The organism is Streptomyces capitiformicae (assembly GCF_002214185.1).
In the GTDB taxonomy this organism is placed as follows: Bacteria; Actinomycetota; Actinomycetes; order Streptomycetales; family Streptomycetaceae; genus Streptomyces; species Streptomyces capitiformicae.
The window spans coordinates 6759549-6872635 of sequence record NZ_CP022161.1 but is presented as its reverse complement, the minus strand read 5'-3'; the positions used below and the strand labels follow the sequence as shown (position 1 = coordinate 6872635).

105 protein-coding genes, 1 tRNA gene and 8 pseudogenes (1 of these 114 only partly in view) are annotated in these 113087 nt (G+C 71.2%); 65 read left to right on the top strand and 49 right to left on the bottom strand.

Features of this window, described 5'->3' with window-relative positions; genetic code table 11:
* Positions 1-483 precede the first annotated feature (483 nt).
* A complete protein-coding gene (locus CES90_RS30665) occupies positions 484-1386 on the bottom strand; it encodes a universal stress protein (RefSeq protein ID WP_189787214.1) in 903 nt (300 codons plus the stop codon).
* A gap of 293 nt (positions 1387-1679) precedes the next feature.
* Between CES90_RS30665 and CES90_RS50060 the strand changes: the two are divergent.
* Positions 1680-1982 (top strand): annotated as a pseudogene (locus CES90_RS50060) (Ni/Fe hydrogenase subunit alpha); the annotation flags it as partial.
* Complete coding sequence (locus CES90_RS30660; protein WP_189787213.1) at positions 1958-2584, top strand: CBS domain-containing protein; 627 nt, start codon at positions 1958-1960, stop codon at positions 2582-2584. The pseudogene CES90_RS50060 and the gene CES90_RS30660, both read left to right, overlap by 25 nt.
* A 118-nt stretch (positions 2585-2702) precedes the next feature.
* Here CES90_RS30660 and CES90_RS30655 read toward each other — a convergent pair whose 3' ends face one another.
* The 4 genes and pseudogenes from CES90_RS30655 to CES90_RS30640 form a co-directional block, all read right to left on the bottom strand.
* Complete coding sequence (locus CES90_RS30655; protein WP_189787212.1) at positions 2703-3221, bottom strand: flavodoxin domain-containing protein; 519 nt, start codon at positions 3219-3221, stop codon at positions 2703-2705.
* Between the two features lie 27 nt (positions 3222-3248).
* On the bottom strand, positions 3249-3983 hold the full coding sequence (locus CES90_RS30650) for a CBS domain-containing protein (RefSeq protein ID WP_189787211.1): 735 nt from the start codon (positions 3981-3983) through the stop codon (positions 3249-3251).
* A gap of 13 nt (positions 3984-3996) precedes the next feature.
* Positions 3997-6690, bottom strand: a complete 2694-nt coding sequence (locus CES90_RS30645; RefSeq protein ID WP_189787210.1) for a bifunctional acetate--CoA ligase family protein/GNAT family N-acetyltransferase — start codon at positions 6688-6690, stop codon at positions 3997-3999.
* 124 nt (positions 6691-6814) lie between these two features.
* Positions 6815-8705 (bottom strand): annotated as a pseudogene (locus CES90_RS30640) (glycosyl hydrolase family 65 protein); the annotation flags it as partial.
* A 301-nt stretch (positions 8706-9006) separates the two neighbouring features.
* Here CES90_RS30640 and CES90_RS30635 point away from each other — a divergent pair.
* Together CES90_RS30635 and CES90_RS30630 are read left to right on the top strand one after the other, a co-directional pair.
* Complete coding sequence (locus CES90_RS30635) at positions 9007-9708, top strand: CBS domain-containing protein (RefSeq protein WP_189787209.1); 702 nt, start codon at positions 9007-9009, stop codon at positions 9706-9708.
* 269 nt (positions 9709-9977) lie between these two features.
* Positions 9978-10433, top strand: a complete 456-nt coding sequence (locus tag CES90_RS30630; protein WP_189787208.1) for a pyridoxamine 5'-phosphate oxidase family protein — start codon at positions 9978-9980, stop codon at positions 10431-10433.
* A 92-nt stretch (positions 10434-10525) separates the two neighbouring features.
* On the opposite strand, the gene CES90_RS30625 is transcribed toward CES90_RS30630, so the two are convergent.
* Positions 10526-11440 (bottom strand): universal stress protein, encoded by a 915-nt coding sequence (locus tag CES90_RS30625; protein WP_189787207.1) that lies wholly within the window; start codon positions 11438-11440, stop codon positions 10526-10528.
* A gap of 291 nt (positions 11441-11731) precedes the next feature.
* On the opposite strand from CES90_RS30625, the gene CES90_RS30620 reads away from it, so the two are divergent.
* A complete protein-coding gene (locus tag CES90_RS30620) occupies positions 11732-12727 on the top strand; it encodes an Acg family FMN-binding oxidoreductase (protein WP_189787206.1) in 996 nt (331 codons plus the stop codon).
* Positions 12728-12847: 120 nt separating this feature from the next.
* On the opposite strand, the pseudogene CES90_RS30615 reads toward CES90_RS30620, so the two are convergent.
* Positions 12848-13501, bottom strand: a pseudogene (locus CES90_RS30615) (Acg family FMN-binding oxidoreductase); the annotation flags it as partial.
* A 194-nt stretch (positions 13502-13695) separates the two neighbouring features.
* Here CES90_RS30615 and CES90_RS30605 point away from each other — a divergent pair.
* Complete coding sequence (locus tag CES90_RS30605) at positions 13696-13956, top strand: DUF1876 domain-containing protein (protein ID WP_229914325.1); 261 nt, start codon at positions 13696-13698, stop codon at positions 13954-13956.
* Between the two features lie 196 nt (positions 13957-14152).
* Entirely contained in the window at positions 14153-14869 is a 717-nt protein-coding gene (locus tag CES90_RS52065) for a universal stress protein (protein ID WP_373313575.1), read from the top strand.
* A 129-nt stretch (positions 14870-14998) separates the two neighbouring features.
* Here CES90_RS52065 and CES90_RS30595 read toward each other — a convergent pair whose 3' ends face one another.
* Together CES90_RS30595 and CES90_RS30590 are read right to left on the bottom strand one after the other, a co-directional pair.
* On the bottom strand, positions 14999-15658 hold the full coding sequence (locus tag CES90_RS30595; RefSeq protein WP_373313574.1) for a LuxR C-terminal-related transcriptional regulator: 660 nt from the start codon (positions 15656-15658) through the stop codon (positions 14999-15001).
* Positions 15659-15674: 16 nt separating this feature from the next.
* Positions 15675-16745 (bottom strand): zinc-dependent alcohol dehydrogenase family protein, encoded by a 1071-nt coding sequence (locus CES90_RS30590; RefSeq protein ID WP_189787205.1) that lies wholly within the window; start codon positions 16743-16745, stop codon positions 15675-15677.
* Between the two features lie 524 nt (positions 16746-17269).
* Between CES90_RS30590 and CES90_RS30585 the strand changes: the two genes are divergently transcribed.
* Entirely contained in the window at positions 17270-17821 is a 552-nt protein-coding gene (locus CES90_RS30585) for an Rv1733c family protein (RefSeq protein ID WP_308437924.1), read from the top strand.
* 104 nt (positions 17822-17925) lie between these two features.
* Here CES90_RS30585 and CES90_RS30580 read toward each other — a convergent pair whose 3' ends face one another.
* From CES90_RS30580 to CES90_RS30570, 3 genes are all read right to left on the bottom strand, one after another.
* A complete protein-coding gene (locus tag CES90_RS30580; RefSeq protein ID WP_189787204.1) occupies positions 17926-18684 on the bottom strand; it encodes an HAD family hydrolase in 759 nt (252 codons plus the stop codon).
* Positions 18685-18714: 30 nt separating this feature from the next.
* A complete protein-coding gene (locus CES90_RS30575; protein ID WP_189787221.1) occupies positions 18715-19431 on the bottom strand; it encodes a CBS domain-containing protein in 717 nt (238 codons plus the stop codon).
* A gap of 140 nt (positions 19432-19571) precedes the next feature.
* Positions 19572-21290, bottom strand: coding sequence for a sensor histidine kinase (locus tag CES90_RS30570; protein WP_189787203.1), 1719 nt, complete (start codon positions 21288-21290; stop codon positions 19572-19574).
* A 142-nt stretch (positions 21291-21432) separates the two neighbouring features.
* On the opposite strand from CES90_RS30570, the pseudogene CES90_RS30565 reads away from it, so the two are divergent.
* Positions 21433-22071, top strand: a pseudogene (locus CES90_RS30565) (putative PEP-binding protein); the annotation flags it as partial.
* A 646-nt stretch (positions 22072-22717) separates the two neighbouring features.
* On the opposite strand, the gene CES90_RS30560 reads toward CES90_RS30565, so the two are convergent.
* Complete coding sequence (locus CES90_RS30560) at positions 22718-23548, bottom strand: universal stress protein (RefSeq protein ID WP_189787202.1); 831 nt, start codon at positions 23546-23548, stop codon at positions 22718-22720.
* Positions 23549-23819: 271 nt separating this feature from the next.
* On the opposite strand from CES90_RS30560, the gene CES90_RS30555 reads away from it, so the two are divergent.
* A complete protein-coding gene (locus CES90_RS30555; RefSeq protein WP_189787201.1) occupies positions 23820-24212 on the top strand; it encodes an STAS domain-containing protein in 393 nt (130 codons plus the stop codon).
* Between the two features lie 59 nt (positions 24213-24271).
* Here the strand turns inward: CES90_RS30555 and CES90_RS30550 are convergent.
* A pseudogene (locus CES90_RS30550) lies at positions 24272-24561 on the bottom strand (phosphoketolase family protein); the annotation flags it as partial.
* A 46-nt stretch (positions 24562-24607) separates the two neighbouring features.
* Here CES90_RS30550 and CES90_RS30545 point away from each other — a divergent pair.
* A pseudogene (locus CES90_RS30545) lies at positions 24608-25220 on the top strand (hypothetical protein).
* Here CES90_RS30545 and CES90_RS30540 read toward each other — a convergent pair.
* The 4 genes from CES90_RS30540 to CES90_RS30525 form a co-directional block, all read right to left on the bottom strand.
* A complete protein-coding gene (locus CES90_RS30540) occupies positions 25178-26056 on the bottom strand; it encodes a universal stress protein (RefSeq protein WP_189787200.1) in 879 nt (292 codons plus the stop codon). The pseudogene CES90_RS30545 and the gene CES90_RS30540 overlap by 43 nt on opposite strands.
* A gap of 5 nt (positions 26057-26061) precedes the next feature.
* Entirely contained in the window at positions 26062-27084 is a 1023-nt protein-coding gene (locus CES90_RS30535) for a zinc-dependent alcohol dehydrogenase (protein WP_189787199.1), read from the bottom strand.
* Between the two features lie 25 nt (positions 27085-27109).
* The gene (locus tag CES90_RS30530; protein WP_189787198.1) at positions 27110-28015 is read right to left on the bottom strand and encodes a universal stress protein; all 906 of its coding nucleotides are present in this window, start codon (positions 28013-28015) and stop codon (positions 27110-27112) included.
* Between the two features lie 282 nt (positions 28016-28297).
* Complete coding sequence (locus CES90_RS30525) at positions 28298-28927, bottom strand: DoxX family membrane protein (RefSeq protein ID WP_189787197.1); 630 nt, start codon at positions 28925-28927, stop codon at positions 28298-28300.
* A 214-nt stretch (positions 28928-29141) separates the two neighbouring features.
* Here CES90_RS30525 and CES90_RS30520 point away from each other — a divergent pair, with 214 nt between their 5' ends.
* Entirely contained in the window at positions 29142-30908 is a 1767-nt protein-coding gene (locus tag CES90_RS30520) for a SulP family inorganic anion transporter (RefSeq protein WP_229914324.1), read from the top strand.
* On the opposite strand, the gene pflA is transcribed toward CES90_RS30520, so the two are convergent.
* The 3 genes from pflA to CES90_RS30505 all read right to left on the bottom strand — a co-directional run bounded on the left by pflA (position 30909) and on the right by CES90_RS30505 (position 34548).
* Positions 30909-31652, bottom strand: a complete 744-nt coding sequence (gene pflA / locus CES90_RS30515) for a pyruvate formate-lyase-activating protein (protein ID WP_189787196.1) — start codon at positions 31650-31652, stop codon at positions 30909-30911. It abuts the gene before it with no gap.
* A gap of 5 nt (positions 31653-31657) precedes the next feature.
* Positions 31658-33916: a formate C-acetyltransferase gene (pflB, locus tag CES90_RS30510; protein WP_189787195.1), complete on the bottom strand. Its 2259-nt coding sequence runs from the start codon at positions 33914-33916 to the stop codon at positions 31658-31660.
* Positions 33917-34278: 362 nt separating this feature from the next.
* Complete coding sequence (locus CES90_RS30505; protein ID WP_189787224.1) at positions 34279-34548, bottom strand: hypothetical protein; 270 nt, start codon at positions 34546-34548, stop codon at positions 34279-34281.
* Positions 34549-34745: 197 nt separating this feature from the next.
* Between CES90_RS30505 and CES90_RS30500 the strand changes: the two genes are divergently transcribed.
* Together CES90_RS30500 and CES90_RS30495 are read left to right on the top strand one after the other, a co-directional pair.
* A complete protein-coding gene (locus tag CES90_RS30500) occupies positions 34746-35210 on the top strand; it encodes a cyclic nucleotide-binding domain-containing protein (RefSeq protein ID WP_189787194.1) in 465 nt (154 codons plus the stop codon).
* A gap of 41 nt (positions 35211-35251) precedes the next feature.
* A complete protein-coding gene (locus tag CES90_RS30495; protein ID WP_189787193.1) occupies positions 35252-35986 on the top strand; it encodes a CBS domain-containing protein in 735 nt (244 codons plus the stop codon).
* Here CES90_RS30495 and CES90_RS30490 read toward each other — a convergent pair.
* Positions 35967-36674 carry a YqjF family protein gene (locus CES90_RS30490; RefSeq protein WP_189787192.1) on the bottom strand — a complete coding sequence of 236 codons (708 nt, stop codon included), beginning with the start codon at positions 36672-36674 and terminating at the stop codon, positions 35967-35969. The two genes, CES90_RS30495 and CES90_RS30490, sit on opposite strands and share 20 nt — an antisense overlap.
* A 437-nt stretch (positions 36675-37111) precedes the next feature.
* On the opposite strand from CES90_RS30490, the gene CES90_RS30485 reads away from it, so the two are divergent.
* Both CES90_RS30485 and CES90_RS30480 read left to right on the top strand, forming a co-directional pair.
* Positions 37112-37471 (top strand): NAD(P)H-binding protein, encoded by a 360-nt coding sequence (locus CES90_RS30485; RefSeq protein ID WP_308437923.1) that lies wholly within the window; start codon positions 37112-37114, stop codon positions 37469-37471.
* Positions 37472-37554: 83 nt separating this feature from the next.
* Positions 37555-38175 carry a dihydrofolate reductase family protein gene (locus CES90_RS30480; RefSeq protein WP_189787191.1) on the top strand — a complete coding sequence of 207 codons (621 nt, stop codon included), beginning with the start codon at positions 37555-37557 and terminating at the stop codon, positions 38173-38175.
* A 108-nt stretch (positions 38176-38283) separates the two neighbouring features.
* Here the strand turns inward: CES90_RS30480 and CES90_RS30475 are convergent, their stop codons facing one another.
* The 5 genes from CES90_RS30475 to CES90_RS30455 form a co-directional block, all read right to left on the bottom strand.
* Positions 38284-39057 carry a class I SAM-dependent methyltransferase gene (locus CES90_RS30475; RefSeq protein WP_189787190.1) on the bottom strand — a complete coding sequence of 258 codons (774 nt, stop codon included), beginning with the start codon at positions 39055-39057 and terminating at the stop codon, positions 38284-38286.
* A 99-nt stretch (positions 39058-39156) separates the two neighbouring features.
* Positions 39157-40368: an aminotransferase class V-fold PLP-dependent enzyme gene (locus CES90_RS30470; protein ID WP_189787189.1), complete on the bottom strand. Its 1212-nt coding sequence runs from the start codon at positions 40366-40368 to the stop codon at positions 39157-39159.
* Between the two features lie 2 nt (positions 40369-40370).
* Positions 40371-41696 carry a pyridoxal-phosphate dependent enzyme gene (locus CES90_RS30465; protein ID WP_189787188.1) on the bottom strand — a complete coding sequence of 442 codons (1326 nt, stop codon included), beginning with the start codon at positions 41694-41696 and terminating at the stop codon, positions 40371-40373.
* The gene (locus tag CES90_RS30460; protein ID WP_189787187.1) at positions 41693-43216 is read right to left on the bottom strand and encodes a type III PLP-dependent enzyme domain-containing protein; all 1524 of its coding nucleotides are present in this window, start codon (positions 43214-43216) and stop codon (positions 41693-41695) included. The genes CES90_RS30465 and CES90_RS30460 overlap by 4 nt, the downstream gene beginning before the upstream one ends.
* A gap of 326 nt (positions 43217-43542) precedes the next feature.
* Positions 43543-45132: an acyl-CoA carboxylase subunit beta gene (locus CES90_RS30455; RefSeq protein ID WP_189787186.1), complete on the bottom strand. Its 1590-nt coding sequence runs from the start codon at positions 45130-45132 to the stop codon at positions 43543-43545.
* Positions 45133-45373: 241 nt separating this feature from the next.
* Between CES90_RS30455 and CES90_RS30450 the strand changes: the two genes are divergently transcribed.
* Positions 45374-46327, top strand: a complete 954-nt coding sequence (locus CES90_RS30450) for an IS481 family transposase (protein ID WP_189787185.1) — start codon at positions 45374-45376, stop codon at positions 46325-46327.
* Positions 46328-46462: 135 nt separating this feature from the next.
* Here the strand turns inward: CES90_RS30450 and CES90_RS30445 are convergent, their stop codons facing one another.
* Entirely contained in the window at positions 46463-47257 is a 795-nt protein-coding gene (locus CES90_RS30445) for an AfsR/SARP family transcriptional regulator (protein ID WP_189787184.1), read from the bottom strand.
* A 262-nt stretch (positions 47258-47519) separates the two neighbouring features.
* Here CES90_RS30445 and CES90_RS30440 point away from each other — a divergent pair, with 262 nt between their 5' ends.
* The 4 genes from CES90_RS30440 (at position 47520) to CES90_RS30425 (ending at position 52121) form a co-directional block, all read left to right on the top strand.
* Complete coding sequence (locus CES90_RS30440; protein ID WP_189787183.1) at positions 47520-47825, top strand: hypothetical protein; 306 nt, start codon at positions 47520-47522, stop codon at positions 47823-47825.
* Between the two features lie 29 nt (positions 47826-47854).
* Complete coding sequence (locus CES90_RS30435) at positions 47855-50104, top strand: TOMM precursor leader peptide-binding protein (RefSeq protein WP_229914323.1); 2250 nt, start codon at positions 47855-47857, stop codon at positions 50102-50104.
* Positions 50105-50189: 85 nt separating this feature from the next.
* Entirely contained in the window at positions 50190-51464 is a 1275-nt protein-coding gene (locus CES90_RS30430) for a sensor histidine kinase (RefSeq protein ID WP_189787181.1), read from the top strand.
* A 42-nt stretch (positions 51465-51506) separates the two neighbouring features.
* On the top strand, positions 51507-52121 hold the full coding sequence (locus CES90_RS30425) for a response regulator transcription factor (RefSeq protein ID WP_189787180.1): 615 nt from the start codon (positions 51507-51509) through the stop codon (positions 52119-52121).
* A 35-nt stretch (positions 52122-52156) separates the two neighbouring features.
* Here the strand turns inward: CES90_RS30425 and CES90_RS30420 are convergent, their stop codons facing one another.
* The 4 genes from CES90_RS30420 to CES90_RS30405 form a co-directional block, all read right to left on the bottom strand.
* On the bottom strand, positions 52157-53401 hold the full coding sequence (locus CES90_RS30420) for an acyltransferase domain-containing protein (RefSeq protein ID WP_189787179.1): 1245 nt from the start codon (positions 53399-53401) through the stop codon (positions 52157-52159).
* 24 nt (positions 53402-53425) lie between these two features.
* On the bottom strand, positions 53426-55165 hold the full coding sequence (locus CES90_RS30415; protein ID WP_229914322.1) for a fatty acyl-AMP ligase: 1740 nt from the start codon (positions 55163-55165) through the stop codon (positions 53426-53428).
* A gap of 9 nt (positions 55166-55174) precedes the next feature.
* The gene (locus CES90_RS30410; RefSeq protein WP_189787178.1) at positions 55175-55399 is read right to left on the bottom strand and encodes an acyl-CoA carboxylase subunit epsilon; all 225 of its coding nucleotides are present in this window, start codon (positions 55397-55399) and stop codon (positions 55175-55177) included.
* A 75-nt stretch (positions 55400-55474) separates the two neighbouring features.
* Positions 55475-56158, bottom strand: a complete 684-nt coding sequence (locus CES90_RS30405; RefSeq protein ID WP_189787177.1) for a hypothetical protein — start codon at positions 56156-56158, stop codon at positions 55475-55477.
* Positions 56159-56392: 234 nt separating this feature from the next.
* On the opposite strand from CES90_RS30405, the gene CES90_RS30400 reads away from it, so the two are divergent.
* From CES90_RS30400 to CES90_RS30355, 10 genes are all read left to right on the top strand, one after another.
* Positions 56393-56611, top strand: a complete 219-nt coding sequence (locus CES90_RS30400; protein WP_189787176.1) for a DUF6059 family protein — start codon at positions 56393-56395, stop codon at positions 56609-56611.
* 345 nt (positions 56612-56956) lie between these two features.
* A complete protein-coding gene (locus CES90_RS30395) occupies positions 56957-58699 on the top strand; it encodes an acyl-CoA dehydrogenase family protein (protein ID WP_189787175.1) in 1743 nt (580 codons plus the stop codon).
* 16 nt (positions 58700-58715) lie between these two features.
* Positions 58716-59090 carry an acyl carrier protein gene (locus CES90_RS30390; RefSeq protein ID WP_208921463.1) on the top strand — a complete coding sequence of 125 codons (375 nt, stop codon included), beginning with the start codon at positions 58716-58718 and terminating at the stop codon, positions 59088-59090.
* Positions 59090-59905, top strand: coding sequence for a 4'-phosphopantetheinyl transferase family protein (locus tag CES90_RS30385; protein WP_189787173.1), 816 nt, complete (start codon positions 59090-59092; stop codon positions 59903-59905). The genes CES90_RS30390 and CES90_RS30385 overlap by 1 nt, the downstream gene beginning before the upstream one ends.
* Before the next feature lie 76 nt (positions 59906-59981).
* Positions 59982-60743, top strand: coding sequence for a thioesterase II family protein (locus CES90_RS30380; RefSeq protein ID WP_189787172.1), 762 nt, complete (start codon positions 59982-59984; stop codon positions 60741-60743).
* A 28-nt stretch (positions 60744-60771) separates the two neighbouring features.
* Positions 60772-61593 carry an AfsR/SARP family transcriptional regulator gene (locus CES90_RS30375; protein ID WP_189787171.1) on the top strand — a complete coding sequence of 274 codons (822 nt, stop codon included), beginning with the start codon at positions 60772-60774 and terminating at the stop codon, positions 61591-61593.
* 75 nt (positions 61594-61668) lie between these two features.
* Positions 61669-61938, top strand: a complete 270-nt coding sequence (locus tag CES90_RS30370) for an acyl carrier protein (RefSeq protein WP_189787170.1) — start codon at positions 61669-61671, stop codon at positions 61936-61938.
* Positions 61935-62702, top strand: coding sequence for an SDR family NAD(P)-dependent oxidoreductase (locus tag CES90_RS30365; RefSeq protein ID WP_189787169.1), 768 nt, complete (start codon positions 61935-61937; stop codon positions 62700-62702). Before CES90_RS30370 ends, CES90_RS30365 begins: the two co-directional genes overlap by 4 nt.
* Complete coding sequence (locus CES90_RS30360) at positions 62702-63091, top strand: SchA/CurD-like domain-containing protein (RefSeq protein WP_189787168.1); 390 nt, start codon at positions 62702-62704, stop codon at positions 63089-63091. Before CES90_RS30365 ends, CES90_RS30360 begins: the two co-directional genes overlap by 1 nt.
* Positions 63088-63546: an anthrone oxygenase family protein gene (locus tag CES90_RS30355; protein WP_189787167.1), complete on the top strand. Its 459-nt coding sequence runs from the start codon at positions 63088-63090 to the stop codon at positions 63544-63546. The genes CES90_RS30360 and CES90_RS30355 overlap by 4 nt, the downstream gene beginning before the upstream one ends.
* A 162-nt stretch (positions 63547-63708) precedes the next feature.
* Here CES90_RS30355 and CES90_RS30350 read toward each other — a convergent pair whose 3' ends face one another.
* Positions 63709-64125 (bottom strand): SchA/CurD-like domain-containing protein, encoded by a 417-nt coding sequence (locus CES90_RS30350; RefSeq protein WP_189787166.1) that lies wholly within the window; start codon positions 64123-64125, stop codon positions 63709-63711.
* Between the two features lie 185 nt (positions 64126-64310).
* Between CES90_RS30350 and CES90_RS30345 the strand changes: the two genes are divergently transcribed.
* The 10 genes from CES90_RS30345 (at position 64311) to CES90_RS30300 (ending at position 70904) form a co-directional block, all read left to right on the top strand.
* Positions 64311-64646, top strand: a complete 336-nt coding sequence (locus CES90_RS30345) for a TcmI family type II polyketide cyclase (RefSeq protein WP_189787165.1) — start codon at positions 64311-64313, stop codon at positions 64644-64646.
* Positions 64643-65077 (top strand): cupin domain-containing protein, encoded by a 435-nt coding sequence (locus tag CES90_RS30340; protein WP_189787164.1) that lies wholly within the window; start codon positions 64643-64645, stop codon positions 65075-65077. The genes CES90_RS30345 and CES90_RS30340 overlap by 4 nt, the downstream gene beginning before the upstream one ends.
* Complete coding sequence (locus tag CES90_RS30335) at positions 65074-66363, top strand: beta-ketoacyl-[acyl-carrier-protein] synthase family protein (RefSeq protein WP_189787163.1); 1290 nt, start codon at positions 65074-65076, stop codon at positions 66361-66363. Before CES90_RS30340 ends, CES90_RS30335 begins: the two co-directional genes overlap by 4 nt.
* A complete protein-coding gene (locus CES90_RS30330; protein ID WP_189787162.1) occupies positions 66360-67589 on the top strand; it encodes a ketosynthase chain-length factor in 1230 nt (409 codons plus the stop codon). The genes CES90_RS30335 and CES90_RS30330 overlap by 4 nt, the downstream gene beginning before the upstream one ends.
* A gap of 68 nt (positions 67590-67657) precedes the next feature.
* Entirely contained in the window at positions 67658-68122 is a 465-nt protein-coding gene (locus CES90_RS30325) for an SRPBCC family protein (RefSeq protein ID WP_189787161.1), read from the top strand.
* A gap of 9 nt (positions 68123-68131) precedes the next feature.
* Complete coding sequence (locus tag CES90_RS30320; RefSeq protein ID WP_189787160.1) at positions 68132-68593, top strand: anthrone oxygenase family protein; 462 nt, start codon at positions 68132-68134, stop codon at positions 68591-68593.
* Between the two features lie 48 nt (positions 68594-68641).
* Positions 68642-69394: an SDR family NAD(P)-dependent oxidoreductase gene (locus CES90_RS30315; RefSeq protein WP_189787159.1), complete on the top strand. Its 753-nt coding sequence runs from the start codon at positions 68642-68644 to the stop codon at positions 69392-69394.
* A complete protein-coding gene (locus CES90_RS30310) occupies positions 69394-69714 on the top strand; it encodes an antibiotic biosynthesis monooxygenase family protein (protein WP_189787158.1) in 321 nt (106 codons plus the stop codon). Before CES90_RS30315 ends, CES90_RS30310 begins: the two co-directional genes overlap by 1 nt.
* Positions 69704-70015, top strand: a complete 312-nt coding sequence (locus CES90_RS30305; protein WP_189787157.1) for an antibiotic biosynthesis monooxygenase family protein — start codon at positions 69704-69706, stop codon at positions 70013-70015. The genes CES90_RS30310 and CES90_RS30305 overlap by 11 nt, the downstream gene beginning before the upstream one ends.
* Positions 70016-70040: 25 nt before the next feature.
* On the top strand, positions 70041-70904 hold the full coding sequence (locus tag CES90_RS30300) for an NAD(P)-dependent oxidoreductase (RefSeq protein ID WP_189787156.1): 864 nt from the start codon (positions 70041-70043) through the stop codon (positions 70902-70904).
* Between the two features lie 72 nt (positions 70905-70976).
* On the opposite strand, the gene CES90_RS30295 is transcribed toward CES90_RS30300, so the two are convergent.
* The 4 genes and pseudogenes from CES90_RS30295 to murA all read right to left on the bottom strand — a co-directional run bounded on the left by CES90_RS30295 (position 70977) and on the right by murA (position 74917).
* Positions 70977-72557, bottom strand: coding sequence for an FAD-dependent monooxygenase (locus CES90_RS30295; RefSeq protein WP_189787155.1), 1581 nt, complete (start codon positions 72555-72557; stop codon positions 70977-70979).
* Positions 72554-73435: a methylenetetrahydrofolate reductase [NAD(P)H] gene (gene metF / locus CES90_RS30290; RefSeq protein WP_189787218.1), complete on the bottom strand. Its 882-nt coding sequence runs from the start codon at positions 73433-73435 to the stop codon at positions 72554-72556. The genes CES90_RS30295 and metF overlap by 4 nt, the downstream gene beginning before the upstream one ends.
* A gap of 25 nt (positions 73436-73460) precedes the next feature.
* Positions 73461-73544: pseudogene (locus CES90_RS51350) on the bottom strand (adenosylhomocysteinase); the annotation flags it as partial.
* A gap of 26 nt (positions 73545-73570) precedes the next feature.
* Complete coding sequence (gene murA / locus CES90_RS30280; RefSeq protein ID WP_189784151.1) at positions 73571-74917, bottom strand: UDP-N-acetylglucosamine 1-carboxyvinyltransferase; 1347 nt, start codon at positions 74915-74917, stop codon at positions 73571-73573.
* 369 nt (positions 74918-75286) lie between these two features.
* On the opposite strand from murA, the gene CES90_RS30275 reads away from it, so the two are divergent.
* The 10 genes from CES90_RS30275 (at position 75287) to CES90_RS30230 (ending at position 87003) form a co-directional block, all read left to right on the top strand.
* Complete coding sequence (locus CES90_RS30275) at positions 75287-75859, top strand: YqgE/AlgH family protein (RefSeq protein WP_189784183.1); 573 nt, start codon at positions 75287-75289, stop codon at positions 75857-75859.
* A 29-nt stretch (positions 75860-75888) separates the two neighbouring features.
* Entirely contained in the window at positions 75889-76167 is a 279-nt protein-coding gene (locus CES90_RS30270) for a DUF3039 domain-containing protein (RefSeq protein WP_149824856.1), read from the top strand.
* 218 nt (positions 76168-76385) lie between these two features.
* Positions 76386-77687 carry an extracellular solute-binding protein gene (locus CES90_RS30265; RefSeq protein WP_189784150.1) on the top strand — a complete coding sequence of 434 codons (1302 nt, stop codon included), beginning with the start codon at positions 76386-76388 and terminating at the stop codon, positions 77685-77687.
* Entirely contained in the window at positions 77684-78574 is an 891-nt protein-coding gene (locus CES90_RS30260) for a carbohydrate ABC transporter permease (protein WP_189784149.1), read from the top strand. The genes CES90_RS30265 and CES90_RS30260 overlap by 4 nt, the downstream gene beginning before the upstream one ends.
* Positions 78571-79407, top strand: a complete 837-nt coding sequence (locus tag CES90_RS30255; protein ID WP_189784148.1) for a carbohydrate ABC transporter permease — start codon at positions 78571-78573, stop codon at positions 79405-79407. The genes CES90_RS30260 and CES90_RS30255 overlap by 4 nt, the downstream gene beginning before the upstream one ends.
* Before the next feature lies 1 nt (position 79408).
* Complete coding sequence (locus tag CES90_RS30250) at positions 79409-81067, top strand: beta-N-acetylhexosaminidase (RefSeq protein ID WP_189784147.1); 1659 nt, start codon at positions 79409-79411, stop codon at positions 81065-81067.
* Positions 81068-81345: 278 nt separating this feature from the next.
* A complete protein-coding gene (locus tag CES90_RS30245; protein WP_189784146.1) occupies positions 81346-82239 on the top strand; it encodes an FAD binding domain-containing protein in 894 nt (297 codons plus the stop codon).
* Positions 82236-84005, top strand: a complete 1770-nt coding sequence (locus tag CES90_RS30240) for a 2Fe-2S iron-sulfur cluster-binding protein (RefSeq protein ID WP_189784145.1) — start codon at positions 82236-82238, stop codon at positions 84003-84005. Before CES90_RS30245 ends, CES90_RS30240 begins: the two co-directional genes overlap by 4 nt.
* Positions 84002-86317, top strand: coding sequence for a xanthine dehydrogenase family protein molybdopterin-binding subunit (locus CES90_RS30235; RefSeq protein WP_189784144.1), 2316 nt, complete (start codon positions 84002-84004; stop codon positions 86315-86317). Before CES90_RS30240 ends, CES90_RS30235 begins: the two co-directional genes overlap by 4 nt.
* Before the next feature lie 119 nt (positions 86318-86436).
* Entirely contained in the window at positions 86437-87003 is a 567-nt protein-coding gene (locus CES90_RS30230) for an SUKH-4 family immunity protein (RefSeq protein ID WP_229913943.1), read from the top strand.
* Here the strand turns inward: CES90_RS30230 and CES90_RS30225 are convergent.
* Positions 86975-87046 (bottom strand) — tRNA-Cys (locus tag CES90_RS30225). The genes CES90_RS30230 and CES90_RS30225 overlap by 29 nt on opposite strands.
* A 211-nt stretch (positions 87047-87257) precedes the next feature.
* Between CES90_RS30225 and CES90_RS30220 the strand changes: the two genes are divergently transcribed.
* From CES90_RS30220 to CES90_RS30200, 5 genes are all read left to right on the top strand, one after another.
* Positions 87258-88718, top strand: a complete 1461-nt coding sequence (locus CES90_RS30220; RefSeq protein ID WP_229913942.1) for an MFS transporter — start codon at positions 87258-87260, stop codon at positions 88716-88718.
* Between the two features lie 46 nt (positions 88719-88764).
* Positions 88765-88965, top strand: a complete 201-nt coding sequence (locus CES90_RS30215) for a ribbon-helix-helix protein, CopG family (protein ID WP_189784142.1) — start codon at positions 88765-88767, stop codon at positions 88963-88965.
* Complete coding sequence (locus tag CES90_RS30210) at positions 88962-89342, top strand: type II toxin-antitoxin system death-on-curing family toxin (protein ID WP_189784141.1); 381 nt, start codon at positions 88962-88964, stop codon at positions 89340-89342. The genes CES90_RS30215 and CES90_RS30210 overlap by 4 nt, the downstream gene beginning before the upstream one ends.
* Before the next feature lie 179 nt (positions 89343-89521).
* Positions 89522-91318: a DEAD/DEAH box helicase gene (locus CES90_RS30205; RefSeq protein ID WP_189784140.1), complete on the top strand. Its 1797-nt coding sequence runs from the start codon at positions 89522-89524 to the stop codon at positions 91316-91318.
* A gap of 309 nt (positions 91319-91627) precedes the next feature.
* Positions 91628-92269 carry an IclR family transcriptional regulator gene (locus tag CES90_RS30200; RefSeq protein WP_189784139.1) on the top strand — a complete coding sequence of 214 codons (642 nt, stop codon included), beginning with the start codon at positions 91628-91630 and terminating at the stop codon, positions 92267-92269.
* Between the two features lie 287 nt (positions 92270-92556).
* On the opposite strand, the gene CES90_RS30195 is transcribed toward CES90_RS30200, so the two are convergent.
* Positions 92557-93399 carry an alpha/beta fold hydrolase gene (locus tag CES90_RS30195; RefSeq protein ID WP_189784138.1) on the bottom strand — a complete coding sequence of 281 codons (843 nt, stop codon included), beginning with the start codon at positions 93397-93399 and terminating at the stop codon, positions 92557-92559.
* Between the two features lie 57 nt (positions 93400-93456).
* Between CES90_RS30195 and CES90_RS30190 the strand changes: the two genes are divergently transcribed.
* Together CES90_RS30190 and CES90_RS30185 are read left to right on the top strand one after the other, a co-directional pair.
* Positions 93457-93960 carry a MarR family winged helix-turn-helix transcriptional regulator gene (locus tag CES90_RS30190; RefSeq protein WP_189784137.1) on the top strand — a complete coding sequence of 168 codons (504 nt, stop codon included), beginning with the start codon at positions 93457-93459 and terminating at the stop codon, positions 93958-93960.
* A 133-nt stretch (positions 93961-94093) separates the two neighbouring features.
* The gene (locus tag CES90_RS30185) at positions 94094-94894 is read left to right on the top strand and encodes a S16 family serine protease (RefSeq protein WP_189784136.1); all 801 of its coding nucleotides are present in this window, start codon (positions 94094-94096) and stop codon (positions 94892-94894) included.
* Between the two features lie 12 nt (positions 94895-94906).
* On the opposite strand, the gene CES90_RS30180 is transcribed toward CES90_RS30185, so the two are convergent.
* The 5 genes and pseudogenes from CES90_RS30180 to CES90_RS30160 form a co-directional block, all read right to left on the bottom strand.
* Positions 94907-95899: a glycine betaine ABC transporter substrate-binding protein gene (locus tag CES90_RS30180; RefSeq protein ID WP_373313398.1), complete on the bottom strand. Its 993-nt coding sequence runs from the start codon at positions 95897-95899 to the stop codon at positions 94907-94909.
* Entirely contained in the window at positions 95896-96726 is an 831-nt protein-coding gene (locus CES90_RS30175) for an ABC transporter permease (RefSeq protein ID WP_373313406.1), read from the bottom strand. The genes CES90_RS30180 and CES90_RS30175 overlap by 4 nt, the downstream gene beginning before the upstream one ends.
* Before the next feature lie 65 nt (positions 96727-96791).
* Positions 96792-97730: pseudogene (locus CES90_RS30170) on the bottom strand (ABC transporter ATP-binding protein); the annotation flags it as partial.
* Positions 97723-98370 (bottom strand): ABC transporter permease, encoded by a 648-nt coding sequence (locus tag CES90_RS30165; RefSeq protein ID WP_189784180.1) that lies wholly within the window; start codon positions 98368-98370, stop codon positions 97723-97725. The gene CES90_RS30165 and the pseudogene CES90_RS30170, both read right to left, overlap by 8 nt.
* A 39-nt stretch (positions 98371-98409) precedes the next feature.
* Entirely contained in the window at positions 98410-98892 is a 483-nt protein-coding gene (locus CES90_RS30160) for an Lrp/AsnC family transcriptional regulator (protein ID WP_189784179.1), read from the bottom strand.
* Positions 98893-99015: 123 nt separating this feature from the next.
* On the opposite strand from CES90_RS30160, the gene hppD reads away from it, so the two are divergent.
* A complete protein-coding gene (gene hppD / locus CES90_RS30155; protein ID WP_189784134.1) occupies positions 99016-100170 on the top strand; it encodes a 4-hydroxyphenylpyruvate dioxygenase in 1155 nt (384 codons plus the stop codon).
* A gap of 208 nt (positions 100171-100378) precedes the next feature.
* On the opposite strand, the gene CES90_RS30150 is transcribed toward hppD, so the two are convergent.
* A complete protein-coding gene (locus CES90_RS30150) occupies positions 100379-101686 on the bottom strand; it encodes a tetratricopeptide repeat protein (protein WP_189784133.1) in 1308 nt (435 codons plus the stop codon).
* Between the two features lie 91 nt (positions 101687-101777).
* On the opposite strand from CES90_RS30150, the gene CES90_RS30145 reads away from it, so the two are divergent.
* Entirely contained in the window at positions 101778-103184 is a 1407-nt protein-coding gene (locus tag CES90_RS30145) for an FAD-binding oxidoreductase (RefSeq protein WP_189784132.1), read from the top strand.
* A 19-nt stretch (positions 103185-103203) separates the two neighbouring features.
* On the opposite strand, the gene CES90_RS30140 is transcribed toward CES90_RS30145, so the two are convergent.
* Positions 103204-103617 (bottom strand): SsgA family sporulation/cell division regulator, encoded by a 414-nt coding sequence (locus CES90_RS30140; protein ID WP_189784131.1) that lies wholly within the window; start codon positions 103615-103617, stop codon positions 103204-103206.
* 285 nt (positions 103618-103902) lie between these two features.
* Here CES90_RS30140 and CES90_RS30135 point away from each other — a divergent pair, with 285 nt between their 5' ends.
* Both CES90_RS30135 and CES90_RS30130 read left to right on the top strand, forming a co-directional pair.
* Positions 103903-105669, top strand: a complete 1767-nt coding sequence (locus CES90_RS30135) for an RDD family protein (protein WP_189784130.1) — start codon at positions 103903-103905, stop codon at positions 105667-105669.
* Positions 105670-105796: 127 nt separating this feature from the next.
* A complete protein-coding gene (locus CES90_RS30130; RefSeq protein WP_189784129.1) occupies positions 105797-106459 on the top strand; it encodes an RDD family protein in 663 nt (220 codons plus the stop codon).
* A gap of 2 nt (positions 106460-106461) precedes the next feature.
* Here the strand turns inward: CES90_RS30130 and CES90_RS30125 are convergent, their stop codons facing one another.
* The gene (locus CES90_RS30125) at positions 106462-106779 is read right to left on the bottom strand and encodes a hypothetical protein (protein WP_189784128.1); all 318 of its coding nucleotides are present in this window, start codon (positions 106777-106779) and stop codon (positions 106462-106464) included.
* A gap of 515 nt (positions 106780-107294) precedes the next feature.
* Here CES90_RS30125 and CES90_RS30120 point away from each other — a divergent pair.
* Entirely contained in the window at positions 107295-109658 is a 2364-nt protein-coding gene (locus tag CES90_RS30120; protein WP_189784127.1) for an immune inhibitor A domain-containing protein, read from the top strand.
* A gap of 123 nt (positions 109659-109781) precedes the next feature.
* Entirely contained in the window at positions 109782-110228 is a 447-nt protein-coding gene (locus tag CES90_RS30115) for a hypothetical protein (RefSeq protein ID WP_189784126.1), read from the top strand.
* Between the two features lie 16 nt (positions 110229-110244).
* Here CES90_RS30115 and CES90_RS30110 read toward each other — a convergent pair whose 3' ends face one another.
* Together CES90_RS30110 and CES90_RS30105 are read right to left on the bottom strand one after the other, a co-directional pair.
* On the bottom strand, positions 110245-110832 hold the full coding sequence (locus CES90_RS30110) for an isochorismatase family protein (RefSeq protein WP_189784125.1): 588 nt from the start codon (positions 110830-110832) through the stop codon (positions 110245-110247).
* Positions 110833-111166: 334 nt separating this feature from the next.
* Entirely contained in the window at positions 111167-112507 is a 1341-nt protein-coding gene (locus tag CES90_RS30105) for a nicotinate phosphoribosyltransferase (RefSeq protein ID WP_189784124.1), read from the bottom strand.
* A gap of 405 nt (positions 112508-112912) precedes the next feature.
* On the opposite strand from CES90_RS30105, the gene clpS reads away from it, so the two are divergent.
* A protein-coding gene (gene clpS / locus CES90_RS30100; RefSeq protein ID WP_055520955.1) for an ATP-dependent Clp protease adapter ClpS crosses the window boundary here: on the top strand, positions 112913-113087 show its 5' portion. Its footprint extends 143 nt past the window's final position; only the first 175 of its 318 coding nucleotides appear in the window; it begins with the start codon at positions 112913-112915; the stop codon falls past the right edge of the window.

The following is a 113087-nucleotide window of genomic DNA, read 5'->3' as shown; positions in this document are numbered from 1 at the left end:
GCACGCCTCGGTCCTCGCCCGGCGGGGGCGGTCGGCGCGGGGGCCGGAGGTGCGGCTTTCGGGTGACCTGCTCGCCGGCGCGCTGAGCGACCTCGCGGCCGTCCTCGACGAGCGTTCCTCCACACGGGCGGCACACCGGCGGAGGTGTTCGCCGCGTACGCCGCCGACCACGGCTGCGACGGCGTGCGGCCCTGAGCGGGCGTCCCGCCCGGGCGTCGCACCCTCGCGAAGCGGTCTCGCACGGCGAGCGGCATGGACGTACCTCCCGTACCTCCCGGCGGCCACATGCGGGCACCTGGCCGGCTGCGGCGTGCCGCTGCCGAGCGGCCGCCGCGATCACCCGGTCGACGTCGCGCGGCGGGTCGACGTCGCGCGGCGGGTCGACGTCGCGCGGCGGGTCGACGTCGCGCGGCGGGTCGACGTCGCGCGGCGGGTCGATCGCCACCGCCGGCCTGCTGCCGCCCTGCAACGTCGTCGACCGGCTCATCCATGGGGGACGACGGCCACCGGGCAGCTCACGTGTTGGATTGCGGCGTGGGTGACGGGGCCGGTGCGCGGTAGCGTCGGCCGGTCGGTCAGGCGGTGGCCGACGACGAGGAGGCTCGCTGCCGAGGCGGCACGGAGCAGCGCGGCCGAGGTCCTGCCCTCGGCTACGGTCTCCCGCACGTCCGTCTCGGGGTACTTGTCGCGCCACGTCTGCAGCACGGCGCACATGAACCCCTGCCACTCCTGCCCCTGCCGCTCCTCGTCCGCCAGGGCCACGTCCCCGGGTCCGAGCGAGATCGCGGAAGGCGTCTGCCAGGCGTGCACGACCCGTAGGCGGGCCTGGCGCAGCCGGGCCGCCTCGAACGCGAACTCGATCACCTCATCCCGTGGGTCCTTGAGGTCGAGGCCCAGCACCACGTCCCGGTAGCCCGTCCGGGTGGACGCGCCGCCGTCGGCCTCGGGCAGATGCTCGTCCGCGGCTTCCTCGTCCGCCCGTACGAGGACGACGGGGCGGGTGGCCTTCGCGACGACCCCCAGGGCGACAGAGCCGACCAGGAAGCCGGTGAAACCGCTCAGTCCGCGCGAGCCCAGCACGAGCAGTTCGGCCTGCTCGGCGGCCCTCAGCAAGGCGGTGGTGGCCGGGCCCTCGGTCTGCTCGTCGGTCAGACGTGCATGGGGGCATCCGGCACGAACGTGTTCCTCCGCCTGACGCAGGACCCGCCGGGCCAGGTACCGCTGAGCGGCGGGCTTGATCCCGCCCGCCGACGGGCGGGGCTGCCAGTTCCAGGCGTGTACTAGATGCAGGGGGCGCCCTCGGCGGGCGGCTTCGCGCGCCGCCCACTCAGCGGCGGCCAGGCTCTCCGCGGATCCATCCACACCGGCTACTACAGGCGAAAGCATGACGTGCCCCTCCCTTATTCGGTCCGCTCGTCACAGTCGGCTCGTCACACGGTCGGCTCATCACTGCCAGCGTCGTGCCGCGCCGGGTTCCACGGCCATGGGCCGTCAGGTCTTCGCGCGGGGCCGACCGGCCCAAGCGCCCACCCGGCTCCAGGGCGACGGGAAGCCGCCGGGCCGGCCACCGGTGTCGAGGGACGTACGGCCCGCTCAGATACCCGTTCAGCCCCTGGGGACGGGCCGCCGGCCGTCCGAGGCTGGTAGCGAGGAGCCACTCGAGAAGACCGGTGGACGACACCGAGGTGCCGCCGACCGCGGGTGTCGGCCACGGGGCGACCGCGGCCCTGCGCGGACTGCTCTACCACCGGTACACGCGTGCCGCCCACCGCGCAGAACCAGGGTGCGATCGAAGACGACCTGCTCCGCGTCACCCAGGACGCGATCACCGGCGGCGACCGGACGACGCCGAGCCGACGGTCCTGTGCGAGCGGGCGATCCGCAACCACGACCCGTGCGTCTCGTGCTCCACCCACTTCCTCGACCTGACCGTCGTCCGTATCCGAAGGAGGCCCCGATGCCTGACTCGCCGAGCACCGTGAGCGATGTGATGACCCACACCGTCGTCGCCGTGGGGCGCGACGCGCCCTTCAAGGAGATCGTCCAGCTGTTCGACCAGTGGAAGGTCAGCGCCCTGCCCGTGCTGGAGGGCGAGGGCCGGGTCGTGGGGGTGGTCTCGGAGGCCGATCTGCTGCACAAGGAGGAGTTCCGGGACGCCGACGACACCCAGGGCGAGCTCTCGGACCGCCTCAAGGCCGGCGCGGTGACCGCCGGAGAGCTGATGAACGCCCCCGCTGTCTCCGTGCACCCGGACGCCACCCTGGCCGAGGCCGCCCGCATCATGGCACGCCGCCGGGTCAAGCGGCTTCCGGTCGTCGACCGGGTCGGGATGCTCCAGGGCGTGGTCAGCCGCGGTGACCTGCTCAAGGTATTCCTCCGGCCCGACGAGGAGATCGCCGAGGAGGTACGCGGCTCCGTCCTCACCACACTCCCCTCCACGGAGGCGATCACGGTCACCGTCGCGGAGGGCGTGGTGACGCTGGGCGGTTCGCTGCCCGAACGCGGACTCGTGCCCGTCCTGGCCCGGGCCGTGCGGGCGGTCGAGGGGGTCGTCGACGTCCGTATCGACCTCTCGCACCGCTGACCACCCGTCAACGGCCGGGGTCGTGGCCCGTTCGGCCCTCCTGACGGTCGTAGCGCGGGCCCGGAACACGGTGGGGCGGGCGCCCGTCCGCCGTACCGTGTTCCGCGCACGCCCTGAGTCAGCCCTTCCTCTCCTCCTGCGGGGCCCCCAGCAGTTCGTTCGCGATCCGGCCCGCCCACGCCTCGATCGCGGGAAAGTCCCGGAAGTCACCTCCCTTGCCGGACTCCAGGATCCGGTGGGCGATGAAGCCCTTGGCGCCCTTCTCCAGGCAGCCTCCGAAAGTGATGTGCTCCCTGGCGTCGAACCGGATCATGGCCCTGCGCACGCCGGGCACTGGCGGGATGTCCCGCTCGGAGGCGGAGGCATCGAGGGGGCCGCTGCTGAACAACCACAGCGGGCGTTGGGAGAGTTCACGGCGGTGGTGACGGAGGAAGCGGCGGGCGTTCTTCTGCCAGCGCCCGGCGTAGACCCCGCCGCCGACCACGACGGCGTCGTACGGCAGCAGGCTGACGACGGACTCGGCGGGGCGGGCCTCGGCCGGCAGCCCCTCCTTGGTCAGTACCTCGGCGATGGTCTCGGCGATCCGGGCGGTGGATCCGTTCGTCGTCCCGTAGGCGACGAGAACCTTGGCGGTCATGGTTGGCCTCCTTTCAGAACCTGCGCCTCACAACCTGCGCAGCCAGTGGTCGGTGACGCCGTGCAGCGCCTGTTCCGCGGGCTCGATGCGCGCGTCGTCCAGTCGCCAGGTGAGTTTGTCGACCACGCCGACCACGCCGTCGACCTGGCGGGTCATGGAGACGGCGATCTCCGTCTCGCTCTTTCGTTCCATCTGCCCGGAGAGCGTGACGACGCCCTGGTCCACGGCCACGTCGACGCTGTGCGGGGGCAGCCACAGGGTGCGCACCAGCACTTCCCGGGTCACGATGTCGCGGATCTCCTCGTCGGGCCGCAGGAAGACCTGGAGCAGGTCGCGCCGGGTGACGATACCGACGAGGCGCTCCTCCTCGTCCACGACGGGCAGCCGCTCCACGCGGTGCTGGGCCATGGTCCGGGCGGCCTCGACGACGGTGTCGTCGGCGTGCACGGTGATCGGCGGCTCTGTCATCAACCGGCCGGCGGTGCGGGCCTCGGCCTTGACGGCCTGCCGTCGTGCGCCGCGCGTCAGCGCCGCGAACGGGAAGCGGCGCCTGGGCGGCCCGTACGGGTCGGGTGCCTCTGCCTGCCGGGCCATCAGATCGGTCTCGGAGATCACCCCGATGACCTTCTCGTCGTCGTCGATCACCGGCAGTCCGCTGATGCGGTGGTCGGCGAGCAGTCGGGCGACCTCCTTGAACGGCGTGTCGTACTCGGCACGGACGACGTCCGTCGTCATCACGGAGCCGACCTTGTCGTGTTTCATGTCTGTTCCCTCCTCAACGAAGGCGCCGCAGATACGGATCCTGGGGCCTGCGGGGCAGCAGGCGTACGCGCGCGTCGAGCACGGAGACTCCGGCCGATGTCGCGAGAACGGGGTTGAAGTCGGCCTCGGCGAGCTGCGGCAGGTCGGCCGCCATACGGGACAGCCCCAGCAGCAGCCGTTCCAGGCGTGCGAGGTCGACCGGTCCGCTGCCGCGCGCCCCGAACAGCAGCGGCGCGCAGCGCGGCGCGGTGATCAGGTCGTGGACGTCGTGGTCGGTGAGCGGGGCGAGCCGGGCCGCGTGGTCGCCGAGTACTTCGGTGGCGGTGCCGCCGAGACCGAACAGCACGAGCGGGCCGAAGACCTCGTCCTGGACGACGCCGGCGAAGAGTTCGGTGCCGCGCGGGGCGAGCGGCTGGACGACGGTGCCGTCCAGCAGGTCCCCGAACCGGGTCTCGAAGTCGCGGAAGGCGGCGCGGACCTGGGAGTCGCCCTGTAGGTCGAGGTGGACCGCGCGCTGCTCGCTCTTGTGCACCAGGCCCGGCCAGTGGGCCTTCATGACCACGCGGCCGTCGGGGCCTCGCAGCCGGTCGGCGGCGAGGACGGCGGCGTCCTCGGTCTCGGCCCAGGCCCAGGGGATCTGCGGTATGCCGTAGCAGGACAGCAGATCGGCGCAGGTGCGCGGGTCGAGCCAGCCGCCGTCCGGGTGCGCGGCGAGGAACGCCTCGACGATGCCGTGGGCACGGCCCGTGTCGACGCCGTCCAGGTCCGGGACGGTTCCCGCGGGCCGGGCGAGCCAGGCGGCGCGGAGGGCGGCGTGGGCCAGGGCCCGTGCCGCGGCCTGGGGTTCGGCGTAGGACGGAATGGTGCCGCCGCCGGTGGCGGGCAGCAGCCTGACCGGCAGGTCCTGTTCGAGCCGTACCGCGGCGACCGGCTTCGTCCTGGGGCCGTGGGTGTCGGTGAGGGCCCGTACGAGGTCGTCGCCGGTCGCCGCGGCGACCGCCGTGGGGACGAGGGCGAGCAGCACGGCGTCGATCCCGCCGTGCCGCAGCACCCGGTCCACACAGTCCTTGAGCTGTTCCTCGGTGACGGCGGCCGTGGCGTCGACCGGGTTGCCGACGGAGGCGCCTCGGGGCAGAGCGCCGAGGAGATCGTCGACCACCTCGGGAGCGAACGCCGGGAGGACCAGTCCGGCCTCCACACAGGCGTCGGCGGCCAGGACGCCCGCGCCGCCGGCATTGGTGAGGATCGCGACGCGACTGCCCGCCGGCAGTGGCTGGGAGTGGAGCAGGGCGGCGGTTTCGAGGAGTTCGCCGACCGAGCCGGTGGCGGTGACGCCGGCCTGGGTGAACAGGGCCCTGCGGGTCATGGTCGGGGTGGCGGCGGCGGCCGTGTGCGAGGCGGCGGCCCGGCGCCCGGCCTCGGTGCGGCCCGCGTCGACGGTGAGCACGGGCATACGGCGGGTCACCCGCCGCGCGGTGCGCGAGAACGCCCTGGGGTTGCCGAAGGACTCCAGGTGGAGCAGGGCGAGGTCGGTGCGGCCGTCGCTCTCCCACCACTGGAGCATGTCGTTGCCGCTGACGTCGTACTTGTCGCCGAGCGAGGCGAAGGACGACACACCGATGCCGAGCCGGGACAGCCCGTCGAGCAGGGCGATGCCCACCCCGCCGGACTGCACGGCGACACCGGCGGTGCCGGGGCTCGGATGGTCGGCGGCGAAGGTCGCGTCCAGGCGGACGGCGGGGTCGGTGTGGGAGATGCCCAGGCAGTTGGGGCCGACGAGGCGCATGCCGTGCGAGCGGCAGGCCGCCATGAGGGCCCGAGCCTGGTCGCGGTCCAGGCCCGCCGTGACCACGAGCAGGGCCCGTACGCCGGCCTTGCCGCACTCCTCGGCCGCGGCCGGGACCGCGGCCGCGGGTACGGCGACGACCGCGAGATCGGGGGTCTGGGGAAGGGCGGGGACGGACGGGTGGCAGGGCACGCCGAGGATGGACGCGGCGGCGGGGTTCACCGCGAACAGCCGTCCGGTGAAACCGCCGGTGCGCAGATGGTGCAGGACGACGCGTCCCACGGAACCCGGCTTGCGGCCGGCGCCGACCACGGCGACCGTACGGGGCCGCAGCAGCGGCTCCAGGCTGGCGACGTCGGCGGCCCGGCCGCGGGCCTCGACGGCCGTGAGGTAGGTGTCGTCCTCGGTCAGCCCGATGGTGCAGCGCACCTCGGGGCCGTCGAAGCTGCGGGACGTGCGCAGACCGAGGTCGTGGAAGAGCCGCAGTACCTCGTGGTTCTCGCTGAGCGCGTCGGCCGTGAACGTGGTGATCCCCTCCGCGCGGGCGGCCGAGACGAGGTGCTCTATCAGCAAGGTGCCGACGCCCCGGTGGTGCAGTCCGTCGGCGACCGCGATGGAGATCTCGGCCGTGTCGATGTCCTCACCGGTTTCGTACTCGGCGAGGCCGATCACCTGGTCGGCGCGCTCCGCCAGCAGCGCCCGGTATCCCCGGTGTGGCGGGGCGCAGGCCCGGTCCGCCGCCAGCTTGGCCGAACGTCGGCTCGCCGCGAAGAACCGCAGCCGCAGATTCTCCGGGGACATCTCCTCGTAGAGTCCGCGCAGCTGCTCGTGATCGCCTCGTTCCACGGCGCGGATGCGGACGGTCGTGCCGTCCGCGAGCAGAGCGTGGACAGGGGGGCGGCTGAGCAGGTCGTCTGTCATGGCGTGTCTCCTCCGGGCCTTGTGACACTTCGAGCATCCAGCGGACCGGGAGGTGATCCCATGGGCTGTCCGGGGCGGGGAGTGGGCCGGTCGGCCCTAAGTGGACCGGGCCGACGGCCCCGTTTCAGTCCGGGAGGGCGAGCGTGCGGGACTCCCCCGGCACGACGGACACGGTGCGGTCGGCGAGGGCCACCACGATCGGGTCGCGGTCGGAGTCGGGCACTGTGATGTGCAGTTGCCCGGACCGGAGCCGCAGGCGCACGCCCCAGTGCCCCCGGTAGCGGATGGAGAACCCGTACTCGGACAGCTCGGGGATCGGCACGGGGTCGAGCCTCAGGGTGTCGCCGCGCGTCTCCAGTCCGGTCAGACCGCGCTGCACGAGGTCGAGGGTGCCCGCCATCGCGCCCAGGTGGATGCCCTCGGCGGTGGTGCCGCCCTGCAGGTCGGCGATGTCCCCGGCGAGCGCTTCCTGGACGAAGGTCCACGCCTCGGCGCGCCGCGCCCTGGCGAGTACCCAGCCATGCACGAGGGCGCTGAGCGTGGAGCCGTGGGACGTACGGGCCAGGTAGTAGTCCACGGTGCGACGCCAGGTCTCGTCGTCCAGCCGGTATCCCAGCCGGTCGAAGAGAGCGCGCAGTTCGGCGGGCGAGAAGAGATGGCCGAGCATCAGCGCGTCGGCCTGCTTGGACGCCTTGTACCGGTTGACGGTGTCGCCCTCGGCCTCCAGGATCCGGTCCAGCCGCCGGATGTCGCCGTACTTCGCCGTGTACACCGCCCAGTCGAGTTCGGCGAGTTCGCCGTACCCCTCGAACTGGCTGATGACGCCGTTGTGGAACGGCACGTGGAGAGAGCGGGAGACGTCCTCCCACAGTTCGAGTTCGCCGCCGTCGAAGCCGGTGCGGTCGGCGAGTTCGCGGCGGCGCGGCGGCGCGGCCGCGGGAGCGCGGCCGCGGGAGCGCGGCCGCGGGAGCGCGGCCGCGGGAGCGCGGCCGCGGGAGCGTCTCCAGCAGTTCACAGGCGCGGGTGAGAACAGGCGGCGGTGACGTTGGTGTAGGCGTTGTCGTCGAGTCCCGGCCGGTCGGCCCCGGGACAGGCCTCGTGGTATTCGTCTGGTCCGACCACACCACGGATGCGGTAGCGGCCGAGGCTCTCGTCCCAGGTCGCCGCGTTCGCCCAGAAACGGGCGATCTGCAGCAGCATCTCGGCACCCTTGGTGTGCAGGAACTCGGCGTCGCCACTGGCCTCGTAGTACCGCCACACGTTGTGGGCGATGGCCAATCCCACGTGGTGCTGACGGTGTGAGTGGTCGGGCAGCCAGTGCCCGGAGCGCGGGTTGAGGTGCAGCCGCTGGGTCTCCTCACGGCCGTCGCTCGCGCTCTGCCAGGGGTACATGGCCCCGGTCCGCCCGGCGTCCCGGGCGGCCCGGGCCCTTTCCAGCGGCGATGGCGGTAGGTCAGCAGCGCCCGGGAGACCTCGGGGAAGTGCAGGTTCAGGTAGGGCAGGACGAACAGCTCGTCCCAGAAGACGTGTCCGCGGTAGGACTCGCCGTGCAGCCCCCGCGCGGGGACGCCGACGTCCAGGTCGGCGGTGTGCGGGGAGAGCGTCTGCAGGACATGGAACAGATGCAGCCGGAGGATACGGCCGGCCTTGCCGGGCACCTCCAGGTCGGCCCGGCGCCACAGCAGGTCCCACGCGGTGAGGTGGGACTCCAGCAGCTCGTCGAAGCCGGGTGCGTGACCGACCCGGTCCACGGCTGCCTGCAGCGGATCGTCGATCGCCGGGTCGCGGGAGGTGAACAGGGCGACGGTCTTGTCCACGGTGACGGTACGGCCGGGCGCGAGGGCGAGGCGGAGCCGCTGGACCGCGCGCCGCCCTTCGTGGTGGGCCTCCGATTTCTCTCCCGTCACGCTGACGGTCCGTGACGCCATGCCGATGCGGATGTCCGAAGCGCTGGTGCGGCAGCGCAGCCATACGGTGTCGGCGTCCGTCGAGTCGGTGTGGACGTGCACCAGGTGGGGAGGTAGGTGCGGCCGATACGGCCGAAGCCGTTGATGGCGACGCGAACGGTCATGGCGGTGTGCTCCTTCAAGGGATCGGGAACTTCGGGTGGTTCGGGCGAGGACCGGCGACCGCGACGGTCACCCCGGCCTCGTGGCCGGGCCCCCGATCGCAGCGTCGCGGCAGCGGTGTCCCCGGGAGCAGGGGCCGCAGGTCCCCGAGCGGGGCCGACCGGCCCATGGAGAGGTGACCGGCGAAGGCGGAGAGTGGGTGGGAAGGCAGGTGGAGAAGCGCAAACGTCCTCAGGAGGCGAGAGCCATGCGGCACCGGATGGTGAGCGACCTCATGACCACATCGGTCGTCCGAGTGCACCCCGACACCGGGTTCAAGGAGATCGCCAAGCTGCTCGCCGAGTACGACATCACGGCCGTACCGGTGGTGGACGACGACGACCGTCCCGTGGGCGTCGTCTCCGAGGCGGACCTGCTGCGCAAGGAGGCCGCGCGACTGGATCCGGCCGGTCTGCTGCCCGTACTGCACCCGAAGCCCGCCGCTCGTGCGAAGGCGGAGGCGGCGACGGCCGAGGGGCTGATGAACCGTCCCGCCGTGACCGCCCGGCCGCAGTGGACGGTCGTCGAGGCCGCCCAGGTCATGGAGCGGCACCGCGTCAAGCGGCTGCCGGTCGTCGACGAGGCCGGGCGGCTGGTCGGGTTGATCAGCCGGGCCGATCTGCTCCGCGTCTTCCTGCGGGCCGACCGCGCCATCCGCGAGGAGATCGCCGGAGAGGTCCTCGTGCGCACCCTGGGCATCGCGCCCGACGCGATCCTCGTACGGGTGGTCGACGGACGGGTCGCGCTCCGCGGCACCGTCGAGCGCAAGTCCATGGTCCCGGTCGTGGTGCGGCTGTGCCGTGGCGTCGACGGAGTGGTCGACGTCTCCGCCGATCTGGAGCACCGGATCGACGACACGTCCACGAGCCCGGAACCGGGCTCGTCGCGCCGCTCCCAGCTGGCGAGCTGAGCGTTCCCCGATACCGGTCCCCGTGCCCCGTGCCCGGTGCCCCGTGCCCCGTGCCCCGTGCCCGGTGCCCGGTGCCCGGTGCCCCCGGAGAAACGTCGGACGTGTCCTCCGCCTCCCTCGCCCCCTCGCCTCCCTGGCGAACGTAGGGCCGCTCTCCTCGACGACTGGGGCCGAACGGCCCTACCGCGGCCGGGACGGCCACCGTTCCATGGAGGCCGCCCGAGCCGAGACCCGGCAGCACCCGCCCCCTACCCGCCCGAAAGATCACGATGCCGATCAGCAACCACAACGGAGCCGCCAAGCCTCGGCGGTCGGTCGACCTCGACATCGACGAGGCCCTGCGGCTGCTCGGCAGTGTGTCCTTCGGGCGGATCGTCTTCACCCGGCACGCGCTGCCGACCGTCCGCCCCGTCAACCATGTGCTGGACGCCGGCCACATCGTCATCCGCACCCACGAGGCCACGGCGCTGACCGCGCATGCCCAGGAGGCGGACGACCAGGGCGTCGTGGTGGCCTACGAGGCCGACTCCATCGACCCCGACACCCACCTCGGCTGGAGTGTGGTCGTCACCGGCTACGCCCGCCCGGTCACCGACCCCGAGGAGCTGGCCCGCTATCGGGAAATGCTGCGTCCCTGGTTGAGCGGGACCATGGACCACGCGGTCCGCATCCGCCCGGACCTGATCACCGGCATCCGTCTCACGGCCGTCGACGCCCACGGCTGACGACGCCCACGGCTGACGACGGCCGCGACACAGGGGGCGGCAGACAGCCGGCCCCGGCCGGGGCATCCGGCCGACACGCGTCGCGGGTCGGCTCAGGGGTGCGGGACGACGGCGACCGGGCAGCCGGCGTGGTGCAGTACCGCGTGGGTGACCGGGCCGGTGTGCGGACCGATGCCGAGGTGACCGTCCCGAATCCGGCGCCCCACGACGACCAGACCGGCCCCGGTCGCGGCCCGCACGAGCGCGGTGGCGGCCCGTCCCTGGACGACGCTCTCCACGACGGAGACCCCGGGGAACTTGTCGTACCACGGGCGCAGTGTCGCGACGACGGCACGCTCCCGCGCCGCGAGCAGCTCCGGTGACGGTGTCGGTGCGGAGCTGTCGTCGACCGCGTGCGGTGTCGGGATCCGGTACGCGTGGATCACGCGGAGCCGGGCGCCGCGGCGCGCGGCGGTCGCGAAGGCGAACTCGATGAGTTCGTCGCAAGTGTGAGAGGTCTCCAGGCCGAGGACCACGTCCCGGTACGGGGTCTGCGGGATCTCCTCGGGCGAGATGCCGTCCGGGGTGGGGAGGTGTTCGTCGCCGAGGGTCTGCCTGGCCCGGACGAGCACCACGGGGCGCGACGACCTGGCGACCAGGCGCTGGGAGACCGAGCCGACGACGAACCCCGTGACCGCGCCCAGTCCGCGGGACCCGAGCACCAGCAGTTCCGCCTTGTCGGCCTCCTCCAGCAGCGTGTCCACCGGGGAGTCCGCGACGAGCCGGTCGACGATCCGCAGTCCGGGGTGCGCGGACCGCACGCTGACGACGGCCCGGTCCAGCGTCTGTTCGGCCCAGCGGCGCTCGCTGACGTCGGCGGGCACGGAGGCGGGCGGACGCGGGTGCCACGCCCAGGTGTGCACGAGCCTCAACTCGGCGCCCAGGCGCACGGCTTCCCTGGCCGCCCAGTGGGCGGCGGCGAGGCTCTCGGTCGATTCGTCGACTCCTGCGGTCACGTGCCGATGCATGATGCGCGCCTCCTGCGCTCAGGCCTGACTGCTCCTGTGCTGAAGCCTCGTGGAGGACCGCCGCCCGCACAGGGGGCCGCACAGTCCTTTCGCCGGGCCCTGCGGCCCCACTGCCGCGCCACGCCAGGGAGCCCGGGCCGGCCGGCGCCGGTCAGCCAGGGAACCCGGGCCGACCGGCGCCGGTCGGGACCGTACGGCCCATGCCGGGCCCGGCGCGGGGCCACCACACTGGGCAGGGTCCAACTCCAAGGCCCACCGGCTCCGCTGACACGGAGCGGGGAGGAGTTTCCGATGTGGTCCGAGACCCTCGACGCCCGGACTCTGCAGACGCTGATCTCGGCGGCCGTGGCCGCGCCCTCCATCCACAACACCCAGCCCTGGCGGTTCCGGCTCGATCCGGACACCGTGACGCTGCAGATCCGGGCCGTGGCGGACCGCGGCCTGCGGCACATCGACCCCACGGGCCGCGCCCTGCACCTCTCCGTCGGCTGCGCCGTCCTCAACCTGCGGGTAGCGATAGCCCACTTCGGCCGGGAGCCTGTGACACGGCTGCTGCCCCGGCCCGACGAACCCGATCTGCTCGCCACCGTACGGTTCGGCGGCCCGGTGCGGAACACCCCGTTTCCCGGGTTCTACGAAGCGCTGTGGCGCCGGCACAGCAGCCGGTTCCCCTTCTCCGACGTGCCCGTGCCCACCGCGGTGGCGGCGGAGCTCGCCGAGGCCGCACACAGTGAGGGCGCCCTGCTGCGTCGTCCCACACCCAGCGCGACGGAACATCTGCTGCGGCTCACGCGGTACGCCGAACACCGCAACACCGCCGATGCCTACCGGGCCGCGGAGAGCCGTCGTTGGGTGCACGAGCCCAACGGGGCGTCGCTCGGCATGCCGCCCGCGGCAGTGGGCCCACAGGACTTCCGCGAGCGGATTCCCCTGCGGGACTTCGGCGCCCACCGGCACCCCTCCGCACTGGCCAGCCGGCCCTTCGAGACGCGGCCGTCGATCGCCGTGCTGTTCACCGCGCACGACCGCAGGGCCGACTGGCTGCGGGCCGGACAGGCCCTCGAACGCGTCCTGCTGGTGGCCACCGCCCACGGGCTGCGGGCCTCCCTGCTGCACCAGGCCCTGGAATGGCCGGACCTGCGCGAGCAACTCGTACCCCCGGCGCACGACCGCCGCGCCCACGCCCAGATGGTGCTCCGCCTCGGCTACGGGCCGGAGGGCCCTGCCTCACCGCGCCAGTCGGCAGGGCAGGTACTGGACGAGAGCGTGCTGCCCGTCTCTCGGTGAGCCGCCGGGCCCGCTCCGGCCGTCAGGCCCGTGCCTGCAGTTCGCCACGACGCCGACCGCGCGGATGTGGCCGGACCGGTCATCGCGTGGGCGTCAGGCCGAGACGGGCCCTCCGGCCGGTCAGGCGGTGTCGAGGACGTCCCGGACGGGGCGCCGGGGCGTGGCCGGGCTGTGCGGTCCGTAGCCGAGACGCAGCACCATCTGGACGTACCCCCGCCCCGAGACCGGGTCGCGGGCGAGTGTGCGCAGGTCGTCGTTCTCCAGCGGGTGGGAGGTCAGTGCGCCGGCGAGTGGGGCCGTCGTGGCCTCCAGCAGGACGTGTTCGTGGGCCTGCCCGGCGCGGAGCCAGTCGAGGGGCGCGTCACCGCGGGTGTACAGCAGGGCCAGATGGGCGCTGGTCTCGAAGGCGGTGCTGCCGCGGTCGGCCACCGGCCGTCGTCCGGCGAAGTCCCGCAGTGGTGCCCGGCCGTCCCTTCGGCGCGGGCCGAAGGCGTACTCGGGAACACCGTCGGTGGCGACGTCGGCCTCCGGGCCGAGCCGGGTCCAGCGCTCAAGGTCCTCCCTGCCCCCGGGATCCAGGATGTCGCGGCTCTCGGCGTCACGGACCAGCTCCAGGACGGTGTCGAGGTGCCAGGACCCGGGGAACGACAGCTCGGCCTCCTCCCGCGCGGCGGCCGCCCGCAGCCGCGACCGCACGTCCGCGGGGACGTCCCGCTCGTCGAAGGGGTACCGACTGGTGTGCCGCCGACGGATGGCGGGACGCAGCCGCGCCAGGGCCGCCCTGCCGGCCGTCGCCTTTCATTGCACCGTCCACAACACGCTGCAGGAACCGCCCGAGATCCGCCTGGAGCTGGAGTCCTGAACGCTCCGCTCCGCGACGGCCGTGGAGGGGGGCCGACCGCCTGGACCGACCGTGGGGGCCGGCGCATGCTGAGAAGCGGAAGACGAGAAGCGGGACGGAAGTGATCATGATGGAAACCAAGCGGTGGACCGTCCAGATCTACATCAGCGAGGAAGGCGACGAGACGCATGCGCGTGCCGTCCTGGCCACGCGGGACACCTCGCACCTCACGGGCAGGGGGATGGCCCGGCGCAACCCGATCGACCGCCCCGTCCCGGAGATCGGCGACGAGCTCGCCGCGAGCCGTGCCCTGGAGGACCTGGCCATCCGGCTCCACGACGTCGCCTCCGACGACATCGTGCAACTGACCGGCCCTGTCCAGGCATGACACCGAGCCGTCGGGCGCGGCGGCCTGCCCCCGACCGTCCGAGACGGTCACCTCCAGGAAGCGAGGGACCGTTCGGCAGACGGACGAGCCCTCTCGGCTCACGCCCCGCCGCGCCGGCGAGGGGCACGGTGGGACCAGAGACCGTCCAGGGAGGCTGTCATGCCGGAATCGATCGCCGGGAACCTCATCGTCGTGGGTGTCGACGGATCCGACGCGTCCGTGGCCGCGCTGTGCTGGGCCGTGCGGCAGGCCCACGCCCAGCCGGGCGGACGTCGTCGCCGTCCACGCCTGGGAACCGACCGGGGCCGCACTCGCCCCCTACGCTCCGGTGTCGACCCACTCCAGCGCCGCCGAGGAACGCCTTCGGGCCGCGCGGTTGCTCGCGGGGGTGGTGCGCAGGGCCCTCGGCTCGCACATCGACACTGCCGTACGCGCCGTCGTGGTGGAGGGGCCGCCCGCGCGGGTACTGCTGAAGCACGCCCGCGGCGCACAACTGCTCGCCCTCGGGCGCACCGACCGCCACGAGTACGGGCTCCCAGCGATCGGCGCGGTCGCCCGTGACTGTCTGCGGCACGCCGCGGTCCCCGTCGTCACGGTGCCCGTTCCGGAACGGCACGCCGCACCTCGCGTACTCGGCGTCCACCAACACCGCGGCCGCCTCCACGATGCCGCGCAACGCCTGCTCCAGCTCCAGCTCCCGACCGACCGACAGCACCGCCTCCAGCAGACTGTGCACACGATCACGCGTCCCCCGCGCCGCGTCCAAACGCGCCCGCAACTCCTCCAGCAGCTCATCCAGCCTCAGCTGCGGCAGCCGTACACGAGCCTCCCCGGCCCTCTCCATGCTTGCCACCGGTGGCCCTCCACATTCCCCACAGCATCCCGGCAGCCGCCCTTTCCGCAGCTGTCGTGAGCCACGGTAACGGCCCGTCAGAGGGGACGGACGGTACTGGATCCGGTCGCGCACGGGTTCGACACGGACGCAGCCCGCCTACGCCCGCCCCGACCGTCCGAACGGTGTCCAGCTCGGAACACCCGTCGCCTACTTCCCCTCCTGCCGCAGTCGGTCCTGGACCTGGGTGGCGATGACGGCGGCCTGGACGCGCCGTTCCACTCCGAGCTTGGCGAGCAGACGGGAGATGTGGTTCTTCACCGTCTTCTCGGCGAGGAAGAGCCGCTGGCCGATCTGGCGGTTGGTCAGTCCCTCGCCGATCAGTGCCAGGATCTCCCGCTCGCGCTCGGTCAGGCCCGGCAGCGCCTCGGGCTCCTGCTCCTCCTTCGGGCCTTGGCGCAACCGCGCCATCAGCCGGTCGGTGGCGCTGGGGTCGAGCAGGGACTGGCCCGCGGCCACCGTGCGCACCGCCGACACCAGGTCCGAGCCCTGGATCTGCTTCAGGACATACCCGGAGGCTCCCGCCATGATCGAGTCCAGGAGGGCCTCCTCGTCGTCGAAGGAGGTCAGCATCAGACAGGCCAGTTCCGGCATGCGCGACCGCAACTCACGGCACACGGACGTACATCGGCCCGCCCGTCTCCTGCCTCGCTCAACACCCACCCGTATGTCGGGTGTGCGATCCATCGTCCGTCCGGCGCGCGCCCCCGATGAGGGGCCATCGGTCCCGGCCGGACCGGAGAGCGGCCCAGTCCTGCGGTCGTCCGCCTGGCCCGGGGTCCCGCCGGACGCGGTCCGGGAAACAATCACTTCGTCGACGATCGCGTCAGGCCGCCGGAACGGCGACGACGTCGCGCCGGGGCTCGCCGAGCACGACCTTGAGCGCGCCGGTGTCGGCCGCGTGGGAGAAGACGTCGTACGCCTCCTCCATGTCGTCCAGTGGGAAGTTGTGCGTGACCAGGGACGAGGTGGGCAGCCGACCGGCGGCCGCCATGCGCAGCAGGGTGGGTGTGGAGTGGGTGTCCACCAGGCCCGTGGTGATGGTCACATTCTTGATCCACAGGTCTTCGAGGTGCAGCGTCGCCGGCTTGCCGTGCACGCCGACGTTGGCCACGTGCCCGCCGGGCCGCACCATGCGCGTGCACAGCTCGAAGCTCTCCGGTACGCCGACCGCCTCGATGACGACGTCCGCGCCGAGCCCGTCCGTGAGGTCTGCGACCAGCTGCTCCGGCGCCTCCCGGGCGTCGGCCACGGCGTCCGCCCCGAGCCCCTTGGCGGCCTCCAGCCGGGACGGGGCCAGGTCCACGGCGACGATCCGCTCGGGCGAGAACAGCCGGGCGGTGGCGATCGCCGCGAGGCCGATGGGGCCGGCGCCGACGATGGCGACGGTGTCGCCGGGACGGACACGCCCGTTGACCACGCCCACCTCGTAGGAGGTGGGGAAGATGTCCGCCAGCAGCACCGCGTCCCCGGCGTCCAGGGTGCTCGGCAGCGGGTGGACGGACAGATCGGCGTACGGGACGCGGACGTACTCGGCCTGGGTTCCATCGATCAGGTGGCCGAGGATCCAGCCCCCGCCGCCCCGGCACTGCCCGTACGCCCCCTCCCGGCAGAAGCGGCAGCGGCCGCAGGCGGTGATGCAGGAGACCAGCACCCGGTCGCCCGGCCGCACGGTCCGTACGTCGCTGCCGACCTCGACGACCTCGCCGACCGCCTCGTGCCCCAGGACCGTGCCGGACCGCACCTCGGGCACGTCGCCCTTGAGGATGTGCAGGTCCGTCCCGCAGATCGTGACGGCCTCCACACGAACGATCGCGTCGGTGGCGTCCTTGACACCGGGATCCGGTACCTCCTGCCAGGACGACTGTCCGGGGCCGTGGAAGACCAAGCCCTTCATGACGATCCCTGCCTTTCGCTGTCTCCCCCGGGTCCACCGACCGGCCGACCAGTGGCTCACATACGGCCGGTATGCCCGGAGGCGGGTGCGGTGCCGGGATTGCCCCGCAGATCCAGCTTGGCCCTCCCGGCCGGACCGCGCATGGGCCGGTCGGCCCCCGGCGCGGTGCCGGAGGGGGCAAGCGTGCTCGCTCGGCGGATCGCCCCACACGGCCCGCTCGTGGCGGCCCCGACCTCGGAATCCTGCCCCGGTCCCGCCGGCGCTGTGCACGACCGCCTGCCGGGCCGTCGCCCTCATGCCCCTTCCCTGAGGATGCGTCGGGGCCGACCCGTCCGCCGCAGGTCCCCGCCGGGCCAGGGCTGAACGGCCCCTCCAACCGGTCGAGTTGGTCCCGGTCGGCCCGGGGACGGCACCTGCTCGGCCCATGTGACCGCCGTTCCCCGACTGTCACCTTCCTGGGGAGACGGCGACGAGGAGGTAAGGACCATGAACGGCGGAAGGCACCCGAGGAAGGCGCTGTGGCGATGGCGGCGCAATCCGCTGCGCCGGCGCGACGACGCGACGACGCGACGGAGGCATGGATCGTGCTGGCCGTGTGGATGGCCACCGTGGTCGGCGGAACGATCACCGGACTCCTGACGGCTCGCGCCGCCGAAGGGGTCTTCGCCGAACAGCGCGCCGATCGTCGTTCCGTTTCGGCCGTGCTCCTGGCCGATGTCCCACTGTCGGCCTCGGGTATCGGCGGCGCGCACGACAAGGCCTCGGCGAAGGTGCGCTGGACGACCGCCGACGGCGTCACCCGTACCGGTTCGACCTTGGTGGAGACCGGACAGAAGGCCGGTGCCGAGGTCGAGGTCTGGACCGACGGTCGTGGCGCGCTGAGCACCGAGCCGCCCACGCCCACCGAGGCGGCCGTGGAGGCGGGGGTCCTGGGTGTGGCCGCCGGGCTCGCCCTGAGCGGTCCGGTGTTCGGTGTCGGCGCCGTCGCACGGTGGTGGCTCGACCGGCGGCGGATCCAGCAGTGGGGCACGGAGTGGACCCGGGTCGGCCCCCTGTGGAGCCACATGACGGGCTGACCGGGCAGGGGCTGACACCTGACCGGGCAGGGGCTGACACCTGGGGCGCATACCGCGCGTGAGGCGCACGGTATGCGCCCCCGGCCCGGCTGATCCCTCCTTTCTCACCGCTGAAGGCCGTCGTCGAGGAGTTCACCGAGGTCGCCCACCACGATGTCGGCGCCGTGCCGGAGCAGTCGCTCGCCGGTGGACGGTCCCTGGGCGCGGTCCACTCCGACGACCAGGAGGAAGCCGCCGCGCCGGCCCGCCTCGACTCCCGCCAGGGCGTCCTCGACGACCGCCGCACGGTTCGGGGGAACACCGAGACGGCGAGCCGCCTCCAGGAACAGGTCGGGGCACGGCTTGCCGGCCAGGCCCAGCCGGGCCGCCTCTCCCCCGTCGACCAGGACGTCGAAAAGATCCACTACGCCGGCCCCGGTCAGCAGCTCACGGGCGTGCCGGGAGGCGGACACGGCCGCGACCGGCATGCGCGCCGCCCGCAGGGCACGGACCAGCCGTACCGTCCCCGGGTAGGCGTCGACGCCCTGTTCGCCGAGTCGGTGGGTGAACAGCCGTTCCTTCTCCGCTGCCACCGCGCGTACTCTCCGGGCCACTGGTTCGATGCCACGCGACGCGAGGAAGGCGGCGGCACCGTCGAGGCGCGACCTGCCGTCCACGAAACGCAGGTAGTCGTCCCGGACGTCGAAGGGACGCCCCTGCCGGGGATCATCGGGCGGGTGGTCACGCAGGAAGGCGTCGAAGGCGGTCTTCCAGGCCGCGGCGTGCACCCGTGCCGAGTCGGTGATCACTCCGTCGGTGTCGAACACGACCGCCCGGACTTCCCGCAGCACGGGAGCGAACGGTTCCCGGGACCCGATGGCCATGTGCTCTCCTTCACGATCGGACGTCCTGCTTCACGATCCGGCGTGCCGGGTCGAGGTCGGGGCGGAGGCCGGGCCGGTGAGCGCGCAGTCGACGTCCACCACCCCCTCGACGGCGCGCGCGAGACGGGCGGCCAGGGGGAGGAGGTTGATGTCCCGGACTCGGCCCGTGAGGGTCACGGCCCCATCGCGCACGTCCGCCCGAATCGGTTCGTCGGTGTCGGGGGCGAGCCTTGGCACGACCTCACGCCGGATCTCCTCGGCGATGTCCGCGTCGTCGCGCAGGAACACCTTCAGCAGGTCGGAGCGGCTGACGACGCCCCGTAACCGGCCGTCGGCGTCGACCACCGGAAGCCGCTTGACCCGGTGCCGGGCCATCAGTCGCGCGGCCTGGGTCAACGTGGTGCCGGCGTGGACGGTGACGGCCGGCGCGGTCATCAGTTCCCCCGCCTCCACCGCGGCCGCCTTGATGAGGTCGGAAAGGCGCCGGAGCCGCGGATACGGGGCCCCTCCGGTCGGGACGTGTCCGGCCCTGGGCAGGTCCGGGTCACCGTCACGCAGGCCCTCCTTGTGCAACAGGTCCGCCTCGGAGACGACGCCCACGACGTGCCGCTCGTCGTCCAGTACGGGGACCGCGCCGACATGCCGATGCCTCATGGCCTTCACCATGTCCTTGAACGCCGCCTTGTGGCGCACGGCCGGCACGATGTGGGTCATCGCATCGCTCACGAGGTGGGGAGTGCCGACCATGACGACCTCCGAGGTGCTCGGGTGACACACTGCGGCACCTTCAGCGTCGGACACGGGGCCGTCCGGGGCACGCGGGGCCGAGTGGCCCCTTGGCCGCGCCGGCCTTCCCGATCCCACGCCGGTGCGGATCCGTCACCGCCCTACGGCCGCGTCACCGGTACCCGCCACACCAGTGTCGTACCGCCGTCGGCGGGGCAGTCCCACGCCATCCGGCCGCCGAGCTGTCCGGCCCGTTCCGCCAGGTTGCGCAGCCCGCCGCGGCGGCCGTCAGCCGGTATGCCCACCCCGTCGTCCCGGACCGTCAGCACCAGCTCGTGCCCGTCGGTCGTCACCACGATCTCCGCGCGGTCGGCGCGGGCGTGGCGGGCGATGTTGGTCAGTGCCTCGGAGAGCACGGCGACCACGTGGTCGCCGGTCTCCTTCGGTACGTCGGTGTCGATCAGCCCCTCCATCCGGACACTCGGGGCGAAACCCAGCACCGGTGCCACCTCGGCGACGACCCGCACCACGCGGGCCCGCAGGCCGATGTCGGCCGCGCCGTCCCGGGTGCGCAGGCCGAAGATGGTCGATCTGATGATCTTGATGGTCTCGTCGAGATCGTCGACGGCCCGCAGCACTCGCTCGGAGGCCTCCGGGTGCTCGATGAGGCGGCCCGCGCTCTGCAGGGTCATTCCGGTGGCGAAGAGGCGTTGGATCGCGAGGTCGTGCAGGTCCCGGGCGATCCGGTCGCGGTCCTTGAGGACCGCGATCTCCTCGGCATCCCGACGGCGTGCGGCCAGCTCCATGGCGATGGCCGCCTGGGCCGCGAAGACGCGGAGCGGTTCGGTCTCCTTGGTGGTGAAGAGCGTCCGTCCCGCCTCCCGGACCAGCAGAACGACACCGCGGATGCCCTCGTCCCCGGTGCCGACGGGGACCGCCACCGCCGGGCCGAGACCGGAGAAACGGGGTGGTCCGGCCCACACGCGCTGGTCGTGGGTCACGTCCTCGCTGGTGACCACGGTCGCGGCGACGAACGCCTCACCGATCAGGGTGCCCTCGACGGGCAGGACCAGCCCGCGGTGCGCTGCCGCCCCCTCGCCGATGGCCAGGTCCACCGTGAGGGAGTCGGTGCCCTCCATCGGCACCGCGACGACGGCCAGCGCCGCGCCGGTGATCTGCCTGGCCCGTTCGGCGATCAACCGGAGCACCAGGGCCTGCTCCGCTCCCGACATCAGATCGTGGGTGATCTCCGCGTTGGCCCGCAGCCACCGCTCCCGCAGCCGGGACTCCTCGTACAGCCGCGCGTTGTCGATCGCCACACCGGCCGCCACCGCCAGCGTCGACAGCACCGACTCGTCCTCCTCGTCGAACCGCGCCCCACCCCGCTTCTCCGTCAGATACAGATTCCCGAACACCTGCTCACGCACCCGGATCGGCACACCCAGGAACGAGTTCATCGGCGGATGATGAGGCGGGAAACCATGAGACGCCGGATGCTCGGACAGCTTCACCAGACGCAGCGGCTCCGGATGACTGATCAACTCCCCCAGGATCCCGTGCCCCTCCGGATACGGACCGATCCGGGCGATCTGCTCCGCACTGACCCCCACCGTGTGAAACGCCGACAGCCGCTTGCCGTCCGGCCCGATCACACCCAACGCCGCGTACTCGGCGTCCACCAACACCGCGGCCGCCTCCACGATGCCGCGCAACGCCTGCTCCAGCTCCAGCTCCCGACCGACCGACAGCACCGCCTCCAGCAGACTGTGCACACGATCACGCGTCCCCCGCGCCGCGTCCAAACGCGCCTGCAACTCCTCCAGCAGCTCATCCAGCCTCAGCTGCGGCAGCCGTACACGAGCTTCGTCGGAGCTTGCCACTGCGCTCCTCCATGTTCTGTCCGCGCGAGCGGGCACCGACCGGTCCGGTCATGAGCCACGCTAATGCGCGCGGCAGGAGTCGGACAGCGGACCAGGCAGAACCGGAATACGTGCCTCGCACATCGGTCCGACCCGGCTCACGGTCCGACCCGGCTCACGGTCACTGGTCGCCATGCAGGTACGCGCGATCGCCGAGGCGGTCGTGGAACGCGTCCGGGCCGGTGGGTCACCGCACGCGGAGATCATGGTTCCGCTGGTCGGCGCGGTCGAGGAGCTCCGGCTCGCCCGGGAGGAGGTGGAGCGGGTACTGGCCAGGGTCGGGGAGGAGACCGGTGTGCCCGTGCGGTGCCCCGTCGGCACGATGATCGAGCTGCCGAGGGCCGCGCTCACCGCGGGCCGGATCGCCGAGGAGGCGGAGTTCTTCTCCTTCGGCACCAACGATCTGACCCAGACCGCCTGGGGCTTCTCCCGCGACGACGTCGAGGCGGCGTTCTTCTCCGCCTACCTCGACAAGGGCGTGTTCACCGCCTCGCCCTTCGAGACGATCGACCGCGACGGTGTGGGCCGACTGGTCCGGATCGCGGTCGACGAGGGCCGCGCCGCCCGCCCCGACCTGACGGTCGGTGTGTGCGGCGAACACGGCGGCGACCCGGAGGCCGTGCACTTCTTCCACGCCGCAGGGCTCGACTATGTCTCCTGCTCCCCGTTCCGCGTACCCGTGGCGCGTCTGGAGGCCGGCCGGGCCACCCTGGCCGGGACGGACGTCAGCGACAGCCGGTGAGCGGTAGGTCGGTCCGAGCGTCCTGAGGGGCGTGGTGCGCGTGTGCCGCCCGGCACTCCAGGGACATCTGTCCCTCAGCTCCGGGACCATCGGCACCTGTGCGGCACCGGGGTCCGAGAGACAGTGGGAACAGGAGCGGCACCGATCCCCCGCGGTGTCGCTCCGTCCCGTACACACGAAAGCGCCGCCCTGCCCCCTCCTGCCCGGGGCGGGGCGGCGCGGGCGTGCCGCGCGTAAGGCGTGCGGGACGACGGCGACCGGGGCGACGGAGCGCCGTACGACCACGTAGGTCACGGGACCGGTGTGCGGAACGAGTGGGGACCGGCGTACTCGGCGTCCGACGACCACCGGGGAGGCGTCGCGGGAAGCGTCCGCCGGACACGCGGCGGCCCGGCCGACCACGGTCTCCTCGGCCAGGTCGACACCCGGGAACTTGTCCCGTCCAGGCCCAGCACGACATCGCGGTAAGCGGTCGTCCCAAGCCCGCTCCCGAAGGCATCGGTCCGATACTCCCTCGCGGCTTCGGCACGGACGAGGAGGACCGGCCGCTCGGCACGCGAGGCAGAGCGGTCGGCGCCGGGTGGAGCGATCCGTTCCCCGGCGAACGGCACGTAACCGTGCGGCTGCGGATCGCCGACGTGGACGGTCATGCGGCGGGGACGACGATCACGGGGCAGTGCGAGCGGTGCAGCAGGACGGGGGCGACCGGTGCGTGGTGCGGAGCGAGGGCGGACGTCCGGTGGTGCGAGCCGATGACCACCAGGGCGGCCTCACGGGTCGCTTCCAGCAACGCCTCCGGCGCGCTCGTCCGCACCGTGACGGCCTCCACCGGGACGTCGGGGTACCGCTCCCGCAATGCGGCGAGGGCGAAGCGCGGAACGGCCTCCTCGACGCGCTCGTACGAGGCGGCCGGGTCCCGTCGCCGGCCCGCGGTGCTCACGAGCGGCGGCAGTGCGGGCATGACGTGGCGATGGGGCCAGGAGTGCAGGACACGCAGCCGGGCGCCGCGTCGCCGGGCCTCTTCGAAGGCGTAGACGGCGGCCCGCTCGTCCGTGTCGTCCTCCAGGCCGAGCACCACCTCACGCCCCTCGTCGCACGGGTGGTCCCCGCGTACGACAAGCAGCGGACCGCGTACGTGCCGGGCCAGTCGCAGGCTGACCGACCCGAGGAGCAGGCCGGTGGTCCGGCCCATGCCACGGGTGCCCACCACGGTGAGGGCCGCGTCCTCGCTCTCCCGCGCCAGCGCCCGCACGGCGCCGCCCTCGGCCGCGACGGTCCGCACGAGGAGACCGGGGTGCCGCTCGCGGACGCGTGAGACGGCGGCACTCAGGACCGGTACGGCCTCGTCGCGGTCCGGAGCGGCGCACACCAGGCGCAGCCCGGCGCCATGCCGGATCGCTTCCCCGGCGGCCCAGTCAAGGGCCCTGGTGGAGGAGATGGTGCCGTCCACTCCTACGACGACCTGGTTGTCGGTCATGGCTCGGTTTCCCTTTCGACAGGCTGTGACCGGGGAGCACCGGACGGTGACCCCCACATGTCGATGCTTGTCGTGAACCGCCGCCCCGAGCAGGAGCCGGGAGAACCTGTGAGGGTGCCGAACGTCCCCTGTCCTCAGGGCCGTTCGGACCGGGGCGCGCTGACGGCGACAAGGGGGACACCGCCGGGCGGGGCCGGAGGCCCATGAGGGACCGGCGGAAGGGACCGAACGGCCCTTCCGCAGGTCGGAAGGGTTCGGCTTGTCTGTCCTCATGGACGACAACCACACGAGGTCCTCGACGTACCGCACGACCCGGGCGGCCGACGGCAGCACGGTCGTGACGCTGTGCGGCGAGCTCGACCTCCTGGTGGTTCCCGCCCTCTCGGCGGCCCTGGACGCCCTGACGGCCGTGTCCCGCCCCGACCTGGTGCTCGATCTGCGTCCCGTGTCCTTCATCGACTGCTCCGGGCTCGGTGTCCTGTGCCGGGCGCACAGGCGGATCCGCTCACGGCACGGCCGGCTGCGGCTGGTCACGTCTGACAGGGCGTTCCGGCGGCTGCTGCGGTGCACGCGGCTGAGCGGTGTCTTCGAGGTGTACCCGGGCCTGGCCGAGGCGCTCGCCGACAGGGCGCTGGTGGCAGAGGCCGCGACCTCACCCCTGTGAACCGCGTTCCGGCGACGACGTCAGGCCCAGTGCCGGTCGGCGATCTCCGGCAGGTCGGTGCCGTGCTCGCGGATCCAGGCAACGCACAGGGCGTCGAGGTCGCGTGCCTTGATCACCCGGTTGAGGTGGGTGTAGAGGAGGGTGAGCCCGGGAGAGGTGCCCCAGTGCCCCAGTGCCCGAGCAGCCGCGGCTTGGTGTGTTCCGGGAGCAGCGGCTCGGTCAGCAACGGGTTGGCCATCAGATAGATCTGCCCGGCCGCGAGGTAGTTCGCGGCCCGCCAGTGGGCGTCCAGGGTACGCAGTCCGTGGTCGGAAAGTACGGTGACGTTCTGGTGTTCGACCTTGGTCATGGGTGACTCCGGAAGTCATCGACGGAGGTTGTCGGATGGTGGCGGCATGGCCGACAAGAAGGCGACGAAGGTGCCGCGGGCGGCGTACGGGGAGGAACTGCTGCGTCCGCAGAGGGAGTTGGTCAAACTCCAGGAGTGGGTGCGGGCCGAGGACGCTCGGCTGGTCGTGATCTTCGAAGGCCGGGACGCGGCGGGCAGGGGCGGCACCATCGAACCAGGGAGGAGCTGCGCGAATACTGGTTCTCGGTGAGCGACACCGAACAGCAGGAGCGCTTCCGGCGCCGTCTGGAGGACCCGCTGCGGCGCTGGAAGCTGTCGCCGATGGCCCTGGAGTCACCCGCCCGCCGGGAGGCGTACTCCCGGGCCAAGGACGACATGCTGGTGCACACCGACATCACCGAGGCGCCCTGGTACGTCGTGGAGAGCGACGACAAGCGCCGGGCGCGGCTGAACATGATCGCCCACCTGCGGGACTCCGTGCCGTACCACGAGGTGATGCCCTCGATCCTCGAGCTGCCGGAGCGCCCGCCGTCGACCGGCTACGAGCGCCCGCCGCGCGATCTGCGGACCTACGTCCGGATCACGCGGCGGGTCTCCGAACAGCCGGTCACCGTGCTCACTCCGGCTCGGGCACGATCACGACCGGACAGGCGGAGTGATGCAGCACGCCGTGCGTCACCCGGCTCAGCTGGAGTCCGAAGTGCCGCTGCCGACGCTTGGCTCCCACGATGAGGAGGTCGGCGTCGTGGGAGGCGTCCGACAGGACGGTCCGGGCGTGGCCCTCGACGGTACGGCGGCGCAGCCGGACATCGTCGGGGGTTTCCTGGAGAGCCGCCTCCAGGCCCTCCACGGCCCGCTGCTCGTGCAGCCGTGCGGGCTCCCCGGCCAGCAGCGGATGGTCGGTGGTCTCGTGCGCGGGGCACCGCCAGGCCCGTACGGCTTCGACCTCCGCCCCGCGCAGCCGTGCCTCCTCGAAGGCGAAGCGCACCGCCGCCGAGGACGTCGGTTTCTCCCCGACGCCGACGACGATCCGGCCGTGCGTCGCGGGCTGGGCCCGGTTGTCATGGCTGCCACGTACGACGACCATCGGGCAGTGCGCGTGCGCGGCCACGGTCAGGCTCACCGAGCCCAACAGCGCCTCGGTGAGGGCACTGCGCCCGCGGGTGCCCGTAACCAGCAGGGAGGCGGTCCGGCTCTCCCTCAGCAGCGTGTACTCGGGTTCCTCGGGCAGCACATCCGTGGTGATCTTCACCTCCGCCCGGCGGAGGTTGGCGCGCAGGGAGGCGCTCTCCACGATCTCCTCGGCCCGCACCCGCTCGGACGGCTTGCCCAGCTCCTCGGCGAGCGCTGCACCCTCGTACCGCTCCCACAGCGAGGCGTACACCAGCCGCAGCGGCACTCCGCGCAGCGCGGCCTCGTCGGCCGCCCAGTCCACGGCCCGCAGACTGGGCTCGGAGCCGTCCACGCCGACGACGACCGGCAGGTCCATCGCCATCTCCCTCACCGCCCCGCACCGAGGTCGAACACGATCCGGGCCTTGACCTGGCCGCGCAGCACCTCGTCGATGGAGTCGTTGACGGAGGCAAGCGGGCGGGTCTCGCAGATCACCCTGGTCCGGCCGTCCGCGTGCAGCTGGAAGACCTCGGCGAGGTCCTGCCGGGTGCCCACGATCGAGCCGATCACACTTGTGCCGTTGAGGACGGTGTCGAAAATCGGGACCCGGACGGTGCCGTGGGCGGGCAGGGCCACCATGACCAGTTTGCCGCCGCGCCGCAGACCGGAGTTCACGGCCTCGAACGCGGCGTCGTTCACGGCGAGGGCGATGGCCGCGTGGGCTCCCCCGTGCCGCTTGAGCACCTCGCCGACGTTCTCCTTGCGGGCGTCGATGAGAAAATCGGCGCCGAGTTCGGCTGCCAGTTCGAGCTTCTCGTCGGTGACGTCGATCGCGGCGACCGTCGCCCCGGCGATCTTGGCGTACTGCACGGCGAGGTGGCCCAGTCCGCCGACCCCGGAGACCGCCACGAGCTGCGTGGGCCTCACGTCGGCGACCTTCAGCGCCTTGTACGTGGTCACACCGGCGCAGGTGAGCGGGGCCGCGTCGACGGCGCTGACGCCGTCCGGCACCGGTTGGGCGAAGTCGGCCCAGGCGAGCATCTTCTCGGCGTACCCGCCGTCGCAGCCGTAGCCGGTGTTGATCTGCCGCTCGCACAGCGTCTCCCAGCCGGACAGGCAGTGCTCGCACCGCCCGCAGGCCCTGCCCAGCCACGGCACGGCGACGCGCTGGCCGAGGCCGAGGTGGGTGACCCCGTCACCGAGCTTCTCGACGAGGCCGACACCCTCGTGACCGGGGACGAACGGCGGATTCGGCTTGACTGGCCAGTCGCCGTGGGCGGCGTGGATGTCGGTGTGGCACAGTCCGGACGCCTCGACACGGATGCGGACCTGCCCGGGGCCGGGCTCGGGATCGGGGCGGTCCTCGATGACCAGAGGCTCGCCGAAGGCTCGTACGACCGCTGCCTTCATGGGTTCAACTCCTCGGATTGTGGCGTCAGTGGTGCGGGACGACGGCGACGGGGGCGGTGGAGTGGTGCAGGACGGCGTGGGTGACGGGGCCGATGTGGGCGCCGAACGGGTTGCGGCGGATGCGGCGGCCCACGACGACCAGGGAGGCCTCGCGGGAGGCGTCGACGAGGTGGTTGCCGGGGGTGCCGTAGGGGGACTCCTCGGTGACCTCGACGTTCGGGTGCTTCTCGCGCCACGGGCGCAGGGCCTCGGTCAGCGCGGAGGTCTCACGGCGGGCGAGTTCGCCGTGGAGTTCGAGGTCTGCGGCGAGGCCGTAGGCGTAGTACGGGGGCGGGTTCCAGCCGTGCACCACCCGCAGGGAGGTGTTGCGGCGTGATGCCGCGGCGAAGGCGAACTCGACCAGTTCCGCGTCGGGGCTCTCGATGTCGAGGCCGAGGACGACGGGCCGGAACGGGGTGGCGGCGGAGGGGATGCCGGCCGGGTCCATCTCGTGCTCGTCCGCGGCCATTTCGTCGGCGCGGACCAGGACGACCGGCCGCTCGGTGTGCGCCACGACAGCCAGCCCGACCGAGCCGACCATGAAGCCGCCGATCCCGCTCAGGCCGCGGGAGCCGAGGACCAGCAGTTCGGCGTCCTTCGCCGCGTCCGCCAGCACCTCGGAGGGCCGACCGGACGCTTGCTCGGTGGTCACGTCGAGGCCGGGGTGGCGCAGCCGGAGGCCCTCGGCCGCCTCGCGTGGAATTCGCTTGGTCCAGTGCTGATGGGTCTCCGCCCCGAGCAGCGGTGCCTGCGCGATGGGCTCCGGTACGGGCTCCCAGACATGGACCAGCTTCAGCGGCACGCCGAGCAGCCGTGCCTCGCGGGCCGCCCACTCGGCCGCCGCGCGGCTCTCACGGGAGCCGTCGAGACCGACGGTGACGGTGCGGTTCATGATCTCCACCTCTTGGGTCGGGGTACTGATCAAAGGGTTGAGCGGGAGTGCCGAGTCGGGCCCTGGGTCGGGAAGTCCTGGGTCTCGGGGCCCCGGACGGGCCCCGACTCGCAGGTCATGGCCCAGGAACGGGCCCCGGCGGTGAACCGGGCTCCCGAATCGAGCTTCTTCCCTGGGCCGGTCCCTCGGCAGGGGCCGCAGGTCCCTGCCCGGGGCCGACAGGCCCTGTCCGGCGTTGTCGTGGGGCGGCGGACCCCGTCGGGCCCGCCGCCCCTCCCACGGTCAACGCAACCAGGGGCTGCGGCGCACCAGAGGAAGCCTCGCCCAGAGCCTGCCGAGGCCAAGGGTGTCCCCGGCGGCCGTGGCGGCGAGGACGATCAGCACGACGGCGTAGACCCCGTGGTACTCCGCGAACGGGTTCGTCGACATGCTGGGCGAACCGTCGGAGAGATGCTGGGCGGGCGGCCACTCGGCGACCCACATCAGCGCCATCATCACGGTGCCGGCGAAAGCGGTGAGCCGCAGCGCCACACCGGCGGTGAGGGCGAGCCCGATACCGAGCAGACCGAGCATGAACAGCCAGTCGGCCCAGGTGTCTCCCGCCCAGGAGTGGAAGGTGGACTCCATCGGCCCGACGGCGACGGAGCCGAGGAAGCCCTTCGTCGGCGAGCCGCCGTCGATCCAGCCCTTGCCGGACTGGGTGGCGTAGCCGAGGCCGAAGGTCTTGTCGAGGAACGCCCACAGGAAGACGAATCCGGTGAGCAGACGCAGGGAGGCGAGGGGGTAGGCAGCCACCGCGTGGGTGCCGGTCGCCTCCGACAGGGTGGGCTCAGCCGGCGAGGCGGTCCGCCGCCCGCGGAAGGACGGCAGGTGGAAACCCGGACTCCGGTGAGGGTGCTCGTGCACGGCCATGATGGGTCCTTTCGGAGACGGTCGGGACGTTGTGTGATGCCCTCACTCTCGCCGGGGTCGCCGAAGCGCGCCGGATGCCGAAGGTCTGCGGTTGTGGGGCTGAACGGCCCTGTCCGCAGGGGCTGTTGGGCGACAAGATGCCAAGGGGCACGAGCGGCGTCTCGTGGCCGGACCTGCGCGGGAGGGCCCTGTGGGCAACGGCGAAGGGGGGCGCATGAGGCTCGGCGGAGGCGAAGGCGGAGGCAGAGGCGGAGGCGGACTCGGACGCGGAGGCGGACGCGGCCGGGGGTGGCGCGGCCTGGCGCCTGGTCTGGGCACGCTCTCGGAGTACCGACGCGCCTGGCTCAAGGGCGACCTGGTGGCCGGAGCGACCGTGGCCGCCTATCTCGTGCCGCAGGTCATGGCATACGCCGGGGTGGCCGGACTGCCACCGGTCGCGGGGTTGTGGGCGATCCTCCCCGCCCTGGCGCTGTACGCGTTGTTCGGCTCCTCGCGGCTGCTGTCGGTCGGCCCCGAGTCCACGACCGCCCTGATGACGGCCACGGTGGTCGCCCCGCTCGCCGCGGGGGACCCGGAGCGCTACGCCACGCTGGCCGCCACCCTCGCGGTGACGGTCGGGCTGCTGTGTCTGCTGGCGCGCGCGGTGCGCCTGGGTTTCCTCGCGGACCTGCTCTCCCGGCCGGTGCTCATCGGCTATCTGGCGGGCGTAGCCCTGATCATGACGGTGGATCAGCTGCCCAAGCTCACCGGGGTGGACACGACCGGCTCGGCGTTCTTCGCCCAGCTGTGGTCCTTCTTCGGCAACCTGCCCGACGCGCACCTGCCCACCGTCCTGTTCTCCGCGGCGGTGCTCGTGCTCCTCTTCGCGGTGGCGCGCTTCCGCGCGGTGCCCGGCCCTCTGCTGGCCGTCGTCCTCGGTACGGCGGCCGTGGCGGCCTTCGGCCTCGACGACCGGTACGGCATCACGGTGATCGGCGAGGTGCCCTCGGGGCTGCCGGGCCTCGCCGTGCCGGACCTGGGCGAGCTGCCCGCACTGGTCCTGCCGGCGCTGGGCGTCCTGCTGGTCGCGTACACGGACTTCATCCTGACCGCCCGGGCCTTCGACGGCCCCCGCGGCGAAGGGCCCGCTCTGGACGCCGACCAGGAATTCCTGGCGCTCGGCGCGGCCAACCTGGGCGCGGGCGCCGTGCACGGGTTCCCGGTGAGCAGCAGCGCCAGCAGGACCGCGCTCGCCTCCTCGGCGGGCGCGGGGAGTCAGGCGTACTCCCTGGTCGCGGGAGCCGTGGTCCTCGCGGTCCTGCTCTTCCTCAGTCCGCTGCTCACGCGCACGCCCTCCGCGGTGCTCGGCGCGCTCGTCCTCTACGCCGCGGTCCGCATGGTCGACCTCGCCGGTTTCCGCCGGCTGGCCGCGTTCCGCCGCCGCGAATTGCTGCTCGCCCTCGGTTGTCTGGCCGGTGTGCTCGCCCTGGACATCCTGTACGGCGTGCTGGTCGCCGTGGGCCTGTCGGTGGCGGAGCTGCTGACGCGGGTGGCCCGGCCGCACGACGCCGTGGAGGGGCTGGTGCCCGGGGTGGCGGGCATGCACGACGTCGACGACTACCCGGCGGCCCGCACGATCCCCGGCCTGCTCGTCTACCGCTACGACTCCCCGCTGTTCTTCGCCAACGCCGAGGACTTCCGGCGCCGTGCCCTGGCCGCCGTCGATGCGCAGACCACTGACGTCCACTGGTTCGTCCTCAACACCGAGGCGAACGTCGAGGTCGACATCACCGCTCTCGACGCCCTCGACGAACTCCGCCGCGAACTCACCCGCCGTGGCGTCGTGTTCGCTCTCGCCCGTGTCAAGCAGGACCTCCTGGACGAGCTGAAGGCGTACGGCCTCGCCGACTCCGTCGGCCCGGACCGCGTCTTCCCCACCCTGCCGACGGCTGTGGCCGCGTACCTGACCTGGCGACGGGATCAGCCGGCGGACACATCGTGATCAGTAGGCGGACACACCCTGCTTCCTGAACCGTTCACGGACCCGGTGGGTCAGTTCCGCATCGGGACAGGGAGTGTCGAGCAGCGGGAACGGCAGCCCGAGGGCCTCGTACTTCGCGGCGCCCAGCTTGTGGAACGGCAGGACGTCCACGCGGTCGACCGCGCCCAGGCCCGCCACGAAGCGGGCCAGTCCCCCGACGGACTCCTCGTCGTCCGTCCAGCCGGGAACCAGGACATATCTGATCCACATGGGGATGCCGAGCCGGTCGAGGCGGGTGGCGAAGTTCAGGGTGGGGCCCAGTTCGCCGCCGGTCAGCCGCCGGTAGGTGTTCACGTCGAAGGACTTGATGTCCAGCAGTACGAGGTCCGTGTCACCGAGGAGTTCGTCGGTGGCCCGCACGCCGAGGAAGCCCGAGGTGTCCAGGGCGGTGTGCAGTCCCAGCTCCTTGCAGCGGCGCAGGATCTCGCCGGTGAATCCTGACTGGAGGAGCGGTTCACCGCCCGTGACGGTGACTCCCCCGCCCGCCGTGGTGAGGAAGGCGCGGTACTTCTCGATCTCGGCCATCACCTCGTCGACCGTCGTCTCCTTCCCGTCGCGCATGTGCCAGGTGTCGGGGTTGGCGCAGTACAGGCAGCGCAGCGGGCAGCCGGCGACGAACAGGACGAACCGGGTCCCGGGACCGTCCACGCCGGTGGACAGGTCCCAGGAGTGGATCCGGCCCTTGACCCTCCGGCCCTCGGCCATCCGGCTCACATCGATCCGTGGAAGGTGCGGCTGATGACGTCGAGCTGCTGCTCGCGGGTCAGCCGGACGAAGTTGACGGCATACCCGGAGACGCGCACGGTCAGGTCGGGGTACTTCTCCGGGTGTTCCATCGCGTCCTGGAGCGTGGCCTGGTCGAGGACGTTGACGTTCATGTGGAAGCCGCCCGAGGCCATGTAGGCGTCGAGGATGCCAACGAGATGGCCCGCGCGTTCCTCGGGACGGTGGCCGAGTCCCTCCGGTGTGATGGTCGTGGTCAGCGAGATGCCGTCGCGGGCCTGCTCGTACGGCAGCTTGGCGACCGACAGGGCCGAGGCGGCGACGCCGTGCCGGTCGCGGCCGTTCATGGGGTTGGCGCCGGGCGCGAAGGGCTGTCCGGCGCGGCGGCCGTCGGGGGTGTTGCCGGTGTGCTTGCCGTAGACGACGTTGGAGGTGATGGTGAGGACCGACTGGGTGTGTTCGGCGTCCCGGTAGGTGGGGTGTTCGCGCACCTTCGCCATGAACGACTCGACCAGGTGGACGGCGATGTCGTCGGCGCGGTCGTCGTTGTTGCCGTAGGTCGGGAAGTCCCCCTCGGTGCGGAAGTCGACGGCGAGGCCGGTGGCGTCCCGGAACACCTTCACCCGCGCGTACTTGACGGCCGACAGGCTGTCCACGGCGACCGACAGGCCGGCGATGCCACAGGCCATGAAGCGGTGCACCGGATGGTCGTGCAGCGCCATCTCGACGCGCTCGTAGGCGTACTTGTCATGCATGTAGTGGATGACGTTCAGCGCGTCGACATACGTCCCGGCCAGCCAGTCCAGGACGCGGTCGTACGCCGCCGAGAGCTCCTCGTGGTCCAGGTACTCCCCGGTGAGCGGGGGCGCCGCGGGGGCGACCTGTTCGCCGGTCATCTCGTCCCGGCCGCCGTTGACCGCGTACAGCAGCGCCTTGGCGAGGTTCACCCGGGCCCCGAAGAACTGCATCTGCCGGCCCACCGCCATGGCCGAGACACAGCAGGCGATCGCCGTGTCGTCGCCGGTGCGCGGGCGCGTCAGCTCGTCGGACTCGTACTGGACGGCGCTGGTGTCGATGGAGACCTGGGCGCAGAACCGCTTGAAGCCCTCGGGCAGGCGCGGCGACCACAGCACCGTGAGGTTCGGCTCGGGGGCGGGGCCCAGGTTGTACAACGTCTGCAGGAAGCGGAAGGACGTGCGAGTGACGAGCGTGCGTCCGTCGGTGCCGATGCCGCCGAGCGACTCCGTCACCCAGGTGGGGTCGCCGGAGAACAGGGCGTCGTACTCGGGGGTGCGCAGGAAGCGCACGATCCGCAGCTTGATGACGAAGTCGTCGATCAGCTCCTGGGCACCGGTCTCGTCGAGAAGCCCGTCCGTCAGGTCCCGCTGGAGGTAGACGTCGAGGAAGGTCGAGGTGCGGCCCAGGGACATCGCGGCGCCGTTCTGTTCCTTCACGGCGGCGAGATAGCCGAGGTAGAGCCACTGCACGGCCTCGTGGGCGGTGGTCGCGGGGCGGGAGACGTCGCAGCCGTAGCCGGCGGCCATCCGGGTCAGCTCGCCGAGCGCCCGGATCTGCTCGGTGAGTTCCTCCCGGTCCCGGATGACGTCGGCGGTGGAGGGCCGGGCGTCCAGCAGGGCCCGCTCGGCCTTCTTGGCCTCGGTCAGCCGGTCCGTGCCGTACAGCGCCACGCGCCGGTAGTCGCCGATGATGCGGCCTCGGCCGTAGGCGTCCGGGAGCCCGGTGATGATGCCCGCCTTGCGGGCGGCCCGCATCCCGGGGGTGTAGGCGTCGAAGACGCCGTCGTTGTGGGTCTTGCGGTAGGTGCCGAAGACCCGGGTGACGAACGGGTCGGGTTCGTAGCCGTAGGCGCGCAGGCCGTTCTCCACCATCCGCAGCCCGCCGTTCGGCATGATCGCGCGCTTGAGCGGCGCGTCCGTCTGCAGGCCGACGATCAGCTCGCGGTCGCGGTCGATGTACCCGGGCGCGTGCGAGGTGATCGTCGAGGGGGTCGCGGTGTCGACATCGAGGATGCCCCTGCTCCGCTCCTCGCGGCACAGCGCGACGATCTTCCCCCAGACGGCGCGGGTACGGTCCGTCGGACCGCTCAGGAAGCCGGCGTCGCCCTCGTACGGGGTGTAGTTGGCCTGGATGAAGTCACGAACATCGACGTGCTCGCGCCAGTGCGTCCCGGCGAAGTCCCGCCAGGCGTCGGTCGTTCGGCTGCCCACGGTCGTGGTCGCGGTCATCGCCGGTCCTCTCCTCGGTTCGTCGCGCTTGCCTGCACTTCGGATGCTTGTCGCTCGCCCAGGTCGGGGCGAGTGCCGAGGGGCGCCGGGATCGGGCCGTTGGACCCTGATCCTCTGGGGCCGGGCGGCCCGGAGCCCCGCCGGTCCGTCGTCCTGTCACGTGTGGGGTCGAGGCGACGGCGCCGGGGGCCGGGACGCCGCTCTCGGCGCGCAGCCGGGCGGAGGAACAAGGGCAGAGACCGTCCCGGCGCGGCGTACGGCGTCTCGGCGCACAACACGGTGCAGCCGTCGAGCATGTCGATGGCGGAGACGACGGCGGCGACTGCCCGGTCGCTGTGGTCCCGGACGGCCGAACTCGCCCGTCACCGGTGCGCGGGCGTCCGCCGGGGCGGGCGCGGGGCCCGGTCCGCTCGCGCCACGTGCGGGTGGTCGGGTGTGCGGTCCGCAGGGGCGTCGGACGGCCGGTCCGGAGGCCGGTTCGCGCGGGCGGTGAGCTGTCGGTCCTGCCGCCGCCGCAGTCGCCGTACGAACAGTGCGTCGAGCACGGCGCTCAACACGAACGTGAGCGTCGCGGCTACGACCAGGAGTACGGCGAACAGCCGCCAGAAGTCGGGAGTCAGTGAGGTACCCACGGTGCTCGTCCCCCTCTGTCGGGTGAGTCGTCCCATGCCTTCATCGAACAGCGGGGCCGGTGCCGCCGCAGGGTGCCGGAAGGCTTGTCCGCCGCGCCGAGTGGCCCCAGTCGGGGGCCGGACGGCCCATGGCGGGCGGGGAGCGGCGGAACACAGGCTGGCCATGGCAGTTCCGGTAGACCGTCTGGAGGCACGCCATGATCACCACACCCACGCCCAGCATGCTGCGGGCACTGCCCGCCGAGCATCGGCAGAGGCTGATGCGTGTCGCCCGTGAGGTGGCGTTCCCGCAGGGGACGCGACTGTTCGAGGAGGGAGGCCGTGCCGACCGTTTCTGGATCACCCGCACGGGCACGGTCGAACTCGACATGCGTGTGCCGGGCCGCCGGCCGGCCGTCATCGAGACGCTCCGGCACAACGAGCTCGTCGGCTGGTCCTGGCTGTTCCCCCCGCACGTCTGGCACCTGGGTTCCGAGGCGGTGACGCCGGTGCGGGCGTACGAGTTCGACGCCACGGCCGTCCGTCTGATGTGCCAGGACGACCCAGCCCTGGGCCAGGCCGTCGGCCTGTGGGTCGGTGAGGTGCTCGCCCATCGTCTCCAGGCCGCACGGACCCGGCTACTGGACCTGTACGCCCCCTACGGCGCCGGCAGCGTCGGCTGAACCCGCCGGCCCTCCCCCGCACGGACCATTGAGGAGTGCTCATGCACGGCACACCGCACATCGTCGGCGACGTCATGACCCGCACGGTCGCGACAGTCGGTCGTGGGACGGCCTTCAAGGAGATCATCCAGCTGATGCGGGACAGGAGGATCAGCGCCGTGCCCGTGGTCGAGGAAGGGGGCCGTGTGGTCGGCATCGTCTCAGAGGCCGACCTGCTCCCCAAGGAGGAGTTCCGCGACAGCGACCCCGACCGGTACACCCAGCTGCGGCGCCTGGCGGACCTGTCGAAAGCCGGCGCGGTGACCGCCGAGGAGCTGATGACCTCCCCCGCGCTCACGGTACGGCCGGACGCAACGCTCGCCCAGGCCGCCCGAACGATGGCCCGGGCCAAGGTCAAGCGGCTTGTGGTGGTGGACGCGGGCGGAATGCTGGAGGGCGTCGTCAGCCGCGCGGACCTGCTGAAGGTCTTCCTCCGCGCCGACGAGGAGATCGCCGAGGAGGTCCGGCGCGAGGTCGTCGCCTACCTCTTCCCCTCCCCGGGCTCCGCCGTCCGGGTGGCCGTACGGGACGGCGTCGTGCTGCTCGGCGGCCGGGTCCGGGACACCTCTCTGGTACCGGTGCACGAGGCGCGTCCCGGACGAAGTGCCGATGCCCGCGATCCAGCCGTCGAAGCGCAGCCGCGGCGGGCGCCGTCCGGTAGGGCGGCCCTTCCGGCTCATCCCCTTGCTCCCGATCCGGTGTCAGGAAGGCTCCGGCTTACGCCCCTGGTCGGGTGAGCCCGAGCCGCACATGTCTGACTCCTTCCGAGAAGTGCGCCACGGGCTCGGCCGTGGGCGCGGGAAGGCCGGCCGCGGTGGTGAGCGTCTCGTCGAGTACGTCGACGGCGGCGTCCCTCAGCGGCCAGGGCTCGTGCTCGACCGGCGTCTGCCAGATCATGCCGAGCCGACGTGTGTACGCGCGCCAGCGCGAGGTCAGCCAGACGTCCCGCTCGGTGGGCGTGATCGGATCACCGGGCCGGACGATCAGTCGGTAGGAGGCGTCGCCGACCCATCTGGAGCCCGTGTACGAAACGGCGTCCCCCTTCGCGGAGACGCTCAGCGTGCCCGGGTTGCACGGCGCGCCGACGGCCCGGGCCGCGAGCATCAGCGGGCAGGCCACCTCGATCGACAGAAACCACAGCCCGTCCCTCCCGTCCCGATGCCGGACGTAGGTCCGCAGGTTGGTCTCCGCGAACGTCGGAAGCCCGGGGACCAGGGCGGGCACGCCGGGAAGGCGCACATCCGCCATGACGAAGGGGGTGAAACCCACCCAGGCGGCACCGTCGTACTCGTCCACCACCAGTTCCCCGGGAAGCAGCGCCTGGACCTTGTCCGGCGGGAAGGCCCAGTGGACGAACGTCTGCCTCAGCCAGCCGGCCCGAAGGGCCGGAACGCGTACCCGCTGCTCCGCTCCATACGCGACCACACGCGGCGAGTCCCCCGCCGTGGCCGGCGAAAACCGCAAGCGGGCGCGGCTGGCCGGTGATGACCTTGGAGAACTCCACCGTATCGGTGGCGGACAGGGTCGGTGCCGCCCCGACCTTGGCTTCGGCGGCCGGAACGTGACGGCTCAGGGGGTTGGTCGCTCGGAGCCTGTGCCGATTGCGGCCGGCGTCGCACAACTGCTGTGACATGCCTGCCGGTGCCACCCCTGGCGACCGGAGCGGTTCTCCCGCTGCCGTCCCCGTGGTGGCTGTACGCCGCCTTCCAACGCGACCGTCCCCGGCCGGCCGAACAGGCTTACGGGCCGACCGACGGAGACAGAAGCACGTGACGGCGTCCGTCGTCGGCCGCACCAACGGCAGCACGTGACCGTGCCCGTCGCCGGCTGCACCCACACCGAGTCGGCTGGGAAACCCCCGGGTGCAGGTACCAGCGCAGCCGTACGGGTCCTCGCGCCGGTCCGCGCGGCGGCGTTCGGGCGTCGGCCACACCCTCGACTGGTCGAGCACCACACAGAAGGCGATCTACCGCACGCTGCTGCGGTCGATCTACGCCGACAAGGAGATAGCCGACGAGCGCATCCGCTCCAGCGGGCTGGAGCGGACCGTGGTCTACCCGACCCGGCTGACCCACGGCCCCGCCAACGGCACCTACAGCGCCGGGGACCGCCTGCCGATGAAGGGCAACCCGACCATCAGTCGCGCGGCCGTGGCCGCCTTCATGCACCAGGCGGCCCACGGCAACGAGTGGATCCACCGCAGCCCTGTGATCACGGACTGACCGGCGCCGGGTCCGAACCTCGAGCGCGCTCGGCCCTCCCCGGGGAGAATCTGGGCATGGGCGCACGCTGAGAGGAGAGCGCAATGACCACACGCACGGGCAAGGTGGTCTGCGGCATCACGATCTCGGCCGACGGGTACTCGGCCGGACTCAACCAGACCGAGGAACGCCCGTTCGGCGACGACGGCGGCGACGGCTGGGGCGACAAGCTGCACGCCTGGTTCTCCGAAACTCCCGAGGAGAACCGGGCCGAGATCGACGAGATGATCGCCGCCAAGGCGTTCATCATGGGGCGCAACATGTTCGGCCCGGTGCGTGGCGAGTGGGACCGGCAGTGGAACGGCTGGTGGGGCGACGATCCGCCGTACCACGCCCCGGTCTTCGTGCTCACCCACCACGCGCGCGAGCCGCAGCCGATGGACGGCGGCACCACGTTCCACTTCGTCACCGACGGGATCGAGTCGGCGCTGGCACAGGCACGCGCGGCGGCCGGCGACGGCGATGTCGCGATCATGGGTGGCGCGACCACCGTCAACCAGTACCTTGCCGCCGGCCTGATCGACGAGCTGCGGCTGCACATTTCGCCGCTCACGCTCGGCGCCGGCACACGGCTGTTCGAAGGCGTCCCACCGCTGAAACTGGAGCAGGTGAAGTCGCGGCCGGCGAAACTGGTCACGCACGTGACCTACCGCGTGCTGCCCTGAGTCGGCGGGCGTCGTCGCACGGCTACCGCGAGTCGCGACACCGCGGCTCGCGACACCGCGGCTCGCGACACCGGCGATCAAACAGCCGTACTCCGCTAGGCCCGCCCCTCACTCTCCCTTGAGCGCGACGAGGACGTGACTGTCGCCGAACTGCCAGACGGGGGTGATGTGGTGGAAGCCCGCTTCCCGCAGCAGTGCGGTGTGGTCGGCGAGGGTCAGCGTGTTGTCGTTGCCGTCGTGGTTGCCGAGTGCCGCCTGTCGCTGCGCGCGTTGGGTGAACAGGTCGGCCAGTTCCGGGTCCTGGGCGGCCGCGGTCCACCAGGACTGCCAGTCCTCGTGGTCGTGGGTGCCGCAGCGTTCGGCATGACGGCGTCCCACGTGCCGGGCGAGGTTCGCGCAGGGCGGGCTGTGGTGGGGGAAGTGGTCGCCGTTGACGAGGGCGCCACCGGGCCGCAGGAGAGCAGCGAGTTGGCGGTAGGTCCGGAGCAGGGTCGGCACGGAGAGGTAGTGCAGGGCGGTGGTGGAGACGGCCGCGTCCAGGGGGCGGCCCAGGTCGAGGGCGTCGGTCCAGCCGTCGTCGCCGATCACGGTGTCCACGTAGCGGGCGGCGTACGGGTGGTGGGTGCGGCCCAGTTCCAGGAGCAGCGGGTCCATGTCGGCGGCGACGATCTCGGCGTGCGGCATGCGCGCGGACAGCCGGGTGGCCAGGGAGCCGGGCCCGCAGCCGAGGTCGAGGAGCAGGGGCTCGGTGCCGTCGGCCGTGACGTGTTCGATGACATCGGCGATCACGGTGAAGCGCTCCTCACGGTCGAGGGCGTAGCGCTCCTGCTGGCGCTCCCAGCGCTCCACCCACATCTTGGCCGTCGCCATGCTCACGCCCATCGGCCCGTGCCACCCCTGCCGTCTCGCTCTGTCCCACGGTACTCACGAGCGACCCTACAGCTGAAAACGGTTCCCATTCACATTGTTGGGTCAGTGAGGTCAGTCGGGGAGGACGGTCAGCAGGCGGTCGATCTCCTCGACCGTGTTGTACGCGTGGACGCTGACCCGGACCGAGGCGTCCTGCTCGTCCGCCCCCGCCTGACAGAGGCTGTCCGCGCGGACCATGAAGCCGTGGCTGAACAGGATGAAGCCGAGGTCGTCGGAGGGGATGTCGTGGTGCCTGAAGGAGACGATGCCGTGCCGGCGCTGCACGCGGGAGTCTGCGGCCAGACTGGTCTGGCAGCCCAGGATCTCGTACGGCGTGAGGTGGCGCAGCCCCTCGGTGAGCCGGGCCGTGAGAGCGGTGCTCCAGCGGGCGATCCGGTCGGTGCCCGCCGCGTCCAGCCAGTCGAGCGCGGCTTCGAGGGAGGCGATGCCCACGGTGTTGGGGGTGCCCTGCCAGCCTCCGGGCCTGAACTCCGGCCCCCGTGCGGGGTCGTTGCGGGCCCACACGGCTCCGGTGCCGGGCAGGGCCATGGCCTTGTGTCCGGAGAAGACCACGAAATCCACGTCGAGTTCGGTCACGGAGACCGGCAGATGGCCGACGCTCTGGGCGGCGTCCAGGCAGATCGGCACATCTGGGCCGACGGCCGCGCGCAAACGGTGCACGTTCATGTCGCCGCCGTAGACGTGGTGGATGTGTGTGGCGGCGACGAACCGCGTGCGCGGGCCGACGAGTTCGGGAAGCGCCCGATGGTCGTAGTCACCGGACGCCTCCTGATACGGGAGCGCGCGCACTTGTACGCCGACGCCCCGTTCGGCCAGCAGCCGCTGGGCCTCCAGCCAGGGAGCCAGGTTGGCCTGGTGGTCGGCGTACGGGACGAGGATCTCGTCGCCGTCGGTGAGGTGGGTGGTGAGCCAGTCGCGGGCGACCGCCCGCAGCCCTTCGGTGGTTCCGCTGACGAAGTGGACGGTGGAGCGGTCGGAGTCGGGTTCGGGGTCGCCGAGGAACTCCTTGACGCGTCGCCGGGTGCGCTCGACGAGCGCGGTCGTGTGGTTCGCCCACGGGTAGGTGCCCCGCCCGGCGTTGGCGTTCGTCGTCGTCAGGTACGTCTCCACGGCGTTCAGCACGGCCCGCGGCTTCTGTGCGGTGGCCGCGCTGTCGAGGTAGGCGAGTTCGGGGTGCGCGGTGAGGATGGGGAACTGGCCGCGTATGTCCGCCTGCCAGGCCGTCAGTTCCTTGAAATCGTCGTCCTTGGTCAGTCCCTCCATGGTCAGTCCCGGACCAGAGGTGCGCCGGCGTCCCGCCAGGCGACGATGCCACCGGACAGGCTGCGTACGTCCGGGTGCCCCATGCGGGTCAGCAGCGCGGCGTAGCGGGCGGACTTCTCGCCGACCGGGCAGGCCAGCAGCACCGGCCGCCGCCTGCTGAAGGGCAGCCCGCCGCGCAGGAGTTCGTCGAAGAGTTCGTCGGCGATGTTGACCGAGCCGTCGATGTGCAGCGCGGCGTACGCGTGCGGTCCGCGCAGGTCGATGACGAGCGGCGCGGGATCTGCGTCGATCCAGCGACGAGCGGCGTCGATGTCGATGACCTTGGCCTCGTCCCGTACCTCCGCCTCGGTGAGGGTCGCCGCCGAGTTCTTCCGGGGCGGCCTGCCGAGCAGTTCGGGGCGGCGCTGCCGCACGTAACCGAGGTAGCTCTCGGCACGGTCGCAGACGATGAACACCGCGGTTTGCCGTTCGGTCAACTCCTCGTCCACCGTGCGGAGATGACGTATCGCACCCTGGAAGGCGGCTCCGCCCGTGGGCCCGGACAGGAGTCCGCAGCGGCGGATCAGCGTCATCATGCCGTCGATGGCCTCGTCGGCGGTCACCGACTCGATCGTGTCGTAGGTCGCCGGGTCGAAGAGGCCGACCTGGTGCACCTCGTCGATGGTGCGGATGCCGGGGATGAAGTCCGACTTGTGGGCGACCAGGCCGAGGACCCGTACGTCCGGGTCGTGTTCGCGCAGCACCCTGGCCACGCCGGTGGACGAACCGGCGGTGCCCACACAGGCGATGAACCAGTCCGGTGCCCGGCCCTCGAGGTCCTTGATGATCTCCGGGCCGGTGCCCGTCGCGTGCGCCTCGGTGTTGCGCGGGTTGAAGTACTGGTCGGTGTGCAGATAGGCGCCGCCGGGCTCGGCGAGTGCCTGGTGAAAGCGGGTCAACGGGTCGTCGGTGTCGGTCGGGTCGAGGCACTCGCTCTGGCCCGGCAGTTCCTCGATCTCGGCGCCGAGGAGCAGGAGCAGTTCCTTGATCTCCGGGATCCGCATCCGGTTGGTGACGCTCTTGAACTTCAGGCCGTGCATGCCCGCGAGCAGGGCCAGCGCCTTCGCCGTGTTCCCGCTGGAGAGTTCCACGACGGTCTCGCCGCGTTCGGCCGCAGCGGCGAGGTGCGGACGGGCCATGTTCCACGCGGGCCGGTCCTTGACCGAGCCGAAGGGGTTGAGCATCTCCAGCTTGGCGTACAGGTCGATGTGGGTGAGGCCGTGCACGGCCGGGTCGATGCGCACCAGCGGGGTGTTGCCGATGGCGTCGGTGATGCTGTCGTACCTCATGCAGGTCCCCCCGGTCGTGTGATCGGCCAGTACTCCTCGTCCAGGCACCATCGCCAGGAACCGCCGTCCCGCGTCACGGCGACCGTACGGGCGAGGGGCTGCCGCTGAGCGGAGTGGGCGTGGAAGTCCATCGCGTAGCCCGCGGTGTTGGCGAAGGCGAGCAGGTCGCCGACGCGTGGGAGCCGGGGAAGGAACACGGTCCGTCGGGTGATCAGGTCGGCCTCCAGACACAGGTTTCCGAAAAGGTGGACCGTGACCGGCCCGTCGTCCGCGTCCTGCACACCGCCACCACCGCCGCCGTGGGGAAGCAGCACGGGATCGACGATGACCCCGTGCTCCTCCAGGCTCATGTCCCCGGCGTTCAGGCCGAGGCGCACCAGGTGGTCGCCCGAACCGGTGGGCCGCACGTCGAGCACCCGCGCCAGTACGGCGCCGCACTGGTCGAGCAGGGCCCTGCCGGGCTGGATGGACAGGTCGTAGAGGTGCTCCAGGAGAAGCGTGGCCGGCGGGCGCCCCGAGGCGGGGGCGGGCGCGGAGAGGAGTGCGTCGAGGTAGCCGGGCCCCGCTGTCGGGCGGTGGGCGGGGTACAGGCCCAGTGCTCCGCGCAGCGTGCCGCCCTCGTTGCGCAGACCGTAGCCGTGACCGCGCCAGGTCATGGCGGGCCGGGTGCCGAGTACGGCGCCCGCCAGTTCGGTGGTGTACCGGTCCCACTGGGCGGCGTCCTGGACATAGCTGACGCCGAAGCCGCCGCCGATGTCCACGAACCGCGGATCCAGCCCCCGCGCACGGAGTTCGTCCATGACGCCGACGCAACTCTCCAGCGCGACGGCCTTCTCCGCCAGCCCGGTCGTGTCCAGGTGGTACGCCACGCCGACCGGCTCGACGGCGTCCCGGTGCCGTTCGAGCGTGTCCAGCAGCGCGCCCACCTCGCCCACGGGCGTGCCGAAGCGGCTGCGCCGGGAGAGCACCTTCACTCCGGAGGCACCGGTGCCGGTGCCGGTGGCGGCTCCTGTACCGGTGCCGGTTTCGAACCCGGACAGCCGAGGTACGGCGGCGATGCGCGGCAGCGCGAACTTGCGTACCAGCTCGGCCAGTTGCTCCAGCTCCGTCACCGAGTCGGGGTGCACGGTCACTCCGCTGCGGGCGGCGAGCCAGAGGAACGCGGGGTCCTTGGGTCCGGTGGCCGTGATGCGGTCGGGGGTGAAACCGCAGCCCAGGGCGTGCTGCAACTCGCTCAGGGACGCAACGTCGACGCCGACCGCGGCCGGGTCGGTGACGGCCAGCCGCCGCAGCAGGGCGCTGGAGCGGTTCGCCTTGTGGGCGAAGGAGATCCGGCCGCCGAGGTGGTGCCTGCGGTAGACGGCGCGGAAACGCTCGGCGTTCTCGGCGATCCGGTCGGGCAGCAGCACGTTGAGGGGGGAGCCGAGCGCGTCGACAAGCGTGTGCAGGAGGTCCGGGGCGGCCAGTAACGAGCTGAGCGGTGGTTCGAGCCGTGGCTGCAGGTACAAGGGCTCACGCACGAAAGGCTCCTCCCCGCGCACCGGGCCGATTCACGGCTCCCGGCACTCAAGAGCCGCTGCCCGTCCTTGCACCGGCAGCGGCCCAGACAATCGTTCGGGGACATCATTTCCGAATACATGAGCCTTTAAGCCCAGGCCCTGCCCCACACCTGCGCACCGCCCGCATCGAAGACACCTCGACCACCCGAGTTCGCCGACCGTCCACCACCACGCGCCGGTGACGGCCACGAGTGCTGCGCACCTCCCGATCGTCGCCCCGGCTGGTTGGTCGAACGGATGCCGGCGTTGAGGACGGCGCGGGCGCCAGGCAGGGAACCCGGGCCGCGTCACAGGGGCACGTTGCCGTGCTTTCGGTCCGGTAGCTCGGTGTGTTTGCCCCGCAGCATGGCCAGCGAGCGGATCAGCACCCGGCGGGTGTCGCCGGGATCGATGACGTCGTCTATCAGCCCCCGCTCCGCGGCGTAGTACGGATGCATCAGCTCCGACTTGTACCCCTCGACCAGCCGGGCGCGAGTCGCCTCAGGGTCGTCGGCGGCGGCGATCTCCCGCCGGAAGACCACGTTCGCAGCCCCTTCCGCCCCCATCACCGCGATCTCGTTCGTCGGCCAGGCGAAGGACAGATCGGCCCCGATCGAGCGGGAGTCCATGACGATGTAGGCGCCGCCGTACGCCTTGCGCAGCACGAGGGAGATCCGGGGCACGGATGCGTTGCAGTACGCGTACAGCAGCTTCGCGCCGTGCCGGATGATCCCGCCGTGCTCCTGGTCCACCCCCGGCAGGAAACCCGGCACGTCCACCAGTGTCACCAGCGGGATGTTGAACGCGTCGCAGATGGAGACGAATCGTGCCGCCTTCTCCGAGCCGTGGATGTCCAGCACCCCGGCCAGCGTGGCGGGCTGATTGGCTACGACGCCCACCACCTGCCCGCCGAGCCGCGCGAAGGCGCACACCACATTGCGGGCCCAGGCCTCGTGCACCTCGAAGAACTCGCCCTCGTCGACGATCTCCTCGATGACGGCGCGCATGTCGTACGCCTGGGCGGGGTCGGCGGGGACGAGGGAGGTCAGGGAGTCGGTGCGCCGGTCGGCCGGGTCGGCGCTGTGGGCCTCCGGGGGCAGCTCGCGGTTGTTCTGCGGCAGCAGCGACAGCAGGAAGCGGACGTCCTCCAGGCACTCGGTCTCGTCGTCGTAGCAGAACCCGGCCACGCCCGACATGCCGGCGTGCACGTCCGCGCCGCCGAGACCGTTGTGGGTGATCTCCTCGCCGGTCACCGCCTGCACCACGTCGGGTCCGGTGATGAACATCTGGGAGGTCTCGCGGACCATGAACACGAAGTCCGTCAAGGCCGGGGAGTAGGCGGCGCCGCCCGCACACGGGCCGAGCATGACGCTGAGCTGCGGGATGACCCCCGAGGCCCGGGTGTTGCGCTGGAAGATCCCGCCGTAGCCCGCCAGCGCGGTGACGCCCTCCTGGATGCGGGCCCCGGCTCCGTCGTTGAGACCGACCAGGGGCGCCCCCGCGGACACGGCCAGATCCATCACCTTGTGGACCTTCGCGGCGTGGGCCTCTCCCAGAGCGCCGGCGAAGACGCGGAAGTCGTGGGCGTAGGCGAAGACGGTGCGGCCGTGCACCTGCCCCCAGCCGATGACCACACCGTCGCCATGCGGTTTGCGGTCCTCCAGGCCGAAGCCGGTGGCGCGGTGGCGGCGCAGCGGCTCGATCTCGGTGAACGTGCCCGGGTCGAAGAGCAGGTCGAGACGCTCCCGGACCGTGAGCTTTCCCTTGGCGTGCTGGCGGCGTGTGGCGTCCGGGTCGGGGCCCCGGCTCACCTCTTCCTTCAGAAGATTCAGCTCCGCGGTGGCCCGGCGCAGGTCGGGCGGGGGTGCCGTGGCCAGGAGTTCATCGAAGGTCGTCATCGCCCGAACGTAGGAACCGCTGCTCGAGGTGGGCTGAAGGTGGGGTGGAGAACCCCGGTGGGTCCGACAGGCCGGTGGCTCGCGGCCGGCGGCCGGGCGGGATCCGCCGGAGCAGACCTAGGTGTTCTGGCTCGGGAGGTTGTGGACGGGTGAGGCAGGTCTCGGCTGAGGGATCTTGAACAGGTGAGGGCCTTTCGAGTTCGGTGTGGATTGCGACGTCAACACCGACCGAAAGGCCCTCGTGCCCCACCGTAATGCACCCCTGACCGAGACCGGCCGTCTGCGTCTGGCCCGCTGCGTGGTCGAGGACGGCTGGCCCCTGCGCCGGGCTGCCGAACGCTTCCAGGTCTCGCCGACCACCGCCCGGCGCTGGGCCGACCGCTACCGGACGCTCGGCGAAGCAGGCATGGCCGACCGCTCCAGCTGCCCGCACACCAGCCCCCGCCGCACGCCCGGCCGCACCGAACGGCGCATCATCAACGTCCGTGTCCTGCGCCGCTGGGGACCGGCCCGCATCGCGCACCTGCTGCGGCTGGTGCCCTCCACCGTGCACCGCGTGCTGACCCGCTTCGGTCCGGCCCGCCTCACGCACCTGGACCGGGCCACGGGCCGGGTCATACGCCGCTACGAACGCCGGCGGCCGGGCGAGCTGGTGCACGTAGACATCAAAAAGCTCGGCAACATCCCCGACGGTGGCGGACACAAGACTCTGGGCCGGCAGGCGGGCCGAAGGACCCGCTCGGGGGCCGGCTACAGCTACATCCACACCGCCGTCGACGACCACTCCCGCCTGGCCCACAGCGAGATCCTCACCGACGAACGCAAAGAGACCGCCACCGCGTTCTGGGCCCGGGCCCAGGCATTCTTCGCCGGCGTCGGAATCACCGTCGAACGCGTGCTGACCGACAACGGCTCCTGCTACAAGTCCCGCCTCTGGCGCGACACCCTCACCGCGGCCGGGATCACCCACAAGCGCACCCGGCCCTACCGGCCGCAGACGAACGGCAAGGTCGAACGCCTCAACCGCACCCTGCTCGACGAATGGGCCTACGCCCGCCCCTACCGCACAGAGACCGAACGACGCGAGGCATTCCCCCGCTGGCTGCACACCTACAATCACCACCGCGGACACACCGCACTCGCAGGCAAACCACCAGCCAGCCGCGTCCCCAACCTCACAGGGCAATACACCTAGGGCGTGTTGCGAAAGTCCCGCCTGCCGCCCGACGCCTGGCACGCTCCCCCACTCTCGGCTTCGCTCGAGCGGGGGACCCTCATGACGCCGCCCGGCCCGCCCTCCGGGCGGACGACGGGACTTTCGCAACACGCCCTAGTCGACTCCCGCCGTCTGCTGGTCCAGTGCCGTGTCGCCCGAGAGCACCGCGTGGTGGAGCTGCCGTAGCGACGGAGAGGGCTCCAGGCCGAGCTCCGTGACGAGGGCACCGCGCAGCCGCTGGTACGCCTCCAAGGCTCGCCAGGACCCGCCCGACCGGTGCAGGGCAACCATGAGTTGCGCACAGAACCGCTCGTGCATCGGGTGACGTGCGGTCAGGACCCGTAGCTCCGGGACCACTTCCGCGTGCCGTCCCAGCCGCAGGTCGGCGTCGATCCGCCGCTCCAGCGCGGCCATGCGGTTCTCCTCCAGGCGCAGCACCTCCAGTTCGAGCATGCTGCCCGCCCGTACGTCCACCAGCGCGGGGCCCTGCCACAGGGCCAGAGCGTTTCCCAGCAACCGTGAGGCGGTGCGGTAGTCGGCGGCGTCGAATGCCAGCCGGCCGTCGGCCACCAGTTGTTCGAACTCCTGGACGTCGACCTGGCCGGGCTGCACCCGCAGCAGATAGCCGCCGAACTGCGTGACCAGGACGTCCTTCGCGTCGCGGGCGGGATCCCCGGCGAGAGTGGCCGCGATCTTGCGGCGCAGCTGGAGGATGTACGTCTGCAGTGTCGTGGACGCACTGCGCGGAATCCTCTCACCCCAGATCTCCGCCATCAGCGTCGGGACGGTGACGACGTGGTCCGAATGCAGGGCCAACAGGGCCAGTATCTGCCGGGGCTTGGCCGCGCTGGGGACCACGGAGACCCCATGCTCGTGGGCGGTCAGTGGTCCCAATACCTTGATCTCCATTGCGTGCTCTCCCCTTTCGAGTCGCTGCCCCTGGCACCAGACCCGGGCATCCTCGCTCGGAGCATGCAGAGCAGAGTCCCATCCGCGGTGGGGGGCGCCCAGTGAGCAACGCATGAACGCAATCATGAAAACTTCATAGTCACCCCATGACCCTCACACTCCCCTGGCTCGCTCCGCTCGGCTGAAAATCTCACCGCACAGACATGGAGCATCCGCTCGAATCCGTCGAACGTGAGTCTCGTACCGTGGGAAGGACCCGATCATGGACATCGCCGTCGTGAAGCCCGCGCCCGTCACCGTGCACCTCACCGAGGAAGATCTCCGCTTCGCCGAACTGACCGCCCGCGCCGGCCTGGAGCCGGAGCTGGCCCAGCGCTACGCGAACAGCCCGGCCCTCGTTCTGGCCGAGTTCGGTCTGCCTGCCACGGAGCCGGCTTCCACCGGTACCGCCGTGGTCATCGAGGACCTGAGCCGGTCCGCCGCGGGAGCCATGGCCATTCCGACCTGGACCACCGTCGGCCCCAACCCCGAGGAGCCGAACGTCCCGGCGGCGGCTGCCCGGTGGTGAGCCAGATTCCGGCTCCCCACGTACCCACCGTGGGGTTCAAACGCCATCTGAGGGTCGAGGCGATCGGCGACGAGGCCGTGTACCTGCTCTCCGCCCGCGGCGTGACGGTGCTGCACGGCCCCCACGTCGCGGCGCTCGCTCCGCTGCTGGACGGCACCCGCACACTGCCCTGCCTGTTGCGCGAGGCGGCCTCCTGGATGCCGGTCCCGGAGGCCGGCCGGGTGGTGGGAGAGCTGGCGAAGGCCAATCTCATCGGCTACCGGGACGTGGCCACGCCGGAGTCGGCGGACACGGCCTGCCGGGCCTACTGGGATCTGCTCGGCGACGGCAGTGCCGCCATCACCAACATCGCCCGTACGCCGGTGGAGGTGATCGCCGTCGGGAGTGCCGACCGGGCGGCCGCCGTCGAGGCCTGCCGGGCGGCGGGACTCACGGTCGCGGGCGACGGCGAGGGCCCCGGCGCGGGGCTCTCGCTCGTCCTGTGCGAGGACTATCTCGCACCGGAGCTGGGCGAGGTCGACCTGCGGATGCGGGCCGCGTCGCGTCCGTGGCTGCCGGCCAAGCCCTGCGGCGCGGAGACCTGGCTGGGGCCGGTCTTCTCGCCCGGGGAGGGCCCCTGCTGGTCCTGTCTGGCACACCGGCTGCGTGCGCACCGCTCGGCGGAGCAGGCGGTGTGCCGCGCCGTCGGGTCCGCCGGGCCGATGTCGGTACCGGAGGCCTCACTGGCCGCGGGCCGGGCCCTGGGCCTCCAGGCAGCGGTGCTGGAGGCCGCCAAGTGGATCGCGGGGGTACGGCACGAGAACCAGCAGCACGTGTACACGCTGGACACCTGCACGCTGCGCTCCGCGCACCACCCGGTGACCCGCCGCCCGCAGTGCCCGGTGTGCGGGGACAGCTCCCTCGTGGCCCGGCGCGCGTTCCAGCCGATACATCTGGTGTCCCGCCCCAAGGCACGGCACACCGGCTCGAACCACCGTGCGCTGTCGTCCCGTTCGGTGCTGGAGCGTCACGGGCATCTGGCCGATCCGGTCACCGGGATCGTCTCGGAGATCACCCAGGATCCGAACGCCCCCGAGGGCCTCACCTGCTTTCTCTCCGGCCACAATCTGGCACTGGCCGGACGCACTCCGGGCGAGGTCCGCACGGGCCTGAGGCGGCTGAGCGGCGGCAAGGGCGTGACCGCGGAGGAGGCGGAGGTCGGCGCCCTCTGCGAGGCGGTGGAACGTTTCTGCGGAACCCGGCAGGGCGACGAAGCGGTCGTTGTCGGATCGCTCGACGAGCTCGGCGGGGTGGCCGTCCACCCCAACGCCTGCCAACTCTTCCACGAACGGCAGTTCCGTGATCGCGCCGGCTGGAACGCCACGCACTCGGCGTTCCAGCAGGTGTGCGCCCCCTTCGATACCGGGCGCCCCATCGAGTGGACGCCGGTGCACTCCCTCGCCACGGGCCGACAGCGGCTGCTGCCCACGTCGATGCTCTACTTCACCAACCCCGCGCCCGAGGGCCTGCCCTGGGCGGACTCCAACGGCAACGCCGCCGGGAGCAGCCTGGAGGACGCGATCGTCCAGGGCTTCCTGGAACTGGTGGAGCGGGACGCGGTCGCCCTGTGGTGGTACAACCGGACCAGGCAGCCCGCGCTCGACCTGAACGCCTTCGACGAGCCCTGGCTCACCGAACTACGGGACACGTACGGGCGTTTGAACCGCGAGCTGTGGGCATTGGATCTCACCTCGGACCTGGGCATCCCCGTGGTCGTGGCACTGTCCCGGCGCACCGACAAACCGGCGGAGGACATCGCGTTCGGCTTCGGCGCGCACTTCGACCCGCGGCTCGCCCTGCGCCGGGCGGTCACCGAGATGGGACAACTGCTGTCGCCCGCGGCCGGCGCGCGGGCGGACGGCACCGGATACGGTGTGGACGACCCGGAGATCCTGGCCTGGTGGACCCGGGCGACCGTCAGGAACCAGCCGTACCTGCTGCCCGACCCGGCCGAGTCACCCCGGCCACCGACCCACTTCCCCCACGCCCTCCGCACCGATCTGCTCCAGGACGTCGAGGCGGCGAGCGCTCTGGTGGCGCGGCACGGGATGGAGTTGCTCGTCCTCGACCAGACGCGGCCCGACGTGGGCCTGCCGGTGGTCAAGGTCGTGGTGCCGGGCCTGCGGCACTACTGGGCGAGGTTCGCTCCGGGACGTCTGTACGACGTGCCGGTGCGCCTCGGTCTTCGCGAACAACCGGTCACTTATGAGGATCTGAACCCGATCCCCATGTTCGCGTAATCAATACCCGTTCCGTCAGCCTCTCCCAGACCAAGACCACGTATATTTCGAACTCAGATCCAGCGGTCTGACGAGGAGACACTGCATGGCTGACCCCTTTCGCCACCCGGAAACCGGAGTCAATCATGACGATGTCCTCCAGAGACCCGGAACCGAGCAACAGGGGTTAGACGCTCCCATACCCGAGGACGGGACGCGAAGACCCCTCCCGGGCGGGGACATTCCGGCAACACTCGTATCCAAGATCATCACCATTACCGTCCTGTGCGGCTATACGGCCGTTCTCCTGCTCAACGTCCTGTGGGAGAAGCCCGGGCCGGGCAAGCTGACACTGTGTCTGGTCTGTGTGACGGCCCTCTTCGGGATGCAGTTGCTGCACAATTCGCCGAGGACCCGTCGTCGGCCTCTGCGGTGGAAGGTCCTCACGCTCGGCATCCAGGCCGTCCTCACCTTCCTGCCGTTCGCGTGGTTCGGCATCACCTGGGGCAGCATGGGCGGGATACTCGGTGCCTCGATCCTGCTCATGCTGCCCGGTCCGCTGTCCTGGATCCTCTTCGGTCTGGTGGCGGCCTCGATCGGTGTCTACGCCCATGTGCTCCACCTTCCGGTGATCAGCCAGCTCTACGCGCCCATCACCACCCTGCTGACCGGCCTCGTCCTCTACGGGCTCACCCGGCTGACCGACCTGGTTCACGAAGTCCATGCCGCCAGGGCCGAGTTGACTCGTATGGCCGTCGCTCAGGAGCGCCTGCGCTTCTCCAGGGACGTGCACGATCTGCTGGGTTACAGCCTCTCCGCGATCACGCTGAAGTGTGAGCTGATCCACCGTCTGATAGTGGCCCAGCCCGGGCGCGCCCTCGATGAGGTGGCCTCGGTGCTGGAGGTGTCCCGGCAGGCGGTCGCGGACGCGCGCCTGGTGGCCAGTAGCTATCGCGAGATGTCGCTGGCGGACGAGGCCGAGTCGGCCGCGACGGTCATGGCGGCCGCGGACATACGGACCACCGTGGACATAACCTGTGGTCGGCTGCACCCAGGCGTGGATACGGCGCTCGCGACCACCCTGCGGGAGGGGATCACCAATATCCTGCGACACAGCAAGGCACAGTCGTGCGACATCAGGGCCGTCCGGGAAGGGGAGACCGTACGGCTCGTCCTGGTGAACGACGGGGTGGTCGAGAAAGACCGGTCCGCCTCATCGAGCGGCAGCGGCCTGGGGAATCTTCGCACCCGGCTGGACGCGGTCGGCGGCCGGCTGACGGCCGGGGTGCACGACGACGGCCGGTTTCGCCTTGTGGCAGAGGTACCTGTCCGACCGATCTGTTCCACGGCAGCAACCACTGCCATGGAAAAGATCGCATAATCAGCACCACACCACACGGGCACGCTTGATCAGGGGGCATCAATGCTGTCGGTGAAGATTCTGCTCGCCGAGGATGTGCACATGGTCCGGGGAGCACTGATCGCCCTGCTGGAACTGGAACCGGACCTTCAGGTCGTCGCCTCCGTGGACCGCGGTGACCTCATCGTGGAGACCGCGCTGCGCACACGGCCCGACGTAGCCGTCGTCGACATCGATCTGCCCGGAACCGATGGGATCACCGCCGCCGCGGAACTGCACGAACGGCTTCCGGCCTGCCGTGTTCTCATCCTCACCAGCCTCGGCCGTCCGGGAATGGTCCGCCGGGCTCTGTCGGCCCACGTCTGCGGCTTCCTCCTCAAGGACGCACCTCCCTACCAACTCGCCCACTCGGTCCGGGCGGTGGCCGCGGGAAAGCGGGTCGTCGACCCCCAACTGGCGCTCTCCGCGTGGGAGGCGATGGAGTCCCCGCTCTCGCCCCGCGAAACCGAGGTGCTCCGGCTCGCCGCCCGTGGGGCGGACGCCGACGAGATAGCCGGCGCCCTCTTCCTGACCAAGGGCACCGTCCGCAACTACCTCACGACCATCGTCGCCAAGCTCAACGCACGCAACCGGATCGACGCCATACGGATCGCCAAGGACGCCGGCTGGATACCCTGACGCCGGCTTCCGGTCACCGTCTTCCGGCCACCACGTCACAACTCCGAGGTGTCTTCGGCGAGCGGTCCGGCGTTCAGCGCGGAGAGCACCCCGGCCAGATCCACCGCGTTGCTCTCCGGTCCCCGGCACACCGCGAGGCAGCGCGGTCCGTCGGCGCCGCCGATCCGGCGCAGGAACGGGGTGAGCACGATCTTCGGGCCGATCTCCACCACATGGGTGGGAGCATGCTGGGCCAGCATCCGCCGGACCGCTTCGGCGAACCGGACCGGTGAGGTGATCTGCCGGGCCCAGTACGCCGCGCCGAGCGGCTCCGCCAGCTGCCGTCCGTACACCGTGGAGAAAAAGGGGACGCGTGGCTGAGCGCCGGGGAATCGCCGTGCCACCGCCGTGAACTTGGGGACGACCGGTTCCATGCGCGGGGAGTGGAAGGCGTGTGCGACCGGGAGGAGTCGGCTGGAAATACCGGCGTCCGCCAGCCTGTTCCTGACCCGTGCCAGACCATCGAGATCGCCGGAGAGCACGGTGGCCCGGGCGGCGTTGATGGCGCCGATGGTCACCCCGGGCTCGGAGGCGGCGACCTCCGCCGCCTCGTGGGGATCGGCGCAGGTCGCCAGCATTCCCCCGCTGTCCGGCATGCGCTGCATGAACTCGCCCCGCAGCGCGACGAGTCGCGCCGCCTGCTCCAGAGTGAGTGCCTCGGCGACCGTCGCCGCGGCGAACTCTCCGACTCCGTGGCCGAGCACGGCCACCGGACGCACCCCGGCATCCAGCAGGGTCCGCGCCAGGGCGTACTCGACGGCGAAGAGGGCCGGCTGGGCCAGCGACGTCCGGTCGATGCCGGGATCCCGACTGAGGATCAACTCCGCCACCGAGCAGCCCAGATACGGCCGCAGCACCTCGTCCACCCGGGTCAGGGAGTCCCGGTATCCGGTGGAGTGGTGGTAGAAGCCCTCGGCCATGCCCGGGTGCTGGCTGCCCTGACCGACGAACACGAACACCGCCCGGACCCGGTCGCGCCGGCTCATCCGTACCCGGCGCACCGCCAGATGGCGGGCCAGTTCGCGGACCGTGGGGTACACCCACATGTCCTCGGGGGCGATCAGCGAGCCGAACTCCGCCTCGATGTCCCCGTAGAGGCTCAGCAGGGCGACCGAGTCGAGTCCGCACTCCACGAGCAGTGCGTCCTGCCCGACCTCCCGGTGCGCATAGTCCGAGATCCGCTCCGTCAGCCAGGTGAGGAACTCCCGCTCGTGCCGCTCACCATCCGGTAAGTGGTTCACATCAGTCCCCTCCGTAGTCCTGGTTCATCCGGTCAGCGCGGCCGGCCCCGTCGACAGATCGGTGTCGAGCCGCTGGTGCAGCGGACGGATCCGGCCGCGCAGGAAGAGTTCACGCATCGCGGAACGCTCCACCTTGCCGCTGGTCGTGCGGCGTACGGTGCCGGGACGGACCAGCAGGACTCCGCCGACCCGTACGTCGAACTCGTCGGTGAGACAGCGCTCCACCTGTGTGGCGAGCGCGGCGAGGTCGAGATCGTAGCCACTGCGTGTGCGCAGCTCCTGGACGACCACCACGCGCTCGCGCTCACCGGGCACGGCGAAGGCGGTGCCCGGGCCGAACAGCGCGTTGACCTGCTGTATCGTGCGCTCCACATCCTGCGGGTACAGATTGCGCCCCGCCACCACGATCATGTCCTTGAGCCGGCCGGTCACATAGAGGTGGCCGTCGTCCAGCGTGCCCAGGTCGCCTGTGCGCAGAAAGCCGCGCTCGCCGTCGGCCGTCGAGGCGCCGAAGAACCGCGCCGTCTTGCCCAGGTCACGCCAGTAGCCGGCGGCCACCCCGCCGCCGCGGACCCAGATCTCACCGATCCGCCCGTCCGGCACCACCGCCCCGGTCTCCGGGTCGACGATCCGGATCTCACAGCCGGCGGCGGGGCCGCAGGAGGGCAGACGCCGTGTCGGCCGCCCCGGAGTCGGCTCATGCCACAGATGCCGTTCCAGGGCCTCGGCGTCCACCGTGCGTTCGTGACACGGTTGTGTGCCCCGGCTGCCGGAGACCAGCAGTGTGGCTTCGGCCAGGCCGTAGCACGGCGAGAAGGCTCCGGCCCGGAACCCGGCGGGTGCGAACCGCTCGGCGAAGTCCCGCAGGGTCTCCGCGCGGACGGGTTCGCCACCGGAGACGGCGGTGTGCCAGCCGGAGAGGTCGAGGCCGTCGAGCTGTTCGTCGGTCACCCTCCGCAGGCACAGGTCGTACGCGAAGTCCGGGGCACCGCTGACGGTGATCCCATGCCGGCCGATGGCCTCCAGCCAGCGCACCGGATGCCGGATGAACGTCTCGGCCGGGAGCATCACGGAGGTGCCGCCCAGCCAGAGCGGGTGCAGTAGCTGGCCGACGAGGCCCATGTCGTGGTGGAGGGGGAGCCACCCGCCCATCCGGGCGCCGGCCTGCGTGCCCAGCGCGTCATGGATCGCCTGCTGGTTGGCGAGGAGGTTCTCGTGGGTGACCATCACTCCGTGCGGGTGTCCGGTGGAACCGGAGGTGTACTGGAGATAGGCGACGGTGTCCGACGACAGCTCCGGCAGGCTCCAGGGCGGTGCGGTCGGCACCGCGTCGGCGGGCAGACAGGGCGTGTTCCCGTATCCGCAACGGGCCAGCAGCCGTGACACCTCGGGTGCGAGGGCGGCGTCCGTGAGCGTGAGGCACGGGGTGGTGTCCTTGACGATCCCGGCGACCCGCTCCTCGTGATGGGCACGGCCTCCGCCCGGTGGGACGGGAACGGCGATGGCCCCGGCGTACAGACACGCCAGGAAGCTGACGGCGAACTGGTGGCGGGACCGGTGCAGGAGCAACACTCGCTCACCGGCGGCGTCCTGACTCTGAAGCCAGCCGGCGAGCCTGCGGACGGATGCGTCCAGGCTCCGGTAGGAAACCGATTTCGGTCGTCCGCGCTCCATGCTGTCCGGCAGCAGGAGCAGCGCATCCCCGCCAGGTGCCTGCGCGGCCCTGGCCAGCATGAGTTCGGTGAAGTTCCGGTAGCTGGACACGCCTCCCCCTTACATGTGTTCCATCGGCGCCGCCGACCAGGGCACCGCGGAGCGGTGGCGGAAGCGCCCCGCACGCCATCCGGCACGCCGCGGGGCCGTCCCGCCGGCGGCGGGGTCGGGCTCCGCGGGGTGTCCGCCGGCTCGCAGTCGTGCCAGCAGCACGGCGGTCACCGCGGCCAGTTCGATCTCGTCCGGCTGTCCCCGGACCACTCTGAGGAACGCGTGTTCGGACATGGTGCAAGCGTGAACCAGAGGGCTCGAACGCCGGTCGTGCGGCAGCCGGAAGCAGGTGGAGCGGTATCCGCGGCCCTAGGGCCGCGGGTCTTCCCCTGCGACCTGGGCCCGTTCGACAGTGAGCCGAGCCGTGGTGCTCTCCAGCCTCAGCCGCCGGTCGAGGAACCGGCTACTGCGCAGCGCGTCGTCACAGGGCTGTGCGCTGCTCCACCAGATCAGACCGAGATATCCGCGCGGGTCGATCGTGGACCGCAGAAGGAGACCGCCCCCGAAACCGGCGTCGTGCATGAACTGGCCGGCGAGGGCTCCGAAGTCCAGCTCGAACTGGGCCGCTTGGCCGTCGAGCAGCGCCTCCACCAGTACCGCGTGAGCGGCGTCGGCCAAGGTGACTCCGGCACCCATCAGCCCCACTCCCACCGCCTGGCCCGGCGTGATGTCGGCCAGTCGGCCGAGCCGGTCGAACTGGGCGCAGGACGTGCTCCCGTGAATCGCGCTCGCCAGGTTCCCGAGCGAGGACCAGCAGCTGAGGTACAGATAGCTGCCGGGCCGGTCCAGTAAGCGCAGTGTCACCTGGCCTTCCAGGCCCTTCTGGTGCTTGTGGTGCCGTGCGTTCCGCTCCAGCTCCCGCTCGAAGGTCTCCAGGGTCCCTACGTCGTTGAGCTCGAACCGCTGCACGGCGGCGACACGGTGGCCCGGCTCGCCCTGGATGTCGGCTGGAGTCGGTTCCCGCCTGTCCCCGCCCGCCGCGTTCGGCGACACGGCACACCGTCCTTTCGGGGGCCTGATGATCTCATCGGAGTCTCATGGCAGCGTGCGCCCTCGCTCCATGCACCCTACATCTGAGCAAGAAGCGCTTGAGGCCCACTTGAGCGCAGTACGGAATGTCCGAATTGCTCGTCCCGGTGCCGCTGCGAGAGTTCCTTGAGGCCCGGTTGAGCGCCGGTTGCAACCCTGCTCTCGACCGTGCTCTCCGCCCTGAAGGGAACTGACGACATGTCCGGCACAGACAAGACGTTCGGAGAGCTCGCCCTGGTCGCGGCGATGCGACTGCTCCGGCCGGTGGGACGTGCCCTGGTGGCGTACGGCTGGTTGTGGCTGCCGGGCGTGCCGCCGAGGGAGTTCCTCGACCATCCGTGGCCCGCGGAGTACGAGAGCCCGGCCGCCCACCCGCCGCCGGCCGAGCCTGAACAAGTGCCCTTGAGCCGCTCTTGAGCCCTAGGGCCTGTCGTCGAACTCCCGTCGTCGCCCGAAGGGCGGCCGCGCGCCCGCCGCGGCAGCGGCTGATGTACGCCGACGTCGCACGCGGTGACGTACGTAGGTGCGTGCTCTCGGCATGCCGGGCGGAAGGCCCCGTAGATGGACTGGACGTACGTGGGCTTTCGCCCGGTGTGGCGGTGGGGGCCCCTCCCGCTCATGGGGGCCTATCCCGCTCGAGCGAAGCCGAGAGTGGGGGAGAAGCCGAGAGATGGGGGAGCGTGCGGGGCGTCGCGCGGCAGACGGGAGTTCGACGACAGGGCCTCGGGCCCAGCCGGTTTCGCGAGAGGATGGTAGGGAGCCATGTCGGTGGTGGCGAGCGGGGCGGGCCTCGACGGGGTCGCCGTGGAGGAGCGGATCGCCCGGCTTGAGCACGACTTCGGGGATCTGGACGATCCGGGCAACCCGTTGGGGGCGGAACAGTTCGCGGCGGCGGACGCGGAGCGGCGCATACTGCCCGCGGCCGAGCGGCTGCTCGACGACTTTCGACTCAACGCCGAGTTCGTGCCCAGGGAGTTGGGCGGCAGGCTGCTGCAACTGGACTCGCTGGCACGGGTGATGCGGGCGGTCTTCCGGCGGGACGCGTCGCTGGGGCTGGGATACGGGATGAGCTCGTACATGGCCGCGGTCGTCGTCTGGGCCGGGGGCTCGGCCGAGCAGCGACGCGACACCGCGGAACTGCTGCTGTCCGGCGGCCGGATGGCCTGCGCCTATCCGGAGCCGGCCGAGGGAAACGACTTTCTGCAAAATCGATTCATCGCAGCTCCGAACGGCGATGCCTTCCTGCTCAGCGGCCGCAAGGAGGCACTCAACAACGCCTCGCGGGCGACCTCCCTGCTGCTGTTCGCGCACTCCGCGGAAGACTCGGGGGACGGCCACAGCGCGTTCCTGTTCGGCGCGCCGAAGCCGGGCAGCGCCGGCTTCCGGTTGCTGCCCCGGCGCTCCACCATCGGCATCCGCGGCTGCCTGGTCCACGGCCTGGAGTTCACCCGCTACGGGCTCACGGCCGACCAGTTGCTCGGGCCGCCCCACACCGGAGCCGAACTGGCCGCGCGCGCCTTCCCCGTCATCCGCTGCGTCGGCCCGTCCATGGCCCTCGGCAGCGCCGACACGGCGCTGCGCACCGCGGTCGCCTTCGCCCGCTCGCACCGGTCACGCAGCAGGGCTTCACTGCGCATGCCCCGCACCCGCACGGCGCTGGTCGACGCGTTCACCGACCTGCTGTTGTGCGACGCGCTGGCTCTGGTGGCCACCCGGGCGCTCCATCTGCTGCCACGGGAGAGCCCCACGCTGAGCGCCGTGGTGAAGTACCTGCTTCCGACGGTGCTCACCGAGATGGTGTACGACCTGTCCATCGTGCTCGGTTCCGAGTCGTACGCCAGGCAGGGAACGTACGCCGCATTCCAGAAGTCGGCCCGCGACCTGCCCATGATCGGCCTGGGGCCGGTGGGCAGCACGGCGAGCCGTGCGGCGATCGTGGCGCACCTCGGCCGACTGCCCGGGCTGCGGGCGCCCGTGGACGGAGAGGTACCGGCCGCGCTGTTCCGGCCGTTGGACCCGGAGCTGCCAGGCCTTCGACAGCAGGAGCTGAGCCTGCCCGCGGACATGGACTCACTCGTCGGGACGCTGGAGTCCACGGTGCGGCAGGCGTCCGCCGCGGGTGGCGGGGAGTTGGAGGAGTCGCTGGCCGGATACGCCGCCGCACTCGGCGCCGAGCTGGCGCGCTTCCGCCGGGCCTGCGCCGAGCTGGCGAACCGCCACGACGGCCACGCGGGGCTCCGGGTCTACGCGCTGGCCGACCGGTACGCCCTGATCGCCGCGGGCGCGGCCTGTCTGGGCGTGTGGCGGCACCACAGCGGCTCCCCGGGCGACTTCCTCGCCGACCCGGCCTGGGCGGTCATGGCGCTCTCCCGCGTACTGCGCAGACTCGACCCCGGTACGCCGGGACCTCCCCGCCTCGGGGAGGAGCGGCTGCTCGCCGAGTTGGTGCACCGCTTCGACGACGCCCGCAGCTACGACCTGTACTCGACCCTGATCGGCCGATGAGGAGAAGAGACTCCCGATGACTCCAAGGACTCCCCCACACCCCACGCCTCCGGTGGCCCCCGCGCCCGAACCGCGAGCGGAGCCGCTACGCACCGTGCTGGAGGAAGTGGCCGAGGTCCTTGGGCAGTCGCCCGAGGACCTCGTCCCGGAGCAACTGCTCCAGGACGACCTCGGCATCGACTCGGTCATGCTGCTCGAGCTCAAGTGCGGTCTGGAGCGGCGGTACCCGGCGCTGACGGACGTACCCCTGGCAGATGTGCTCCTGGGCTGCGGCACCATCGGCGATCTCGCCGACCGCGTCGCGGACCTGGGACCTTGGTCGCATGTGGCGCCTGCCGGGCGGACGGCGCCACTTCCGGCGCAGGCCCTGGTCGACCCGCTGGTGCGCTGATGCGTCCTCCTGTTTCACCCCCGCCGATCCGGAACCGCGGCCCCGGTGACTCCTGGCGGCCCGTGCGCCGCGAGCTCGACTCCACGGGAACGTCGGTCCTCTACGCGGCCGTCGCCGACTGGCTCCCCGGCACTCTGGACTCCGATGCTCTGGCGGCGATGCTCGGCCAGGACCACTCCCGGCTGGAGCGGATCACCCATCCGCAGATCCGGAAGCGGTTCGCCGCCTCCCGGCTGCTGCTGAAGTCCGCGGCGAGCGCGGTCCTGGACACCGGTCCGGAGGAACTGGAACTGGCGTACAAGCCGGGCGGACGGCCGTATCTGCGCGGCATCGACCAGCTGGACGTGAGCCTCAGCCACACCGAGGAGCTCCTGGTGGTGGGGCTGGCCCGGCATGGCCGGATCGGCGTCGACATCGAGCTCGCGGACCGACGGATGCTCGGTCTGGGCACGGAGCGCCAGGTGTGCACGCCCCACGAACTGGAGGCGCTGCGGCGGGTGGCGGAGGAGAACCGCAACAGCGAACTGGTGCGGCTGTGGACGCTGAAGGAGGCGTACAGCAAGGCGATCGGCCAGGGCCTGCGGTTCCGCTTCACGGAGTTCGGATTCAGTCCGCAGGACCAGCAGGTGCAGATGCTGCGCCCGGACGGCTCCCCGGCCGCGGGCTGGGAGTGGTCCTTCACCAGCTGGCTGGTGGACGGCAAGTACACGGTGAGCACGGCCGTCTACGACCCCGGCTTCGGCGATCGGCCGCGCTCCGGCGGCGCCCCCTTCGTGGCGCGGCCGCTCTCCGGCCCCAGCTCGACCACTCGTTGAGCGCCTTTCCAGAGGGTGCGGTGACGCTCAAGGCCGTCTCGCCGGAAGGCATCGTACGGAAAGGGGGATCCGGAAGGTGCATCGTTATCTCGCGACTCGGCCGTCGGCCGACGGCCCGGCGCGGAGGCTGCTGTGCTTCCACCACGCGGGGGCGGGTGCCATGACGTTCGCCGGCTGGCGGCAGCGGGTCGGGGCCGGTGTCTCGGTCCTCCCGGTGCGGCTGCCCGGCAGGGAGTCCCGGCTGCGGGAGCCCCCGCTCACCGAAGCCGGGCGGCTCGCCGAGGAGCTCACGGAGGATCTCGGCCCGCTTCTGGACGAGCCGTACGCCTTCTACGGGCACAGCCTCGGGGCGCTGGTCGCCCACCGGTTCGCCCTGCACCTCGTCGCCACCGGCCGCAGACCGCCGGAGGTCGTGCTGGTCGGCGCCTGCGCCGCGCCGCAGCTGCCCTCACGGCTGCTGGAAGCCGCGGCGCTGCCCGGGGTGACCGACGAACAACTGGTCGGCCTGTTCACCGACGACGAGAGCATGCCCGAACCGCTGCTCAGGCGCCCCGAGTGGCTGCGCGCCACGCTCACCACACTCCGGGCGGACGTGCGGCTCGCGCGCAGTCTGCGCTCGGCTCCGCCCGCCCCGCTGCCGTGTCCGCTGTGGGCCTTCGCGGGCCGGGACGACCGGATGGTGAGCGTCGCGGAGGTTCGCGCGTGGGAGCACTGCACCACCTCCCGGTTCCACTTCCGGACGATGCCCGGTGCGCACTTCTTCGTCCGCGGCCGTGAGTTACCCCTTGCCGTCGGAGAGGCGCTGCATGTCGAAATGCCGCTGCCCCGCGTCGGCTGAAACGTTCGTTGTGGAAGGAGATCCGCGGATGGACATCAGCGTACTCGGCCCGTTCAGGGCGACTCAGGCGGGAGTGTCGGTGACACCGACCGCCGTCAAGCCCCGCAAGGTTCTCGCCCTTCTCGCCCTGCAGGCCAACCAACTGGTCTCGGTGTCCTCGCTGGTGGAGGAGGTGTGGGGGGAGGCACCGCCGCGCAGCGTGCAGACCACCCTGCAGACGTACATCCTGCAACTGCGCACCCTCATCGCCGCCGCGCTCGGCGATGACTGCGCCGGGCTGCCGAACGGCGCGAAGAGCGTGCTGATCACCGAGCCCGGCGGTTATCTGCTCGACACCCAGGGCGGGTTGTTCGACATGCAGGAGTTCGAGGTCCTGTCCTCGGCCGGGCACCGGTCACTGGAACAGGGCGACTGGGCCGCGGCCTCGGACCATCTGGGCCGGGCGCTCGCCCTGTGGCACGGCCAGGCCCTGGTCGATGTGCAGTGCGGCTCGCTGCTGGAGGTGGAGGCCACCCGCCTGGAGGAGTCGCGCATGAGCGTGCTGCACGGGCGAATCGAGGCAGACCTGAGGCTGGGACGCCATCATGAACTCATCGGTGAGCTCTCCGGGCTCGCCGCCCGGTATCCGCTGCACGAGGGCATCCACGGCCAGTTGATGGTCGCGCTGTACCGCGCCGGGCGCCGGGGCGACGCGTTGAGCACCTACCAGCAGCTGCGTAACGCCCTCGGCCAGCACCTCGGGTTGGACCCCTCGCCCGGCATCGAGCACCTCCAGCGCGCGGTGCTGGGCTCCTCCCTGCTCGACCTGGACGGCGCACCGCCGCCCGGATCACTGGCCAAGGTCGGCTGACACGACCCCGTCCCGTCCTGACTTCCCGTCCTGGGAATCCCGGCTCCCGCCGGCATGTGAAAGGAACGAACGACGATGAGCGACATCACCCTGACCGAGCTCAGCGAGCTGCTGCTCGAGTGCGTCGGAGCACCGGAGGAGGGCACGAGCCTCGACGGCGAGGACTCCCTCGACACGCCCTTCCTGGAGTTCGGCTACGACTCCCTGGCCCTGCTCCAGGTCACCGGCGTGATCGAGCGCAGGCACGGCATCGTGCTGTCCGACGACGCCGTGCTGGAGGCCGACACTCCGCGTCTGCTGCTGAACATGATCAAGGAGGCGCCGCGCGCCGGGGCGGTCCGATGACCGCGCCCACGGCCGGCTCCCCCGCCGCCGGCACCGGTTTCGAAGGCAGGCGGGTGGTGGTCACCGGAGGGACCCGGGGCATCGGCCGGGCGATCGCCCTGGCCTTCGCCCGGGCCGGTGCGCGACTCACCGTGGTCCACCGCGCCGACGGCGAGGCGGTCCGGCGGCTCGGTGAGGAGCTGACCGCCACCGGCTGCGAACACGTTCTGGTACGGGCGGACGTCACCAGCGGGGCCGGCGCCCGGCTGGTGGCGGACACGGTGCGCGACCGGTTCGGCGGTGTGGACGTCCTGGTCAACAACGTGGGCGTGGACGGCCATGCCAAGTTCGACGACCTGGCCGAGGAGGAGTGGCACCGGGTGATGAACCACAACGCCACGTCCACGTACCTCGTCACCCAGGCGCTGGTGGGGCTGCTCCCGGACGGTGCGTCAGTGGTCAACGTCGGAGCCTCGGTGGCGCTGCGCGGGCGGCCGCTCGGCGTGCACTACAGCGCGTCCAAGGCCGCCCTGGTCGGGTTCACCCGGGCGCTCGCCAAGGAGCTGGGTGGCCGGGGGATCCGGGTCAACACCGTGGCCCCCGGGGTGACCGAGACCGAACCCGGTGCCGGACTGCCGCCCGCGATCGCCGAACGGCTCGCCGGGATGACGGCGCTCGGCCGGCTCGGGCGTCCCGAGGACGTCGCCGGGGCGGTCATCTATCTCGCCGGGGACGCGGCCGCGTACGTCACCGGCGTCACCCTCGAAGTCGACGGAGGAATCTGATGCCCTACGCAGCCATCACCTATCGGATCAAACCCGGAAACGAGGACCGGATAGCCGAGATCTTCGCGGGCTTCCAGCGGGTCGACACCCCGGACTTCGCCGGGAAGACGGGCGAGACGGCCGGCCGGCTCCTCGGTACGGGCGTGTTCATCAAGGACGACGTGCTCGTCCGGGTCATCCACTACGAGGGCGACTTCTCGGCGGTCGCCCGGCACATGGCCGCGCAGAAGGGCGTGCACGTCCTGGAGGAGAAGCTCGCCCCGTTCCTCGCCGAGGAGCGGGACACCCGTTCCGCCCAGGGGTTCGCCGAGTACTTCCGCAACGCCACGATGCGTTCGGTCGCCCAGCTCACCGTCGACACCCACCCCTCGGTGGCCCCGGCGTCATGACCGGACTGCTGGGCATCGCCGCGCTGCTCGGCGGCGGAATCACCGCCGGGGTGCTGTTCGCCGTGGCGCTGAGTGTGGTGCCCGCGCTCTTCGCGATGGACACGGGCACCTATGTGCACGCGCACCGACTGCTGGGCCGGAACTGGGATCCCACGATGCCGGTCATCGTGCTCAGCAGTGTGCTCGTCAACGGCGTGCTCGCCGTCCTGACCGACGGCACCGCGCGGGTTCTCTTCGCTGTCTCCGTGGTACTGCTGCTGGGGGTCTCGGGCGTGTCCCATCTGTGCAACGTCCCCATCAACCGGCGCGTCAAGGCCGTCACGGACCCCGGCTCGCTTCCCGCGGACTGGGAGGATCCTCGGCCCCTGTGGCGGCGCTGGCACCTGCTGCGCACCGCACTCGCCGTCGCGGCCCTGCTCGTGACGGCGTCCGCGGTCACGGTCACGACGGTCTGACAACGCCGCACACCCCTGTCCGTCCCGCGCGATCCGGTCGCGCGGGACGGACAGGGGTGTCGTCGTCCGGTCCGGGCGGGCGGCGTGCCGTCATCAGGCGCCGCAGCCCGACAGGCTCCGTGGCCGGCCGTGGCCCGACCGGCTCCCAGCCCTCGGCCGGCCCTAGCCCCGGCCGGCCGTGGCCCCCTGGTCGCGTACGTCGCGGACGTCGCGTACATCGCGTACGGAGATCTGCGCGACGGTCTTCAGCAGGCTGCGCCGGAACGTGGCCACGAAGCCCTCCGTCGTGTCGGTCTCCCGCGGCCGGCTGAGATACGGCTTGAGCTTCTTCTCCACCTCACGAACGCCGGGCTGCGTCGCCATGTGGCGGGCGACGGCGTCGAGGTCGCCGGTGTACTCGATGACGCGGACCAGCGTGTCGTCACGCAGGAAGACCGCGGTGGCCAGGATGGTGCCCGCCGTCCGGCCCTCCTCGTCCTGGACGCTGCTGCCGCGTACCCGCTTGAAGTCGCCGAAGATCTCGGTGAGTTCCTTCTCGTAGCCGGGCTTGATGTCGTAGGTGATCGCCGCAAACGGCATGGGACGGCTCCTGTTCGCTCCGGTTTTCGCTCCGGGTGTGTGCCCTCAGCGGAACCGAGGCGACTCGGAGGCGACTTGAGACGTCCTTCATCCGCCGGAGAACTGGACCTGTGTTCAAGCGGCTCTCCAGACGGCGGTGCCACCGTCCGACCTGATGCTGACCGTGGTTCTTCAGGAGGTACGCCGTGCACCGCACACTGATCGTCGCCCGTCTGAAGCCTGACAAGGCCGACGACATCGCCGAGATCTTCGCCGAGTCCGACGCCACCGACCTCCCGCGAATGATCGGCGTCTCCCGTCGCACCCTGTTCCGTTTCCACGGGCTCTACTTCCACCTGGTCGAGGCCGACGAGGACATCACGAGCAACCTCTACCGGGCCCGCAGCCACCCGCTCTACGACGACATCAACACCCGGCTCGCCGCCTGCGTGGAGCCCTACGACCCCGACTGGAAGGAGCCCAAGGACGCGATGGCCGAGCCCTTCTACATCTGGACCAAGGACGGAGGGCGGATCCAGTGACCACCGCCATCACCCGGACCGTGAAGGTCTCCGCGGACGAGGTCGCGGCCAACACCAAGCGCGGCGGCGACATCCGGGTCACCCTCAGCCCCAAGACCGTCGGCTGCACCTCGGGCTTCGGCGGGGTCGTGACACTGGAGCCCGGCGACTTCGTCACCGAGCACTACCACCCGTACTCCGAGGAGTTCCTCCACGTCATCAGCGGCGATCTGCGGATGACGCTGGACGGCGAACCGATCGAACTGGCCCCCGGGGACTCGCTGCTCGTCCCGATCGGTGTCAGGCACCGGCTGGTCAACGTCGGCGACACCACCGCGAGGTGCGCCTTCCATCTGTCACCGCTGGCGCCGCGTCCCGAGCTCGGCCACGTGGACACCGAGACCGCCCAGCACCCCGAGCAGTCCAACCCGGATGTGGGTGGGGCACCGTGAGCCGACGGGCCGTCATCACCGGTATCGGTGCGGTCGTGCCGGGCGGGGTGGGCCGGGAGGCGTTCTGGGAGCTGCTGTCCGAAGGGCGCACCGCCACCCGGCGGATCAGCCTCTTCGACCCGGCTCCCTTCCGTTCGCAGGTCGCCGCGGAGGTCGACTTCGACCCGGCCGCCGCGGGGCTCGACTCCCGGCAGGTGCGGCGGATGGACCGTGCCGCGCAGTTCGCCGTGGTCTCCGCCCGGGAGGCTCTGGAGGACAGCGGACTCGACCTCGCCGCGCTCCCGCCCGAGCGGATCACCGTCAGCATCGGCAGCGCCGTCGGCTGCACCATGGGGCTTGAGGAGGAGTACGTCGTCCTCAGCGACCGCGGTCGGAAGTGGCTCGTGGACCACGAGTACGGCGTACCGCACCTGTACGGCTACATGGTGCCCAGCACCCTGGCCGCCGAGGTGGCCTGGGAGGTCGGCGCCGAGGGGCCGGTCGCCCTGGTCTCCACGGGCTGCACCTCAGGTCTGGACTCGATCGCCCACGCCGTGCAGCTGATCGAGGAGGGCAGTGCGGACGTGGCGCTCGCCGGCGCCACGGACGCCCCGCTCTCGCCGATCACCTCGGCGTGTTTCGACGCGATCAAGGCGACGACTCCGAACAACGCCGATCCGGAGCACGCATCCCGGCCCTTCGACCGCGACCGGGACGGCTTCGTCCTCGCCGAGGGGTCGGCCGTGCTGGTCCTGGAGGAGCGGGAGGCCGCCGAGGCTCGCGGCGCCCGGATCTACGGCGAGATCGTCGGCTTCGCCGGGCGCAGCAACGCGTACCACATGACGGGGCTGAAGCCCGACGGCCGGGAGATGGCCGAGGCGATCTCGGTCTCCCTGAACCAGGCACGGCTCGACCCGACGGCCGTGGACTACATCAACGCCCACGGTTCCGGCACCAAGCAGAACGACCGGCACGAGACGGCGGCGTTCAAGCGGAGCCTGGGAGAGCACGCTTACGACATCCCGGTGAGCTCCATCAAGTCGATGGTCGGCCACTCGCTCGGGGCCATCGGCTCCATCGAGGTGGCGGCCTGCGCGCTCGCCCTGCAGCGACAGGTCGTGCCGCCGACGGCGAACCTGCACAACTCCGACCCGCAGTGCGACCTGGACTATGTGCCGCTCACCGCCCGTGATCACGCGATGGACGTGGTGCTGAGCGTCGGCAGCGGATTCGGCGGGTTCCAGACCGCGATGCTGCTGGCCCGCCCGGGCACGGCGGCCGCGGCGGCCGGAAGGAGCGGGGCATGACGGCCGCACAGACCGCCGCGCCGGTGATCACCGGCATCGGCATCACCGCCCCCACCGGTATCGGGGTCGAGGCCCACTGGTCCGCGGTGCTCGCCGGCAAGTCGGCGATCAGCCGGATCGAGCGCTTCGACCCGTCCGGGTACCCGGTCCAACTGGCGGGCGAGGTACCGGGGTTCGACGCCGGGAGCGCCGTGCGGCCCAACCGGCTGGTCTCCCAGACCGATCACTGGACGCATCTGGCGTTCGCGGCCGCCGAGGAGGCGCTCACGGACGCCGAGGTCGACCCGTCCGCGCTTCCCGAGTACGAGATGGCCGTGGTGACCTCCTCGTCCTCGGGCGGCACGGAGTTCGGGCAGCGGGAGATGACCGCGCTCTACCAGCACGATCCCTCCTGGGTGGGCGCCTACCAGTCCATCGCCTGGTTCTACGCGGCTACCACCGGACAACTGTCCATCCGTCACAAGATGCGCGGTCCGTGCGGGGTGCTGGCCTGTGAGCAGGCCGGCGGGCTCGACGCCGTCGCGCAGGCGAAGCGGCTGACCGACAAGGGCGCCCGGCTGGTGCTCACCGGCGGCACGGACGCCTCGCTGTGCCCGTACGGCCTCACCGCGCAGCTCTCGACCGGCAGGCTCTCCACCTCCCAGGACCCGGGCCGGGCCTATCTGCCCTTCGACGCCGAGGCCCGCGGGTACGTCCCCGGCGAGGGCGGGGCGATCCTGGTCCTGGAGAGCGCCGAGTCCGCCGAGGCGCGAGGGGCCGGACCGGGCTACGGAAGGGTGCTCGGCCACGCCGCCGGGTTCGACCCGCCGCCCGGTTCGGGGCGGCCCCGGGCACTTCGCCGGGTGGCCGAGCAGGCCCTGCGGGCAGCACGGCTGGCCCCCGGGGACATCGACGTGGTCTTCGCCGACGCCGCCGGGCTGCCCGCCGACGACCGCGCGGAGGCCGAGGCCCTCGCGGCGCTCTTCGGGCCCTCGGCGGTCCCGGTCACGGCGCCGAAGACGCTCACCGGGCGGCTCTACGGCGGGGGCGCACCACTCGACGTGGCCACGGCGCTGCTCGCCCTGCGCGACGGAGTCGTCCCGCCGACCACCGGCACCCGCCGGCCGGCGCCCGGCCTCGAGATCGACCTGGTCACCGACGGTCCCCGACAGCTGCCGCTGCGCCATGCCCTGGTGCTGGCGCGCGGCCACGGCGGCTTCACCTCGGCCCTGGTGCTGGGCCGCTGACGGCGAGGTCGGCGGCGGCACCGTGAACCACCCTGACGACCGTGACGACAACGGTTAGGAGAACGACGATGGCTGGACACACCGACAACCACATCGTCATCGACGCCCCCATGGACGTGGTGTGGCAGATGACCAACGACGTGCCGAACTGGCCCGCTCTCTTCAGCGAGTACGCCTCCGCCGAGGTGCTGGAGCGTGACGGCGAGACCGTGGTCTTCCGGCTCACCATGCACCCGGACGAGGACGGCAACGTCTGGAGCTGGGTGTCCCGGCGGACCGGTGACCCCGAGGCCCGGACCGTGCGGGCCGAGCGGGTGGAGACCGGCCCGTTCGACTACATGAAGATCTACTGGGAGTACACGGAGGAACCCGGCGGGGGCGTGCGGATGCGCTGGGTCCAGGACTTCCATATGAAGCCGCAGGCGCCCGCCACCGACGAGGCGATGACCGAGCACCTCAACCGCAACACCAAGGTGCAGATGGCGCTCATCAAGGAGAAGGTCGAGGCCGCCGCGCGCGCCCTCACCCGCTGAGGGGGCCTCGTGTTCGCGTTTCTCACTCCCCTGGTCCTGCTGCTCAACGGGCTCGCGGCCGGGGTGCTGTTCGGCACCCAGCTGGGCGGCTTCCCCTATCTGGCCTCGCTGCCCGCCGACCGGTACGTGCACGCCCACGCGTTCTTCGGGACCCGGTACGACCCGGCGATGCCGGTCTGTCTGATCGGCACCGTCGTCTGCGACGTGGCCCTGGCGTTCCTGGCTCCGGAGCCGGTCGCACGGGCCGCGTTCGCCGTGGCCGCCGTGCTCGCCGCGGCCACGGCCGTCATCTCGGTCGCCAAGAACGTCCCGGTCAACCGGTGGATGCGCACCCTCGACCCGGACAACCTGCCCGCGGACTTCGCGGACCGGGACCCCCGGCACGACTGGGGTGCCTGGAACCGCAGGCGCAGCCTGCTCACCATCGCCGCGCTGCTGGTGAACTGTGCCGCGCTCGCCGTTCTGCTGTGACCCACCGCCTTCCCTCCGTCCCACCGTCATGTTCACCGTGGAGGAATCATGGATCTCGCACTTCGGGGCAAGAAAGCCCTGGTCACCGGCGGCACCCGCGGGGTCGGCCGGGGCGTCGTCCTCGCCCTCGCCCGTGCGGGCGTCGACGTCATCACCTGCTACCAGAACGAGAGCGAGTACGTCACCTCGTTGGAGGCCGAACTCAAGGAGACCGGCGGCGACCACCACGTACTGCGCGCCGACCTCTCCCAGCCGGCGGAGATCGCCGAGCTGCTGGAACGGGTCAAGGACCGGTACGGCCGGCTCGACCTGGTCGTCAACAACGCCGGCACGATCAGCCACATCCCCTACACCGAGCTGTCGCTGGAGGAGTGGCAGCGGATCTTCACCACCAATGTCACCGGCGCCCATCTGGTGATCCAGCACGCGCTGCCGCTGCTGGGCGAGGGCTCCTCGGTGGTCAGCATAGGCTCGCGGGCCATCGAGGCGGGTATCCCGCTGCGCTCCCACTACACGGCGACCAAGGCGGCGCTGGTGGGGCTCAACCGCTCGCTGGCCAAGGAGTTCGGGCCGAAGGGCATCCGGTTCAACGTGGTCGCCCTGGGTGTCATCGAGACCGAGAACTTCCACGCGCTGCCCGAGGACCAGCGCACTCTCATGGCCCAGCGGTACGGCGCCAAGACCGCCCTCGGCAGGCTCGGCACCCCCGACGAGGTGGCGGGCGCCGTGTTGTGGCTCGCCAGTGACCTGTCCCGCTATGTCACCGGCAACACCATCGGCGTCGACGGGGGGATCTCCTGATGACCTTCCGGGTGATGCTGCGCATGGAGATCGAGCCGGGCAAGGAGGCCGACTTCGAGCGGGCCTGGCACGAGGGGACCGACGCGGTGACCGGGCACCCGGCCAACGTGGGGCAGTCGCTGTCCCGGGCCGCCGGCGAGGAAAGCACGTACTACATCGTCAGCGACTGGCTGGACGAGCCGCGGTTCCGGGAGTTCGAGAACAGCCCCGCGCACCTGGAGCACCGCTCCACGCTGCACCCGTTCCGGAAGAACGGGTCCTTCCACACGATGGAGCTCGTCACGCACATCGACGGCGAGGCGGCCGGCCGTGCCCGCTGAGGTCCGGGTCATCGTCTACCAGGCCGCGTACGACGAGGAGCAGCTCGCCGAGGTCCGGACCGCCTACCACCTGGTGAGCGAGCGGCTGGCGGGGGTGCCTGGCATGCTCGGCAACGAGCTGCTGCGCAGCCCCGCCGACCCCACCGCTCTGGCGGTGATGAGCCGTTGGGAGTCCATGGCCGCGTTCCAGCGCTGGGAGCGGGGGGCCGACCACCGTCAGGACACCGCCCCGCTACGGCCCTTCCGCGACACCCGCGCATTCGCGCCGTTCGCCGTCTACGAGGTCGACGCCGCGTACTGACGTACCGAAGGAGAAGAGTTTTGTCATGAATCACCGTCAGCTGGCGTTCATCGGCCTCGGCAACATGGGCAGCGGCATGGCGCATCGGCTGCTGAGCTGCGAATACCGGCTCACCGTGTTCAACCGGACCGCCGCGAAAGCCGATCCACTGGTCGAGGCCGGAGCCGTCCTCGCCGACTCTCCGGAGCACGCCGCCGAAGGGCACCAAGTCGTCCTGCTGAGTCTCAGCGACGAACAGGCGGTCGACGAGGTGCTCTTCGGCCGGGTCGTTCCGGCGCTGGCCCCGGGTGCGCTGATCGTCGACACCTCCACCGTCTCCCCCGGCTACGCCCGGGAGGCGGCCGACCGGCTGGCCGCCAAGGGGCTGCGCCGTGTCGAGGCCTGCGTGGTGGGAAATCCGCTGCAGGCCCGTGAGGGTGCGCTGCGCGTCTATGTGTCGGGCGCCGAGGAGGACCTGGCCGAGGTACGGCCGGTGCTGGAGACGATCGGCTCACAGGTGCTCCACCTGGGCGCTCCGGGCACGGCGACGAGCATGAAGCTCATCCTGAACCTTCTGCTCGGCGCCCAGGTCGCCTCGATGGCCGAGGCCGTCGCCTACGGCGTCGCCGCCGGCCTGGACCGGGAACAGCTCATCACCTCCATAGCGGAGAGCGGCTTCAGCTCCTTGGTGATGCGGTTCCGGGCAGCCCTGATGCGCGACAGCTCCTACGAACCGGCCTTCTTCCGCGCCGATCTGATGGAGAAGGACATCCGGGTCGCCACGGCCGCGGCCCATGAGAGCGGACTCGCCCTGCCGGTCCTGGACACGGTGCGGGAGCGATTCGCGGCGGTGGTCGCCGCCGGGGACGGCGCCAAGGACGCCGCCGTCATCGTCGAACACCCGGGATAGGCCGCCGACAAGGCGGGCGCCCTCCTCCGGCGGGAGCGGAGGAGGGCGCCCGTCTGTCCGCTGTCCGGCTGTTCAGGGGCGCAGTACGGCGGCCAGGGCCTGCTCGACGGCCGTCACCGGGTCGGGTACGGCTGTCCGGGACCGCCAGGCCACATAGCCGTCGGGTCGGACCAGCACCGCTCCGTCGGTCGCGATGCCGTAGGCCGCGCACGCGGCGGCGTCGGGCAGCCGGTGGACGTCCACCGGAAGCCGCCCGGCAGCCGCATGCCATCCGGTCGCGGCCGGCCCGGTCCCGGTGAGCAGCACGAACCGAAGGCCGAACAGGTCGAGCACCGAGCCCCCCGCCGAGCGCGGTCCGGGGGCAGACCGGGTCTCCGGATCCGGCGCCGGCCACGGCACGTGCGGAGCCCGGGTACCGGGCCGGCCGTCGGGCCGCGCGGCCCAGGACCCCTCGCCGGGGCCGTAGCAGGCGCCGAACCAGACCACCGGGTCGGGGACGATCCGCTGGTCCGGGGCGGACTCCGGCGCGTCGGCCAGCCGCCGGCGGTCCCGGTTGCGCAGCACGGCCTGTTCGACCGTGGCCGCCGCGGCGGGCCGGCGCTCGGCCTCGTAGGTGTCCAGGAGAGCCTCGGAGGCCTGCCCGGCGTGCACCGCGGCCAGCTTCCACGCGAGGTTGTGCATCTCCAGGATGCCGGTGTTCGCTCCGAACGAGCCGGTGGGCGGCATGACATGGGCGGCGTCACCGGCGAGCAGGACGCGCCCCTCGCGGAACCGGCCCGCGATCCGGGCGGACGCCTCCCAGGGGGCGACGCCCAGGATCTCCACGGCCAGGTCCGGGATCCCGGCCGCCGCGCGTACGAAGGCGCGGCACTGCTCGGCGGAGGGGAGTTCCTCTCCGTCGTCCGGGTCGACGATGAGGTGCAGCAGCCAGTTCTCGGCGTTGTCCAGCGGCATCAGCCCGCCTCTGACCCGCTCGTTGAAGACGTAGGCCATGATGAACCGGCGGTCGCCGAGAGGCGCGGTCAGGTCCGCCCGGAAGTGGATGTTGGCGAAGCGGCCGAATGGTCCGGTGCCGTCGAACGGGATGCCCAACCGCTCCCGGACCCCGCTGCGCGCGCCGTCCGCGGCGATGAGATGGCCCACGCTCAGCGTCTCCTCGGCGCCGTCATCGACGCTCTTCAGGGTGACCACGACCCGCTCGCCGTCCTGGTGGAAGTCGGTCATCTCGATGCCGTGGTCCACCCGCGCGCCCAGCTCCCGCGCACGGCCGCGCAGGATGGGCTCCACCTCGGCCTGGTGGCACTGGCACCACCCGGTGGGAGAGAGCCCGCCCAGCTCTCTCCTGCCGCCCATGAAGTAGGGGGCCCGCAGGCTCGCCAGCTCCCGGCCGGCGAGCGAGGTGGTGGTGATGACGGTGTCGTTGTGCGCCAGGGCCACCGCGGAGGGAGTGGAGCGGATGGTCTCCTCCAGGCCGAGCACGCGCATGACCTCCATCGCCCCCGGGTGGAGTCCGCGGGCACGTGGATGCCGCGAGAGCTGCGGCCGACGGTCCACGACCCGGACCGGCAGACCGTGCCGGGACAGCAGCGCCCCGGCCGCCAGACCCGTGAGTCCGCCTCCCACCACCAGCACGGGGAGGTCGGTGACGGTCACGCCGCCTCCCGTATCCCGGCCAGGCCGAGGCCCTGGTAGATCTCCAGGGTCGCGGTGGAGTTGTTCAACGTGATGAAGTGCAGTCCGGGTGCCTCCTCTTCGAGCAGTCGCTCGCACATGTGCGCCGCGTACTCCACTCCGATCTCGCGCACGGCGGCCGGATCGTCCTCCACCGCGTGCAACCGTTCGGCGAGCCGCTGCGGGAACACCGCGTTGCTCAGCTGCGCCATACGCTCGATCTGACGGACTTGGGTGACGGGCATGATCCCGGCGATCACCGGAACCCGGCAGCCCTGCTCGTACAGCCGGTCGCGGAGCCGGAGATAGTCCTCGACGTGGAAGAACATCTGGGTGACGGCATAGTCGGCCCCGGCCTCGCACTTGCGGCGGAAGTGACGGATCTCGCTCTCCCAGTCGGGCGAGCGAGGGTGCCGCTCGGGAAACGCGGCGACTCCGACACCGAAGTCCCCGCAGGACCGGATGAGACGGACCAGTTCGTCGGCGTGGGTGAGCCCCTCCGGGTGCGGGCGCCACTCCCCCATGGGGTCGCCCGGCGGGTCACCCCGCAGCGCGAGGATGTCGCGTACCCCGGCGTCCGCGTACTGGCCGATGATGTGGCGCAGCTCCGCCGCGGAGTGCTCCACGGCGGTGAGGTGCGCGACCGGCGTGAGCGTGGTCTCCCGGGCGATGCGACGGGTCGTCTCCACCGTGCGCTCGCGGGAGGATCCGCCCGCGCCGTACGTCACGGAGACGAAGGTGGGGTGTAGCGATTCGAGCCGCCGGATGGACTCCCACAACCGCTGTTCGGCCTTCTCCGTCTTGGCCGGGAAGAACTCGAAGGAGTAGGAGCGCACGCCGGCGGCGAGCACGTCGGAGATGCGTGGCACTGCTCGCCTCCGTGGGTCAGTAGCGGTAGTGGTCCGGCTTGTACGGGCCCTCGACCTCGACGCCGATGTACGCGGCCTGCTCGGGACGGAGGGTCGTGAGGGGGGCCGGGGGTGATGCTGCCGGTGTCAGCCGAGGGCTTTTCCGGGCAGCTCGACCTTCGCGCCCAGTTCCACGAGCTTCTCCATGAAGTTCTCGTAGCCGCGGTTGATGAGTTCGATGCCGTGGACCCTGGACGTGCCCTGGGCCGCCAGCGCCGCGATGAGGTACGAGAAGCCGCCTCGGAGGTCGGGGATGACCAGGTCGGCGCCCTGGAGCCTGGTGGGGCCGGAGACGACGGCGGAGTGCAGGAAGTTGCGCTGGCCGAAGCGGCAGTTCGAGCCGCCGAGGCACTCGCGGTAGAGCTGGATGTGCGCGCCCATCTGGTTCAGGGCGGACGTGAAGCCGAGGCGGGACTCGTAGACCGTCTCGTGGATGATCGACAGGCCGGTGGCCTGCGTCAGGGCGACGACCAGGGGCTGCTGCCAGTCGGTCTGGAAACCGGGGTGGACGTCCGTCTCCAGGGCGATCGACTTCAGCTGGCCGCCGGGGTGCCAGAAGCGGATGCCCTCGTCGTCGATCTCGAAGGCGCCACCCACCTTCCGGAACGTGTTCAGGAACGTCATCATCGAGCGCTGCTGGGCGCCCCGGACGTAGATGTCGCCCTCGGTCGCCAGGGCGGCGGAAGCCCAGGAGGCGGCCTCCAGACGGTCCGGGAGGGCCTTGTGGTTGTAGCCGCCGAGCGAGTCGACACCGGTGATGCGGATCGTGCGGTCGGTGTCCATCGCGATGATGGCGCCCATCTTCTGCAGGACGCAGATGAGGTCCTCGATCTCCGGCTCGATCGCCGCGTTCGAGAGTTCCGTCACGCCCTCCGCGAGGACGGCGGTCAGCAGCACCTGCTCCGTCGCGCCGACGGACGGGTACGGCAGCTGGATCTTCGTACCCCGCAGCCGCCGCGGCGCCTCCAGGTACTGTCCGTCCGCCCGCTTCTCGATCTTCGCGCCGAACTGCCGCAGCACCTCGAAGTGGAAGTCGATCGGCCGGCCGCCGATGTCACAGCCGCCGAGACCGGGTATGAAGGCGTGGCCGAGGCGGTGCAGAAGGGGGCCGCAGAAGAGGATGGGTATGCGGCTCGAACCCGCGTGGGCGTCGATGTCGGCGACGTTCGCGCTCTCCACGTTCGTCGGGTCCATCACCAGCTCGCCCGGCTCCTCACCCGGGCGGACCGTTACACCATGCAGCTGCAGCAGTCCGCGTACGACCCGCACATCGCGGATGTCGGGAACATTGCGCAGCCGGCTCGGACCGCTGCCGAGCAGCGCGGCGACCATGGCCTTGGGTACGAGGTTCTTCGCACCGCGGACACGGATCTCGCCACTGAGCGGGGTGCCGCCGTGGACAAGCAGTACGTCGTCAGAGCCGTTGACGGTCATGAATCTCGCGTTCCGTGGAGTTGGGCAGAGGGAGTTTCGGCCTGGGGGGAGCCGACCGGTCGACCCGTTGTGCGGGTGGCGGTGCGGCGTGAGCCGAAGAGCTAGCGTAATCGCCGCCTACCCCCCTTCCGTAAGCCCAAGTACTTCTCAGCCACGTCATGGGTTCGCCACAACACGAACCGTTCACCGCCGGGCACATGGGGTCACCGTGGCGGATGTGCGCGGGGTCCGCACCGGTGTGCCCGCCCGTCTCCCACCACCACCCTCAAACGAGTCCTTACCAGGCCGCTCCTCGAATTCATGGCTGCATTCACACGGCTACCCGCATTGGCTCCCCGCGCGCGGGGAGGATGAGGGATCATGTCTGGCATGACCGAGGTGTCCTCGCTCACAGGGCGGCTGCTCGTGGCCACGCCCGCCCTGGCGGACCCGAACTTCGACCGCGCTGTGGTGCTGCTCCTCGACCACGACGAGGAGGGCTCGCTCGGGGTGGTCCTCAACCGCCCCACCCCGGTGGACGTCGGCGACATCCTGGAGGGCTGGGCGGAACTCACCGGTGAACCCGGCGTCGTATTCCAGGGCGGCCCGGTCTCCCTGGACTCCGCGCTCGGGGTCGCCGTCATCCCGGGCGGCGGCTCCGTGGACCGGTCCCCGCTCGGCTGGAAGCGCGTGTACGGCGCGATCGGCCTCGTCGACCTGGAGGCCCCACCGGAACTGCTCGCCTCCGCGCTCGGCTCCCTGCGCATCTTCGCCGGGTACGCGGGCTGGGGCCCTGGCCAGCTGGAGGACGAGCTGGTCGAGGGCGCCTGGTACGTCGTCGAGTCCGAGCCCGGCGACGTCTCCTCGCCCTCCCCGGAGAGACTCTGGCGAGAGGTCCTGCGCCGCCAGCGGAGCGAACTGGCGATGGTCGCCACGTACCCGGACGACCCTTCGCTCAACTGATGCGTGTGAGCTTCAGTACCCTTGCAGTCATGAGCACTCTTGAGCCCGAGCGCGGTACTGGTACGGGGACCCTCGTCGAACCGACGCCGCAGACGTCGCACGGCGATGGTGACCACGAGCGCTTCGCCCACTATGTCCAGAAGGACAAGATCATGGCGAGCGCCCTCGACGGCACGCCCGTCGTGGCGTTGTGCGGCAAGGTGTGGGTCCCCGGCCGTGACCCGAAGAAGTACCCCGTGTGCCCCATGTGCAAGGAGATCTTCGAGTCCTTGGGCGCGGGTGGGGGAGACGACGACGGCAAGAAGTAACTCCGTTCGCCCAAAAGCTCGGCCCGCCGGGCCGATTCGTTCGCGAGCCCCTGCGACAGGGGCTCGCGTTCTGTTTTCGGGGCCTCCCGAGTCACAAGGTGGTTGAGACCTCTTGTGGGCATGTTCATGTAGTCCCTAGCCTCCGTGTGTTGTAGAGAGCAAAACGCTCGTTGCAGAGAATGCAACGCTCCGCTTACCCCCACCGGAGGACCTCGCTCATGAAACTCTCCGCAAGACTCGCCGCGCCCGTCGCCGCCCTGGCCCTCGCCGGACTGACCGCCTGCGCCCCCCAGACCTCCGACAACTCCTCCGCCAAGGAGGACGAGAAGACCGGCACCCTCCGGGTCTGGCTCTTCCAGGAGGTCAGCAACGCGCCGAAGGAGAAGGTCGTCGACCAGGTCGTCGCGGCCTTCCAGAAGGCGCACGACGGCGCGAAGGTGGAGGTCGAGTACATCCCTGTCGAGACCCGCGCGCAGCGCATCAAGGCCGCCTTCAACGACCCGAAGAGCGCCCCGGACGTCATCGAGTACGGCAACACGGACACCGCCGGCTATGTGAAGGACGGCGGACTCGCCGACGTCACCACCGAGTTCAACGACTGGTCCGAGGCCAAGGACTCCGACCCGACCGCCAGGACGTCCGTGACGGTCGACGGCAAGATCTACGGGGCCCCCTTCTTCGTGGGCGTGCGCGCCCTGTACTACCGCACGGACGTCTTCGCGGAACTCGGCCTCGAACCCCCGAAGTCCCAGGACGAGTTGATCGCCACCGCCAAGCAGATCCGTGCCGCGAAGCCCGACCTGTACGGGCTCGTCGTCGGCGGCGCCTACACCTACGGTGCGATGCCGTTCGTCTGGGCCAACGGCGGCGAGATAGCCGAGGGCAAGGGCGGCTCGTACGCCGCGACCATCGACAGCGCCGCCGCCCAGAAGGGCATCAAGGCGTACACCTCGCTGTTCGGCGACGACAACTGCCCCGCCGCCAAGTGCGCGGGCATGGGCGGCAACGACACGGTCACCGCGTTCGCCGCGGGCAAGGCGGGCATGGCGATCGGCGGTGACTTCAGTCACGCCGCCGTGGAGGCCGGCAAGGTGAAGGGCAAGTACGCGGTCGTACCGCTGCCGGGCGTCGAGTCGGGCTCGGTGGCCCCGGCGTTCGCCGGCGGCAACAACATCGGCGTACTGAACAGCACCACGCACCGCACTCTCGCCGTCGACCTGATGAAGCGGTTGGCCTCGAAGGAGACGCAGGGTGAACTCTTCGACGCGATGGGCTTCCTGCCGACGTACACCGACGTACGGACCGAGGCCGCGAAGGAGGAGCCGTTCATCGAGCCCTTCGTGAAGACGCTGTCGTCCGGGACGAAGTTCGTGCCCGCGTCGCCCGCGTGGGCGCAGATCGACGCGGCGCTCGTGCTGCCGACGATGTTCCAGGAGGTCGTCAGCGGCAAGAAGAATGTGGCTGAGGCGTCAGGGGACGCGGCTCGGCAGATGAACGACGCGTTTGGCTCCGCCGGGTGACGCCGGCGCGTCCCTTCAGCAACTGGACCCCGTGGATATATCTCGCCCCCGCCCTGGTCGTCCTTGGTGGGCTGCTCGTCTACCCCATCTACCAGCTCGGGTTGATCTCCTTCCTGGAGTACACCCAGGTGCAGGTCAGCGGCGGGGAACCGACCAGCTTCCAGGGGTTCGGCAATTACGCCGCACTCTTCGGGGATGGCGAGTTCTGGCGGGTTTTGCTGGCCACCGTCGTGTTCGCGGCGGCCTGTGTGGTGTCGACGTTGGCCGTGGGGTGTGCCCTCGCGGTGTTGTTGACGCGGGTGCGGGCCTTGCCCCGTCTCGCGTTGATGCTGGCGGCGCTGGGGGCATGGGCGACGCCTGCCGTCACCGGGTCCACGGTGTGGCTGTTGCTGTTCGACCCCGACTTCGGGCCGGTCAACCGGATCCTCGGGCTGGGGGACCACTCCTGGACGTACGGGCGGTACAGCGCGTTCTTCCTCGTGCTGCTCGAAGTGGTGTGGTGCTCCTTTCCGTTCGTGATGGTGACGGTGTACGCGGGGATCCGTGCCGTACCGGCGGAGGTGCTGGAGGCGGCCGCGCTGGACGGGGCCTCGCAGTGGCGGATCTGGCGGTCGGTGCTGGCGCCGATGCTTCGGCCGATCCTCGTCGTCGTCACCATTCAGTCGGTCATCTGGGACTTCAAGATCTTCACCCAGATCTATGTGATGACGAACGGCGGCGGTATCGCCCGGCAGAACCTCGTACTGAACGTATACGCCTACCAGAAGGCCTTCGCGTCCTCCCAGTACAGCCTCGGCTCGGCGATCGGTGTGGTGATGCTGCTGATTCTGCTGGTGATCACCCTGGTCTATTTGCGGTTGCTCCGCACGCAGGGAGAGGAACTGTGAATTCGCTGGTACGTCGGCCCTGGCGGCTCGCCGCGGAAGCGTCCGCCCTGGTCATCGCGGCCGTGGTGGCGTTCCCGCTGTACTGGATGGTGCTGAGCGCGTTCAAACCGGCGGGGGAGATCGAGTCCAGCGAGGCGCGGCCCTGGACGCTCGCGCCCACGCTGGATTCCTTCCGCCGGGTCTTCGGGCAGCAGGAATTCGGCCGCTACTTCGTCAACAGCCTTGTCGTCGCCTGCACGGTCGTGATCGCCTCGGCGCTGATCGCGTTTCTCGCGGCGACGGCGGTGACGCGATTCCGCTTCCGTTTCCGGACCACCTTGTTGATCATGTTTCTGATCGCCCAGATGGTGCCCGTGGAGGCGCTGACCATCCCCCTGTTCTTCCTGATGCGGGACTTCGGCCAACTCAACACCCTGGGTTCGTTGATCCTGCCTCACATCGCCTTCTCCCTGCCCTTCGCGATCTGGATGCTGCGGGGCTTTGTGAAGGCCGTACCGGAGGCGCTGGAGGAGGCCGCCCACCTCGACGGTGCGAGCCGTTCGCGATTCCTGTGGCAGATCCTTTTCCCGCTGGTCTTCCCGGGGCTGGTGGCCACGAGTGTCTTCTCCTTCATCTCGGCCTGGAACGACTTCCTGTTCGCCAAGTCGTTCATCATCAGCGACACGTCCCAGTCGACCTTGCCGATGGCCCTCCTGGTGTTCTACAAGCCCGAAGAGCCGGACTGGGGCGGCGTGATGGCGGCGTCCACGGTGATGACCATTCCGGTGCTGATCTTCTTCGTACTCGTACAGCGACGACTGGTCTCCGGACTGGGCGGAGCGGTGAAGGACTGACATGACTCAGCCAACCCATCCCACGGGAACGGAACTGATTCCGGCGCCCGAGCGCATCTTCTGGAATCAGCCCGGCTACGGGCGCCTGGACGAGGAGACGCGGCTGGAGGCGGGCCCCGGCACCGAGGGCGTCGCGCGCCGGCTGCGGGCGACGATCGGGGTGGCGACCGGCTACCCCTTCCCGGAGGGCGGCGATTTCCCGTACCGCCTCGCGCTGGGCATCGATCCGGAGCTGCCGGCGGAGGGCTACCGCGTCGTCGTCGACGGCGCCGATCACCTGATCCAGGGCGGCAGCCCAGCCGGTGTCTTCTGGGGCGCGCAGACCTTCCGGCAACTGCTCGGTCCCGACGCCTTCCGCCGGGCCCCGCTGCGTCCCGGCAAGGACTGGGACATCGCCGAGGTCACCGTCGAGGACTCCCCCCGCTTCCCCTGGCGCGGCCTCTTGCTCGACGTGGCCCGGCACTTCCTCCCCAAGGACCAGGTGCTGCGCTATCTGGATCTGATGGCCGCGCACAAACTCAACGTCCTCCACTTTCACTTGACGGACGACCAGGGCTGGCGGATCGAGATCGAGCGTTACCCGAGGCTGACGGAGGTCGGTTCCTGGCGGGCGCGCACGAAATTCGGCCATCGCGCATCGCCCCTCTGGGAGGAGAAGCCGCACGGCGGTTACTACACGAAGGACGACATCCGCGAGATCGTCGCGTACGCGGCCGAGCGGTATATCAGCGTGGTCCCCGAGATCGACATCCCGGGACACAGCCAGGCCGCCATCGCCGCGTATCCGGAACTCGGCAACACCGACGTCATCGACACGACCTCCCTCACCGTCTGGGACACCTGGGGCATCAACAAAAACGTACTCGCCCCCACTGACAACACCCTGCGCTTCTACGAGGGGGTCCTGGAGGAAGTCCTGGAGTTGTTTCCCGCCGACGCCGCCCCGTTCTCGGCCTTCGTGCACATCGGCGGCGACGAGTGCGCCAAGGACCAGTGGAAGGCGTCGGCCACCGCCCAGGCGCGCATCCGGGAGCTGGGGCTCGCCGACGAGGACGAGTTGCAGTCGTGGTTCGTCCGGCACTTCGACAACTGGCTGACGGAGCGCGGGCGTCGCCTGATCGGATGGGACGAGATCCTTCAGGGCGGCCTCGCGCCGGGGGCCGCCGTGTCGTCCTGGCGGGGTTACGCCGGCGGCATCACGGCGGCCCGCGCGGGTCACGACGTGGTCATGTGTCCCGAGCAGCAGGTGTACCTGGACCACCGTCAGGACGGCGGTCCGGACGAGCCGGTGCCGATCGGCTACGTACGCACCCTGGAGGATGTCTATCGGTTCGAGCCGGTTCCACCGGAGTTGACGCCGGATGAGGCGCGGCACGTGCTGGGCACGCAGGCCAACGTGTGGACCGAGGTGATGGAGGACCCCGCGCGCGTGGACTACCAGACGTTCCCGCGTCTGGCGGCCTTCGCCGAGGTGGCCTGGAGTCGTCTGCCGGCGCCCGCCGAGCGGGACGTCGCGGACTTCGAGCGCCGGATGACGGTGCACTACCGGGTGCTCGACGCCCTGGGGGTCGGTTATCGGCCGCCTTCCGGGCCGCGTCCGTGGCAGCGGCGGCCCGGCGTGCTCGGACGCCCGATCGAGGGGGCGCCCCCGAACGTGTGAGGCGATGACGAACCCCTACGTCCGGGAGCGCGTTCCCTGCGACGGTGGCGACACGGGGAACAAGCGGCGCAAGTATCACGGAAGGGTGTCAATTCGCACCCATGGGTGATGCCGTGCCAAAACGGACCATCCCTCGGATGAGGTGGGCGAATGCCTCCTAGCGGACCCCTGCGTTCGGGCCTCGCGAGAATGTGCCAGAGTTGCCACGTCCGCCCTGTCAGCACGTACGGTACGCAACAGAGGCGGACCAGGTGGGGCAGCGGGAAGGGGCAGCCGGTTTGACCACGCACGCACCGCAGGCGGCGCAGGCCGTGACTCTGCCCGGCTCGCTGGACGAGGCCGTGGCGGCCCTCGCCGCCATGCCCTGGGCGGTTCCGGTGGCGGGTGGCACGGACCTCATGGCCGCGGTCAACTCCGGGCAGCTCAGGCCCGCCGCGCTGGTCGGGCTCGGCAGGATCAGCGAGATCCGCGGCTGGCAGTACCAGGACGGACACGCCCTGCTCGGCGCCGGGCTGACGCACGCGCGGATGGGGCGCCCGGATTTCGCGGCGCTCATTCCGGCGCTCGCCGCCGCCGCGCGCGCCGCCGGACCGCCGCAGATCCGCAACGCGGGCACCCTGGGCGGCAACATCGCGACGGCCGCCCCCACGGGGGACGCGCTGCCGGTGCTGGCCGCCCTGGAGGCCACGCTGATCATCGCGGGGCCGGGCGGGGCCCGCCGCGAGATGCCCGTCTCGCACCTGCTGGCCGGCATGGAGATGCTGCGCCCCGGAGAACTCATCGGGTACGTGCGCGTGCCGCTGCTGCACGCGCCGCAGGTCTTCCTGAAGGCCACCGGGCGCACCGGCCCCGGCCGCGCGCTCGCCTCCGTCGCCCTCGTCCTCGACCCCGCCCGGCGCGGAGTGCGGTGCGCCGTCGGCGCCATAGCGCCGATGCCGCTGCGCCCTCTGGACGCCGAGGCCTGGGTCGCCGGGCTGATCGACTGGGACGGCGAGCGCACGCTCGTCCCCGAGGCTCTGCAGGCCTTCGGCGAGTACGTCGCCGCCGCCTGCATCCCCGATCCGGCCCCCGAGGTCGACGGCTCCGTACCACCGCTTCCGCCCGCCGTACTGCACCTGCGGCGCACCGTCGCCGCGCTGGCCCGACGAGCACTGGGGAGGGCACTGTCGTGACCGACGACCAGCACGGAGAGGGCACCCCGCAGCAGGGCGGCCAGAGCGGCTGGGAGCGACTGCCGCAGGGGGACTACGACGACGGCGCCACGACGTTCGTGCAGCTCCCCGAAGGGGGCATCGACGCGCTCCTCGCCGCCGACAGCCCGCTCGCCGCTCCGGGCCACGGCTATGTGCCGCCGCCCATAGAGGCCAACCCCGCCGCCGGAACCGACCAGTCCGGCACGGGCCACTGGGCGATGCCGGCCGAGGGCACCCAGTGGCACGACCCGAACGCCGGGCAGCCGCAGCCCGCCACGCAGGACGGGTTCACGTACAACCCCGGGGCGACCGGGCAGTGGACGTTCGAGGAGCCGGCGCAGCAGGAGAGCGCGGCTCCCGGTCACGATGTGACCGGGGAGTGGTCGATTCCGGTCGCCGGAGGTGATCTTCCGGACGAATCGGGCGAGTTCAGTGCGTCGGCGCTCGTCGAGCAGTGGGGCGGCACCCCGCCCGCCACGCTCCCCGGGGGCGCCCCCGCGCCCTGGGCCACGACGACGCCCGCGCCGACGACACCGCCGACCCCGGTGCCGACGGAGGCGATCGGCACGGCGTGGACCGCGCCGCCGCCCGCGGAGCGCTCCACCGAAGAGGTCGCCGAGGCCTCTGAGGAGCCCTCTGACGAGTCGTACGCCGAACCGGACCCCGAGACCGCCGGGGAGGCCCCCGAGGCCCTCCAGGAACCCTCGGAGCCGGTCCGTGAGCGGGGCCCGGAGACTCCCGAGCCGGAGGAGACGGGCGAGCCGGGCGAGGACGCGGCCGAGGAGCCGGGGACGGCCGCCGAGGCTCCCGAGCCCGGGACCGGGGCCGAGGCCGAGACGGCCACCGCCGACGAGCCCGCCCCGCCCCCGCACGACGACCACCCCCTCGCCTCGTACGTCCTGCGCGTCAACGGCACCGACCGGCCCGTCACCGAGGCGTGGATCGGCGAGTCGCTGCTCTACGTGCTGCGCGAGCGGCTCGGCCTGGCGGGAGCCAAGGACGGCTGCTCGCAGGGCGAGTGCGGCGCCTGCAACGTGCAGGTCGACGGCCGGCTCGTGGCCTCCTGCCTGGTGCCCGCCGTCACCGCCGCGAGCAGCGAGGTGCGCACCGTCGAGGGCCTCGCCGCCGACGGGCAGCCCTCGGACGTACAGCGGGCCCTCGCCAAGTGCGGCGCCGTGCAGTGCGGCTTCTGCGTGCCCGGCATGGCGATGACCGTGCACGACCTGCTGGAGGGCAACCCCGCGCCCACCGACCTGGAGACCCGCCAGGCGCTGTGCGGCAACCTCTGCCGCTGCTCCGGCTACCGCGGCGTCCTCGCGGCCGTACGTGAGGTCGTCGCCGAACGCGAGGCGCACGCGGCCGCCGAGAACGAGACCGACGCGGACACCGACGAGGCACGCATCCCGCACCAGGCGGGCCCCGGCGCGGGTGGCGTCAACCCGGCGGCGTACGACGCCCGGACGGCGTACGACACCCAGGCCGCCCCCCCGGGAGCGCAGGACCCGTCGGCGCTGGGCCCCGACCAGTCGTACGGCGGCCAGGGGATGTCGTTCAACGGCCAGGACGACACATACGGCGGCCAGGGCCAGCCGTTCGCCGGACAGGACGAGACGTACGGCGGCCAGGGCCAGTCATTCGCCGGTCACGACAACTCGTACGACGGTCAGGACCATTCGTACGGCGGTCAAGGCGATTCGTACGGCGGTCAGGATCGGTCGTTCGGTCAGGACGGAGGCCAGGCGTGAGCAACGAAGCCGTCACCACGGCGCCCGTGGGAGCCGGGGAGGCCGCACCCGCCCCCGAGCAACTGCCGCACGGCCTCGGCGCGTCCCTGCCGTCCGCCGACGCGCGCGCCAAGTCCGAGGGCACCTTCCCGTACGCGGCCGACCTGTGGGCCGAGGGCCTGCTGTGGGCCGCCGTGCTGCGCTCGCCGCACCCGCACGCGCGCATCGTGTCCATCGACACGTCCCACGCGCGCGAGATGCCCGGCGTACGGGCCGTCGTCACCCATGAGGACGTGCCGGGCACCCCGCTGCACGGCCGCGGCAAGATCGACCGGCCCGTCTTCGCCTCCGAGGTGGTACGCCACCACGGCGAACCCATCGCGGCCGTCGCCGCCGACCACCCGGACACCGCGCGGATGGCCGCCGCCGCCGTCATCGTCGAGTACGAAGTACTCGACCCGGTCATCGACCCGGAGCAGTCCTTCGAGGCCGAGCCCCTGCACCCCGACGGCAACCTGATCCGGCACATCCCGCTGCGCCACGGCGACCCGAACGCCTCCGGCGAGATCGTCGTCGAGGGCCAGTACCGCATCGGCCGCCAGGACCCGGCCCCCATCGGCGCCGAGGCCGGTCTCGCCGTGCCCCGCCCCGACGGCGGCGTCGAGCTGTACCTGGCCTCCACCGACCCGCACACCGACCGCGACACGGCCGCCGCCGTCTACGGCCTGGCACCCGACCGCGTCAAGATCGTCGTCACCGGCGTCCCCGGCGCCACCGCCGACCGCGAGGACCAGGGCTTCCAACTCCCGCTCGGCCTGCTGGCGCTGAAGACCGGCTGCCCCGTCAAGCTGACCGCGACCCGCGAGGAATCCTTCCTGGGCCACGCGCACCGGCATCCCACGCTCCTGCGGTACCGCCACCACGCGGACGCCGAGGGCAAGCTGGTCAAGGTCGAGGCGCAGATCCTGCTCGACGCGGGCGCGTACGCCGACACGTCCTCGGAGGCCCTGGCCGCCGCCGTCTCGTTCGCCTGCGGGCCGTACGTCATCCCCAACGCCTTCATCGAGGGCTGGGTCGTACGCACCAACAACCCGCCCTCCGGACATGTGCGCGGCGAGGGCGCCATGCAGGTGTGCGCCGCGTACGAGGCGCAGATGGACAAGCTGGCGAAGAAGCTGGGCATCGACCCGGCCGAACTGCGCATGCGGAACGTGATGTCCACGGGTGATGTGCTGCCGACGGGCCAGTCGGTGACCTGCCCGGCCCCGGTGGCCGAACTGCTGCAGGCCGTCCAGGAGTTCCCGCTCCCGGCGCTGCCCAAGGACACCCCCGAGGAGGAGTGGCTGCTCCCGGGCGGTCCCGAGGGCGCGGGTGAGCCGGGCGCGGTCCGCCGTGGCGTCGGCTACGGCCTCGGCATGGTGCACATGCTCGGCGCCGAGGGCGCGGACGAGGTCTCGACGGCCACGGTGAAAGTCCACGACGGCATCGCCACCGTCCTGTGCGCGGCCGTGGACACCGGTCAGGGCTTCTCCACGCTCGCCCGGCAGATCGTCCAGGAGACCCTCGGCATCGACGAGGTCCACATCGCCCAGGTCGACACCGACCAGCCGCCGGCGGGCGCGGGCTGCCGAGGCCGCCACACCTGGGTGTCCGGCGGCGCGGTCGAGCGCGCGGCCAAGATGGTCCGCACGCAACTGCTCCAGCCCCTGGCGCACAAGTTCGGCATGTCCACCGAGCTGCTCCAGATCACCGACGGCAAGATCACGTCGTACGACGGCGTCCTGTCCACCACCGTCGCCGAGGCGCTGGACGGCAAGGAGCTGTGGGCCACCGCCCAGTGCCGCCCGCACCCCACCGAACCGCTGGACGGCGCCGGCCAGGGCGACGCCTTCGTCGGCCTCGCCTTCTGCGCGATCCGCGCGGTCGTGGACGTCGACATCGAACTCGGCTCGGTACGGGTCGTGGAGCTGGCGGTCGCCCAGGACGTGGGCCGGATCCTCAACCCCGCCCAGCTCGCCGCCCGCATCGAGGCGGGTGTCACCCAGGGTGTCGGCATCGCGCTGACCGAGAACCTCCGCACGCCCCGGGGCCTGATCCGCCACCCCGACCTGACCGGCTACTCCCTGCCCACCGCCCTCGACGTCCCCGACATCCAGCTCGTCAAGCTGGTGGAGGAACGGGACGTGGTGGCCCCCTTCGGCGCCAAGGCCGCCAGCGCGGTGCCGGTGGTCACGTCCCCGGCGGCCGTCGCGGCGGCGGTACGCGCCGCCACGGGCCGCCCGGTGAACCGCCTCCCGATCCGCCCGCAGGCGGCGGTGGTGACGGCGTCGTAGGCAGCCCGTGACATAGCCCTTGAGGTGCGTGTTCGTGCGTACGTCGGGCGTTGTCAGTGGGGCGGCGTATGGTTCTTGGCAGTGGGGACGACCATGTGCTGGGGGGAGCCATGAGCACGATGACGATGGGGACAATGGGCCTGACGGACCTGAATGACCTGAACCAACTGAACCAACTGAACCAACTGAACGACCTGGCGGTGCTGACCGGCGGCCCGGTCACGCGGTCGGGGCTGACGCTCGACCTGCCCGCCCGGCTGCTGGACGAGGAGTTCGGCCAGAGCAAGGTGTGGCGCTTCGAGGACTTCGACTTCCCGGCCACCCTGACCCACGAGCCGACCCGCCGCTTCCTGCGGGACATGGGCCTGCCCGAGGACCACACCTTCTTCCACCTCGACACGGACATCCCGCTGCCGACCCTCGCCGAGTACTACGCGGCCGAGCGCCCCGAGGTCCCCGCCGACCAACTCCCTCCCCGGGCCGCCCACTTGATACGCCTGGGCTACTTCGTCGAGGACAGCAGCCTCGTCGTCGACGGCACCACGGGCGCCATCCTCAACTGGAGCGAGCCCGAGGCCACCCTCTGCCCCCTGAACGCGGACATCTCCCAACTGGCCTTCTCGCTGTGGCTGCTGCACCGCGAGAAGCGGGAGTCGGAGGCCGTGGCGGGAATCGAACCCACGTAACTCGCTTTGCAGGCGAGTCCCTGAACCACTCGGGCACACGGCCGGGTCGGGAGCCGTATCGCTGCTCCGAACTCGTGTCTAGACCGTAGGTGGGGCCGGCGTGGGGGCTCAAGGGAAGCGGGAGCGCTGCAACGGGACTGCCATATGCCGTTCATGAACGAGGGAGAACAGGCGGGGGCGTACGACCAAGGTCTGAGGCCGTGGGGGACTCCGGACAGGGGCGAATGTCACTGGTGCCCCTTACGGTGGCGGGTATGACCACCCCGAGATCGCGTGACGCGGATGTCGCGCACACAGCTGACCTGGACGTTGCCGTCGATCGTGGGGAGAGGGTGCTGGGGCGCTCGTATCGGGCGCTCAGTGTGGGGATCGTCTCCGTCGTGCTGTTGATCGCGTTCGAGGCTTCGGCGGTCGGGACGGCGATGCCGGTCGCGGCGCGGGAGCTGGACGGGATCTCGGCGTACGGGTTCGCGTTCTCGGCGTACTTCACGACGAGCCTGTTCGGGATGGTCCTGGCCGGGCAGTGGTCGGACCTGCGGGGGCCGCTGGGGTCGCTGACGACGGGGATCGGGGCCTTCGCGGTCGGGCTGTTGCTGTCGGGCACCGCCGGGGCGATGTGGCTGTTCGTTCTCGGGCGGGCCGTGCAGGGGCTCGGGGGCGGGATGGTGATCGTCGCGCTGTATGTGGTGGTGGGGCGGGCGTATCCGGAGCGGCTGCAGCCGGCGATCATGGCGGCGTTCGCGGCGAGCTGGGTGCTCCCGACCGTGGTCGGCCCGCTCGCCGCGGGTGCCGTGACCGAACACCTGGGCTGGCGCTGGGTGTTCGTGGGGATCCCGGTGCTGGTCGTGCTGCCGCTGGTGCTGGCGCTGCCGCAGATCCGGCGCCGGGCGTCGGGGCCGGTGGAAGGGGCGCCGGCCGGGTCCGGGGGCTCCTTCGACCGGAGGCGTATTCGGCTGGCGTTCGGCATCTCGCTGGGGGCCGGGTTGTTGCAGTACGCCGCTCAGGATCTGCGGTGGCTGTCGCTCGTGCCGGCGGTGGCCGGGGTCTGGCTGCTGGTGCCGGCGGTGCTGGGGCTGTTGCCGAAGGGGACGTATCGGGCGGTGCGGGGGCTGCCGTCGGTGGTGTTGTTGCGCGGGCTGGCGGCGGGGGCGTTCATCGGGGCCGAGGCGTTCGTGCCGCTGATGCTTGTCACGCAGCGGGGGCTGTCGCCGACGCTCGCCGGCTTCTCGCTCGCGGTGAGCGGGGGGAGTTGGGCGCTGGGGTCGTGGGTGCAGTCGCGGGCGCGGGTGGAGCCGTATCGGGAGCGGTTGATGACGTTCGGGATGGTGCTGGTCGCGGTGGCGATCGCCGTGCTGCCGAGTGTGCTGATCGAGAGCGTTCCGGTGTGGACCGTGCCGGTGGTGTGGACGTTCGGTTGCTTCGGGATGGGGCTCGTCATCTCCTCCACCAGCGTCCTGCTCCTCAAGCTCTCCGCCCCCGACCAGGCCGGCGCCAACTCCGCCGCTCTCCAGATATCCGACGGCCTCTCCAACGCCCTGCTGCTGGCGGCGGGCGGCGCCGCCTTCGCCGCGCTGGGCGGCGGCTCGGTGGGCCATACGGCCACGACGGCTTCGGGCGCCGCGTCCCACCCGGAGGCCTTCGCCGCCGTGTTCCTGCCGATGGTGGGGGTGGCGTTGGTGGGGGCTTGGGTGACTACGCGGTTGCGGGCCTCGTAGCTCGGTTTGGTACCAATCTGACCCCACGTGGTGGTACTGTTTTGGTATGGCTATGAACCTGCGTCTCCGTGACGACCAGACGGAAGCCCTGAAGCTGCGCGCCGAGGAGGAGGGCACAAGCATGCACGCCATACTGCTGCGGGCCGTGGACGACTACCTCGCCAGGACGGCTCACCAGGCGCTGGTCCGCAAGGCCGCCAAGGAGCAGACCGCCAAGTGGGCCGAGCTGCTGGAGCGGCTGAAGTGACCTACGTCTACCTGTCGGCCGAAGACGTCCTGGCCATCGCGGAACAAGCGGTCGATGACCAGGGCGTCGTCGTACGTGATGCCGGCTTGCTGGAATCGGCCGTGCATCGCCCCTCGGCTTCGATGTTCGGGCAGGAGGCGTACACCGATCTGTTCGACAAGGCGGCCGCACTCCTGCAGTCACTGGCGATCAATCGCCCCTTCATCGACGGAAACAAGCGCACGGCCTGGGTGTCCTGCGTCGTCTTCCTGGCGATGAACGAGGTGCAGCTGAGGCCGGACATCGATGCGGCGGAGCGCCTGGTCATCGCCGTTTCGACCGGGGCTCTCGACGAGGTCAAGGCCATCTCCGAGGCGCTGCGAGACCTGGCCGAGTAGCGGTGTGACCTCGGTCCCATCCCCGGACACCCGGGCGCAGTTCGCGTATTGACACGACCGGGCCGCCGGTAGGGTGGCCCGGTCGTCATACCCAGCCGAGCCGCCCGCCCGTCACCCACCACCGCCCTACTCGACGCGCTGCGCGCGACCCCTTCGATTCGACCCCCAAACCGGAGACCGTGACTACCACCGCCGCCTCCTCCTCGAGCCATCACCTCTCACCCGCCTTCCCCGGCCGTGCCCCCTGGGGTACCGCCAGCAAGCTGCGTGCCTGGCAGCAGGGGGCGATGGAGAAGTACATCCAGGAGCAGCCGCGGGACTTTCTCGCGGTCGCGACCCCCGGCGCCGGGAAGACGACCTTCGCGCTGACGCTCGCCTCCTGGCTGTTGCACCACCATGTCGTGCAGCAGGTGACCGTCGTGGCGCCGACCGAGCATCTGAAGAAGCAGTGGGCGGAGGCGGCGGCGCGGATAGGGATCAAGCTGGATCCCGAGTACAGCGCGGGACCTCTCGGCAAGGAGTACGACGGGGTCGCGGTCACCTACGCGGGTGTGGGCGTGCGGCCCATGCTGCACCGCAACCGCAGCGAGCAGCGCAAGACACTGGTCATCCTTGACGAGATCCACCACGCCGGTGACAGCAAGTCCTGGGGTGAGGCGTGTCTGGAGGCCTTCGAGCCGGCCACCCGGCGGCTCGCCCTCACCGGTACGCCGTTCCGCTCCGACACCAACCCCATCCCCTTCGTGACGTACGAGGAGGGGACGGACGGGATCCGGCGGTCGTCCGCCGACTACACCTACGGCTACGGCAACGCGCTCGCCGACAACGTCGTGCGGCCCGTCATCTTCCTCTCCTACAGCGGCAACATGCGCTGGCGGACCAAGGCGGGGGACGAGATCGCCGCCCGGCTCGGCGAGCCGATGACCAAGGACGCCGTCTCGCAGGCGTGGCGCACCGCCCTCGACCCGCGCGGCGAGTGGATGCCCAGTGTGCTGCGCGCCGCGGACCAGCGGCTCACCGAGGTCAGGAAGGCCATTCCGGACGCCGGCGCCCTCGTCATCGCCTCCGACCAGGACTCGGCACGCGCGTACGCCAAGCTGATCCGGGAGATCACGGGCACGAGCGCGACGCTCGTCCTGTCCGACGACTCCGGGGCCTCGGACCGTATCGACGAGTTCAGCAACAACACCGATCGGTGGATGGTCGCCGTGCGCATGGTGTCCGAGGGCGTGGACGTGCCCCGGCTCGCCGTCGGGGTGTACGCCACCACCATCTCCACACCGCTGTTCTTCGCCCAGGCCGTCGGGCGTTTCGTACGGTCCCGGCGGCGCGGCGAGACCGCGTCCGTGTTCCTGCCGACCGTGCCCGACCTGCTCACCTTCGCCAACGAGATGGAGGTCGAGCGCGACCACGCCCTCGACAAGCCGAAGAAGGACGGCGAGGAGGACCCGTACGCCGAGGAGGAGAAGCTCCTCCAGGAGGCGGAGAAGCAGCAGGACGAGGACACCGGCGAGCAGGACATGCTGCCCTTCGAGGCGCTCGAGTCCGATGCCGTGTTCGACCGGGTCATGTACAACGGCGCCGAGTTCGGCATGCAGGCCCACCCGGGGAGCGAGGAAGAGCAGGACTACCTCGGGATTCCGGGGCTGCTCGAGCCCGACCAGGTGCAGTTGCTGCTCCAGAAGCGGCAGGCCCGGCAGATCGCGCACAGCCGTAAGAAACCGGACGCGGAAGCCGACCTCGTCGAACTCCCCGCCGACCGGCGGCCCGTCGTCACCCACAAGGAGCTGCTCGAACTGCGCAAGCAGCTCAACAGCATGGTCGGCGCGTACTCCCACCAGAGCGGCAAACCGCACGGGGTCATCCACACCGAGGTGCGGCGCGTGTGCGGTGGGCCGCCGAGCGCGGAGGCCACGGCGGGGCAGCTGCGGCAGCGGATCGCCAAGGTGCAGGAGTGGGCGACCCGTATGCGGTGACGCCTGGCTCAGTGCCACGCGCCCCCTGCGGGGCTTCACACGCCGTACATATCAGGGCAAAACGGAGTCGTCCGTACCCGTCACTGACCGGATTCTGGACGGAGTCTTCCGCTCAGCGAACCCGCTCGTCTACTGTCCCGCTACGCACACGCCCCGTGGCAGCGCCGCCGCGGAGCGCAGCCGTGAAGCGACTCCGCCCGGTTCCCCCGGGTTCAGCCGACCGGCGGCCTCTGTAGCGCGTCGCCGACGGGACCGGTGACGGACCGTCGTGAATGGGGCCGCCGCCCTCACTGCAAAGGAGTGGGCGTCGTGACCGCGGAGACCTCTCAAACCCTCGACCGGGGACTGCGCGTCCTCAAACTGCTCGCCGACACCGATCACGGGCTGACCGTCACCGAATTGTCCAACAAGCTCGGGGTCAACCGGACCGTTGTGTACCGCTTGCTCGCCACGTTGGAGCAGCACTCTCTCGTACGGCGTGACCTGGGCGGACGTGCTCGGGTCGGGTTGGGGGTGCTGCGGCTGGGGCGGCAGGTGCATCCGCTGGTACGGGAGGCCGCGTTGCCCGCGTTGCGGTCGCTGGCCGAGGACATCGGGGCGACGGCCCATCTGACGCTGGTCGACGGGAGTGAGGCGTTGGCCGTGGCCGTCGTCGAGCCGACGTGGACGGATTATCACGTGGCCTATCGGGCCGGGTTTCGGCATCCGTTGGACCGGGGGGCGGCGGGGCGGGCGATTCTGTCGGCTCGGCGGCAGCCGGGGGACTGGCTCGGGTACGCGCTCACGCATGGGGAGCTGGAGGCGGGGGCGTGTGGGGCCGCGGCGCCGTTGCTCGGGGTGACCGGGGTCGAGGGGAGCGTGGGTGTCGTGATGCTGGCGGATGCGATACCGGAGCGGGTGGGGCCGCGGGTCATGGACGCGGCTCGGGAGGTGGCCGACGCGTTGCGGTGAGGGCCGGGGTTGAGGGTGCCCTGGGGTGTTTCAGGGCACCCGGCGCCGGGGCTGAGCTCGGGGCGGGGTTTCGCTCACCGGCGCCGGCCGGGTGCCGCTGCGCCCACCCTCCCCCACTCTCGGCTTCGCTCGAGCGGGAGGGCCCCCATGAGCGGGAGGGCCCCCATGAGCGGGAGGGCCCCCATGAGCGGGAGGGGCCCCATGAGCGGGAGGTGCCCCCATCGCCCCAGCGGCACGATTGCCCGCAGCTGCGCAGGCGTGGGGCCCAGCGGCACGACTGCCCGCAGTTATGCGGGGGGCAGGGTGTTCAGCCAGGTCAGTAGGTGCTTGGCGAAGGTCTTCGGCTGTTCCATGTTCGGGTAGTGGGCCGCGCCCTCGATCGAGATGGCGCGGCCGGGGCCGGTGACCGTCGCGGTCAGGCGTTCGGCCATGGCTGTGAGGTCGGGGGCGTCGAGGGCCCCGTTGAGGGCGAGGACCGGGACGGTGATGTTCGCGGCGCGGGCCCAGGTGTCCGTCACCGGAACGGTCCAGTCCCGTTCGCCGAGGGTGTGCTTGGACACGGTGTTTCGGCTCAACCCCCGTATGAGCCGTACGACCTCGGGATCCACGTCGTCGACCGCGCGATACGGCCCGGCGACGGCCTCGGCGACGACATCCAGCCAGCCCTCGATGTCGCCGGCCATCAGGGTGCCGTAGTACCGGGCGGTGCTGTCCTTCGTCCACGGGTCCGTGAACTCGGGCTCGCTGGTGCCGACGCCGCTGACGACGAGGGCACGTACGAGTTCGGGGTGTTCCAGCGCGGTGTCGACGGCGATGCCCCCGCCCATCGACAGGCCGATCAGGACGGCCGGGCCCGTGTCGAGGTGGCGCAGGAGCGCGGCCAGGTCGTCGGTGAAACGGAACGGCTTGCTCGCGTTGGCGGAGGCGCCGTGGCCGCGGGCGTCCGGCGCGATGACCCGGTAGCCGTCCGAGAGGAGCGGCACCAGGTCGCCCCACATGCGGTGGTCGGTGAAGCCGCCGTGCAGCAGTACGAGCGGCAGGCCCGTGCCGACGTCCTGATAGGCGAGTGGGCCGTCGTCGGACTCGAACGTGAATACCTGTGAGACATCTATCTGCGAGACATCAGTCATGACAACTAAGGTGTCATCTTGTCGGCAGAATGGCAACCAAGGTGTCATCCTGTTTCGGTGACGGAGAACGAACACGGCGAAGCGCGGACCGACCATGACGAGCCACTGCCCCCCGACGTCCTCGCCGAGCGCCTCTACGAGGTGTTCGCCGTCCTCGGGCCCCTGTACCGGCGGGTGACCCGCGCGGTGGAGCTGAAGGCGCCCATCGTGGGGCTGTCCATCGGCGTACGGGCCGTCCTGGAGCTGCTGCGTGCGCACGGCAGCCCGATGACCGTGCCGCAGATGGGGCGGGCGCTGGCGGTGAGCCGCCAGTTCGTGCAGCGGATGGTCAACGAGGCGGCGGACGGCGACCTCGTCGAGGCCATCCCGAACCCCGCCCACCAGCGGTCGTCCCTGATCCGGCTGACCGCCACCGGCCGGACGGCCATCGACGAGCTGATCGCCCGCGAGAGCGCGCTGATGCGCAGGGTCGGCGGTGACCTGACGGGCGCGGACGTCGACACCTGCGTACGGGTGCTGACGCGGGTGCTGGAGGTCTTCGAGGACCTGGACGACCACTGATCCCCTACCACCGGCCTAACGCCGCCCCCGGCTACCACTGCCCCCCGGCTACCACTGCCCCCCCGGCCTGCCACCGCCCCCCGGCCTGCCACCGCCCCCTGGCCGGAAGTGACCCTCACGTTAGATTGATCCCGTGCTCTCTCGCCTCGCCAGCCTTTCGCGCCCCAAGGCCGTAGCCGTCTGTGCCCTGCCCGCCGTGGGGCTGCTCGCCACGGCGGTGTTCGCGCCGTTGCCGTTCACCGTGGCGCAGCCGGGGATGACGGCGAACGTACTCGGCGAGAACAAGGGCGAACAGGTGATCACGATCACCGGCGCGGAGACCCGGAGGACGAGCGGTCAACTGCGCATGACGACGATCGAGGCGACGGGCCCGGACGCCCGCGTCGACCTCGGCGATGTGTTCGACGGCTGGTTCCGCACCGACCAGGCCGTCATGCCGCGCGACGCGGTCTACCCGAGCGGCGAGACCGTGGAGGAGATCGAGGAGTACAACGAGACCAAGATGAAGGAGTCCCAGGTCACGGCCACCACGGCGGCCCTGAACTACCTCGGTGAGGACGCCGGCGACATCAAGGTCACCCTGCGCCTCGCCGACGTCGGCGGCCCCAGCGCCGGCCTCCTCTTCTCCCTCGGCATCATCGACAAGCTCGACGGCGACGGCAGCGGCGGCGACCTCACCGGCGGCCGTGTCATCGCCGGTACGGGGACCATCGACACCGAGGGCAAGGTCGGCGCCGTCGGCGGTGTCCCCCTCAAGACCCAGGCCGCCCGCCGCGACGGCGCCACGGTCTTCCTCGTCCCCAAGGCGGAGTGCGCCGACGCCAAGGCCGAACTGCCGAAGGGGCTGCGGCTCGTCCCGGTGACGACCCTGAAGGGCGCGGTGGACTCCCTGGTGGCGCTGGAGACGGGCAAGGGCACGGTCCCGGGCTGCTGAACGGCACCCCCGTCACCCTTCTCTGACGAACCCCTCCGCCACCATCCACTCCAACGCCGCCTGGTGCGGATCCTCCCCGTCCACATCCACCTTGGCGTTCAGCTCCCGGGCCACGGCGTTGTCGAGCTTCTCCGTGACGGGGGCCAGGACGCCGGCGATCTCCGGCCACTCCTTCAGGGTCCTGGAGTTGATCTCGGGGGCCGCGTTGTAGTGGGGGAAGAACTTCCGGTCGTCGTCCATCACGGCCAGCCCCATCGACGCGATGCGCCCGTCGGTGGTGAAGACCTCCCCGTAGACACAACTCCCCTTCGCCGCCTGGGTGTAGATGATCCCGGTGTCCATGTGGGTGATGTTCCTGGCGGGCAGGTTCATGCCGTACGCCTTCTGCAGGCCCGGCAGCCCGTCCGCGCGGTTGGCGAACTCGCCCTCCACGCACAGGGTGACCGCCCCCGGCTCCTTCGCCGCCAGCACGGCCACGTCGGACAGGGTCTTCGTGGCGTACTTCGCGGCGTTGGCCCGGTTCAGGGCGAGCGCGTAGGTGTTGTCGAGGGGGGCGGGCGGGAGCCAGGTCAGACCGTTCTTCAGGTCGGCGTCCCGTACCGCCCGCCACTGCCGCCGCGGATCGGCGATGGGGGTGCTGTTGCCCTGGTAGGTGATCCAGGCGGTGCCCGTGTACTCGTACATGGCGTCCGCGTCCCCGCTCCTGACCGCTTCCCGGGCGCCGAACGACCCCTGGATGCCGGTACGGTCGAGCACCTCCGCGCCGGCCGCCTGGAAGGCGATGCCCATGACGGCGCCGAGGATCAGGTTCTCGGTGAAGTCCTTCGAGGTGACGGTCAGGTCGGCGCCCTCCAGAGGGCGGCCCCGCCCGATCGAGCCCGGCCGTACGTCGTCGGCCATGGGAGAGCCGCTGGTCAGCCCGCAGCCGCCGGCCAGCAGTGCACCGGCGGCGCCGAGGAGCAGCCCCGTACGACGTGCGCGAACCGCGGCGCCCGTACGCCTCACGACCCCGCCTCCAGCCCTCGTGGTCGCAGCGCCAGTTCCGCCAGGGAGGCGAGCCAGTCCACCAGCAGGGCCAGGGCGACCGTCAGGATCGAGCCCAGGACGAGGACCGGCATGCGCTGGTTGGTGATCCCGGCCGTGATCAGCACGCCGAGGCCGCCGCCTCCGCCGAACGTGGCCAGCGTCGCCGTGCCGACGTTCAGTACGAGGGCCGTGCGGACGCCCGCGAGGATCAGCGGTACGGCGAGGGGGAGCTCGACCCGCGCGAGCACCTGCGCCGGTGACATGCCGATGCCCCGGGCGGCTTCGAGGAGCGTCGGGTCGTTCGCCTTCAGACCGGCGATGGTGTTGGAGAGGACGGGCAGAACGGCGTAGGCGATGATGCCGGTCAGGGCCGCCGTCCGGCCGATGCCCAGCCAGATCACCAGCAGCGCGAGCAGTCCGATGGCCGGGGTGGCCTGCCCCATGTTGGCGACGGCCATGGCGACGGGGGTCGCTCTTCGGAACGTCCGCCGGGTCAGCAGGACGCCCAGCGGGATCGCGATGATCAGCACGAAGAAGGTGGAGATCGCGGTCAGTTCGATGTGCTGCCACAGGGCCCGCCCCACCTGGCCGTTCGACAGGGCGTTCGCGGAGATCGCGTCCAGGTCGGCCTGCCGGAACCACAGCCAGGTGGCGAGCAGCACGGCCGTGAGGAGGCTCGGCAGGAGGGTCAGCTTCTGCCAGGTCAGCGCGGGAGCGAGGGGATCGCGCGGGGGAGGGGGCTGGTCGGGGGCCGCCGGAGGTCGGGCATCCGTCCCCGGCGTCTGGACAACCGTCCCCGGCGTCACTTCCGGCGCTGTCACGCCTTCCGCCCCCTTTCGTCATCCTCCCGCTCCGCGTGCGTCTGCTCGGCCCCGGCCCGTTCGAGCGACCCCTTGGCGCGCATCAGGTCGCCGCGCCGCAGCCACTTGACCGGCCGTCCACGCAGGATCTGCTGCGGCGGGTCGGTCACGCTCACCGTCGGACAGCCGGTGCCCTCGACATCCCGTACGCGGGTGAGGCCCGGCCGCTTCAGGGCGGCGCCCGTGCCCACGAGCCCGGACACGAAGTCGTCGGCCGGGTTCGTGAGGATCGCCTCCGGCGTGTCGAACTGCGCGATGCGCGACCGCTCCCGCAGCACCGCGATCCGGTCGCCCAGCTTGATCGCCTCGGCGAAGTCATGGGTGACGAACACGATCGTCTTGCGCAGCTCGCGCTGGAGCCGGAGCAGCTCGTCCTGGAGGTGCTCGCGGGTGATCGGGTCCACCGCCCCGAACGGCTCGTCCATCAGCAGGACGGGCGGGTCGGCGGCCAACGCCCGTGCCACGCCCACCCGTTGCTGCTGCCCGCCGGAGAGCTGACGCGGATACCGGTCGTGGAACTCCCCGGCGTCCAGCCCGACCAGGGCGAGCATCTCCGCCACCCGGGCCTTGATCCGGGGCGCGGACCAGCCGCTGATCCTCGGCACGAGCGCGATGTTCTGGGCGACCGTCATGTGCGGGAAGAGGCCGGACGACTGGATGGCATAGCCCACCTTGCGCCGCAGCTCGACCGGATCGACTCCGGTGACCTCCTCGCCATTGATCCGGACGGAACCACTGGACGGCTCGATCAACCTGTTGATCATCTTGAGCGTTGTCGACTTGCCGCACCCCGACGGCCCGACGAACACGACCGTCTCGCCCGCGTCGATCCGCATACTGACGCTGTCGACGGACGGCTGACGGCTGCCCGGATACCGCTTGGTCAGCTTGATCAACTCGATCGTCGACCCTGTCGCCCCGCTCGCCCCCGTCGTGCCGACCTCAACCACGGATCCCCCTCGAAATGGTCAACCGCCCGATCACCACGTACGCGGCGTCGAACAGCAACGCGAGGACGACGATCCCGAGTGTCCCCGCGAGCACCTGGTTGAGTGCGTTCGCGCTGCCCAGCGAGGCGATACCGCGGAAGATCTCGTTGCCGAGACCGGGCCCGGAGGCGTAAGCGGCGATCGCGGCGATGCCCATCAGCATCTGCGTGGAGACCCGGATCCCGGTGAGGATCGGCGGCCAGGCGAGCGGCAGCTCGACCCGCAGCAGCCGCAGCGGCCGGGACATCCCGATGCCCTTGGCCGCCTCCAGCAGCGTCGGGTCGACCCCGCGCAGCCCCACGACGGCGTTCCGGACGACCGGCAGCAGCCCGTACAGCGTCAGCGCGATCACCGTCGGCGCCACACCCAGCCCCACCACCGGGATCAGCAGCCCGATCAGGGCGAGGGAGGGGATGGTCAGCACGGTCGACGTGGTGGCGGTGGCGAGCCCGGCCGCCCACTCCCGCCGATACGTCACGACACCGATCAGCACCCCGACGACGGTCGCCACGACCATGCACTGGAGGACCGCGCCGGCGTGCTGATACGCGTCGAACAGCAGCTTCTCGTGGTAGCTGCCCACGTACTCCCAGAAACTCACCGGCACGTACCCCCAGGGTCGGCTAGGTCGCAACACGGCCTACGTCGTCGTCTCCCGGTCCTCGGCCGCCTGCTCCACCAGCGGGATGATCCGCAGCGGAACGGGGTTCTCCATGACGATCGCCGTGGCGGCCCGGACGATGCCATCAAAACCGACAACCCGGTCGATCACCCGCTGAAGATCGGCGTTCGAGCGGGCCACCAGCCGGCACAGCATGTCCCCACTGCCGGTCGTCGTGTGCAGCTCCAGCACCTCCGGAACGGTCGCCAAGTGCGCCCGTACGTCCGCCCCTTGCCCCTGCCTGATCTGCAGCGTCGCGAAGGCCGTCACCGGATAACCGAGCGCGGCGGGATCCACCTGCGGCCCGAACCCTCGGATGACTCCATTGGACTGAAGCCGGTCCAGCCGGGCCTGGACGGTCCCCCGCGCGACCCCGAGCCGCCGCGACATCTCCAGCACCCCGATACGCGGCTCACGCGCGAGCAGGATGATCAGTTGCCCGTCCAGATGATCGATCGCCACGAGGCCCTCCCGGGTGGTCATCCTGTACAGAACACCCGCGATTATGCGTATGCGGCTGTGCACATTGTCCAGCGAAAGCGCCAACTATTGCGCACCTTGTGAGAACGGAGGGAACCTGCGGTCATGGCAGCAACCTCTGCGAACACCCACCACATCCCCGACACCGCACGGCAGGCAGACCCCTTCCCGGTCAAGGGAATGGACGCTGTCGTCTTCGCCGTGGGCAACGCCAAGCAGGCCGCCCACTACTACTCCACCGCGTTCGGCATGCGCCTCGTCGCCTACGCCGGCCCCGAGACCGGCAGCCGGGAGACGGCGTCGTACGTGCTGGAGAACGGCTCGGCCCGTTTCGTGTTCACCTCGGTGGTCAAGCCGGCCACCACCTGGGGCCACTTCCTCGCCGAGCAGGTCGCCGAGCACGGCGACGGCGTCATCGACCTCGCCATCGAGGTCCCGGACGCCCGCCGCGCCTATGCCTACGCCGTCGAGCACGGCGCCCGCTCCGTCGCCGAGCCGTACGAACTGAAGGACGAGCACGGGACGGTCGTCCTGGCCGCGATCGCCACGTACGGCACCACCCGGCACACCCTCGTCGAGCGCCGGGGTTACTCCGGCCCGTATCTGCCGGGCTTCGTCGCCGCCGACCCCATCGTCGAACCCCCCGCCCAGCGCACCTTCCAGGCCATCGACCACTGCGTCGGCAACGTCGAACTCGGACGCATGAACGACTGGGTCGAGTTCTACCACCGGGTCATGGGCTTCACGAACATGAGGGAGTTCGTCGGCGACGACATCGCCACCGAGTACAGCGCCCTCATGTCCAAGGTCGTCGCCGACGGCACGCTCAAGGTCAAGTTCCCCATCAACGAGCCCGCCATCGCCAAGAAGAAGTCCCAGATCGACGAGTACCTGGAGTTCTACGGCGGCGCGGGCGTCCAGCACATCGCGCTCAACACGAACGACATCGTCCAGACCGTACGGACCATGCGGGCGGCCGGGGTCCAGTTCCTCGACACCCCCGACTCGTACTACGACACCCTCGGCGAGTGGGTCGGCGACACCCGTGTCCCCGTCGAGACCCTGCGCGAGCTGAAGATCCTCGCCGACCGCGACGAGGACGGCTATCTGCTCCAGATCTTCACCAAGCCGGTCCAGGACCGGCCGACGGTCTTCTTCGAGATCATCGAGCGCCATGGGTCGATGGGCTTCGGCAAGGGCAACTTCAAGGCCCTGTTCGAGGCGATCGAGAGGGAACAGGAGAAGCGGGGCAATCTGTGAGGGGCGCCCAGTAGCTCGGGGCTGCGCGTGTTCGGGCGGCTGCGGGTGCGTGGGGGCTGGTCGCGCAGTTCCCCGCGCCCCCGAGAAGCACGGGGCGCGACCCATGCCGCCAAGGGGCGCGGGGCTGTGTCGATCTGCGGCTCCGCCGCGTGGGCGCGAGCAACCACGAACCAGCCGCAGCCGCCGACGCACCGGCACCCCCGAGCTCTCACGCAAAATACGGGTTCAGCCTCCGGGCCTCGGCAAGGTGCCGACGAGCCGGACCCGCCAAGCCCAACGCCTGCTCGATCACCCCCCGGTGATAGGCGTAAGCCGCACTCCGCACCTCCCCGCCCCGCTCCTTGTCCGTCGCTCGCCTCGCATACGACAGCGCCTCCTCGTCCTTCCCGGCCCGATGCAACGCCCACCCCAGCGCATCGGCCACCCGCAGACCCGGCTGTCGCTCCCACTCCGCCCTCAGCACCCGAACGGCGACCTCCGGATCCCCGTGCTCCGCCTCCAACGCCCCGAGGACGAGCGCCTCGTTCACCCCGGCCGAGGCGGACCTCCGTACCAACGCCCGCACCACCCCGTACTGCTCCTCCGCGGCCTCGACCCGCCCCATCGACTCGTACAACTCGCCCAATTCCAGGGCGACTTGAGCCGAACCCCGCTGGGACAACGCCGCCCGGTACGCCCGTACCGCCTCCGCCGTCCGCCCCAGCGCCGCCAGCGCACGCCCCCGGCAGGCACCGGCATCCGGATCGGCCACAGCGGTCGGCGAAGCCGCGCAGTACCGCAACGACTCCCGAGGCTCCCCCCGTTCCCAGGCAAGCTCTCCCGCCCGCACCCGCCAGGCCGAGCGCTCCGCGGGTGTGCCGGCGTCGGCCGCGGCGTCGGCGATCATCGTGGCCGCGTCCTCCCGCCGCCCCTGGTCCCAGTAGACCCGCGCGGCCCGCGCCCGCACCGCCGGCCCGGACCGCAGCCTCATCAGCTCCTCCAGCGTCCGGCGCACGTCCTGGTGCCGGCCGAGCCCGTCGTACGCGTCGATGAGCAGCGCGTACGAGGTCCAGCGCCCCGGCGCCACGCGTACGGCCTCCTCGCCCCACCGTTTCGCCGCCCGGAAGTCACGGCGGGCGTTGGCCAGCGCGGTCAGCCCGTCGAGCGCGTCGGCGTTCCCGTGCGGCCGGAGCCGCAGCGAGGTGCGCAGGGCCCGTTCCGCCTTTGGATAGTCGGCGACGACACCGGTGCGCCGCGCCCGTTCGACGTACGCCGTGCCGAGCACCGCCCACGAGGCGTGGTCCCCCGGACGGGCCCGCACCCGGGCCTCACGATCACGGACGAGTACCTCCGGTCCGGGCGCCGCCGCCACAGCCTCGGCCACCACACCGCCCACTCGTGCTTCCCGCCCGGCACCCCCGTCCGGCGGCACCACCATCAGCACACCCCCGAGCACAAAACACCCGACGACCGCACCGACCACGCCCCGCCCCCGGGACGGCAGCCGCGCCCACCGCTCATCGTTCTCCACAGCCATGCCGCTCACTGTGCGTCAATACGACGACCACATCCCGGCATCCGAAGCCTGGAGCCGACGGGTTCACACCGATGGCCGTGAGTGCGAACCTTTGATCATGAGCCGTATTCAAGCCCCCAGCGACGAGGGCACCGGCAACCTCGTCGACCGTCTGCTGAGCGGCCTGCCGCCGGAGGCCGTACTCACCGACCCGGACATCACGGCCTCGTACGCGAACGACATGGCCAGCTTCTGCGAGGCGGGTACCCCGGCCGTCGTCGTCCTGCCCCGGACCGTCGAACAGGTGCAGCACGTCATGCGCACCGCCACCGACCTGCGTGTCCCGGTCGTCCCGCAGGGCGCCCGCAGCGGTCTGTCGGGCGGAGCCAACGCCTCCGAGGGCTGCATCGTGCTGTCCCTCACCAAGATGGACCGGATCCTCGAGATCAACCCCGTCGACCGCATCGCCGTCGTCGAGCCCGGCGTCATCAACGCCACCCTCTCCCGCGCGGTCAACGAACACGGCCTCTCCTACCCGCCCGACCCCTCCAGCTGGGAGATGTGCACCATCGGCGGCAACATCGGAACGGCCTCCGGCGGCCTGTGCTGTGTGAAGTACGGGGTGACCGCCGAGTACGTCCTCGGCCTCGACGTCGTGCTCGCCGACGGGCGGCTGATGTCCACCGGGCGGCGCACGGCGAAGGGCGTCGCCGGGTACGACCTCACGCGGCTCTTCGTCGGCTCGGAGGGCTCGCTCGGCATCGTCGTACGCGCGATCCTGGCGCTCAAGCCGCAGCCGCCCCAGCAACTGGTGCTGGCCGCGGAGTTCGCGTCGGCCGCGGCGGCGTGTGACGCGGTGTGCCGGATCATGGCGGGAGGGCACGTCCCCTCCCTCCTCGAACTCATGGACCGTACGACGGTGAAGGCCGTCAACGACCTGGCCCACATGGGCCTGCCGGAGACGACGGAGGCGCTGCTGCTCGCCGCCTTCGACACCCCGGACCCGGCGGCCGATCTGGCCGCGGTGGGGGCGCTGTGCGAGGCCGCGGGCGCCACCCAGGTCGTACCGGCGGACGACGCGGCGGAGTCCGAACTGCTGCTCCAGGCAAGGCGGTTGGCGCTGACCGCGCTGGAGGCGGTCAAGGGCACGACGATGATCGACGACGTGTGCGTGCCGCGCTCGAAGCTCGGTGAGCTGATCGAGGGCGTGGAGCGCATCGCCGAGAAGTACGACCTGACCATCGGGGTCTGCGCACACGCCGGCGACGGCAACACGCACCCCACCGTCTGCTTCGACGCGGCAGACCCCGACGAGTCCCGGCGCGCCCGCGAGTCCTTCGACGAGATCATGGCCCTCGGCCTGGAACTCGGCGGCACGATCACCGGCGAGCACGGCGTGGGCATCCTCAAGAAGGAGTGGCTGGCGCGGGAGATCGGCCCGGTGGGGATGGAGATGCAGCGGGCGGTGAAGGCCGTCTTCGACCCGCTGGGCATCCTCAACCCGGGCAAGCTGTTCTGATCCTCTCCGACCGCGCGCGTCACCGGGCCAGCAGCTCGGCCAGGCCGTCGTCGATCCGCAGGAGGGCCTGCTCGGAGCCCGGCGGGACCGCCCGCAGGGTGCGTTCCAGCCAGGCCGACACGGCGGCGGCCGGCGCTTCGAGCAGCGCGTCCCCGTCCGGCGAGGTGAGCGACATCAGGACGACGCCGCGGCCCGACACCTTCGTCGGCCACACGCGCACGTCCCCGTGCCCGCACGGCCGGAACACCCCCTCGACGAGCAGCTCCCGCGCGAACGTCCAGTGCACCGGGCGGTCGGAGTTGATGTGGAAGGCGATGTGGACCGCGTACGGGTCGTCGCTGCGGTAGCCGAGCTTGGCCGGTACGGGGACGCTGCGCTCGGGCGACAGTACGAGCCGGAGCTCCAGCTCACGCTCCACGACGGTGTGCCCCATGGTGATCATTCCTCTCTCGTATCTCTCGTATCTCTCGTACGAGGCCCTGTGCGCGGGCCCGTACGAGTGAGAGGGGAGGGGGACCCGAACCATTACGCGGGTTCGCGAAAATTTTTCCGGGAACTTTTTCCGAAGGACCTCCGGCGTACGGGCTGCCCCCGCTCGTCCCGTAGCAGATCCGTGCTCGAAAGGGGTGGGTCCGGCGGCAGCGGTCATGGGACTTGCGCGCGTCTGGTAGATGTGGATGCCCCCTACCAACCCCCGAGCAGATACGGGACGACGGACATGAGCGCCCCAACCCCGGCCCCCGGCGACGACAGGCCCCGCGAAGGGTATTACCCGGACCCGTCCATTCCTGGATATGTCCGGTACTGGAACGGCGCCGCCTGGGTGCCGGGCACCAGCCGTCCGGCGCCCTCCGACGGCGAGCCGCTCGCCCCGCCGACCGACTCCGGCGGCGGCACGCCCGCCGCGGTGGAGGAGACGGGCCCGCACTTCTTCGACGAGGAACCCGAGCCCGCCGACGAGCCGGGCCGGCCGAATCCCGCCGACTCCCTGCACGGCAGCCGTCCCGAGCCCGCCACCGCGTGGGGCGCCGACCGCTCCCGCCAGACCGGCTTCGGAGGTGACAAGGACCGCCGGGTCTCCTGGGGCCGCTCGGGCTCCGTTCCCGGCCCCGGCCCTCAAGTCCCCGACCCGCGTGACCCCCGGATGTCGCTCGCGGCGGACCCGGCGGACCCGGTGGAGCCGGCGGCCGACGCGGCGGGTGACTCCGGGCGTACGGCGAGCACGGACGGTACGGCGACGATTCCCCCGGCGGGCGCCGACGAGGACGCCGGCGCCCCGCAGGGCACGGTCGTCTTCCGCCGCCCCGACAGGTCGTCCGAGGGCGCGGAGGTGTCGCGGGCCGACGGCACGATGACCTTCCGGCCGCCTTCTCCGCGCGCGGGGGAGCAGGGCGGGGCCGCGGCCGCCGCCTTCGGTGCTCCCCTGACCAGCGCCCAGGCGGCCGCCCAGCAGGCGCTGGGGCTGTCGCCCGGGCAGACCCCGCCGACCCCGTCGACCCCGGCGTCCTCTTCGCCTTCGCCCTCACCCATCCCTTCCTCGCCGGCGCCGTCCGGGCCCCAGCAGACCCCGCAGGCTCCTGTCACCCCGGCGCAACGGCAGCCACCGCAACCGGCGCTCGGCGGCGGCTTCGCCCCGCAGGCTCCGCAAGCCCCGCAGGCTCCGCAAGCTCCCCAGGCCCCGCAAGCTCCCCAGGCCCCGCAAGCTCCCCAGGCCCCGCAAGCTCCCCAAGCCCCGCAAGCTTCCCAAGCCCCGCAAGCTCCCCAGGCCCCGCAAGCCTCCCAGAGCCCGCAGCCCGCGCCGCTCGCCCCCGCCGTACCCCAGCAGCCCGCCGCCCCCCGGCCGTCGGCCGACACCCCCATGGCCGTCGGCCCCGGCGGCGGGCAGCCCTCCTGGGCCCAGCAGGTGCACCGGCTGGCCGGTGGTGAGGGCGAGCAGCCGGTCGCGCCGTGGAAGCCGGTGGTGGAGGACCCGTTCCAGGCGGCGGCCCGGCGACAGGCGGAGGCCCGTCCCGCGGGGCTCGGCAAGCGGCTGGTCGCCCGGATCGTCGACAGCGCGGTCGTGGGCGCCGTGACGGCCGCGGCCGCCGTGCCGCTCGGCCTGAAGACGCTCGACCACATCAACGGCAAGATCGACGAGGCGAAACTCTCCGGCGAGAAGGTCACCGTCTGGCTGCTCGACGGCACGACCTCGGTGTACCTGGGCATCGTCCTGGGCGTCCTGTTCGTCGTCAGCGCCCTCTACGAGGTGCTGCCCACCGCCAAGTGGGGCCGCACCCTCGGCAAGAAGCTGCTCGGCCTGGAGGTGCAGGACATCGAGGGCCACGAGCCCCCGACCTTCGGCCGCTCCCTGCGCCGCTGGCTCGTCCACACCGTCCCCGGGCTGCTCGGCATCGGTGTGGTCGGCATCCTGTGGTGCGTCATCGACAGGCCCTGGCGCCAGTGCTGGCACGACAAGGCGGCCCACACGTTCGTGGCCGCCAAGTAGCCGGAGGAGCCGGGGCGGCGGGCGGGGCGACAGGCGGGGCGGCGGGCGCGCGGCACCGCCGTCCCGGAGTACCCCGGACGGCCCCGTGCCGGATGCGGAGCCGGGGGGTTCGCGGTCGACTCGGGCCATGAGTAGCGAACCGCCGCCCTTCGGCTCAGGTCAGTCCCCGGAGGACGACCCGTTCAGGAAGCAGCCGCCCCCGCCGGACCAGGGCGGCGGCTCCCCGTACGACACCCCGCCCCAGCAGCCGCCGTACGGCAGCCAGCCCCCGCCGTACGGTGGCGGTCCCTACGGCGGTGACCCGTACGGCGGCGGGCCGTACTCCACCGACCCGCTCTCGGGCATGCCGCCGCTGGCCGACAGCGGCAAGCGGGTGCTCGCGAGGATCATCGACATGATCCTCGTCGGGGTCGTCGTGGGCCTGCTGGCGTGGGCCTTCCGGATCAGCCAGTACTCGGTGGACACGGGCGACATCGAGTTCGGCAAGTCGCTGGCCCAGGAGGCGCTCGCCGCGATCCTCTACATCGCGTACGACACCTACTTCACGGTCCGAGGCGGCCAGACCCTCGGCAAGCAGCTCATGAAGCTGCGGGTGGCGAACCTCGACGACGGCTCCACGCCCTCCGTGCAGACCGCGCTGACACGCGCGGCGGTGCTGTGGATCCCCTTCGCCTTCTGCTGCGCCTGCATCTGGACGGCGATCGCGGGCGGTTGGAGCTTCTTCGACAAGCCCTACAAGCAGGGCCTGCACGACAAGGCGGCCAAGACGGTGGTGGTCAGCACCGGTTGAGGTCAGGAACCCGTCGGCTCGTGCACCGGCTCCCGCACCGGCTCCCGTACGGGCTCGGAGGCGGCTGGAGCCGGCACCGGGGCCGGGGTGGCGGCGGCCTTGGGGCGCTCGGGGGCCCTGGCGGGCCGCGCCATGGCGCTCGGCGCGTTCTTCGGCAGCGGCACGGTCAGTGCGACGAGCAGGCCGAGAGCGAGGGCGGAAAGGGCGATCACCGCGATGCCCACGCCGGAACTCGTCTGTGACAGCAGCAGCATGGCGAGGGTGGACAGGATCACGGTGCAGGAGCCGTAGGCGAGCTGTGCGGTCGTCGGACGAGGCATGGCAATCGTGTCCTCGGGTGGGGGTCCCCCCGTGCCTCTCACGATGAGGGGAGGTTACGGATACGAATCAAAGGTGAAGCAGTGCTGTCGGCTTGGCTTTCGCCGACTTCCGGCGCTCCGCCAATCGACTCTATTCGCCAGGGTGCCCTAGTGGAACGACAGGTAAGCGTGACCTGACCCACGGCGCCCGGCGCACAGGGGGCGCACCGATTCATGGTGTCCGGCAAGTGGACTGGTCCACGCGCCGGTTGAGGGGCAGTCCGGGGCAACTCTGGGCGATAGCGGGCGATCAGGGGCAATCACGGGCAATCAGGGCCCGATCGTAACGTCCGTATAACGAACAAGTGCTTCCTGTAGACGCAATAGTGCACTTGACCTGTCCAAGTCAAGGTCTGTTTTTTCTCTCGAAACTCCGGTCGAATGTCGTCACTTGACTACACGCGTATACCGCGCGCGGAATTCCTCCACGACCAGGACCATCCCTCCGCGCGAACGGACGCGGGGGAGGACCTCAAGTGACCAGTAGACCCTGGACGTTCAGGGCGGCGGCGATCAGCGTCGCCATCGCCACGGCCGCGGCGACGATCTCGACTTTCGCGGTGGCGCAGGCCGACGAAGGCAAGCCGACGGCGGCCGCCAACCGGCACGACCCGGCGGACCACGACGAGCACGCGCACGACGACCATGACCTCGAAGGGCCCCTGAGCAAGACTCAGGAGGCCCAGCGCGAGGAGGCCCTGCAGCAGGTCATATCCGGCGACGCCACGGTCAAGGACCGTGACGGCTCGAAGGTCGTGAAGCTGAAGAGCAAGAAGGGCAAGAGCAAGTACGTCGAGCTCGGCCGCGAGAAGACCGACAAGATCTTCACGATCCTGGTCGAGTTCGGCGACCAGATCGACAGCAACTTCGGCGGCACGCCGGGCCCGCTGCACAACCAGATAGCCAAGCCGGACCGCAAGAAGGACAACTCGACGGCCTGGCGGGCGGACTACAACCAGAAGTACTTCCAGGAGCTGTACTTCGGCACGGGCAAGAAGACCGAGTCGATGAAGAAGTACTACGAGAAGCAGTCCTCGGGCCGCTACTCGGTCGAGGGCAAGGTCTCGGACTGGGTCAAGGTCCCCTACAACGAGGCCCGCTACGGCAACAACAAGTGCGGCCAGTCGAACTGCACCAGCGTGTGGAACGTCGTCAGCGACGGCCTGACCTCGTGGGTCGCCCAGCAGAAGGCGGCGGGGCGCACTGACGCGCAGATCAAGGCAGACGTCGCGAAGTTCGACGAATGGGACCGTTACGACTTCGACGGCGACGGCGACTTCAACGAGTCCGACGGCTACATCGACCACTTCCAGATCGTGCACGCCGGTGAGGACGAGTCCGCCGGCGGCGGTGTGCAGGGCACGGACGCCATCTGGGCCCACCGCTGGTACGCGTTCGGCACCGACGCCGGTGCGACCGGCCCCGAGAACAACAAGCTCGGCGGCGCCAAGGTCGGCGACACCGGCATCTGGGTCGGCGACTACACCATCCAGCCGGAGAACGGCGGTCTCGGTGTCTTCGCCCACGAGTACGGCCACGACCTCGGTCTGCCGGACCACTACGACACCTCCGGCGGCGGCGACAACTCCACCGGCTTCTGGACCCTGATGTCCTCCGGTTCCTGGCTCGGCACCGGCAAGGACGCCATCGGTGACCTGCCCGGCGACATGACCGCCTGGGACAAGCTCCAGCTGGGCTGGCTGAACTACGACACGGCGAAGGCCGGCAAGCAGTCCACGCACAAGCTGGGTGTCGCCGAGTACAACACCTGGGACAAGCAGGCCCTCGTGGTCGAGCTGCCCAAGAAGCAGGTCACCACGGAGATCGTGGAGCCGGCCCAGGGCGCGTCCCAGTGGTGGAGCGGCAGCGGTGACAACCTCTCCAACACCCTGACCCGTTCCGTCGACCTCACCGGCAAGTCCTCCGCCGCGCTGACCCTCGACGGCTGGTACGACATCGAGGCCGAGTTCGACTACCTCTACACCGAGGTCTCGACCGACGGCGGCGCCAACTGGACCGCCATCGACGGCACGGTGAACGGTGCGGCGATCCCGCGCGACGCCAGTGGCAAGCCGGCGCTGACCGGTTCCTCCGCCGACCACAAGAAGCTGTCGTACTCCCTGGACGCCTACGCGGGCAAGAAGTTCGACCTCCGCTTCCGCTACCAGACGGACGGCGGCGTGGCCCCGAAGGGCTTCGCGGCGGACCAGATCACCGTCACGGCCGACGGCACCGCCGTCTTCTCCGACAACGCGGAGAGCGCGGACGCCGCTTGGACGACGAAGGGCTTCTCCCGCATCGGCGCGTCCATCACGGACGACTACGCCCAGTACTACATCGCCGAGAACCGCCAGTACGTGTCGTACGACAAGACCCTGAAGGTCGGCCCGTACAACTTCGGCTTCTCGAAGACCCGTCCGTCCTGGGTCGAGCACTTCCCGTACCAGAACGGTCTGTTGATCTGGAAGTGGGACACCTCGCAGGCGGACAACAACACCAGCCAGCACCCCGGTACCGGCCTGCTCCTCCCGGTCGACTCCCACCCGAAGGCGCTGAAGTGGTCCGACGGCACGGTGATGCGCTCGCGCATCCAGTCCTACGACTCGCCGTTCAGCCTGTACCGCACGGACGGCCTCCGGCTGCACAAGGACGACGTCCTGACGAAGATCCCGTCGTCGAAGGGTGTGTCGACGTTCAACGACCACACCAACACGTACTACGACCCGGAGACGCCGCTGGCCGGTGTCAAGATCACTGACACCAACACCAAGATCAAGATCGTCAAGGAGGCCAAGGACGGCTCCACGATCTCGCTCCAGGTCGGCCCCGCGGTGAAGTAACCAACATTTCCGCAGGTCAAACCATGTTCGGCCGCGACCCCCTTGGCGGGTCGCGGCCGGACGTGTTTAGGTGCGTGCTGTGGCCTTCTTATTGACACTGACGCGCACGGGGGTGTGACCTGCATGGCCGCAGGAGGTTTCTGCAGACTGCCGGACGGCAATGTCGTCGTCGCCCTGAACCTGCCCGGAACGACGACGGGGGGCGTGGCCGTGACGCCGCCACCCCGGCCCGCCGGGGGCCTGCCGGGTCCCGCGGCGGGGGAGTCGCACAGTGCCGCGCCGGGGGCGCCGGGGGCTGTGCCGTACGACGGCTCCGTACGGGTCCTCGTCCTGGCGGCGAACCGTGCCCGCGCCCTCACCCGACTCCGTAACGTCGGCCTCCGGGCGATCTACCTCCGCGGCAACGCGGCCCCGCCGACCCCGGACGAGGTCACAGCGGTCCTCCACCACCCCGACGGCCTCATATGGCGTACGTCCCCGGCGGCCTCCCAGGCCTCCCCGGCCTCCACGACGCCGGAGCTGTGGCGCCCGATCAGAGCCCTGCTGAGGAGACCGCCGGTACGGGTGTAGGCGGCTGCTGCGGCTGCTACACCACCGGCTTGCCCGAGAGCTCCACGCCCGCCTCGCGCAGCTCCTCCAGGGCCTTCTCCGTGGTCTCCTCGGCGACGCCGGCGGTCAGGTCCAGCAGGACGTGGGTGTGGAAGCCCTCCCGCGCGGCGTCCAGGGCGGTGGCGCGCACGCAGTGGTCCGTGGCGATGCCGACCACGTCGACCTCGGTGATGTCGCGGGCGCGGAGCCAGGCGGCGAGGGTCACCCCGTTCTCGTCGGCACCCTCGAAACCGCTGTACGCGGCGGCGTACGCGCCCTTGTCGAACACGGCGTCCACCGCGCCGGAGGCGATCGCGGGAGCGAAGTTGGGGTGGAACCCGACCCCCTCGGTACCGGCTACGCAGTGCGCGGGCCAGGAGTGGACGTAGTCGGGGTTGTCGGAGAAGTGGCCACCGGGGGCGATGTGGTGGTCGCGGGTGGCCACCACGTGCTGGTAGCCGGGGCCGGCCGCCTGGCCGATCAGCTCGGTGATGGCGGCGGCCACATCGGCACCGCCGGCCACGGCGAGGCTGCCCCCCTCGCAGAAGTCGTTCTGCACGTCAACGACGATCAAGGCGCGGCGCATGGTGTCGGTGTCCTTCGATTATGGGGGTGGTGACTCTCTGGACTCTGTGGACTCTGTGGACTTTCGAAACTACGAACTTCCGAGCCTAGAGACTTCGAGAGCCGTGCGGGAGGGTGCATCCGGCGCTCGCCCGATGCGCGGACCGGAGCACGAGCCGGGCGCGCGGGCGCTGAGCGGTTCACATGGTTCGCACAAGGGCGCGCGCGGGTTACGACAGGGAGCACGCACCCGCACGCACTCCGGTTCACCCGCAATTCAGCGTGCCCCGGCCCGCACCGCCCGGCATCCCGTGACGCGCCTCGGGCGCAGGGCGCGGGGCAAACCCCGGTCGTGCTCAGACGTACTCCGTGACGTACTCCGTCGGTATGACCGGCTCCCCGCGCGACAGCTGCGTCGCCGACAGCGGCAGCCCCGCTCGGGCGGCGACGTGCCGTTCGCGTACGACGTCCAGCGGCTCCCGGGCCAGGACCCGGCCGTTCTCGATCAGCGGGACCAGCAGTTGCCGGTCCTGGAGCTCCTCGGGGACCGGCCCGGTGCCGACCACCTCGGCCTCCGCGACCCCTTGCTCGTCCAGCCGCCGCGCCGCCCACTTGCGCCCGCCGATGGACGTCTTGCCGCCGCTGGACTTCTTCGCCACGGGCACGAGGGGAGCCGTCGGGTCGGCGGACTCCGCGCGGGCCACCAGCTTGTAGACCATCGAGCAGGTCGGGTGCCCGGAGCCGGTCACCAGCTGTGTACCCACCCCGTACGCGTCCACCGGCGCCGCCGCCAGCGAGGCGATCGCGTACTCGTCCAGGTCGGACGTCACGATGATCCGCGTGTCCCTCGCCCCCAGCTCGTCCAGCTGCTGCCGGACCCGGTGCGCGACGAGGAGCAGGTCCCCGGAGTCGATGCGCACGGCCCCGAGCTCGGGCCCGGTGATCTCCAGGGCCGTGCGGACGGCCTCGGCGACGTCGTACGTGTCGACCAGCAGCGTGGTGTTCCGGCCCAGCGAGTCGACCTGGGCCTGGAAGGCGTCCCGCTCGCGGTCGTGGAGGAGGGTGAAGGCGTGGGCGCTGGTGCCCACGGTCGGTATGCCGTACCGGAAGCCGGCGGCCAGGTCCGAGGTGGAGGTGAAGCCGCCGACGTACGCGGCGCGGGAGGCGGCCACGGCGGCCAGTTCGTGGGTGCGCCGGGCGCCCATCTCGATCAGCGGGCGCTCCCCGGCGGCGCTCGACATCCGGGAGGCCGCGGCGGCGATCGCCGAGTCGTGGTTGAGGATGGAGAGGATCACGGTCTCCAGGAGCACGCATTCGGCGAAGGTGCCCTCGATGCGCATGATCGGGGAGCCCGGGAAGTACACCTCGCCCTCCTGATAGCCCCACACGTCACCACTGAAGCGATAGCCGGCGAGCCAGTCGAGGGTCTCCGCGTTCACGATGGAGCGCTCGCGCAGGAAGCCGAGGACGCCCGGGTCGAAGCGGAAGTTCTCCACCGCGTCCAGCACCCGCCCGGTGCCCGCCACCACGCCGTACCGCCGCCCCTCCGGCAACCGCCGGGTGAAGACCTCGAACACCGAGTGCCGCTCGGCCGTGCCCGCCTTCAGGGCGGCCTGCAGCATCGTGAGTTCGTAGTGGTCCGTGAAGAGCGCGGTCGAAGGGACATCCACCGGCAAACCAAGGTCCGCTGTGTTCATGGCAAGGGATCGTACCCCCATTTCGTCAGTCTGACGATTTCGAGGGGGAGGCTTTGCGCGAGTGGTTGGGCGTGGGGCTTGGCCGGGTACGGGGCGGGTCTCGGTCGCGGCCGGTCGTGGCTCTTGGTCGCGGGCGCGGCCGGGGCCGGCGGACCCGAGCCGCGGGCACTCGGTGATGGGCGGATTCGGCTCGGCGGTCGAGCCGTAAACGCGGCGTGTCGCCGGACCAGAACGCCGCGCCGCGGGACAAATCCGCCAATCGCCCAGTGAAAGCGGGTTCGGTGAAGGCCGATGTGGTTCGGCAGGGACCCGAAGGGGCGCGGGGCTGTGTCGATATGCGGCTCCGCGGCGTGACCGCACCCACCGGCGCCCCCATTTGTGCGTGCGCCCACCTGTGGTGGCAGCATGGGGCGTGTGACGGCAGCCGCACCCATGGAGATCGAGAAGACCGAGTCGGCGGAGGAGGTCTTCGCCGTACCCGAGCCTGACGTGCCGTGGGTGACGATCGTCCACAACGACCCGGTGAACCTCATGAGCTACGTGACCTATGTCTTCCAGGCGTATTTCGGGTACTCGAAGG

Excerpts from the sequence above, each read along its gene's own strand:
- CES90_RS30425 (WP_189787180.1), top strand. The coding sequence starts at position 51,507 with ATGCTGTCGGTGAAGATTCTGCTCGCCGAGGATGTGCACATGGTCCGG.
- CES90_RS30530 (WP_189787198.1), bottom strand. The coding sequence starts at position 28,015 with ATGAACCGCACCGTCACCGTCGGTCTCGACGGCTCCCGTGAGAGCCGC.
- CES90_RS30385 (WP_189787173.1), top strand. The coding sequence starts at position 59,090 with ATGCGTCCTCCTGTTTCACCCCCGCCGATCCGGAACCGCGGCCCCGGT.
- CES90_RS30265 (WP_189784150.1), top strand. The coding sequence starts at position 76,386 with ATGAAACTCTCCGCAAGACTCGCCGCGCCCGTCGCCGCCCTGGCCCTC.
- CES90_RS30215 (WP_189784142.1), top strand. The coding sequence starts at position 88,765 with ATGGCTATGAACCTGCGTCTCCGTGACGACCAGACGGAAGCCCTGAAG.
- CES90_RS30645 (WP_189787210.1), bottom strand. The coding sequence starts at position 6,690 with ATGACAGACGACCTGCTCAGCCGCCCCCCTGTCCACGCTCTGCTCGCG.
- CES90_RS30125 (WP_189784128.1), bottom strand. The coding sequence starts at position 106,779 with ATGCCTCGTCCGACGACCGCACAGCTCGCCTACGGCTCCTGCACCGTG.
- CES90_RS30625 (WP_189787207.1), bottom strand. The coding sequence starts at position 11,440 with ATGCATCGGCACGTGACCGCAGGAGTCGACGAATCGACCGAGAGCCTC.
- CES90_RS30360 (WP_189787168.1), top strand. The coding sequence starts at position 62,702 with ATGCCCTACGCAGCCATCACCTATCGGATCAAACCCGGAAACGAGGAC.
- CES90_RS30475 (WP_189787190.1), bottom strand. The coding sequence starts at position 39,057 with ATGGGCGTGAGCATGGCGACGGCCAAGATGTGGGTGGAGCGCTGGGAG.
- CES90_RS30110 (WP_189784125.1), bottom strand. The coding sequence starts at position 110,832 with ATGCGCCGCGCCTTGATCGTCGTTGACGTGCAGAACGACTTCTGCGAG.
- CES90_RS30575 (WP_189787221.1), bottom strand. The coding sequence starts at position 19,431 with ATGGTCGGCACTCCCCACCTCGTGAGCGATGCGATGACCCACATCGTG.
- hppD (WP_189784134.1), top strand. The coding sequence starts at position 99,016 with ATGGCAGCAACCTCTGCGAACACCCACCACATCCCCGACACCGCACGG.
- CES90_RS30410 (WP_189787178.1), bottom strand. The coding sequence starts at position 55,399 with ATGTCCGAACACGCGTTCCTCAGAGTGGTCCGGGGACAGCCGGACGAG.
- CES90_RS30390 (WP_208921463.1), top strand. The coding sequence starts at position 58,716 with ATGACTCCAAGGACTCCCCCACACCCCACGCCTCCGGTGGCCCCCGCG.
- murA (WP_189784151.1), bottom strand. The coding sequence starts at position 74,917 with ATGACCGTCAACGGCTCTGACGACGTACTGCTTGTCCACGGCGGCACC.
- CES90_RS30150 (WP_189784133.1), bottom strand. The coding sequence starts at position 101,686 with ATGGCTGTGGAGAACGATGAGCGGTGGGCGCGGCTGCCGTCCCGGGGG.
- CES90_RS30325 (WP_189787161.1), top strand. The coding sequence starts at position 67,658 with ATGGCTGGACACACCGACAACCACATCGTCATCGACGCCCCCATGGAC.
- CES90_RS30270 (WP_149824856.1), top strand. The coding sequence starts at position 75,889 with ATGAGCACTCTTGAGCCCGAGCGCGGTACTGGTACGGGGACCCTCGTC.
- CES90_RS30370 (WP_189787170.1), top strand. The coding sequence starts at position 61,669 with ATGAGCGACATCACCCTGACCGAGCTCAGCGAGCTGCTGCTCGAGTGC.
- CES90_RS30480 (WP_189787191.1), top strand. The coding sequence starts at position 37,555 with ATGACCACACGCACGGGCAAGGTGGTCTGCGGCATCACGATCTCGGCC.
- CES90_RS30135 (WP_189784130.1), top strand. The coding sequence starts at position 103,903 with ATGAGCGCCCCAACCCCGGCCCCCGGCGACGACAGGCCCCGCGAAGGG.
- CES90_RS30665 (WP_189787214.1), bottom strand. The coding sequence starts at position 1,386 with ATGCTTTCGCCTGTAGTAGCCGGTGTGGATGGATCCGCGGAGAGCCTG.
- CES90_RS30585 (WP_308437924.1), top strand. The coding sequence starts at position 17,270 with ATGGCGGCGCAATCCGCTGCGCCGGCGCGACGACGCGACGACGCGACG.
- CES90_RS30315 (WP_189787159.1), top strand. The coding sequence starts at position 68,642 with ATGGATCTCGCACTTCGGGGCAAGAAAGCCCTGGTCACCGGCGGCACC.
- CES90_RS30635 (WP_189787209.1), top strand. The coding sequence starts at position 9,007 with ATGCGGCACCGGATGGTGAGCGACCTCATGACCACATCGGTCGTCCGA.
- pflA (WP_189787196.1), bottom strand. The coding sequence starts at position 31,652 with ATGGCCGAGGGCCGGAGGGTCAAGGGCCGGATCCACTCCTGGGACCTG.
- CES90_RS30535 (WP_189787199.1), bottom strand. The coding sequence starts at position 27,084 with ATGAAGGCAGCGGTCGTACGAGCCTTCGGCGAGCCTCTGGTCATCGAG.
- CES90_RS30375 (WP_189787171.1), top strand. The coding sequence starts at position 60,772 with ATGGACATCAGCGTACTCGGCCCGTTCAGGGCGACTCAGGCGGGAGTG.
- CES90_RS30540 (WP_189787200.1), bottom strand. The coding sequence starts at position 26,056 with ATGGCGATGGACCTGCCGGTCGTCGTCGGCGTGGACGGCTCCGAGCCC.
- pflB (WP_189787195.1), bottom strand. The coding sequence starts at position 33,916 with ATGACCGCGACCACGACCGTGGGCAGCCGAACGACCGACGCCTGGCGG.
- CES90_RS30445 (WP_189787184.1), bottom strand. The coding sequence starts at position 47,257 with ATGGAGATCAAGGTATTGGGACCACTGACCGCCCACGAGCATGGGGTC.
- CES90_RS30630 (WP_189787208.1), top strand. The coding sequence starts at position 9,978 with ATGCCGATCAGCAACCACAACGGAGCCGCCAAGCCTCGGCGGTCGGTC.
- CES90_RS30525 (WP_189787197.1), bottom strand. The coding sequence starts at position 28,927 with ATGGCCGTGCACGAGCACCCTCACCGGAGTCCGGGTTTCCACCTGCCG.
- CES90_RS30105 (WP_189784124.1), bottom strand. The coding sequence starts at position 112,507 with ATGAACACAGCGGACCTTGGTTTGCCGGTGGATGTCCCTTCGACCGCG.
- CES90_RS30495 (WP_189787193.1), top strand. The coding sequence starts at position 35,252 with ATGCACGGCACACCGCACATCGTCGGCGACGTCATGACCCGCACGGTC.
- CES90_RS30560 (WP_189787202.1), bottom strand. The coding sequence starts at position 23,548 with ATGACCGACAACCAGGTCGTCGTAGGAGTGGACGGCACCATCTCCTCC.
- CES90_RS30440 (WP_189787183.1), top strand. The coding sequence starts at position 47,520 with ATGGACATCGCCGTCGTGAAGCCCGCGCCCGTCACCGTGCACCTCACC.
- CES90_RS30430 (WP_189787181.1), top strand. The coding sequence starts at position 50,190 with ATGGCTGACCCCTTTCGCCACCCGGAAACCGGAGTCAATCATGACGAT.
- CES90_RS30330 (WP_189787162.1), top strand. The coding sequence starts at position 66,360 with ATGACGGCCGCACAGACCGCCGCGCCGGTGATCACCGGCATCGGCATC.
- CES90_RS30555 (WP_189787201.1), top strand. The coding sequence starts at position 23,820 with ATGGACGACAACCACACGAGGTCCTCGACGTACCGCACGACCCGGGCG.
- CES90_RS30230 (WP_229913943.1), top strand. The coding sequence starts at position 86,437 with ATGACGATGGGGACAATGGGCCTGACGGACCTGAATGACCTGAACCAA.
- CES90_RS30115 (WP_189784126.1), top strand. The coding sequence starts at position 109,782 with ATGGCCGCAGGAGGTTTCTGCAGACTGCCGGACGGCAATGTCGTCGTC.
- CES90_RS30195 (WP_189784138.1), bottom strand. The coding sequence starts at position 93,399 with ATGACTGATGTCTCGCAGATAGATGTCTCACAGGTATTCACGTTCGAG.
- CES90_RS30580 (WP_189787204.1), bottom strand. The coding sequence starts at position 18,684 with ATGGCCATCGGGTCCCGGGAACCGTTCGCTCCCGTGCTGCGGGAAGTC.
- CES90_RS30140 (WP_189784131.1), bottom strand. The coding sequence starts at position 103,617 with ATGGGGCACACCGTCGTGGAGCGTGAGCTGGAGCTCCGGCTCGTACTG.
- CES90_RS30470 (WP_189787189.1), bottom strand. The coding sequence starts at position 40,368 with ATGGAGGGACTGACCAAGGACGACGATTTCAAGGAACTGACGGCCTGG.
- CES90_RS30455 (WP_189787186.1), bottom strand. The coding sequence starts at position 45,132 with ATGACGACCTTCGATGAACTCCTGGCCACGGCACCCCCGCCCGACCTG.
- CES90_RS30275 (WP_189784183.1), top strand. The coding sequence starts at position 75,287 with ATGACCGAGGTGTCCTCGCTCACAGGGCGGCTGCTCGTGGCCACGCCC.
- CES90_RS30655 (WP_189787212.1), bottom strand. The coding sequence starts at position 3,221 with ATGACCGCCAAGGTTCTCGTCGCCTACGGGACGACGAACGGATCCACC.
- CES90_RS30650 (WP_189787211.1), bottom strand. The coding sequence starts at position 3,983 with ATGAAACACGACAAGGTCGGCTCCGTGATGACGACGGACGTCGTCCGT.
- CES90_RS30300 (WP_189787156.1), top strand. The coding sequence starts at position 70,041 with ATGAATCACCGTCAGCTGGCGTTCATCGGCCTCGGCAACATGGGCAGC.
- CES90_RS30310 (WP_189787158.1), top strand. The coding sequence starts at position 69,394 with ATGACCTTCCGGGTGATGCTGCGCATGGAGATCGAGCCGGGCAAGGAG.
- CES90_RS30365 (WP_189787169.1), top strand. The coding sequence starts at position 61,935 with ATGACCGCGCCCACGGCCGGCTCCCCCGCCGCCGGCACCGGTTTCGAA.
- CES90_RS30220 (WP_229913942.1), top strand. The coding sequence starts at position 87,258 with ATGACCACCCCGAGATCGCGTGACGCGGATGTCGCGCACACAGCTGAC.
- CES90_RS30620 (WP_189787206.1), top strand. The coding sequence starts at position 11,732 with ATGTGGTCCGAGACCCTCGACGCCCGGACTCTGCAGACGCTGATCTCG.
- CES90_RS30350 (WP_189787166.1), bottom strand. The coding sequence starts at position 64,125 with ATGCCGTTTGCGGCGATCACCTACGACATCAAGCCCGGCTACGAGAAG.
- CES90_RS30395 (WP_189787175.1), top strand. The coding sequence starts at position 56,957 with ATGTCGGTGGTGGCGAGCGGGGCGGGCCTCGACGGGGTCGCCGTGGAG.
- CES90_RS30605 (WP_229914325.1), top strand. The coding sequence starts at position 13,696 with ATGATGGAAACCAAGCGGTGGACCGTCCAGATCTACATCAGCGAGGAA.
- CES90_RS30355 (WP_189787167.1), top strand. The coding sequence starts at position 63,088 with ATGACCGGACTGCTGGGCATCGCCGCGCTGCTCGGCGGCGGAATCACC.
- CES90_RS30660 (WP_189787213.1), top strand. The coding sequence starts at position 1,958 with ATGCCTGACTCGCCGAGCACCGTGAGCGATGTGATGACCCACACCGTC.
- CES90_RS30590 (WP_189787205.1), bottom strand. The coding sequence starts at position 16,745 with ATGAAGGGCTTGGTCTTCCACGGCCCCGGACAGTCGTCCTGGCAGGAG.
- CES90_RS30130 (WP_189784129.1), top strand. The coding sequence starts at position 105,797 with ATGAGTAGCGAACCGCCGCCCTTCGGCTCAGGTCAGTCCCCGGAGGAC.
- CES90_RS30250 (WP_189784147.1), top strand. The coding sequence starts at position 79,409 with ATGACTCAGCCAACCCATCCCACGGGAACGGAACTGATTCCGGCGCCC.
- CES90_RS30400 (WP_189787176.1), top strand. The coding sequence starts at position 56,393 with ATGTCCGGCACAGACAAGACGTTCGGAGAGCTCGCCCTGGTCGCGGCG.
- CES90_RS30520 (WP_229914324.1), top strand. The coding sequence starts at position 29,142 with ATGAGGCTCGGCGGAGGCGAAGGCGGAGGCAGAGGCGGAGGCGGACTC.
- CES90_RS30465 (WP_189787188.1), bottom strand. The coding sequence starts at position 41,696 with ATGAGGTACGACAGCATCACCGACGCCATCGGCAACACCCCGCTGGTG.
- CES90_RS30500 (WP_189787194.1), top strand. The coding sequence starts at position 34,746 with ATGATCACCACACCCACGCCCAGCATGCTGCGGGCACTGCCCGCCGAG.